Here is a 101,972-nt window from a genome sequence, read left to right on the forward strand (position 1 = left end):
TAGGCGCAGGCATTTCGCCCATCGGCCTCGGCGCCCGCGACACGCTGCGCCTTGAGGCCGGCATGAACCTCTACGGTCAGGATATTCATCAGGACGTTTCGCCCCTGGCAGCCAACATGGCCTGGAGCATCGCCTGGGAGCCGGCCGAGCGGGATTTCATCGGCCGCGCCGCCCTGGAAGCCGAAAAGGCTGCGGGTGTGAAGTCCAAGCTGGTCGGCCTGGTGCTGGAAGAGCGCGGGGTTTTACGCGCTCACCAGGTGGTTCGTATCGCCAATGTTGGCGAAGGAGAGATCACCAGTGGTAGTTTCTCTCCTACGCTAAGCAAATCCATTGCCCTGGCGCGTGTGCCGTCGGCGACTGCTGACCGGGCCGAGGTGGAAATCCGCGGCAAGTGGTACCCGGTTCGGGTGGTCAAACCGACGTTCGTGCGCCATGGCAAAACATTGATCTAACTTTTCCGGCGGGCCAATGGCCGCTGACATTTTTCCTTGAGGACACAGACTATGAGCGATATCCCTGCCGACCTGCGTTTTGCCGAAAGTCACGAATGGGCCCGTCTGGAAGCTGACGGCACCGTGACCGTCGGGATCTCGGACCATGCCCAGGAAGCATTGGGGGATGTAGTGTTCGTTGAGTTGACCGAAGTCGGCAACGTATTTGAGGCGACTCAGCAGGCGGGTGTAGTTGAATCCGTTAAGGCCGCTTCGGATATCTACTCGCCAATTGCTGGCGAAGTGATCGCGGTGAACGACGCCTTGAGCGGCGAGCCAGAACTGTTGAACTCCGACCCTTACGGCGCCTGGATCTTCAAGCTCAAGCCAAGCAACTCGGCTGAGCTGGACAAGCTGCTGGACGCTGCCGGTTACAAGGCTGCCATCGGCGAGTGATCCCGCTGCGGGAGCCGGCAACCGGCTCCCGCAAAGGTTTTATCCGCGCTTCAATACCGCTTTGACCGCCGCTACCGAACGCTCTACATCCGCCTTCGTCATCGCCGTGAACATCGGCAACGACACAATCAAACGCCCGACTTTTTCCGCTACCGGGAACATGCCTTCCTTGAATCCCTGCGCCTTGTACAAGCTCAGCAGGTGGATCGGCGGGTAGTGATAGCCAATGCCGACGCCGTGGGCCTGCATCTGCTCCATGAACGTTGCGCGCGCCGGCAACCCGTCCTGGCGCTCCGGCAGTACCAGCTGGAACAGGTGCCAGTTGCTGTTTTCGAAGTCTGCCGGTGGCAATTGCGCGCCGTACTTTTCTTCGAAATCACTGCCGAAGCATTCGAAATAGTGCCGTGCCAGTTCCTGGCGATGGGCAGTGATCTTCTCGATGTGGGCAAATTGGCCCAGGCCGATGGCCGCTGCGATGTCGGTCATATTGAACTTGCCGCCGAGTACATCCACGTCCAGGCCGTCGAAGCCGGTGCGGGTCACGCCCTGCAGGCGATATTTTTCCGCCAGGCGCGCTTCTTCAGCGTTGTTCAATACCAGGCAGCCGCCTTCGGATGAGGTGATGTTTTTGTTCGCCTGGAAGCTGAACGACACGAAATCGCCGGTAGCACCAATGCGCTGGCCATCCCAGCTGGAGCCCAGGGCCTGGGCGGCGTCTTCGACGATGCGCAGGTTGTACTTGTTGGCCAGGGCGTAGAGCAATGGCATGTCCAGTGGCAGACCGGCCAGGTACACCGGGATGATCGCCTTGGTGCGCGGCGTGATCGCGGCTTCTACCTGGGCCAGGTCGATATTGCGGGTTACGGGGTCGATATCGGCGAACACCGGAGTGGCGCCGACTTCCAGAATCACGTTGGCCGTGGCGACCCACGAAATCGGGGTGGTGATGACTTCATCTCCAGGGCCGATACCGGCGATGCGCAAGGCGATCTCCATGGTGCAGGTGCCCGAGTTGAAGGTGCGCACCGGGCGCCCGCCAAAGTATTCCGACAACTGCGCTTCGAACGCCTGCACTTTCGGCCCGCTGGTGATCCAGCCGGAGCGCAGTACGTCGCCCACCGCCGAGATGGTGGCTTCATCAATGGTGGGCTTGGAGAACGGCAGAAAGGGCAGTTGGCTCATGACGTTGAAGGCATCCGTTTCAGAAAGGCGCTGAGAAAAAAGCATATCAATGCCGCGCATGGTTGCACGGCTCGACTGAATATAGCCTGTCGCCTGTGAATGAATCGTCGCGCCTGAAACAAAAAATGCCGCCTCGGGAGCGGCATTTCAGCATCGGTGTCAGAAGGCAACGCGTGCCTCAAGAAACACGTTCTGCTCTTTGAGCTTGCCTTTGAGCTGTTCGTCCCGGGCGTTGATCCGATTGGCGAACGTGTTGTAGCCGGTCTCGATCCCGCCCATGTCCACGTAACGCCAGCCGGTACCCAGGGTCAGGGTTTCGCTGACCTTGGCATCCAGCCCCAGGCCAACGCTGTAGGCGAAGTTGTATTGGCGATTGCTGGCGAAACGGCGGGTGTCGTTGGTCTGGTAACCCTCGGCGTCAACCTGGGCCACGCCGACTCCCGCCATACCGTAGAACGACAGCCATTCATTGATCGGGATGTTTTTATAACCGTTGAGCATCAGGCGCTGGCTGTCGGTGCGCAGGCTGTTGACGTTGGCATTGAACGGTGCCCAATGGGATTTGAAGGTCGAGTGGCTGGGCATCGTGTATTCCCCCTCCAGGCGCCAGCCATCGGCAAAGGCATAGCCCACGGCGAATGAGCCGGTGAAAGTCTTGCTGCTGTCGGGGGCTTCTACCCGGTGGGTTACGCGTGGGCTGGTCAGCAGTGAGCTTGAGAGATTCTGCCGGGCGCTGTTGAGCTTTGCCGACCCGTACCAGCTTTCTGCCTGGGCATAAGGCGTGGCAACCGCGGCGAGCAGCAGGGCGTAGGAGAGTTTTTGCATGGTCATCGATTCACTCAGTCTGAAGGGAATCGATAGCTTGTTGCCGGGCGCGCCTGCAACTCGACAGGACTTTTCCTGTTCAGATGCGGAATCGCCAGCGTCTGGCGTAGGAAATCAGGGCAAAAAAATGCCGCTCTCGAGGAACGGCATTTTTTATGCGGCGGTATTACTCGGAAGCAATGGCGTTTTTTGCCAGGATTGCGTTCGCCAGGTCCATATCCGTGGCCTTGAGGCCAGGGTTATCGGCGCGGACTTTCTGCATCGCAGCTTCCAGGTATGGGCCACGGATGTTGCCGTCACTGGCGACGAAGCTACCGGCGTCGTCCTGGGCGGCGACTACCATTTTGTGGTCCTTGAAGGTCAGGTACGTCGAGCCGGTCGTGGCACCCGATGAGATGACATTACGCCAGAAGCTGTCGGCCATGGCTGAACCGACAGGAAGGGAAAGCACAGCGAGGGTTGCGACAGCATATTTTAGACGCATGATGGGTGACTCCGACTGGGTTATCTGAACAGTTTGATTGTAGATAGCCCAGCCGAGTTCCATGGATGACTAAACAGTTTCAACCTGCAAAATAACGCCTTCCTGACCAATGACACGTACGTGTGCCCCAGCCGGCGCGTCCGGCCCGGATGCCATCCACACACCGTCACCCACCTTGATCTTGCCACGGCCCTCGACGATGGCCTGATGCACCACAAAGGTGCGACCGATCAACTCGGAGCCGCGCATGTTCAGCCCCGGCTGGTCGCTGACCTTGGCGCTGCTGCGCTGGCGTCGCCACCAGTACACCGCCGTGAGGATCGACAACACGGCGAACAGCAGCAGTTGCCACTCCAACCCCAGGCTCGGCACCAGGAACTTGATCACGCCCACGGCTGCCGCGGCGATGCCCATCCACAGCAGATAACCACCGGCACCGAACACTTCAAGGATCAACAGCACCGTGCCCAGTGCCAGCCAGTCCCAAAACGACAGGTGCTGCAGGAATTCCCACATGGTGCGTGCCTCAGGCTTTCTTGTTGTCGAAGGTTGCCTTGACGATTTCGCCGATGCCGCCGACTGCGCCAATCACCTGGCTGGCTTCCAGCGGCATCAGGATCACCTTGCTGTTGTTGGCCGAGGCCAGCTTGCCCAGTGCGTCGATGTATTTCTGGGCGACGAAGTAGTTGATGGCCTGCACGTTACCGGTGGCGATGGCTTCCGATACCACTTGAGTGGCGCGGGCTTCGGCCTCGGCCTGACGTTCGCGGGCTTCGGATTCCAGGAAGGCGGCCTGACGACCACCTTCGGCCTCCAGGATCTGCGCCTGCTTCTTGCCTTCGGCGGTCAGGATCGCGGAGGCTCGCAGGCCTTCGGCCTCGAGGATCTGCGCACGCTTGATCCGCTCGGCCTTCATCTGGCCGGACATGGCGGCCATCAGGTCGGCAGGCGGGCTGATGTCCTTGATCTCGATCCGGGTGATCTTGATGCCCCACGGTGCGGTGGCTTCGTCGACGGTGCGCAGCAGTTTTTCGTTGATGCCGTCACGCTGGCTGAGCATCGCATCCAGCTCCATGGAGCCGAGCACGGTACGGATGTTGGTTTGCAGCAGGTTGCGGATGGCGTGTTCGAGGTTGTTCACCTCGTAGGCAGCCTGGGCGGTATTGACCACCTGGAAGAAGCACACGGCGTCGATCTGCACCGTGGCGTTGTCAGCGGTGATGACTTCCTGGGGTGGGATATCCAGCACGCTTTCCATCACGTTGATCTTGCGACCGATGCGGTCCATGACCGGAATGATGATGTTCAGGCCGGGCTTGAGGGTGTTGGTGTAGCGGCCGAAGCGCTCGACTGTCCACTGGTAACCCTGCGGGACCACCTTGAAACCCATGAAGAGGATGGCGACGGCCAAGCCTACAAAAAGAAGCAGTACGGTTCCGATCTGCATAACGATTCCTTGTCTGGTGACGGTGAAGCGAGGTTTTTCCGATTGTAACGGTGTTGTCACGGATAAGGACGGATTACCGCGCCATCGATCAAAGGATTTGTTTCTGAATCCCCAGGCGTCACTCGCAGTACCTCTTCAAGTGTTGTCAGTCCTGCCATTACCTTGCGCATACCGGCGGACCGCAAGCTGCACATTCCCTGGTCAAGGGCCGCCAGACGCAGGGCCTGGAGGTCGGTGCCCGGGCTGACCAGAGCCTTGAGGCGATCGTTCATCAGCATGATCTCGTAGACCCCGGCTCGACCCCGATAGCCACTTTCCCGGCACTCGCCGCAACCCACTGCCTGATGGACCTGCCCGGCTTGCCGCTTGCAGTGCGGGCACAACAGTCTGACCAGGCGCTGGGCCATCACCCCCAGCAGCGTGGCATTGATCAGGTAATGGGGAATGCCCAGTTCCAGCAAGCGGCTGATGGCGCCGGGCGCATCGTTGGTGTGCAACGTCGACAGCACCAGGTGCCCGGTCAGGGCGGCCTGGATCGCCATTTCTGCGGTTTCCAGGTCGCGAATCTCGCCGATCATGATGATGTCCGGGTCCTGGCGCATCAGGGCGCGGATGCCGCTGGCGAAGGTCAGGTCGATGTTGTGCTGCACCTGCATCTGGTTAAAGGCCGGCTCCACCATCTCGATCGGGTCTTCGACGGTGCACAGGTTGACCTCGCGAGTGGCCAATTGCTTGAGCGTGGTGTACAGCGTGCTGGTCTTGCCGGAACCGGTAGGGCCGGTGACCAGGATGATGCCGTTGGCCTGGCCGGTCATGGATTGCCAGCGTTGCAGGTCATCGTTGGAAAGTCCCAGTTGCTGGAAATCCTTGTGCAGCACCTGCGGGTCAAAAATTCGCATCACCAGCTTTTCGCCGAAGGCTATGGGCAAGGTCGACAGGCGCAGCTCCACTTCCCCGCCCGTGGGGCTTTTGGTCTTCACCCGGCCGTCCTGGGGTTTGCGTTTTTCCGCCACGTTCATCCGGCCCAGGCTTTTCAGGCGGCTGACCACCGCCATCGTCACCTGGGATGGGAATTGATAGACGTCATGCAGCAGCCCGTCGATGCGAAAACGCACGCGCCCCTGATCGCGTCCGGGTTCGATATGGATATCACTGGCCCGCTGGCCAAAGGCGTACTGCAACAGCCAGTCGACGATGTTGACGATGTGCGCGTCGTTGGCGTCGGGCTCCTGGTCGCTGGCGCCGAGATTGAGCAGTTGTTCGATATTCGGCGCGCCGGAGGTTTTTTGATCAATGGCGCCGCTGACCGATTTCGCCAGTCGGTAAAACTCCACGGTGCAGCGCTGGATCTCCTGGGGATTGGCCAGCACCCGCTTGATGGAGCGCTTCAACACCTGAGCCAGGCCTGCTTCCCAACTACTCACGTAAGGCTGGGCACTGGCGACGGTAACGCTGTGGGCGTCGACCGCAACCGCCAGGATCTTGTGGCGCTGGGCAAAGGCGTATGACATCAGCGGCACCACCGCCGCGACGTCGATTTTCAACGGGTCGATACGCAGGTAGGGCTGGCCGCAGTGGCGGGCGAGCCATTCGGTCAGCATTTCCAGAGACGGCCCCTGGCTGGCAATGCATTCCAGGGGATGCAGCCCACTGTTCGCCGGTAGAGCCAGGTCGGCGGGCACCAGGCCCTGGTCGATCAGGGCAGGCAACAACTGATGGATTTCCAGCCAGCGATCCTGGGGATTTGGCGCAACGGACATGGTGACGTTCCTGGGCAACGATTAGGCGTAGTCCTCAGGCTAGTCACGCTTTGCGCTTCGGCCTCCGGGGTTTATTGCAGGCTTTTACTGACCGGCCGCCTGAACCGCCAGAGGCCGCGCAGCATCTGCCGGGCGCAGCTCCAGCGAGCACACACTGATCAGGTTACGAAGTTTTTCGCCGATCACCTGGGCCCGGTGCCAGCTCAGGCCATCCATCACGATATCGATCGCCAGCAGGTCGTCTTCACGCTGCACGCTCACCTGACGTGGCACCAGGAACTGCAGGGCAAAATAGTTGAGCACCCGGCACAACACGTCGGGTTCAGCCTCGGCGAGCATTTGATAGTGCGCCTGGCAGTGGGCATTGCTGACGGCCCAGGCGTCAACGCGTTGGGCGGGGTGGGAGGCTTCGACGACGTGCATGATGATTCTCCGGATTCGACTGGAGAAATTTTTGCATTCGTTGCGGGAGATTTCTTATCTAAAACAGCCTGTATTGGCTTATAAGAGAATCATGTAATTCTTTAAATCATGATTAATGGGTATTTCTATGCACGCTGAATTGGACGTGTACGACCGGCGCATTCTCGCGCTGTTGCAGGAAGACGCTTCGCTCTCCAGCGCGCAGATCGCCGAAAAGGTCGGCCTGTCGCAGTCGCCGTGCTGGCGCCGGATTCAGCGGCTGAAAGAGGAGGGTGTGATTCGCGGCCAGGTCACCCTGCTGGATCGCAAGAAAATCGGCCTTAATACGCAGATTTTTGCCGAGGTGAAACTCAACGCCCACGGCCGTTCCAACTTCACTGAATTCACCGAGGCGATTCGCGGTTTTCCGGAAGTGTTGGAATGTTATGTGCTGATGGGGGCGGTGGACTTTTTACTGCGGATCGTCACGTCGGACATCGAGGCGTATGAGCGGTTTTTCTTTGAGAAGCTGTCGATGGTGCCGGGGATTCAGGAGGTCAACTCGATAGTGGCCTTGTCGGAGATCAAGTCCACCACGAGTTTGCCGGTGTTGCGCTGATAGTTGTCCTGGCCTGATTTTAGTGAAGAGGGAGCAAGCTCCCTCGCCACAAGGTTTTACAGGCGCAGCAGGGTTTTCCAGGCGCGATTCTGATACACCGCAATCGCCTGATGCATCCGCGCATCCAGCGACTCATCGGTGATCGGCTGGTTGGCCAGGTGCGCCAGCTTGTTCAGCTCGCCATACAAACGGTCCAGCTCGGCGATATCCAGCACCTGGCGTGCATGGTGCAGCCAGGCCAGGATGCGTTCGATACGCGGCAGTTGCTCGGCCAGGTCTTCCGGCTGTTGCTGGTAGCGCGGCAGTTGCAGGGCAACGGCGTCATCGGCCAGCAGGCGCGGCAGCCAGTTGGCCAGCTGTGCAGCGCCCTGGCGATTGCCACGCACGTTGCGATCCGCGGCCCAGGTGCGGGCCAGCAGCCAGCGGGAAGTGGTCAGGGAGAACAAACCCCAGCGCACGTCTTCCAGTTCTTCGGCGAACTGCTCCGGCGCGGCCTTGCGGATGTCTTCATCGTCGTCACCGGCCTGGACCAGCGGACGCCAGTCTTCCAGCAAGGCGTCCAGTGCGGCGCGCAATTCGCTGGTGGACTGACGCGGTGCGGCCTGGCCGAGGCTGCCGAGCAGGGCCCGCAGTTCGCCGAGGTTTTCCACCCAGTCCTGCAGCAGGCGCCAGTGGCCGTTGAAACGGTATTGCTCGGCCAGGCGCTGGCTGCTGCCCAACAGATGCCACATGACGGCAGCAAATGCGTCGTCCAGCGGCATTTCGGCGTGCAGCAGCGGTGCCGGCAGGCTCAGGGAGTAGCTGTTGGCGTCGAACAGGCGATAGCCACGCTCGGCCTTGCTGATATCGCACGGCATCAGCGCCAGGGTCGCGGCCAGTTCAGCGGCCAGCTCCAGCAGGGCGGCCGGGTCGCCTTCGCGCAGTTCCAGTTCCAGCTCGCAGATTTCTTCTTTCTGCTTGCCGGCAACCACGTGGCCCAGGTCCAGGGCGGCTTCGATCACCACCTTGGCCTTGCCGCGGCCCCAGGCGATTTCAGCGCGTTCGCGGACGAAATCGGTGGTGAAGATCGGCTTGAGGGTCTTTTTGTCCAGCTCGGCCAGTTGCTCGGGCCAGCATTCGCCGTCGAGTTTCTTCACGTCGAGCTTGGCTTTGGCCAGGTCCCAGTTGTACTCATTGCGTTCCGACAAGCCGGCGACGCTCTGGCCACGGGTCTTGAGGGTCTGGATCACTTCGTCGCCGTCTTTGCGCAGGCGCAGGGCCACTTTGGCCTGGGCCAGGTCGCGTTCCGGGGTGTCGAAGTACTGGTTCATCAACTCACGGCGTTCCCAGCCACTTTTGTTGCGTTTTTTCAGTAACGGGTGCTCACGCAGCGCGGCGAGGGTTTCGCGGCTGACACGGAGCTTGATTTCGGTTTCTTTCTGCATGGCCGGAAAATCCAGGATCGGGAGCGCAGCCGGGGAAAAGAGTGGCTGCCAAGGTCGTGCAGTGTACAGGACTGAGCCCGGCAACGTGCCGCAACGGTTTATTGTGTCACTCAGATAGCTCTATGATGGGGTTCGTCCGGGAAGTTGAGAGACAGCGCATGCCTTTACCGTCCATGAAAGAACAATTCGCCGCGCTGATTGCCGCGCCTTCGGTCAGTTGTACCCAGGCCTCTCTCGACCAATCCAACCGCCCGGTCATCGATTTGCTCGCCACCTGGCTGGCAGACCTGGGCTTTGCCTGCGACATCCAGCAGGTCAGCCCCGGTAAATTCAACCTGTTGGCCAGTTTCGGCACCGGCCCTGGCGGCCTGGTGTTGGCGGGCCACAGTGACACCGTGCCGTACGACGGCGCCCTATGGCAGACCGATCCGCTCAAGCTGACGGAAGTCGACGGCCGCTGGGTAGGACTGGGCAGCTGTGACATGAAGGGCTTTTTCGCCCTGGTGATCGAAGCCGTCCAGCCGCTGCTCGACCAGCCTTTCAAGCAGCCGCTGCTGATTCTTGCTACCTGCGATGAAGAAAGCTCCATGGCCGGTGCTCGTGCACTGGCCGAGGCGGGTCGTCCCTTGGGCCGTGCGGCGGTGATCGGTGAACCCACCGGCCTCAAGCCCATCCGCTTGCACAAGGGCGTAATGATGGAGCGCATCGATATCCTCGGGCGCAGCGGCCATTCGTCGGACCCAAGCCTGGGCCACAGTGCCCTCGAAGCTATGCACGACGCCATTGGCGAACTGCGTGGCCTGCGCCTGGCCTGGCAGCGCGAATACCGCAATCCGCAGTTCAGCGTGCCGCAGCCGACCATGAACTTCGGCTGCATCCACGGTGGCGACAACCCCAACCGCATCTGCGGCCAATGCTCCCTGGAATTCGACCTGCGGCCCCTGCCGGGCATGGATCCCCAGGTGCTGCGCGCTGCCATCCGGCAGAAGCTCGAACCCTTGGCCGAGCGCCATCAGGTGAAGATCGACTACGCGCCGCTGTTCCCCGAAGTGCCGCCGTTCGAGCAGGCCGAGGATGCAGAGTTGGTGCGGGTAGCTGAACGACTTACCGGTCATCGCGCCGAAGCAGTGGCGTTCGGCACCGAAGCGCCTTATCTTCAGCGCCTTGGTTGCGAGACCCTGGTGCTTGGCCCTGGCGATATCGCCTGCGCCCACCAGCCAGGCGAGTACCTTGAAATGTCACGCTTGACGCCTACAGTGCGTCTATTGCGTGAACTGATTCAACATTACTGCCTGACACCTGCATAAATTAACCCCTGCCCATCCGTACATAGAAGGAGAGCGAGCGTGTCGCCAAGCCTGTTCCGACGATAACCAACAGCCCGCTGTGCGTTTTTGCGATTCATCCATTTTTGGCTGCTTTTTATTACAGGCCCAGGTTTTTATGCCCGAATACGTCAATTGGCTTCGTCACGCTTCGCCTTACATCAATGCCCACCGGGATTGCACTTTTGTCGTCATGCTGCCGGGCGATGGTGTAGAGCACCCGAACTTCGGCAATATCGTCCACGACCTGGTGCTGCTCCACAGCCTGGGCGTGCGACTGGTGCTGGTCCACGGTTCGCGCCCGCAAATTGAAACCCGCCTCGCCGCCCGCGGCCTGACCCCGGCTTACCACGAAGGCTTGCGCATCACCGATGCCGCAACCCTGGAGTGCGTGATCGATGCGGTCGGCCATTTGCGCATTGCTATCGAAGCGCGCTTGTCGATGGACATGGCCTCTTCGCCGATGCAGGGCTCGCGCCTGCGGGTGGCCAGCGGCAACCTGGTGACGGCGCGCCCGATCGGTGTACTTGAAGGCGTCGACTATCACCACACCGGCGAAGTGCGCCGGGTCGACCGCAAGGGCATCAACCGGCTGCTGGACGAGCGTTCCATCGTGCTGCTTTCGCCGCTGGGCTACTCGCCTACCGGCGAAATCTTCAACCTCGCCTGTGAAGACGTCGCCACCCGCGCGGCCATCGACCTGGGCGCGGACAAGTTGCTGCTGTTCGGTGCCGATCTCGGCCTGATCGACGAGCACGGCCGCCTGGTGCGTGAATTGCGGCCGCAACAGGTGCCCGCGCACCTGCAACGCCTGGGCAACAACTACCAAGCCGAATTGCTGGACGCGGCCGCCGAGGCTTGCCGGGGCGGCGTAGGGCGCAGCCACATTGTCAGTTATGCCGAAGATGGTGCCTTGCTGACCGAGCTGTTCACCCGGGATGGCGGCGGTACGCTGGTGGCCCAGGAACAGTTCGAACTGGTGCGCGAAGCGGCGATTGAAGACGTCGGCGGGTTGCTGGACCTGATCAGCCCGCTGGAAGAGCAGGGGATTCTGGTGCGTCGTTCCCGGGAAGTGCTGGAGCGGGAAATCGAGCAGTTCAGCGTGGTGGAACGTGAAGGCATGATCATCGCCTGTGCGGCGCTGTATCAGATAGCCGACTCCGACGCAGGCGAGCTGGCGTGCCTGGCCGTGAACCCGGAGTACCGCCATGGCGGTCGCGGTGACGAACTGCTGGAGCGCATCGAGACCCGTGCCCGGGCCCAGGGTTTGAAGACGCTCTTCGTGCTGACGACCCGTACCGCCCACTGGTTCCGCGAACGTGGTTTTGTGCCGAGCACGGTGGATCGCCTGCCGTCGGCGCGGGCGTCGTTATACAACTATCAGCGTAATTCGAAGATTTTCGAAAAGGCGTTGTAAGGCTAAGGGGCGAGGGGGCAATCCTCTCGCCTGTCACTTTGGCGAGTCGTGCTCCTCGGCGGACGCATCGGCCCTGAACACAGGGTTTGCCAATTTATACATATAACTGACATCAAAGTGACATTATCACCGGGTACGGTGAGGTGGATTGCTGGGACGGCAGAAAAGTTTCATCGATACAAAAACTGTAACAAATTGACGGAATGATGTGCGTTTGGCCATGATGGCGTCGCGTTTTTGATCGTGAGTGACGTATGACCCCGTTTGGTCAACACAAAACGATCTAAAAAAGCGCAAAGACATACTCTTTCGGAAAACCCTTATGGAGCGGCATCGCCTGTCGGCTTGACCGTCCCATGGAAAGCGTTATTCCTGAATGGTATGAAAAAGGACGAAACAATTCTTTTTGGGTGTATGAAAAACTCATTACCCTGCAAGGACCAAATTAACTGCGGTTAGACGAAAGTAGTAGACACACAAGGTTACGATTGACTTGTCAGTCACTATCCGGTGCTAATCGCGCATCTGTGGATCGAGGGCGTCAGACCCGAGACCTAAGAAATACAAAAATTAGAAATGAGAGGAGCGGTACATGAAGAAGTCAACATTGGCGTTGGCCGTAGCTTTGGGGGCAATCGCCCAACAAGCAGGCGCCGCTGGTTTTATCGATGACAGCAAGATCACGCTGGGCGTACGTAACTTTTACATCAACACCGACAACCGCGATCTGAAGCCATCGGCTACCTCGAACACCCGCAGCAAAAACGCTGAATGGGGTCAGGGTTTCGACCTGCGTTTCATCTCGGGTTTTACCCAAGGTACTGTGGGCTTCGGTCTTGACGCCATCGGCCTGTACGGCGTGCGTCTGGATTCCAGCCGCGCTGATCACGGCAACTACACTGGTACTGCTTCCGGCGGCACCGTGTTCCCAAGTGATGGCAACAAGGCCGTTCACGATTTCGCCAGCCTGGGCGTGACCGGTAAGGTCAAGATCTCCCAAACCGTGCTGAAGATCGGTACCTTGCAGCCGAACAACCCGGTGATCAAGACCAACGACGGTCGTCTGTTGCCACAAACCTTCCAGGGCGGCGAGATCTCTTCGAACGAGTTCAAGGACCTGACCCTGACTGCTGGTCAGATCGAGCACTCCAAAGGCCGTAACTCCAGCAACAATGAAGGTCTGTCCCTGGCCGGTGCCAACGGCAGCTCGAACTACGACGCTGGTAACTTCGTCAACAAGTTCTACTACGCCGGTGCTGACTACAAAATCAACAAAGACCTGACCGCTTCGTACTACTTCGGCGAGCTGAAGGATTTCTACTCTCAGAACTTCCTGGGCCTGGTCCACAACTGGGCGATCGGTCCTGGCGTCCTGAAAAGTGACCTGCGCTACTACCGCAGCCGTGACAACGGTGCCAACGGTGATACTGCCGGTTACTACACCTCCGGCTACTACTCGGATCATCCGACCAACGCCACCAAGGTCAAAGGTAAGGTCGACAACGACCTGTACAGCTACCTGGCGCTGTACTCGGTTGCCGGTCACACCTTCGGTGCTGGCTACCAGTACACCAAGGGCGACAGCGACTTCCCTTGGCTGAACCAAGGTGACGGCTCGTCTAACAGCACCATCACCGACATGCAAATCCAGAAGTTTGCCCGTGCTGGCGAACGTACCTGGCAAGCTCGCTACGCCTATGACTTCGCCAAGATCGGCGTACCTGGCCTGACTGCCGGTGTGGTTTACCTCAAAGGTAGCAACATCGACACCACCGTCGGCGAGCGTAACGAGTGGGAACGCGACCTGACCCTGGCTTACGTTGTTCCAGAAGGTCCGCTGAAAAACCTGGGCGTTGCCTGGAAAAACGCGATGTGGCGTACCGACCTGGCGAACACCCGTTCCCAGGACGAAAACCGCGTAATCCTCAGCTACACCTACGCGTTCAAGTAAGAGCGTAAAACCTTGCCCGGCGCAATGCCGGGCAGGGTGCTTTACTTTTCAAGCCGGGCTCAACCCCCGCAAGCCCGTCCTGAACCCCTCTTTGTACAGCGTCTCAAGGCCTTCTCGAACCTTGAAGCAGATGTTGATCCACGCCCGTTGCCAAGTCCAATGAACAGATTTTTAATATTCCTTTATCGTCTAGATAAATCGATATTTATTCTTTTTAAATAATCCGCGACACAGGCACAGTGGGCTCCATAAGCACTCATCAGGAGCCACACCATGAGCCTCAGACTGGGCGACATCGCCCCCGACTTTGAACAGGATTCCAGCGCCGGCAAGATTCGCTTCCACGAGTGGCTGGGCGATAGCTGGGGTGTGCTTTTTTCCCACCCGGCGGACTTCACCCCGGTGTGCACCACCGAGCTGGGTTTCACCGCCAAGCTCAAGGATGAATTCGCCAAGCGGGGCGTCAAGGCCATTGCGCTGTCGGTGGACCCGGTGGACTCCCACCACAAGTGGATCGAAGACATCAACGAAACCCAGAACACCATCGTCAACTTCCCGATCCTGGCCGACGCTGACCGCAAGGTCTCCGACCTGTACGACCTGATCCACCCGAATGCCAGTGACACCCTTACCGTGCGTTCACTGTTCGTGATTGATCCGAACAAAAAGATTCGCCTGACCATCACCTACCCGGCCAGCACCGGTCGCAACTTCCACGAAATCCTGCGGGTGATCGACTCGCTGCAACTGACCGACAACCACAAAGTCGCGACCCCGGCCAACTGGCAGGACGGTGACGAAGTGGTGATAGTGCCGTCGATCAAGGACGAGGAAGAGATCAAGAAACGCTTTCCGAAGGGTTACCGGGCGGTGAAGCCGTACCTGCGGCTCACCCCTCAACCGAATCGCTGACACACAACCACATGTGGGAGCGGGCTTGCTCGCGAATGCGCACTGTCAGTTGATGCATCTTTGAATGACACACCGCTTTCGCGAGTAAGCCCGCTCCCACACTTGCGCGCATTTCAAGTCTCACATAGCAGGGGTTTTACGGCCGTTTCGACGGCCTTTTTTTATGCCTGCGATTTAGTCGGCAGCATATGCATTTAAAGAATAAACAAATGAAAAAATAAGATTTATAGATATATAAATTGGCTGATATGGTCTGTCCCATCTTGGCGCCATCGCCACATAGCGAACCGCCGACACTTTCCAAAGGAATTTCCTACATGCTGGTCGTAACACTTGGTGGTAGCCCCAGCCAACGTTCCCGGTCCGGGGTCTTGCTGGATCACACCCGCAACTGGTTGCAGCAACAAGGCGTGGAAGTGGTGAGTTATCAGATACGGGACTTCCCGGCCGAAGACTTGCTGCACGCGCGGTTCGATAGCCCGAAAATCATCGACCTGTTGCAGCAAGTGGCGAACGCCGATGGCCTGGTGATTGCCACGCCGGTGTACAAGGCTTCGTTTTCCGGCGCGCTGAAAACCATCCTCGACCTGCTGCCTGAACGCGCCCTGGCCCACAAAATAGTGTTGCCGATGGCCACCGGCGGCAGCATCGCCCACATGCTCGCGGTGGACTACGCGCTGAAGCCGGTGCTGTCGGCATTGAAAGCCCAGGAATTGCTCCACGGGATTTTCGCCGAAGACAGCCAGATCGCCTACGGCGAAGGCAGCGCCCAGGCGCAACTGGTGCCGGTGCTGGAACAACGCTTGAGCGAGGCCCTGGAGACGTTCTACAGCGCCATGGCCCGCCGCCCGAAACCCCTTGACCCCAATGTGTTGAATGAACGTTTGTTGAGTGCTCGCTGGAGCATTTAAGCCTTACCCAGCTTTACCTGAATTCGACAAGTACTACTCACCTTACTCAGCCGCCAACGGCCAAGCAGGTGCAGCCAACCCCCTAATCGTATATTTGGAGAGAGCGCCATGCGCACTGTCATCTTGCGTCGTGGTCTGGTCGCACTGTTTGCTGCGGCTGTGTCCTTCGGCGCCATTGTTCAAGCCCAGGCCGCCGAAACCTTGCGGATCGGCTATCAGAAATACGGCACCCTGGTGCTGCTCAAGGCCAAGGGCTCGCTGGAAAAGCGCCTGGCCGAGCAGGGCGTGCAAGTGCAGTGGACCGAGTTTCCCGGCGGCCCGCAGCTGCTGGAAGGGTTGAACGTAGGCTCCATCGACTTCGGCGTGACGGGTGAAACCCCGCCAGTGTTCGCCCAGGCTGCCGGTGCCGATCTGCTCTACGTCGCCTATGAACCGCCGGCGCCTACCAGCGAAGCGATCCTGGTACCGAAAGACTCGCCGATCAAATCGGTGCAAGACCTCAAGGGCAAGAAAGTCGTCCTCAATAAAGGCTCCAACGTGCATTACCTGCTGGTACGTGCCCTGGAAGATGCCGGCCTGAAATACACCGACGTGCAGACCGTGTTCCTGCCGCCCGCCGATGCCCGCGCCGCGTTCGAGCGTGGCAGCGTCGATGCCTGGGTGATCTGGGACCCGTACCAGGCAGCCGCCGAGAAGCAACTGCAAGCCCGCACCCTGCGTGACGGCACCGGCATTGCCGACAACCATCAGTTCTACCTGGCCACCAAGCCGTACGCCGAAAAACACCCTGAAGTGATCAAGACGCTGGTGGAAGAAGTCCGCGCCGTGGGCGAATGGTCCAAGGCCAACCCGGAACAAGTCACCGAACAAGTTGCTCCGCTGCTGGGCCTGCCGGCCGACATCACCCTGACCTCGGTAAAACGCCAGGGCTACGGTGCGCAGTTCCTGACGCCAGAAGTGATCGCGGCGCAGCAGAAAATCGCCGACAGCTTCTACCAACTCAAATTGATCCCCAAACCCTTGAGCATCAAGGACGTGATCTGGACACCACCTGCCGCCGTTGCCAAAGCGCCGTAATCCGACTTCTTCAGGAGACAACTCCATGAGCCTCAATATTTTCTGGTTTCTGCCTACCCACGGCGACGGCCATTACCTTGGCACCGCCGAAGGCGCTCGCGCCGTTGATCACGGTTACTTGCAGCAAGTGGCCCAGGCGGCCGACCGCCTTGGCTTCGGCGGGGTACTGATCCCCACCGGCCGCTCCTGCGAGGATTCGTGGCTGGTGGCGGCGTCGCTGATCCCGGTGACCCAACGCTTGAAATTCCTTGTCGCGCTGCGCCCCGGGATCATTTCCCCGACGGTGGCTGCGCGTCAGGCCGCGACCCTGGATCGTCTGTCCGGCGGCCGCGCGTTGTTCAACCTGGTGACCGGTGGAGACCCGGATGAATTGGCCGGCGACGGTTTGTTCCTGAGCCATGAAGAGCGTTACCAGGCGTCGGTGGAGTTCACCCGCATCTGGCGCCGCGTACTGGAAGGCGAGACCGTCGATTACGACGGCCAGCACATCAGCGTCAAAGGCGCCAAGTTGCTCTATCCGCCGATCCAGCAACCGCGCCCGCCGCTGTATTTCGGTGGCTCCTCCGAAGCGGCCCAGGACCTGGCAGCCGAACAAGTGGAAATGGTCCTGACCTGGGGCGAGCCACCGGCCGCGGTGGCGGAAAAGATTGCACAGGTTCGCGCCAAGGCCGCCAAGCTCGGACGTACCCTGCGCTTCGGCATTCGCCTGCATGTGATCGTGCGTGAAACCAACGCCGAAGCCTGGCAGGCCGCCGACAAACTGATCTCCCATGTGGACGATGAAACCATCGCCCGCGCCCAGGCGTCGTTGTCGCGCTTTGATTCCGTAGGCCAGCAACGCATGGCCGCCTTGCACGGCGGCAGTCGCGACAACCTGGAAGTCAGCCCCAACCTGTGGGCGGGCGTAGGCCTGGTACGCGGTGGCGCCGGCACGGCACTCGTGGGCGATGGCCCGACCGTGGCCGCGCGGGTGAAGGAATACGCGGACCTCGGTATCGACACCTTTATCTTCTCCGGCTACCCACACCTGGAAGAGTCGTATCGCGTAGCGGAGTTGCTATTCCCGCACCTGGACATCGAGCGTCCCGAGCTGCCGAAAGGCGCCGGCTACGTCAGCCCGTTCGGCGAAATGGTCGCCAACGACATTCTTCCCAAAGCTGCGTCCCAGAGCTGAGGCGCCGCCATGAACCTTGAAAAGTTAAGTCATCGATTGGCGCCCTGGGCGCTGCCGATCCTGTTGCTGGCGGTATGGCAGCTGTCCGTCTCGGCCGGCTGGTTGTCGACGCGCATTCTGCCGGCACCCAGCGCGGTGATCGAAGCGGGTGTCAGCCTGGTGCGCAGCGGCGAAATCTGGACCCACCTGGCCATCAGCGGCTGGCGTGCGGGCCTGGGCTTTGTGATCGGCGGCAGCATCGGCCTGACCCTGGGGTTTATCACCGGCCTGTCGACCTGGGGTGAACGCCTGCTGGACAGCTCGGTGCAGATGATCCGCAACGTGCCGCACCTGGCGCTGATCCCGCTGGTGATCCTGTGGTTCGGCATCGACGAGACGGCGAAGATATTCCTGGTCGCCCTCGGCACGCTGTTCCCGATCTATCTCAATACTTACCACGGCATCCGCAACGTCGACCCGGCGCTGGTGGAAATGGCCCGCAGTTATGGCCTGTCCGGTTTCAGCCTGTTTCGCCAAGTGATTTTGCCGGGCGCCTTGCCTTCGATTCTGGTGGGCGTGCGCTTCGCGCTGGGCTTTATGTGGCTGACGTTGATCGTCGCGGAAACCATCTCCGCCAGTTCCGGTATCGGCTACCTGGCGATGAACGCCCGGGAATTCCTGCAGACCGACGTGGTGGTTCTGGCGATCGTGCTTTACGCGGTCCTCGGCAAGCTGGCAGACCTGGCGGCGCGAGGCCTGGAGCGAGTCTGGCTGCGCTGGCACCCGGCTTATCAAGTGAATAAAGGAGGTGCGGCATGACCGCTCAACAACCTCCACGCCTGCTGCGGGGCATTCCCCTGGCAGTGCGCAAGTTGCGCAAGGCTTTCGGCGCGCGGGAAGTGCTGAAGGAAATCGACCTGCATATTCCTGCCGGTCAATTCGTGGCGGTCGTGGGCCGCAGTGGCTGCGGCAAAAGTACCTTGCTGCGCCTGCTGGCCGGGCTGGACAAAGCCAGCGGCGGCGAACTGCTCGCCGGCTCCGCCCCGCTGAGCGAAGCGATTGAAGACACGCGGTTGATGTTCCAGGAAGCGCGCCTGCTGCCGTGGAAAAAGATCATCGACAACGTGGGTCTTGGCCTCAAGGGCAACTGGCGCCCGCAGGCACTGGAAGCGCTGGAAGCGGTCGGCCTGGCCGAGCGCGCCAATGAGTGGCCGGCGGCGTTGTCCGGTGGCCAGAAGCAGCGCGTGGCCCTGGCCCGCGCCCTGATCCACCAACCGCGCCTGTTGCTGCTGGACGAACCGCTGGGGGCGCTGGATGCCCTGACCCGGATCGAGATGCAGCAACTGATCGAGAACCTCTGGCAGAAGCACGGCTTCACCGTGTTGCTGGTGACCCACGACGTCAGCGAAGCCGTGGCCATTGCCGACCGGGTGATTTTGATCGAAGACGGCGAAATCGGCCTCGACCTGCACGTGGAACTCCCACGTCCGCGGGTGCGTGGCTCCCACCGCCTGGCGGCGCTGGAAACCGAAGTGCTTAACCGTGTGTTGTCGCTGCCCGGCACCCCGCCGGAACCCGAACCTGTTTCACCGCTGCCTACGCAATTGCGTTGGGCTCAATAACTCACTTGTCTTACACAGGAAGAACGACCATGACTATCAAAGCCATCAACGTGCGTAACCAGTTCAAAGGCACCATCAAGGAAATCGTCGAAGGCGACGTGCTGTCGGAAATCGACGTACAGACCGCGTCCGGTATCGTCACTTCCGTGATCACCACCCGCTCGGTGAAAGAGCTGGAACTGGTGATCGGCAGTGAAGTGATTGCCTTCGTGAAATCCACCGAGGTGTCGATCGCCAAGTTGTGATCAATGGTTCGCACAAACCCCGAAGGTGAAAGCCTGTCGGGGTTTTTGTCGTTCTCAAGATTGCTTTCGCGAGCAAGCCCGCTCCCACATTTGACCGAGTTCTACCTTTGGAATACGGTCGAATGTGGGAGCGGGCTTGCTCGCGAAGAGGCCCGGACAGGCAACAAAAAATCAGAGCGCAGCCACCCGCTTGGGCAAGAACCCCGGCAGATAAAGCCCCACATACGCATCAAACACCCGCATGCCTTCCTCGGCCATGCGCGGGGTGATTTGCCCGTGCTGATGCACCGAGCGCGCGTAGACGCGGTCGCTCAGTTCCAGGGCCAGGGCAAACACGTCGACATCGGCGGGCAGGCTCGGCACCTCAAAGTGCCGGTTGAACACCTCAAACATCAGGTTTCCCAGCTCCAGGTCGTGCTGGCGGTCGGCCTGTGTCACTTCGGTCAACCCGTGCTGGGCCAGGATCAATTGGCGGGCGGCGGCGTCGTTGCTGTAGATGCTGAGCATGCGCTGCTCCACCACGCAGGATAGGTCGCGCCAGTGCTTGAGTGAATCATGATCGATGGGCGCCTGAATGGCCGCGCGAAAGGCCGCATGAACGTCAGCGGTCAGCGCCTCCAGCAACGCCGGCACGCTGGCGAAGAAGTGATACACCGATGACGGTGGAATCTGCGCCCGCTCGGCCACGCTGTAGATCGACAGGCTGGCCACGCCTTCGGCGGCCAGCAAGGTGCGGGCGGCATCGAGGATCGCGTCGATCCGGGCCTGGCTGCGGGCGCGGGGTTTGCGAGGAGTGGCAGGGCGATTCATTGAAGTCTCCTACAGGGCAGCGGGCATTGTACGCAGAGCCACTGGATGATCCATACCCTGTGGCGAGGGAGCTTGCTCCCGCTGGACTGCGCAGCAGGCCCAAGACCTGCACCTCGGTTCCGCCTGAAAGAACCCGGTGTTCTTATTGGGGCCGCTTCGCAGCCCGGCGGGAGCAGGCTCCCTCGCCACCACAGCCATAAAAAAACGCCGTAGGCCAAAGGCCTGCGGCGTTCTTTTTAGCCCGACAACCGCTTACACGGTATGCAGGTACCAGTTGTACTCAAGGTCGGAGATGGAGTGTTCGAACTCCTCCAGCTCACTTTCCTTACAGGCGACGAAGATATCGATGTATTTAGGATCGATGTACTTGGCCATCACCTCGCTGTCGTCCAACTCGCGCAGGGCATCACGCAGGTTGTTCGGCAGGCTCTGTTCGTTCTGCTCGTAGCTGTTGCCTTCCACCGGTGCGCCAGGCTCGATCTTGTTGGTCAGGCCGTGATGCACGCCCGCCAATACCGAAGCCATCAGCAGGTAAGGGTTGGCATCAGCCCCGGCCACACGGTGTTCGATACGTACGGCGTCGGACGAGCCGGTCGGTACGCGAATCGCCACGGTGCGGTTATCCAGGCCCCAGCACGGCGAGTTCGGCACGTAGAACTGTGCGCCGAAACGACGGTAGGAGTTGACGTTAGGGCACAGGAACGCCATTTGGGCGGGTAGGGTCTCCAGCACACCGCCGATCGCGTGACGCAATGCGGCGTTCTGCTCGGGATCCTCGCTGGCAAAGATGTTCTTGCCGTCCTTGTCCAGGATCGAAATGTGCACGTGTAGGCCGTTGCCTGCCTGGCCCGGGTAAGGCTTGGCCATGAAGGTGGTGTCCATCTCATGGTCGTAGGCGATGTTCTTGATCAGGCGCTTGAGCAGTACCGCGTAGTCGCAGGCCTTTATAGGGTCGGCAACGTGGTGCAGGTTCACTTCGAACTGCGCCGGGGCACTTTCCTTGACGATGGCGTCGGCAGGGATGCCTTGCTCTTTTGCACCTTCCAGAATGTCCTGGAGGCAGTCGACATATTCGTCGAGGTCGTCGATCAGGTAGACCTGTGTCGAGTGCGGGCGTTTGCCGGAGATCGGCGAGCGGGGCGGTTGTGGCCGGCCATTCACGTTCTCCTGGTCAATCAGGTAGAACTCCAGCTCGAATGCGGCGCAGATGGTCAGACCGAGGTCGTCAAATTTGCTTACAACTTGGCGGAGTACTTCGCGAGGATCGGCGAAGAAAGGTTCACCTTCGAGTTCGTGCATGGTCATCAGCAGTTGCGCGGTTGGGCGCTTTTGCCAGGGTTCATTGCACAGGGTGTCGGGGATTGGATAACAGATTCGGTCAGCATCACCGATGTCCAGACCCAGGCCGGTGCTTTCCACCGTTGAGCCGTTGATATCCAGGGCAAATAGAGAGGCAGGCAGGTTAATGCCCTTCTCGTAAACCTTGTGGAGGCTGGTGCGTTCGATGCGCTTGCCGCGCACCACACCATTCATATCCGCAATTAGAAGGTCTACGTACAGAACCTCAGGATGATCCTTAAGGAACGCGTTCGCTTCGTTAAGCTGAACGGCACGCGGGGGTACCGACATGATGCAACACCTTTGTTGTTAAAAATATCAATCATTGATCTCTTCGGGTTTCAGTCAACCCGAACGGCATGCCGAAGTCAAGCGAGGCCTTTTTTGCCCTAAAAAAGCGCCGTGAGGGCTTTTTTGGGGCTTTTTGGGGCAATTTTTTGGGATTGGGGCTCTTGGAACCAGCACGTTTGAGCGGGCCGTGTTGTATTTTTTACGGGGGTGTTGTGTAAAAAAATGAACAAGGCTAAGCTCGATTCAAACCCATAACAGCAATAATACCGGGGTGCTTCATGTCTCGCCTGCCGTTAATCGGCGTCACCGCCTGCTCCAAACAGGTCGGTCTGCATGCTTATCACATCAGTGGCGACAAATACGTCCGTGCAGTGGCCACCGCTGCCAAGGGCTTGCCGTTGATTATTCCGTCCCTGGCGGATCTGCTCGACCCGGCCAATATTCTTGACGGTCTGGACGGCATTCTATTTACCGGCTCACCTTCCAATATCGAACCCTTTCACTACGACGGTCCGGCCAGCGCGCCCGGGACTGCTCATGATTCTGCACGGGACCAAACCACCCTGCCGCTGCTGCGTGCAGCCATAGCGGCCGGTGTTCCGGTGCTGGGGATTTGCCGTGGCTTCCAGGAAATGAACGTGGCGTTTGGCGGCAGCCTGCACCAGAAGGTTCATGAAGTGCCGGGCATGATGGATCACCGCGAAGACGACACCCAGCCGCTTGGCATCCAGTACGGCCCGGCACATCCGGTAACCATCTCCCCGAATGGGGTATTGGCAAGCCTGGGCTTGCCGTCGACGATCCAGGTCAACTCGATTCATTCACAGGGCATTGATCGCCTGGCGGCCGGTTTCCAGGTCGAGGCCACAGCGCCGGATGGCCTGATCGAAGGCTTTTCAGTGCCCGCGGGCAAGGCTTTTGCTTTAGGAGTGCAATGGCACCCCGAATGGCAGGTAAGCTCTAACCCGCACTACCTCGCAATCTTCCAGGCATTTGGCAATGCCTGTCGAAAGCGGGTGATGCAACGCGACGCGGATGCTGCGTCAACTTACGCCTGACCTTTAATGGATGTCAGGAAACACAGCCCAGAGGCATTTATGAGTAACAACCTCGACCAGCTCACCGATTGGTTGAAAGACCACAAGATCACAGAAGTCGAATGCATGATTGGCGACCTCACCGGCATCACCCGGGGCAAGATCTCGCCGACCAACAAGTTCATCGCCGAAAAAGGCATGCGCCTGCCCGAAAGCGTTCTGTTACAGACCGTGACCGGCGACTATGTCGAAGACGACATCTATTACGAATTGCTCGACCCGGCCGACATCGACATGATCTGCCGCCCGGACGAGAACGCGGTGTACCTCGTGCCCTGGGCCATAGAGCCTACGGCCCAGGTGATCCACGACACCTACGACAAGCAAGGCAACCCGATCGAGCTGTCGCCGCGCAACGTGCTCAAGAAAGTCCTCAAGCTCTACGCCGACAAGGGCTGGCAGCCCATCGTGGCGCCGGAGATGGAGTTCTACCTGACCAAACGCTGCGAAGACCCGGACTTCCCTCTGCAACCGCCGATTGGCCGTTCCGGTCGCCCGGAGACTGGCCGCCAGTCCTTCTCTATAGAAGCGGCCAACGAATTCGACCCGTTGTTCGAAGACGTCTACGACTGGTGCGAGCTGCAGGAGCTGGACCTCGACACGCTGATCCACGAAGACGGCACGGCGCAGATGGAAATCAACTTCCGTCACGGCGACGCACTGTCCCTGGCCGACCAGATCCTGGTGTTCAAGCGCACCATGCGCGAAGCGGCGCTCAAGCACGACGTGGCGGCCACCTTCATGGCCAAGCCCATGACCGGCGAGCCCGGCAGTGCAATGCACCTGCACCAGAGCATCATCGATATCGCCACCGGCAAGAACGTGTTCTCCAATGAAGACGGGACCAAGAGCGAGCTGTTCCTGCACCACATCGGCGGCCTGCAGAAATTCATCCCCGAGCTGTTGCCGCTGTTCGCCCCTAACGTCAACTCGTTCCGCCGCTTCCTGCCCGACACCTCGGCGCCGGTCAACGTGGAGTGGGGCGAAGAGAACCGCACCGTTGGCCTGCGGGTTCCGGACGCCGGCCCACAAAACCGTCGGGTGGAAAACCGCCTGCCCGGTGCCGACGCCAACCCGTACCTGGCGATTGCCGCCAGCTTGCTGTGTGGCTACATCGGCATGGTCGAAGGCATCAGCCCAAGCGCACCGGTGGTGGGCCGTGGTTACGAGCGCCGCAACCTGCGCCTGCCGCTGACCATCGAAGACGCCCTGGAACGCATGGAAAACAGCAAGACCATCGAGAAATACCTGGGTCACAAATTCATCACAGGCTACGTCGCGGTCAAGCGGGCCGAGCATGAAAACTTCAAGCGCGTGATCAGTTCGTGGGAGCGGGAATTCCTGCTCTTCGCCGTCTGATGCGCCGGGCGCGCCCTTCAAACGGCGCGTCCTCACCTGAAACATCTAGGAGATTGGTATGTCCAGCAACAACCCGCAAACCCGTGAATGGCAAGCCTTGAGCAGCGATCACCACCTGGCGCCGTTCAGCGACTTCAAGCAATTGAAAGAGAAAGGCCCACGGATCATCACCAAAGCCCACGGCGTTTACCTGTGGGACAGCGAAGGCAACAAGATTCTCGACGGCATGGCCGGCCTGTGGTGCGTGGCGATCGGTTACGGTCGCGATGAACTGGCTGATGCGGCCGCCAAGCAGATGAAAGAACTGCCTTACTACAACCTGTTCTTCCAGACCGCCCACCCGCCGGTGCTGGAACTGGCCAAAGCCATCTCCGATATCGCCCCGCAGGGCATGAACCACGTGTTCTTCACCGGCTCCGGCTCCGAAGGCAACGACACCATGCTGCGTATGGTCCGCCACTACTGGGCGATCAAAGGCCAGCCGAACAAGAAAACCATCATCAGCCGCAAGAATGGCTACCACGGTTCAACCGTGGCCGGCGCCAGCCTCGGCGGCATGACTTATATGCATGAACAAGGCGACTTGCCGATCCCGGGCATCGTCCACATCGCCCAGCCTTACTGGTTCGGCGAAGGCGGCGACATGAGCCCGGAAGAATTCGGCGTGTGGGCGGCCAACCAGTTGGAAGAGAAGATCCTGGAACTGGGCGTGGACAACGTCGGTGCCTTTATTGCCGAGCCGATCCAGGGTGCCGGTGGCGTGATCGTGCCGCCAGACAGCTACTGGCCGCGCATCAAGGAAATCCTCGCCAAGTACGACATTCTGTTCGTGGCTGACGAAGTGATCTGTGGGTTTGGCCGCACCGGTGAGTGGTTCGGTAGCGATTTCTACGGCCTCAAGCCCGACATGATGACCATCGCCAAGGGCCTGACCTCCGGCTACATCCCGATGGGTGGCCTGATCGTGCGCGACGAAGTGGTCGCCGTGCTGAACGAAGGCGGTGATTTCAACCACGGCTTCACCTATTCCGGTCACCCGGTGGCGGCAGCGGTAGCCCTGGAAAACATCCGCATCATGCGCGATGAACAAATTGTTAAGCACGTGCACGACGAAACGGCACCCTATTTGCAAAAGCGTTTGAGGGAACTGGCTGATCACCCGCTGGTGGGTGAAGTTCGCGGTGTGGGCATGCTCGGTGCCATCGAACTGGTTCAGGACAAGGCAACGCGCAAGCGTTATGAAGGCCGTGGTGTTGGCATGATCTGCCGCACGTTCTGCTTCGAGAATGGCCTGATCATGCGCGCCGTGGGCGACACCATGATCATTTCGCCACCGTTGGTGATCAGCAAGGCCGAGATAGACGAGTTGGTGACCAAGGCGCGGCACTGCCTGGACCTGACTTTGGCGGCATTGCAGGGCTAAATGCTAGGCTCAGAACGCAGCGCCTGTCGGGCGCTGCTTCTGGGGTGTTAGAAAAGCGGGGCATTGGTTGAAAGCCGGCCCCTGAACTTGCCAGACTGTCGCCCTGTTTTGTCGCCCTTAGACGGGCTGCGAAACACGTTGTAATTAAAGAACGAACGTGGCCCAAAAAAGAAAAAATTGGAGCATGACCGAATGAAGGCATTAGGTTTGAAGAACGCTGGCAAGACCCTCCTGGCCTTGTCCCTGATGGGGGCCATGGCAGGCGCGGCACACGCCGACGATAAAGTGCTGCACGTTTATAACTGGTCCGACTACATCGCACCGGACACCATCGCGAACTTTGAAAAAGAGTCCGGGATCAAGGTGGTCTATGACGTGTTCGACTCCAACGAAACCCTGGAAGCCAAGTTGTTGGCAGGCAAGTCCGGCTACGACATTGTCGTGCCGTCGAACAACTTCCTCGCCAAGCAGATCAAGGCCGGTGTTTACCAGGAACTGGACAAGTCCAAGCTGTCGAACTACGACAACCTGAACAAGTCCCTGCTTAAAGCCGTGTCCATCAGCGACCCGGACAACAAGCATGCCTTCCCGTACATGTGGGGCTCGATCGGCATCGGCTACAACCCGGAGAAGGTCAAGGCCGCACTGGGCATCGACAAGATCGACTCGTGGGACACCATCCTCAAGCCGGAAAACCTCGCCAAGCTCAAAGGCTGCGGTGTGAGCTTCCTCGATTCGCCAACCGAAATGCTGCCAGTGGCACTGCATTATCTGGGCCTGCCGACCGACACCCAGAAGAAGGAAGACCTCAAGCAAGCCGAGGCCCTGTTCCTCAAGCTGCGTCCTTCGATCGGCTACTTCCACTCGTCCAAGTACATTTCCGACCTGGCCAACGGCAACATCTGCGTAGCCGTGGGTTATTCGGGTGACGTGCAACAGGCCAAGTCCCGCGCGGCTGAAGCCGGTGGCAAGGTCAAGGTTGCCTATGACATTCCGAAAGAAGGTGCCGGCAGCTTCTATGACATGGTCGCCATCCCTAAAGATGCCGAGAACGTCGACGCTGCCTACAAGTTCATGAACTACCTGCTGAAGCCGGAAGTCATGGCGGGCATTACCAACAGCGTACGTTTCCCGAACGGTAACGAGAAAGCTACCGCGTTGGTCGACAAAGACATCACCAGCGACCCAGGCATTTATCCGCCAGCGGACGTGCAAGCCAAGCTGTATGCCATTGCTGACTTGCCGGCTGCTACTCAGCGGGAAATGACCCGCAGCTGGACCAAAATCAAATCGGGCAAGTAAAGCCGCTTTGATACCTGTTTTGCTAACTGCCGCGATGCGCGCGGTGGTTAGCGAAACAATTAAATGACAGAAAGTTTTGCCGGATCGGTTTATCGAGGGTAAGTTGCGCGCCGGTTTTGTTGCCGGGCAACAACTTCGGGCCCAACTATTTAAGAGGACCTCCACTTGCCAATTTCTTTATTTCGCAAAGCCTTGCTGGTGGGTGCAGGTATCACGCTGGCTGTCAGCGTGCAGGCCGCGCCGACTGTGCATATTTATAACTGGTCGGACTACATCGGCCCGGACACCCTGGCCAACTTTGAAAAGGCCACCGGCATCAAGCCGGTCTACGACGTGTTTGATTCCAACGAAACCCTGGAAGGCAAGTTGCTCGCCGGGCGTACCGGGTATGACGTGGTCGTGCCGTCGAACCACTTCCTCGGCAAGCAGATCAAGGCCGGCGCGTTCCAGAAGCTCGACAAGTCGCAACTGACCCACTACGCCAACCTCGACCCGGCGCTGCTCAAGCGTCTGGAAAAGAACGACCCGGGCAACCAGTACGCCGTGCCGTACCTGTGGGGAACCAACGGTATTGGCTACAACGTCGACAAGGTCAAGGAAGTATTGGGCGTCGACCATATCGACTCCTGGGCCGTGCTGTTCGAGCCGGAAAACATGAAGAAGCTGGCCACGTGCGGTGTGTCGTTCATGGACTCGGCGGATGAAATGCTGCCGGCGGTGCTCAACTACATGGGCCTCAACCCCAACAGCACCAACCCTGAAGACTACAAGAAGGCTGAAGAGAAACTCCTGAAAGTGCGTCCCTACGTGACCTACTTCCATTCTTCCAAATACATCTCGGACCTGGCCAACGGCAACATCTGCGTGGCGGCCGGTTTCTCCGGTGATGTGTTCCAGGCCAAGGCTCGTGCAGCCGAGGCGGGCAAGGGCGTGAACATCGCCTATGTGATTCCGAAAGAAGGCGGCAACCTGTGGTTCGACGTGCTGGCCATCCCCAAGGATGCCACCAACGTCAAAGAGGCCCTCGCCTTCATCAACTATTTGCTGAAACCTGAAGTGATCGCTCAGGTCAGTGATTACGTCGGTTACGCCAACCCTAACCCAGGGGCGGACAAACTGATGGAGCAATCGATACGCACCGACGAAGCGGTTTACCCACCGCAGGCGGTTCTCGACCGGACTTTTGTCAACTTCGAGCTACCCCCGAAAGTGCAACGTTTGATGACCCGTAGCTGGACCAAGGTCAAGACGGGCAAGTAAGGCTTAACGCTCAAACTATCCAAGGCTGGCCCGTATTGGGCGAGCTGCACTCTTTTTATTCTGGGAGTTTCGTAAATGGCAGTTGCCTCCGGCGCCTATAAGAAAGCCCTCGAGGGCGACCAGACACCGAAAAAGGTGCTGGTCAAAATCGACCGGGTCACGAAGAAGTTCGACGAGACGATTGCGGTGGACGATGTGTCCCTGGAAATCAAGAAAGGCGAAATCTTCGCCTTGCTCGGCGGATCGGGTTCGGGCAAATCCACCTTGCTGCGCATGCTCGCAGGCTTCGAGCGCCCAACGGAAGGACGCATTTACCTCGACGGTGTGGACATCACCGACATGCCGCCGTACGAGCGGCCGATCAACATGATGTTCCAGTCCTACGCCTTGTTCCCCCACATGACCGTGGCCCAGAACATCGCGTTTGGCCTGCAGCAGGACAAGATCCCCAAGGCCGAGGTCGACGCCCGTGTGGCCGAGATGCTCAAGCTGGTGCAGATGAGCCAGTACGCCAAGCGCAAGCCGCACCAGTTGTCTGGCGGCCAGCGTCAGCGGGTGGCGCTGGCGCGTTCCCTGGCCAAGCGTCCGAAACTGCTGCTGCTCGATGAGCCGATGGGCGCACTCGACAAGAAGCTGCGTTCGCAGATGCAACTGGAGCTGGTGGAGATTATCGAGCGCGTGGGCGTGACCTGCGTGATGGTGACCCACGACCAGGAAGAGGCCATGACCATGGCCGAGCGCATCGCGATCATGCACCTGGGCTGGATCGCCCAGATCGGCAGCCCGATCGACATCTATGAAACGCCGACCAGCCGCCTGGTGTGCGAGTTCATCGGCAACGTCAACATCTTCGACACCCAGGTGGTGGATGACGCCGAAGGCCACGCGGTACTCAAGTGCCCGGACCTGGACCGCGATATCTACGTCGGCTACGGCATCGCCACTTCGGTGGAAGACAAGTCGGTGACCTACGCTATCCGCCCTGAAAAGCTGCTGGTGACCACCGAAATGCCGACCTGCGAGCACAACTGGTCCAGCGGCAAGGTGCATGACATCGCCTACCTCGGCGGCCATTCGGTGTTCTACGTCGAATTGCCGAGCGGCAAGCTGGTGCAATCCTTCGTGGCCAATGCCGAACGCCGTGGCCAGCGCCCTACCTGGGGCGACCAGGTGTACGTGTGGTGGGAAGACGACAGCGGCGTGGTACTTCGCTCATGAACATGAAGAAGTTCAAACGCCAGCTGCAACGAATAACCCCCGGTGGCCGGCATGTGGTCATCGGGATCCCTTTCCTCTGGTTGTTCCTGTTCTTCATGCTGCCGTTCTTCATCGTCTTGAAGATCAGCTTTGCCGAAGCCGACGTGGCGATCCCGCCTTACACCGAGATCTACACCTTCGTTGAACAGAAACTGCAGTTGGTGCTGAACCTGGCCAACTACGGGATGCTGGGCGATGACGAGTTGTACATCGCGGCGTACCTGGGCTCGCTGAAGATGGCGTTTTTCAGCACCATCCTCTGCCTGCTGATCGGCTACCCGATGGCCTACGCCATTGCCAGCGCACGCAAGGAAATCCAGACCGTGCTGGTGCTGCTGATCATGATGCCGACCTGGACTGCGATCCTGATCCGGGTCTATGCGTGGATGGGCATCCTCAGCAACAACGGGCTGCTCAACGGCTTCCTGATGTCCATCGGGTTGATCAACGAACCGCTGCAGATCCTCAACACCAACATCGCGGTGTATATCGGCGTGGTCTATTCGTACCTGCCGTTCATGATCCTGCCGCTGTACGCCAACCTGGTGAAGCACGACCAGAGCCTGCTGGAAGCCGCGTCGGACCTGGGTTCGAGCACCTTCAACAGCTTCTGGAAAATCACCGTGCCGCTGTCCAAGAACGGCATCATCGCCGGCTGCATGCTGGTGTTTATCCCGGTGGTGGGCGAGTTCGTGATCCCGGAACTGCTGGGCGGTCCGGAAACCCTGATGATCGGTAAAGTGTTGTGGCAAGAATTCTTCAACAACCGTGACTGGCCGGTGGCGTCTGCCCTGGCGGTGGTGATGCTGGCGATCCTGATCGTGCCGATCATCCTGTTCAACCGCAGCCAAGCCAAAGAGATGGAGGGCAAGATATGAAGCGCGTCAGTTTCTCAAGCTTCATGCTGGTGGCGGGGTTGCTGTTCATCTACCTGCCGATGCTGATCCTGGTGATCTACTCGTTCAACGAATCCAAACTGGTGACGGTGTGGGGCGGTTGGTCGATCAAGTGGTACGTCGGCCTGTTGGACAACACCCAGTTGATGGGCTCGGTCGGTCGCTCCCTGGAAATCGCCTGCTACACCGCGATTGCGGCGGTGGCACTCGGTACATTGGCGGCGTTCGTGCTGACGCGCATCAGCCAGTTCAAGGGCCGCACGCTGTTCGGCGGCCTGGTGACGGCGCCGCTGGTGATGCCGGAAGTGATCACCGGCCTGTCGCTGTTGCTGCTGTTCGTGGCCATGGCGCAGATGATCGGCTGGCCGCAGGAACGTGGCCTGGTGACCATCTGGATCGCCCACACCACGTTCTGTTCGGCGTATGTGGCGGTGGTGGTGTCGGCGCGCTTGCGTGAGCTGGACCTGTCGATTGAAGAGGCAGCCATGGACCTGGGTGCGCGGCCGTGGAAGGTGTTCTTCCTGATCACCATCCCGATGATCGCGCCGTCGCTGGCGGCGGGCGGCATGATGTCGTTCGCGCTGTCGCTGGATGACCTGGTGTTGGCCAGCTTCGTGTCGGGGCCGGGTTCGACCACGTTGCCGATGGAAGTATTCTCGGCGGTTCGCCTGGGGGTTAAACCCGAGATCAACGCCGTGGCCAGCCTGATTCTGTTGGCGGTGTCGATCGTGACCTTCCTGGTGTGGTTCTTCAGCCGTCGTGCGGAAGAGCACCGCAAGAAAGCGATCCAGCAGGCGATTGAAGAAGCGGCTGCGGATGGTTGGGAGAAGCCGGCGGATTCGCGTCGGGCTCCAGCACCGGTCTAATCAGGTAGCCCTGAAGAAACCGGATCAAAAATGTGGGAGCGGGCTTGCTCGCGAAAGCGCAGTGTCAGTCACCGGATGTATTGACTGATCCACTGCCTTCGCGAGCAAGCCCGCTCCCACATTTTGATTGCATTCCAATTCGGGTTAAGCAGTCCAAGGCGACTTGCGAATCACCTCGACGAAATTCATCGGCTTGAACCCCGGCTCCTGATCCACCAGCACATCGGTCTTCACGTTGCCAAACGTGGTCTGCGGACGATGGCGCAGGCCGTCGGCAAACGCGCAGATGATGCACTCCTTGAATCCTTCACCCCGTGGATGCGCATGCACCACCGCTTCGCGCTGCACGCTGGTAAACGCCGCGTACTCCATTCCCAGCACATCCATTTCCACGCCCGCGGTCACCAGCGCCACGGTTGGACGCAAGTGCTTGGGCACCCCCGGTGTGGTGTGCAGGGCGATGGACAACCACACCTGTTCGATGTCGTCATCGCTCAACCCGTAAGGCTTGAGAAAGTCCGCCGCCGCGTTGGCGCCGTCCACTTCAAAGCGTTCGTCGTCACTGCGGTGACCTTCCACCAGGCCCAGGTCGTGGAACATCGCGCCGACGTACAGCAACTCCGGGTTATAGGCCAACTGCTGGCGCTCGCCGCTCAATGCGCCGAACAGGAACACCCGGCGGGAGTGGTGGTAGAGCAGGTCGGATTCGATGTCGCGGATGTATTCGGTGGTGGCCTTGGCCAGGGCGCTGTCCGGGATCTTGATGCCGGCGATGGTGGTGCTCATGGTCGTTCTCCTCAAGAAAGCGCCGGGGTTGGCGCCGATGAGTCCAGTCTGGTCGCGCGCCCGCGAAGGGGCCATCGCGGCGAGGATGCGATCCCGGCCAATGTGCCGCGATATCGCGCCAAGGCTATGCGCGATCAAATGTAGGAGCTGGCTTGCCTGCGATAGCATCACCTCGGTATACCTGCTACACCGAGGTGTCTGCATCGCCGGCAAGCCAGCTCCTACGAGGGTTGTGTTTATTCAGTTAGAAAAAGGTGTTCCTGCTCATGGGCAAAACCGTCGCCATCCTGATCTTCCCCGGCGTCCAGTCACTGGACGTGACCGGGCCCCTGGATGTGTTCTGCGAGGCCAACCGTTTTCTGCCGCCCGAGGCGCATTACCAGCTGGAGGTGATTGGCCTGGGGCACGGCAACATGGCCTGTTCCAACGGCTTGTCGTTGCAGGCACACCGGCATTTCAGCGAGGCCCTCGAGCCTTACGACTTGCTGTTGATGGCCGGCGGGCCGCAGCTGCCCTTCGAGGATTTCGGCCCGGTGTTCAATCAATGGCTGCGTGACGCCAGTGCGCGAGCCCGGCGCTTCGGCTCCATCTGCAACGGTGCCTTTATGCTCGCCCGCGCCGGGTTGCTGGACGGGCGCACCGTCACCACCCACTGGGGCGACGCTGCCGATCTGGCCGCCTTATGCCCATCGGCCCAGGTCGAAGCCGACCGCCTCTATGTGCAGGACGGCAACCTCTACACCTCGGCCGGGGTGACGGCGGGCATCGACCTGTCGCTGTACCTGCTGGCCCAGGACCACGGCCCGGAAGTCGCCCTCAGCGTGGCCAAGCGCCTGGTGGTGTTCACCCAGCGTTCCGGCGGGCAGTCGCAGTTCAGCCCGTTCCTGACACCCCACGCGCAAGCCACCTCGGCGGTGGCGCTGGTGCAGCTGTATGTATTGGCCAACCTGACGGGCGACCTGACCATCGCCGACCTGGCCAAAGCCGCCAACATGAGCGCGCGCAACTTCTCGCGGGTATTTGCCCGGGAAGCGCAGATCACTCCGGCGGAGTTCGTCGAGCGGGCGCGGGTGGATGCGGCGCGGGTGATGCTCGAAAGCACCCACGCACCGCTCAAGACCGTGGCGTATCAATGCGGCTTTCGCGATGCCCAGCACATGCGCAGTGTGTTCAATCGCCGGCTGGGCGTGACGCCGCAACAATTCCGGCTTAATTTTGCGGCGCCGGTTTGAGCGTGTCATAGGCTTCCAGGGCGCGCAGCGAGTAGATATACGCCGCGCCGGCATTCAGCGAGATCGCGGTGGCCAGGGTCGCGGCCACTTCTTCGCGGGTGGCGCCGGCCTTGATCGCCGCGTCGGCATGCACGCCGATGCAGCCGTCACAGCGGGTGGTGATGGCCACGGCGATGGAAATCAGCTCGCGGGTCTTGGCATCGAGGACGTCATTTTCCTCGGCTGCTTCCCCCAGCGCCATGTAGGCTTTGACCATCTTCGGGTTGCTCTTGCCCAGCGCGCCAAAGGCTTTCTTCACGGTAGGCAGCAAGTCGGACCAGTTATTGAACATCGTGTTAACTCCTGAACGGGTTGGGTGTGAAGCCAGTGTGCGCGGTTCAGGTTTGGCGCTTTTGTTCGATCCACTCACCTTTTTGACCGATGCTCGCAAATGAACTCCATCGACACCCTCATCGCGTTGGCCAACCTGCGGGGCAGCCTGGACTTGCGTTGCCAGTTCCAGGGCGCCTGGGCCATGGACCACGAGCCCGAGCCGATGGGCGTGGCGCCGTATCACATTGTGCTGGCGGGCACCTGCCGCGCCGAATTGTCCGGCGGGCAGCAGGTGACGTTGGAGGAGGGCGACATCCTGTTGATGCCCGGTGGCGCGACGCACCTGGTGCGCAGCCAGGGCGCGCGGGTAAAGCCGGTGGCGCAGACCGTGATCGAAGGCGGCTTGCTGCCGATCCATCGCCTGGGCGGTGAGCAGCCGGACGTGGACATGCTCTGCGGCAGCTTTCGCTACAACCGCCAGTCGTTGCTGTTCAGTGCGTTGCCGGACTACCTGGTGGTGTCCAGCCGGCAGTGGCAGGCCGATGGACAGTTGGCGGCATTGATCGCACTGCTGCGCAGCGAGGCGGACGGGCAGCGGCTGGGGGCGCGGTTTTTCATTGATGCGCTGTCGTCGGCGTTGTTCACCCTGATCCTGCGGGCATGGCTGACGCAGCAAGCGCCGGTGGCGGGCACCTTTGCCTTGTTGACCGACAAACGCCTGGGCAAGGCCTGGCAGGCGATGCTGGCGGATCCTGGGCATGAGTGGACCATCGACAGCCTGGCCAGCGCCGCGTCGATGTCCCGGGCGACCTTCATGCGTGGGTTTGTCAAAGTGGCGGGCGTGTCGCCGTGGGTGTTGCTGACGCAGTTGCGCATGGAGCTGGCGTTCAACCTGCTGCATCAGTCGCGGCTGAGCCTGACGGATATTGCCGCTCGGGCGGGGTATCAATCCCAGGCGGCGTTCAGCAAGAAATTCAAGGAAACCTACGGTGAGGCGCCGGGGCGGCTGCGTACCCGCTAGAAGCAACAACGCAGATCAAAATGTGGGAGCGGGCTTGCTCGCGAATGCGGAGTGTCAGTCACCAGATGTATTGACTGATCCACCGCATTCGCGAGCAAGCCCGCTCCCACATTGGTTTTTTGTTTCTTCAGTTATTGCGGTGTCCGGGCCGGCAACAGCTTGAGCGTACTACGAGTATTCGCCGTCACTTCCTCATCATTGAAATGCGCCTGCTCATACCCGCCTTCGATGTACGTTTCCGCCTGATCGGAATAGTGCTTGTCGAACGGCACACCACTCTGCCCGACCGGGTTGATGGTCAGCCCATGTGCGGCATCGGCGAAATCAATCAGGCGCCGGGTCGACGGCCCGTACGTCACCGGCCACGGCGCCGGGCCGATCTGTGCGGATTGGTTGTTGGGCACTTCATGGGTGCCGGGAGCGGCAAACGGGCCCACGTTGACGATCTTGTCCAACGGCTTCTGCGAGCCCAGTGGATGGCCGTGGGTCAGGGTGTGGGCCTTGCCCCATTGCCACTGCGATGGGTCGTCACCAAAGGTCGCCTTGAGGTGTTGCAGGCTGTTGTCCCAGGCAAGCTTGACGGTCTCGGCGCGGTGGCCATCCCACCACGGCGAATCCGCTGAAGCGGCCAGGCGCGGCAAGGCTGCGTCCACTACCCGGGTGGTGAGCAAGGTCTTGAACATCCCATCGCCCAGTTTCGGGTGGAACGCTGCGTCAGTGAGGTTGAACAGGAACTGGTTGAACAGCGTGGCACTGGTGGAGTCCAGCGGGTAATCGCCTTTCCAGGCTGCCAGTTGCTCCACCAGCTTCAACTGCGCCGGGTCCTTGACCACCTCACGCAGCACCGGCAGCAGCGGTGCCAGCAGCCGTGGGCCGTAGGCGGTGGTGGTGCCGAGCTGCAAGGCCTGGCTGTTTTCCACGTCCCATTTCACGCTGTTGTCGCTCAGTTGCGCGTTCAACTGCTGGCCACGGTCCGCCAGGTTGTAATACCCGGGGATCGGCATGCCGGTGGGTGACGCGGGCTGGGCATTGGCGGACACCACATAACCGCGGGCCGGGTTTTCTTCCTGGGGGTTGGCGCTGAATGGGTAGAAACCGAGCTTGTCCGCCTGGGCGGTACTGCCGTCGAGGATAAAGCCCGGGTTGACCCCGGCCGGGCGGATCGGCAATTGCGCTGCCGCCCACCAACCGATATCGCCCTTGGCATTGGCCCATACGATGTTCAAGCCAGGCGCCTGGACCTTGGCCGCCGCCGCACGCGCTTTGGCGAGGGTATCGGCACGGTTGAGCTGATAGAAACCGTCGAGGATCGGATTTTCGGTATCCAGGAATGCCCACCACATGGCAATCGGCGTCTTGCCGGCGTTTTCGCCGAGCACGTCATTGATGATCGGGCCGTGGGGCGAGGTGCGCAGGGTCATGGTCACCGGGTCCTGGCCCTTGACCGCGATCTGTTGCTCGCTGCTGGTCATATCCACCCACTTGTCGTGGTACCAGACCTGGTTGGGGTTGTCCGGGTTGACCTTCTCGGCGATCAGGTCGAGGTCATCGTTCTGGAACATGGTCAGGCTCCAGCCGAAATCCTTGTTGTGGCCCAGGAACGCCACCGGCACCAGCGCGTTGTGATAACCGTAAAGCTCGAAGCCCGGCGCTGACAGCTGCGCCTCGTACCACACCGATGGCACCGAGAAGCGGATATGCGGGTCACCCGCCAGCAACGGCTTGCCGCTCTTGGTGCGGCTGCCGCTGATGGCCCAGGCGTTGCTGCCTTCGAACTGCGGCAGGCCGTTGTCGGCCATGGCCTGTTCGCTCAACTGGGCGATGGCGCCGAGGTCTTTCCAGTCACCGGCTGCCAGGTTCAGTGCGCCCTTGGGTTGCCAATCGAGGTCGAAGACCTTCAGGTAATCGTTGCCCAGTTGATCGCGGACGTAGGTCAGCAAGGGTTCGGTACGAAAGGCGGCGGCAAAGCTGTAGGCCAGGTAGCCGGCGACGCTGATGGTGTCTTCGGCGGTAAACGGACGCTTGGGGATGCCCAGTACGTCGAACTCCATGGGTTTGGCGTGGCTGTCCTGATACTGGTTGACCCCGTCCAGGTAGGCTTGCAGGGCCTTCCAGGACGCAGACTCATGGTCCATGTGTTCGACGTAGCTCAAGGCGCGCTCGCGAATGCGCAGGCTGCGGAACAGTTTGTCGGTTTCCAGCAATTTGGGCCCCAGCACCTCGGCCAGCTCGCCACGGGACAGGCGCCGCATGATCTCCATCTGGAACAACCGGTCCTGGGCATGCACGTAGCCGAGGGCGCGGTACAGGTCGGTCTCATTCTCGGCGCGGATATGCGGCACGCCTCGGTCGTCGTAGCGCACGGTGACCGAGCCTTGCAGGTGGGCCAGCTCCACCGTGCCCTGGCGAGTCGGCTGCTTGCTGTACACGTACCAGCCGGCGCCAACCATAAGGGCTGCGAGCAGGATGGCCAGCGCGGTCAGGATGCGTTTCATGGGTTGTCCCTTATTAGTCGGTCACCGTGAAGATTCGGGCAGTTTAGTGGGTTTGGCGAGCGCTGCGGAAAATGCTCTCGGGTTCGTGCTCCCTGAACCTGAGCTGCATGAAGTGGGGGTTCTGAAGTGGGCCGCGGGTAGGCGGAGTATTATGTTTACTCTGTTACATGAAACCAGCGGCGCGATGATTCACCCCGTCATCCGGGCGCGCCTTTGCTATCACTTTCGGAATGCAATTTATGACAGATCCCAGCCGTGCACAGGTGCCTTATGCCTGCTGCATGGAAACGCCATCGCTGATCAGCAATTTTTTGCGATACCCGCCGGTGGGTTTCACTGCCCAGCTGTCAGCACAGGGACTGCCGTACTTTTTCACCCGGTTCGACCTGCAAACCACCGCAGACGATGAGCTGCGTGCCCGCCTGCGCAGTTGGCCCGGGTACCGTTTGTGGCAGTCATGGCTGCATATCGACACCTGTTTTATCGGCACCACGGTCAGCGAATATTCCCCGTTCCCGCTGAACGTACCGCCACAGGACATGGCGCGATGGCTGCAAGAGGAATGTGCACCGCAACGCAAGCTCACCATCGTCAAGGATGTGCCGCTGGATTCTCCGCTGCTCAGCGTTGAGGACAATCGCTACGCACACGCGTTGATCGAGGCCTGCACCCAGCGCGGATTCATCAATGTAAAGGGCCAGGCGCTGGCCTATGTACCGATCGACTTCAGCTCGACCGATGAGTATCTGTCGCGGTTGTCCCACAGCCGTCGCCGCAATATCCGCCGCAAGTTGCGCAGCCGCGATGAGCTGCGCATCGAGACCCTGGACACCGGCGATGCCCGCTTCAGCGATGAGCAATGGCAGCAGGAACTGTATCGGCTGTACAAGGCGGTGTACGCACAGAGCGAAATCCACTTCGACTTGCTCACGCCCGAATTCTTCATCCAGTTGCTCACCGATGCCGACAGCGGCGGGCATGTGTTCTGCTACTGGGACGAAGACGAACTGGTTGGCTATAACCTGTGCTACCAGCAAGACGGCAAGTTGCTCGACAAGTACATCGGCCTGAACTACCCGCTGGCGCTGGAGCACAACCTGTACTTCGTCAGCTGGTTTGTGAACCTGGAGTTCGCCCTGGAAAAGGGCCTGCAGTTTTATGTCGCGGGGTGGACCGACCCACAGGTCAAGTCCAGCCTCGGCGCCAAGTTCACGTTTACCCGCCATCTGGTGTGGGTGAGGAACCCGCTGCTGCGCAAAGTGATGAACCGTTTCCGGCACCATTTTGAAAGCGATACGCAGTGGCAGCAGGAGCAAACCGCATGAGCCAGGCCCGTCCCGCATTGATCCTCGATTTTGACGGGGCCGTGAATAACATTCCCGGCGCCCTTACCCTGCCGTTGCAAGCCTGGCAGGAGAAAATCCGTTTCGGCTGCCGCTGGGCGCAGTTCAAGGAGCTGGAGAGCGCCCTGCACGCGCAGATGCCCAGCGATTACGGCTGTGTGTTTACCGGCAGCGGTGATTATCACCACCTCAGCCAGCTGTTGTTGAACCGTCTTCCCTCCCAGCAAAAGATCCAGTTGATCATTTGCGATAACCACCCGGACAACATGCGTTATCCGTTTGGTATCCATTGTGGGTCTTGGGTCTACTGGGCCAGCCGCCTGCCGCAGGTCGAGCACGTTCACGTGCTGGGCATTGGCTCGCCGGACATTTCCCTCAAGCACGCCTGGGAGAATCACTGGTCGCCGCTGGTGAAACGCAAGCTGACCTACTGGAACACCAACGTCGATACCCGTTGGTTGAACTGGATCGGCGCAGGCCGCAGCAATCGTGCATTCACCAGCGCGGACGAGTTGATGAGCGCGTTCCTGGCGCAGCTCGACCCTTCGCTGCCGGTGTATCTCTCCATCGACAAAGACGTGCTGAGCCCGCAGGTGGTGAATACCAATTGGGACCAGGGCGAGTTTCTGGAGAGGCATTTGAATGCGCTGATCGACGCCTGCCACGGCAGCATTATTGGCGCGGACATTACCGGCGACGTGTCCGCCTACCACTACCAGAGCAAGTTCAAGCGCTGGCTGAGTGCGTCGGATGGCCAGGAAGAGCTGCCGGAGAACCAGGTGGTGATCTGGCAACAGCAGCAGAATGAGTTGAATGCGCGCTTGTTGACCCGTATCGATCAAAGCTGGGCCTAGCGTTTGAGAATCCGCCGCAGATGATCCAGCACTTGCTCGAACAGCTCGTCCGTCAGCCAGTGGCTGTTGCTGATCGACAGTGTCTGGGCGGCGAAGCTTTGCGCGCGGGGGATATCGGCGCCTTGCTGTAACAGCGGGGTGAGTGCCGGGTAGCCCGGCAATACGTGGATGAACAGGCGGGTGACGCCCAGGCCTGCCGTCCACAGCTGCGCCATCGCGGTATCGCGGGTTTGTGCGCTGGGCATCACCACCATCAGGAACGGCCAGGTGCCTTGCTGGCCCGGGCTGTCGGTCAACACCGACACGCCGGGCAAGCTGCTCAGCTGCGCCACGCGACGCAAGGCCCGCAGGCGGCCTTGCTGCAAATGCTCGGGCAAGCGGGCCAGGGCTGCGGCGCCGACCTTCTGGCGATAGCCGCCGAGGCGGTGCAACGGAATATCGTTGACGGAAAAGTCGTCGCCTACCGCCGCCACTTCATCGCCCCGCGCCAACGCCGCCCGCAGCGGCTTGCCGTACACGTACTTCAGCCCGCGGGGCTGATACGCCGCGGCATAGCCCCACAGCTCGGCGCTGCGTTGCACTTCCCAGCGCAGGCTGAAGGGCAAGTCCTGCCGGCATTGCTGGTGCAACGCCTGATGCAGCGCCGGATCCCGGCTGAACAACACACCGCCTTCAGCCGTCGTCAGGCCTTTGCCCAGCGCCATGCTGAAAAAGCCGATGTCGCCTTTCAGTCCGACGCTTTTTCCATCATCCAGTGCGCCCATGGCTTGGGCGGCGTCTTCGATCACCGCAATGCCGAGTGGCTCGGCAATGCGCTTGGCAGCCTCCACATCCGCCACACGCCCGGCCAGGTGAGTGACGACGATCGCCAAGGTGTTTTGGTTGCACAGCTGCGCCAGCTGGTGTTCGTCCAGGTCGATGCTGCCGGGCTGCAGATCGCACGCCACCACGCGCAAAGGCGGGCAGTGATGGGCCGCCAGGGCCACCAGCGGGCAGGTATAGGCCGGCACGATAAGCTCGGTGCGCCCCGGCGTGCGCTGCTGCAACACCCGCAGCGCCATGATCAGCGCGGCGGTGCCGGAGCAGGGCAGGGCCGGCAGCGGGATGTCGAGCTGTCGGGCCAGGTCGCGGGCCAGGTCGCCCGAGCGGTTGAACAAGTCCTGCCAGCGCAGGGGAAGCCCCGCCGTTGGCGGAATCTCCCGCTGGCTGACAACGGGCGTCATGACGCCAGCGTCTGCGAGGGTTCGGCCTCGACGGTCTTGCTTTCTTTGTCTTCGCTGCGCGCCAGGCACAGTATGCCCGCGATAATCAGCGCGCCACCGACGATTTTGGGCAGGGTAAGGGTGTCGTTGAACAGCCAGACGGAGATCAGCGTCACGCTGATCAGCTCCAGGTGGGAGGCCGCAAACGCCGGGCCCACCGGGGCGTATTTCAACAGCGTCATCCAGGTGAAAAACGCGCCGATGTAGCCCACGAATGCGCCGTAGATCCATGGCGCACCGAACACGCGGATCAACCAGGCGGCGTCCATCGTCAGCGGTTCGGCATGAATCGAGGCGAACTTGAAACTGACCTGCGCCAAGGTATCGAAAATGATCAGCGACAGAAAACCCAGGATATAAAACCGTTTCATTACTCGAACCCCACGACGGTCACGCCACAGGCGATCAGCATGATGCCGATCAACCGCCATTTGCTCAGGCTTTCCTTGAACAGGAAACGCCCGGCAATCATGATCACGACAATATTGATGGAGCCCAGCATCACCCCGACCGACAACGGCACCAGTGTCAGGAAGGCCAGCCACAGCACGAATTCGAACACATAGCAGATGATGCCCAGCCAGATCCACGGACGCTTGAGCATATGGCGCCAGTGGGCCATGCCGTCATGCTCGGCGCTGGCTGAGGCTGCGGCTTTGAACGCCAACTGGCCGGACGTATCAACGATGACGTTGAGTATCCAGAGGATGATGGTTAATTGGCTCATGTGTTCCCGTGTCGTCTGCTTGTACGGCTCGTTGCTTACGATACAGGAGCGTGCCGATACAGTTGTTCGAGTTTGTCGAACGAACAGCGTCTGTTCAGCTTGCCGAGTCAGGGTGGAGACGTTTCCCCGTTCCACTCGCAATAACAGCCGACCGCCAGGGTGTGGGTCGCATTGACCTCGCGTCCGCCTTCGAGGGCTTGCAGGATCGGCTCGATAAAGCTGTTGCTGGAGTTACACGTCAACCCTTCGCTGTAGGGCCCGAAATACGCCAGCTTGCCGCTGCGGTCCCAGATGCCCACGGCAGGGCTGGCCGGCAGATGCTGGGCACCGGGCACGGCCTTGAGGGCCTTCATCGAGCCCAGGGTGGCGGGCAACTGCCCGTGGCTGCCGGCTTTCTGCAGGGAATAGAACTCCACGCCCTGGGGGGCGTACTGCTCGATCAACTCGCCAAGGTGCTGCTGGTTGCCGACATTGCACGGGCAGGCGGGGTCCCAGAAGTGCACCAGGCGGATCGGGCCCGGGCCGGCAAGCTCGGCCGGCAGGCTCAGGCTGTCACCGGAAAACACCGCCGTATGTTCACTGAATGCCCGCAGGTAGCGTCCCTGGAACCAGTCATACGCCGCCCACAACACGCCGGCGCAAATGATCACGATCAGGCTGGCGAAGAGGGTGGTGCGGTAGGGCTGTCGCATTTGGATCAATCCTCGGAGGACGCGTAGCTTGCCATGCTTGCCCTGACAGATGAATATCGCGGCTCGATATTCATCTGTTCAATGCGTTGAAGCCACAGTCTGGAAGTTCTTATGCCCGTTACGTTTGACCCTGATCATCTACGTGAAAGCTTGCGCCCACTGGTGGACGCGCAGCCGCTTTCAGCCGAGGCCCGGGTCTACCAGCGCTTCTACGGCCTGGACCTCGCTGCCCGCAAGGTGCCCGCGACAAGCCGCCTGGGGCGGTTTGCGGTGGATGGGTTCGACGTGGTCTGCCAGGTGTGGTGGCCACCGGTGCCGGTGGCGACGATGTTCCTGTTCCATGGCTTCTACGACCATATGGGCCTGTACCGGCATGCCGTGGACTGGGCGCTGGACCAGGGCTTTGTGGTGATCGCCTGCGACTTGCCGGGCCACGGCCTGTCCAGCGGCGAGCGGGCCAGCATTGATGACTTTGCGGTGTACCAGGACGTGGTGCAGGCGTTGTTTGAACAGGCCAGGGCGCTGCAATTGCCGCAGCCGTGGCACTTGTTCGGGCAAAGCACCGGCGGCGCGATTGTGGTGGATCACCTGCTTAGCCATGGCGTCGACAGCCCGGCCCAGGGCAAGACGTTCCTGTTGTCACCGCTGGTGCGGCCCCGCGCCTGGGGCTGGTCGCAGCTCAGTTATTACCTGCTCCGGCCGTTCGTCAAAGGCATCGCCCGGCGTTTCAGCGATAACACCAACGACCCGCAGTTCAAGCCGTTCCTGGAGGCCGACCCGTTGCAGCCACGGCAGTTGCCGACTGCCTGGGTGGGCGCCCTGGCGCGCTGGATCAAACGTGTTGAAGCGGCGCCACGCAGCACGCGGCGGCCGTTGATCGTGCAGGGTGAGGAAGACATGACGGTGGACTGGCAGCACAACCTGAAGGTGCTGCGCAGCAAGTTCGACCAGCCGGAGGTGTTGATGCTGCCGCGTGGCAGGCATCACTTGGCGAATGAGATTCCGGAGATTCGGCAGCAATACTTCGGGTTTCTCACCGACCACCTGAAATAACGCAATCCAAATGTGGGAGCGGGCTTGCTCGCGAAGGCGGTCGATCAGTTAGCATAACCAGTGACTGGCACACCGTCTTCGCGAGCAAGCCCGCTCCCACAGGGTTACTGCGCCAGGCTCGAGGTGCTTTGGCCGACCGCCAGCCCGGCGCGAATCGCCGCCAGTGCCGCCTTGTAGTACGCCTTGCCCTCCGGCGACTCCGCGAACGTCGCGAACTCTTCCAGCTCCGGGTCGGACAAATCCCGGTAGACGTACAACAGCGTGTTGTTCAGATCATTGCCGATCTGCTGCATCAGGCGCTCACGCTGGCCGTTCAACATGCCCTGCGCCTGGCCTCCGCCCAACAGCCCGGGGATCATCTGGCTCAAGCTGTCGGCCGCCACGCCGGCAATCGCCAGGCTGACTTCAGCCCCGGCTTCCCGCGCAGGCAAGGCCTGGGCCAGGTGGCCGATGATCAGGCTGCGGGTGGCATCGGCCTCCATGTGCGGCAAGCCCTGGGCGTTCTTCGCCAGTTGATCGCGGCGGGTGGCCAGCAACTCGGCGGCGACAATCTTGCGGCCCAGCGGCGACTGGAAGAAGGCCAGTGCCGGCTTAGGGTCCGCCAAATTCTTGCGCAGTTGCGCTTCGGCGCGCTGGTCTACCGACTGGGGCGCGAAGCGTTTATTGCTGTTGTCCACCAGCGCCTGATACACCGCCGGCGGCAGGCTATTGCGGTAGCGTTGCTGGGCGGCACTGAGGGCGTCATTAAAATGCGCGCGCTGGTCTGCCCAGCCGGCGACCTTGTACAACTGGTCATGGCTGTCTGCCCAGGCGGGCAAAACGCAGAACATCAGCAAGGAAAAAAACAAACGACGCATATGGACTCCTGTCAGTCGGCCACTATTGTCCGTGTCGGGCGTAGGATTTGTCGAGAAATCCTATCGGTCACCTGACTAAAGTGTATTCAGACGCTCGGCGGCTCTGTCGGATTCACAGGCGTATGGATACTATGCGCGCCATGCCCATACCCTCCGATCACCCGCTGCTGTTACGCATTGTCGATGACCTGGCCGCACAAGGCTGGTCGCAGCAGAATATCTTCCTGCCCGAGGCTCTGACCCTCGAACTGGCGGCTGAGTGCCAAAAACGCGCCGCCGAAGGTGAATTGGCGCCCGCGGCGGTCGGACGGGGGCCTTCCCAGGAGATTCGCGAGGGCATCCGGGGTGACCATATCCAGTGGCTGGAGCCGGGCGAGGTGGTGGCCTGCGATAACTACCTGGAGCTGATGGACAGCCTGCGGGTGGCGATGAACCGTGGCCTGTTCCTGGGCCTGGAAGACTTCGAAAGCCACTTCGCGATGTACCCCCCGGGGGCGTTTTACCTCAAGCATGTGGACCGTTTTCGCGATGACGACCGGCGCATGGTGTCGGCAGTGATCTACTTGAACAACGCCTGGCTGCCGGAACATGGCGGCCAGTTGCGCATGTACCTCAAGGGCGACGTCGAATACGATGTGGTGCCCACCGGCGGTTGCCTGGTGGTATTCCTGTCGGGGGAAATCCCCCATGAAGTCATGCCCGCCACCCGCGAACGCCTGTCCCTCACCGGCTGGTTTCGCCGGCGGGGCAACGAGCCGTTTTGATGATGCAAAGGATTCTGGTCAGCCGCTGCCTGCTGGGGCACCGGGTACGCTACGACGGAGGGGCCAGCGGGCCTTTCGATCAATTGGCCGCGTGGCAGGCCGAAGGCCGGGTGGTTGCCGTGTGCCCGGAAGTGGCGGGTGGCTTGCCGACGCCACGGCCGTCTGCCGAAATCCCGGGCGGGCAGGGGATTGACGTGTGGGAAGGCCGCGCCCAGGTGCTGACGGCCCAGGGGGAAGACTTCAGCGAAGCGTTCCTTGATGGCGCCCGCCAGGCATTGGCGCTGGTACAGCGTCACAATATCCGCGTCGCCGTACTCAAGGCCAACAGCCCGTCGTGCGGCAATCTGCTGACCTATGACGGTACCTTCACCGGCGTGAAGGTCACCGGCGAAGGCGTGACGTCGGCCTTGCTCAAGCGCCATGGGGTGCTGGTGTTCAGTGAGCTGGAATTGCCCGAAGCGGCAGCGGCCCTGGCAAAATGCTCAAGCCTGACATAGATCAACATGTGGGAGCGGGCTTGCTCGCGAAAGCGCAGTGTCAGTCACCCGATGCTCAAGCCGAGCCACCGCATTCGCGAGCAAGCCCGCTCCCACATTGACCGAGTCGTTTATTCGGCCTTTTTCACCGGCTTGCTCGCATCCATCCCGAACCACTTCTCCGACAACGCCGCCAGCCGGCCATCGGCCTTCACTCGTTGCAGGGCCTTGTCCAGGCTGGCCTTGAACGCCGGGTTACCCTTCTGGAACGGAATCGCCAGGCTCAGCGTCGGGCCGACGTCTGCGCCTTCCTTCACCGGCAGCTGGCTGTCGCGAATCGCGTAGGGAATCAGCAGCCGATCACTGATGGCGGCATCGATCTGTTGATCGGCAACGTCCTTGATCGGCTGCCTGGCATCGGCATAGCTGCGCAAATCAACGCCCTCGGCGGTGCGCGCCTGCTCCACAAACTGGCTGCCCTGGGCCACGCCCAACGCCTTGCCCTTGAGCGCCGCAAAGCTGCCCAACGGGCGCTGTTCCTGCTTGCGCACGATCAGCTGTGCGCTGGAGTAGCTGTAGGGCTCGCTGAAGTCGAAACGATCCGCCAGTTCAGGAGTCATAGCGATATGGTTGATGGCCACGTCGTACTTGGCGCTTTCCACGCCGGGCAGCAACTCGGCGGCATCGACGGTGATAAAGGAGGGGCGTACGTCCATTTCCTTGGCCAGCAACTCACCCAGCTCCACTTCAAAACCGGTGAGTTTGTCGCCTTCCTTGAAGTTGAAGGGCGGGGTGTTGGCTTCCATTGCGATGCGCAGTTCCCCGCGGTCAAATACATCGTCGATCAGTTCGGCATGGGCCAAGGGACTTGCAAGGGGCAGTAAAAGTAACAGGCCAGGCAGGAAACGCATGGTCGCTCCTAAAGAATTCGAATGAGCGAAGCGTTGTTCAGGCTCGCTTTGCTATGGTGTTGAATGCCTTGGACAGCAATTTGTCGCGAAGTTGTCATAACCCTACAGATTTCCCGGAAAAACTGGAGAAGTGAATGAAAGCCTTTTTGACCCGTGCAACCCTGGCCAGCCTATTGCTGGGCGCTTCGATGCTGGCGACCGCTGCTGATGGCATCCCGCGCAGCGCTCCACCAGAAGGTGCCAAAGTGTTCATCGTGTCGCCCAAAGATGGCGCCACCGTCGATAAAACCTTCACCGTGAAATTCGGCATGGAAGGCCTGAAACTGGCTCCGGCCACCAGCCAGGACCCGGGCACCGGCCACCACCACCTGCTGATCGACCAGAAAGAGTTGCCGGATGCCAGCGTGCCGATCCCGGCCACCGACACCGTGATCCACTACGGCAAGGCACAGACCGAAACCGAGCTGACCCTCACCCCAGGCAAGCACACGCTGCAACTGGTAGCCGGCGACAAACTGCACATGCAGTTCAACCCGACTGTAGCCTCGAAAGTCATCACGGTTAACGTCAAGTAAGATTTGTTCAGACAAAAAAAGGGAGACCCGAGGGTCTCCCTTTTTTATGCGCGTTTAGCGATTAGAACAACACGCGGCTACGGATAGTGCCGTTGATGTGCTGCAGCTTCTCTTGCGCCAGGTCCGAATACTCGGCGTCTACGTCGATAACCACGTAGCCGACTTTCTCGTTGGTCTGCAGGAACTGACCGGAAATGTTGATGCCGTTTTCCGCGAAGACCTTGTTGATCTCCATCATCACGCCAGGGATGTTCTGGTGGATGTGCAGCAGACGGTGCTTGCCAGGGTGCGCCGGCAGAGCCACTTCCGGGAAGTTGACCGAGGACACCGACGTACCGTTGTCGCTGTACTTGACCAGTTTCTCCGACACTTCCAGGCCGATGTTGGCTTGGGCTTCTGCGGTGGAACCGCCGATGTGCGGGGTCAGGATCACGTTGTCCAGGCCACGCAGCGGGCTTTCGAAGATGTCGTCGTTAGAGCGCGGCTCTACCGGGAACACGTCGATGGCGGCGCCGATCAGGTGCTTGTCCTTGATCGCGTCGGCCAGGGCGTCCAGCTCGACCACGGTGCCGCGTGCAGCGTTGATCAGGATCCCGCCCTTCTTGATGGCGCGGATTTCCTTCTCGCCGATCATCCACTGGGTCTCAGCGGTTTCCGGTACGTGCAGGGTCACGATGTCGGACATGCCCAGCAGCTCGGTCAGGCTCGACACCTGGGTGGCGTTGCCCAATGGCAGCTTGGTCAGGGTGTCGTAGAAGAACACCTGCATGCCCAGGCCTTCGGCCAATACCGACAACTGCGTGCCGATCGAGCCGTAACCGACGATACCCAGCTTCTTGCCGCGGATTTCGAAGGAGTTGGCTGCGCTCTTGATCCAGCCGCCACGGTGGCAGGAAGCGTTCTTCTCGGGAATACCGCGCAGCAACAGGATCGCCTCGGCCAATACCAGCTCAGCAACGGAGCGGGTGTTGGAGTACGGTGCGTTGAACACCGCGATGCCGCGCTCGCGCGCTGCGTTGAGGTCGACCTGGTTGGTGCCGATGCAGAAACAGCCGACAGCTACCAACTTCTTGGCGTGATCGAAGATCTCTTCGGTCAGCTGAGTGCGGGAGCGAATGCCGATAAAGTGCGCGTCGGCGATCTTTTCCTTGAGCTGGGCTTCCGGCAGAGAACTGGTGATGTACTCAATGCTGGTGTACCCGGCGGCCTTCAGGACTTCGACGGCCGATGGGTGGACGCCTTCCAGAAGAAGGAACTTGATCTTGCTCTTATCGAGAGAAGTCTTGCTCATCTGCGTAAACCTGTATCCCGGAGAAAAATGGCAGGGAATCGGATCACGTAAGCTGACCCGGACGGCAGGAAAGCCGTCACCGCAGAACGCCCTTGGGCACTATCCTGCGGGGGCGGTATGCTAGCATACGTGCCCCGCTAAACACCCATTCCTGCGACGTGAAGCGTTCTCAGGATGACCATGAATTGTTCGAGAGTTCTGTCGATGACCCATCCTGCCCTGATTGATGAGCTGAAGACCCTGGTTGAGCCTGGCAAGGTCCTGACCGATGCTGACTCCCTTGAGGCTTATGGCAAGGACTGGACCAAGCATTTTGCGCCGGCCCCGGTGGCCATCGTCTTCCCGAAGACCACCGAGCAGGTGCAGGCCATCGTCCGTTGGGCCAATGAGCACAAGGTCGCGCTGGTGCCGTCCGGTGGTCGTACCGGCCTGTCGGCCGCTGCCGTCGCTGCGAATGGCGAAGTGGTTGTGTCGTTCGACTATATGAACCAGATTCTCGACGTGAACCTCACCGACCGCACCGCCGTGTGCCAGCCGGGTGTGGTCACCAAGCAATTGCAGAACGTCGCCGAAGAAAAAGGCCTGTACTACCCGGTGGATTTCGCCTCGTCGGGTTCCAGCCAGATTGGCGGCAATATCGGCACCAATGCCGGCGGGATCAAGGTCATTCGCTACGGCATGACCCGTAACTGGGTCGCCGGTATGAAAGTCGTCACCGGCAAGGGCGACCTGCTGGAACTGAACAAAGACCTGATCAAGAACGCCACCGGCTACGACATGCGCCAGCTGTTCATCGGCGCTGAAGGCACCCTGGGCTTTGTGGTCGAAGCGACCATGCGCCTGGACCGGGCGCCGAAAAACCTTACCGCGATGGTGCTCGGCACCACCGACTTCGACTCGATCATGCCGGTGCTGCACGCCTTCCAGAGCAAGCTGGACCTGACCGCCTTCGAATTCTTTTCCGACAAGGCCCTGGCCAAAGTCCTCGGTCGTGGCGACGTGCCGGCGCCGTTCGAATCCGACTGCCCGTTCTACGCGCTGCTGGAATTTGAAGCGACCACCGAAGAAGTGGCCAACGATGCCCTGGCCACGTTCGAACACTGCGTCGAGCAGGGCTGGGTGCTGGACGGCGTGATGAGCCAGAGCGAAACCCAACTGCACAACCTGTGGAAGCTGCGCGAGTACATCTCCGAGACCATCTCCCACTGGACGCCGTACAAGAACGACATTTCGGTGACTGTGTCGAAAGTGCCAGCCTTCCTGAAGGAAATCGACGCGATTGTCGGCGAACACTACCCGGACTTCGAAATCGTCTGGTTCGGCCACATCGGCGACGGCAACCTGCACCTGAACATTCTCAAGCCGGAAAACCTGAGCAAGGACGAGTTCTTCGCCAAGTGCGCCACCGTCAACAAGTGGGTGTTCGAGACCGTGCAGAAGTACAACGGCTCGATCTCCGCCGAACACGGCGTGGGCATGACCAAGCGCGATTACCTGACCTACAGCCGTTCGCCGGTTGAAATTGAATACATGAAGGCAGTGAAAGCGGTGTTCGACCCGAACGGGATCATGAACCCGGGCAAGATTTTCGCTGTTTAACAGTCCCTGAAGGAGTCGGTCCATGAGCTACCAGCACAAGTATGTCGACGGCACCAATATTCACTTTCCCCTGGGGAAGGTGGTGTGCATCGGGCGTAACTACGCCGAACACGCCAAGGAACTGGATAACCCGGTACCGACCGAGCCGCTGCTGTTTATCAAGCCCGGCAGTTGCGTAGTGGCACTGGAAGGCGGTTTTGCCATCCCTACCGAGCGCGGTTCGGTGCATTACGAAGCGGAAATCGCGGTGTTGATCGGCAAGCCGTTGTCGGCCAAACCGAGCCGCGAGGAAGTGCTGGACGCCATCTCCGGCTTCGCCCCGGCCCTGGACCTGACCCTGCGGGACAAACAGGCCGAGCTGAAAGCCAAGGGCTTGCCGTGGGAAATCGCCAAGTCGTTTGATGGCGCGGCAGTGATTGCCCCGTTCGTGGTCGGCAGCACTTTCCCGGATGTGACGGATATCGGCATCCGCCTGACCATCAACGGCGAAGTGCGCCAGGACGGCAACAGCGCGATCATGCTCAACCCGATCATCCCGATGATTCAGTACATGGCCGGCTGCTTCTCGTTGCAGGCCGGGGATGTGATCCTCACCGGTACGCCGGCAGGCGTGGGCCCGCTGAATGTGGGTGACGAGCTGGTGCTGGAATTGCCGGGTGTGAGCCGCTTCGAAAGCAGCGTTCGCTGAATACCTGGCGAAACGCGGTCAAAAATGTGGGAGCGGGCTTGCTCGCGAAAGCGGTGTATCAGTGACAGATTCAGTGACTGATACTCCGCATTCGCGAGCAAGCCCGCTCCCACATTTGATCTGTGTACTGCCACCCAATCGGGTTTTTGCATTTTTTTCACACCCCATCCGGATAATCCTCAGCCTCCTGCGCGCGGACCTTGTGATCCTGTGCTATCCCCTAAAGCTGACTTTCTGGAAAGCGTAATGGCCGTGCCTCTCCCATCCGTAAAACCCACGTTTCGTTCACGCCTTGCCATGCGCTGGTATTCCTGGCTGTTCCTCGCCGGCGCGATCATTTACGGCGTGGCCTGGGCGATGCACTGGGACGACCGCGGCGTGCTGTGGGTGGCGGAGGGCTTCGAAACCCCGGCCGAGCGCCTGGAAAGCGTCTGGCTCCCGGACTACCACGCGGTGATCGACGCCAAGCTGCTGCCTGGCATGGAGAAGGACGAAGCCTCGGACCTCACCTACAACCCGCTGACCAAGACCCTGTTCTCGGTGATGGGCAAGAACCCGTTCCTGGTTGAACTGACCCTGCAAGGCGACGTGCTGCGCAAGATGCCGCTCAACGGCTGGAACAACCCGGAAGGCGTGACCATGATGGAAAACGGCCTGATGGCCGTGGTCGATGAGCGCCAGCACAGCCTGACCATCGTCAAGGTCGACCCGCAGACCCAGCAGTTGAGCAAAGCCGACTTCCCGTCCTATGACCTGGGCCCGTCCAAGGACCAGAACAAAGCCTTTGAGGCGGTGACCTGGGACAAGCGCAACCAACAGCTGATCCTCGGCGAAGAACGCCCACCGGCCCTGTTCACCTGGAAAAGCGACGGCAGCCAGACCCTCTCCGGCGCCAAGCAAAAGCTCGCCAGCACTGAACTGGACATGCGTAACCTGTCGGCGCTGACCGTCGACCCACGTACCGGCCACCTGCTGGCGCTGTCGGCGGACTCCCATCTGTTGCTGGAACTGGACGAGAAGGGCGAGCAGGTCAGCTTCATGACCTTGCTGGGTGGCTTCAATGGCTTGAAAAAGACCATCCCGCGTGCCGAAGGCGTGACGATGGATGAGAACGGCACGCTGTACATGGTCAGCGAGCCGAATCTGTTCTATCGCTTCGAGAAGCAGGCGCAGTAGTTCGATTACGTCAGATTTCTCTCTATCTGCGGCATCCGCCAGACACCCGGGGCGTTTAAGTTTAAATTCAGGCGACCGTGATATTCATTCGCCAGTTTTTACTCTGAGCCCCGCCCGATGCGTCGACTTGCCCGCCCCAAACCTGCTTTTTTTATCCTGATCCTGATCGCCCTGGTGGCGTGCGGTGTGGTTGCCCAGCAATTGCGCCTGTTCGAGCGTGCCTGGTTCAACTGGCAATCCTGGCGCAATCCCGCCGGGGAGCACTCCATTGGCCTTGGGGATTACCGGGTGGCCCTGGAGGCGCAGGTGATCGACGGCCTCAACGATGATGTCTCGGCACTGACCTTTGATCCGGTGCGCAACAGCCTGTTTACCGTGACCAACAAGAACGCTGAGCTGGTCGAACTGTCCCTGGGCGGCAAAATCCTGCGGCGCATTGCGCTGGTGGGGTTTGGCGATGCCGAGGCCGTGGAGTACATCAGCGACAACACCTACGTGATCAGCGACGAACGCCAGCAGCGGCTGATCAAGGTCCACGTGGATGACGACACCCAATTCCTCGATGCCGCCGACGCCGAGCAAATGACCCTCGGCGTGCACCTGGGCGGCAACAAGGGCTTCGAAGGCCTGGCCTATGACTCGGTGGGCAAGCGCCTGTTTGTGGCCAAGGAACGCGACCCGATGCTGATCTACGAGGTCCACGGCTTTCCGCATTTCAAACCGGAAAAAACCTACTCGGTGCACGTGATCAACAACCCCAAGCGCGATGCCGGGTTGTTTGTGCGCGACCTGTCGAGCCTGCAATACGACGAGCGTAGCGGTCATCTGCTGGCGCTGTCGGATGAGTCATTTTTGGTGCTGGAACTGGATATCGACGGTCGCCCCCTGAGCAGCCTGTCGCTGCTCAAGGGGCGCCATGGCCTGAAGCAGCGCGTGCCTCAGGCCGAGGGGATCGCCATGGACAACGACGGCACGTTGTACATGGTCAGTGAGCCCAATCTTTTCTATGTATTCAAAAAAACCAAGTCTTGAGTCATGTGCAGAACAAATGTGGGAGCGGGCTTGCTCGCGAATGCGGTGTATCAGGCGCCATATTCAGTGACTGACACTGCGCATTCGCGAGCAAGCCCGCTCCCACACGGGTTTTGCATTACGCCTTAAGCGTTTTTACGCCTTCCGGGGTGCCCAGCAGCAGTACGTCAGCCGGGCGGGCCGCAAACAAACCGTTGGTGACGACGCCGACGATCGCGTTGATCTGGCGCTCCAGTTCCACCGGGTTGGTGATCTGCATGTTGAACACGTCGATGATGATGTTGCCGTTGTCGGTCAGCACGCCTTCGCGGTACACCGGGTCGCCGCCCAGTTTCACCAGTTCGCGGGCCACGTGGCTGCGGGCCATCGGGATCACTTCCACTGGCAGCGGGAACGCGCCGAGTACCGGCACCAGTTTGCTGGCGTCGGCGATGCAGATGAAGGTCTTGGCCACGGCCGCGACGATCTTCTCGCGGGTCAGGGCTGCGCCGCCGCCCTTGATCAGGTTCAGGTGTGCGTCGCTTTCATCGGCGCCGTCGACATAGAACTCCAGGTCGCTGACGGTGTTCAGCTCGTACACCGGAATACCGTGGCCCTTGAGCCGCGCAGCGGTGGCTTCGGAGCTGGCAACCGCGCCGTCGAACGCGCCCTTGTGCAGGGCCAGCGCATCGATAAAGCAATTGGCGGTGGAACCGGTGCCGACACCGACGATGCTTTTATCGTCGAGTTTAGGAAGGATTAAATCGACGGCGGCCTGGGCCACTGCCTGTTTGAGTTGATCCTGGGTCATGCGGGCTCCGGAACGGGCGGGGAGTAAAGAGGGGCGCGAGTATAACCCAACAAAACCTCGGTTTTCGTGTGGTCGCCCGGCCAAACGCTGGGTTAGACTCCTTGGCCCTGCCCAACCCGCCCAGTGATGCTTTCCGATGCTTGAACAGTACGTCAAAAAGATCCTCACCTCGCGCGTTTACGACGTTGCCGTAGAAACCCCGCTGCAGACCGCCCGCCAGCTCTCCGAGCGGCTGGGCAACAAGGTCTGGCTCAAGCGCGAAGACTTGCAGCCGGTGTTCTCGTTCAAGATTCGCGGTGCCTATAACAAGCTGACCCAACTGAGCGCCGAAGAACGTGCGCGCGGTGTGGTCACCGCTTCAGCGGGCAACCACGCCCAGGGCCTGGCCTTGGCGGCCAAGGTGCTGGGGGTCAAGGCCACCATCGTGATGCCCAAGACCACCCCCGAGATCAAGGTCGAAGGCGTGCGCTCCCGTGGCGGCAAAGTGGTGCTGCACGGGGATTCGTTCCCGGAAGCGCTGGCGTATTCGCTGAAGCTGGTCGACGAAAAAGGCTACGTCTACATTCACCCCTACGATGATCCGCACACCATTGCCGGGCAGGGCACGGTGGCGATGGAGATTCTGCGCCAGCACCCGGGGCCGCTGGATGCGATTTTCGTCCCGGTGGGCGGCGGTGGCCTGATCGCCGGGATCGCGGCGTACGTGAAATACCTGCGGCCTGAAATCAAGATCATCGGCGTCGAGCCAGACGACTCCAACTGCCTGCAAGCCGCCATGGCGGCGGGCGAGCGCGTGGTATTGCCGACCGTGGGCATCTTCGCCGACGGCGTGGCAGTGGCGCAGATCGGCCAGCACACCTTCGACATCTGCAAGGACTACGTGGATGAAGTGATCACCGTCAGCACCGATGAAATCTGCGCGGCGATCAAGGACATCTACGACGACACCCGCTCCATCACGGAGCCGGCTGGCGCCCTGGGCGTGGCGGGTATCAAGAAATACGTCGAGACCCGTGGCATCACCGGGCAAACCCTGGTGGCCATCGATTCCGGGGCCAACGTCAACTTCGACCGCCTGCGCCATGTGGCCGAGCGCGCCGAGCTGGGGGAAGGCCGCGAAGCCATCATTGCCGTGACCATCCCCGAGAAACCGGGCAGCTTCAAGGCCTTTTGCGAAGCCGTGGGCAAGCGCCAGATCACCGAATTCAACTACCGCTACCACTCCGGGCGCGAGGCGCACATTTTTGTCGGCGTGCAGACCCACCCGGAAAACGACCCGCGCAGCGCGCTGATCGCCAGCCTCACCAGCCAGGGTTTCCCGGTGCTGGACCTGACGGAAAACGAACTGGCCAAGCTGCACATCCGCCATATGGTCGGCGGCCATGCGGCGCACGTCAGCGACGAGGTGGTGTTCCGCTTCGAATTCCCGGAACGTCCGGGGGCACTGTTCAACTTCCTTAACAAATTGGGCGGGCGCTGGAACATCTCGATGTTCCACTATCGCAACCACGGCGCCGCCGATGGGCGCGTGGTGGCGGGCCTGCAAGTACCGGCGGACGAGCGTCACCTGGTGCCGGCGGCGCTGGAGGCCATTGGCTACCCGTACTGGGATGAAAGTGATAACCCGGCCTACCAGCTGTTCCTCGGTTGAGCGACTACGCTGACTGGGCGGCCTTCAAGGAATCGAGAACATGGAAACGCTGACCACCCTTAAAGTTATCCACATCGCGGCCACGGTGTTGCTGCTGCTCAGCGGCCTCGCCCTGGCAGTGCTGGCCTGGCGCAAACGCAGCGCGGGGCCGGCCCATACCGTGCAGCGGCCGTGGGTGTTTGTGTGGTTGTTGATGGGCATTTGCGTGGTGAGCATGCCGTTCACCGGCTGGTGGCTGGCGCACCTGATCGGCTGGCCGCTGGGGCAAACCTGGATCCTGGGTTCCAGCGTGATCTACACCGTGGCGGCGCTGAGCTGGTTCTGGCTGGTGGTGCGGCTTAATCGGCTGCGGCTGGGCGGGGCGGGGAGTTTGAACTTTACCGTGGCGCTGGCGGTGGTGAGCCTGGTGGGGTTTGTGGCGATTGCCGGGTTAATGGGTGCCAAGCCGGTTTAAGGCTTGAGACCGAGTTGCCTCCATTCGCGAGCAAGCCCGCTCCCACATTTGACTGCATTCCAAAGGTGGAACTCGATCAAATGTGGGAGCGGGCTTGCTCGCGAAAGCTTTATCAGCCGCGCAGGCTAATCACCGGCCAACCACGCTTCTCAGCCTCAGCCCGCAGATTCGGATCCGGATCCACTGCCACTGCATGCGTCACCTGCTCCAACAGCGGCAGGTCATTCATCGAATCGCTATAGAAGTAACTGTCCTCCAGGCTAAACCCGGTCTCTTCCAGCCAGCGATTCAAGCGCGTCACCTTGCCCTCGCGAAAGCACGGGATATCCGTACTGCGCCCGGTGTAGCGGCCATCCTGCATCTCGCATTCCGTCGCAATCAGGGTTTCAACCCCCAGCCGCTCGGCAATCGGCGCGGTCACAAAACGATTGGTCGCGGTGATGATCACCAGCTTGTCGCCCGCCGCCCGGTGCTTGGCCAGCAACTCAACTGCCTTGGGCAGTACGATCGGCTCGATGCAGTCGCGCATGTAGTCGCGATGCCATTCATCCAGCTGGGCCATCTCGGTGCGGCCGAGGATTTCCAGGCAGAAGTTCAGGTACTCGGCGTTATCCAGCTTGCCGGCCAGGTAGTCCTGGTAGAACTCGTCGTTGCGGGCCTTGTAGGCCACCGCGTCGAGAATCCCGCGTTCACAGAGGTAATCGCCCCAGGCGTGATCGCTGTCACCCCCCAAAAGCGTGTTGTCCAAGTCGAATAAAGCCAGGCGCATTGCAGTTACTCGCTGAAAAGTCTGTAAAAAGGCGTCCAGAATACGGTCTTTTCACAAGAGTGCACATAAGGTAAGCAGCCTCGTTGCCGCTGTATCAATCTTTGTGGAACAATGCGGTGACATGCGTTTGCGAGGTTGTTGCCGTGATCGACCCCGATGGTTTCCGTCCTAATGTCGGGATTATTCTTACGAATGATGCCGGACAGGTGCTATGGGCTCGCCGTATCAACCAAGATGCCTGGCAGTTTCCTCAAGGCGGAATCAACCCCGACGAAACCCCTGAAGACGCCTTGTACCGTGAGTTGAACGAAGAAGTAGGCCTTGAACGTGAAGATGTGCAAATTCTGGCCTGCACCCGAGGCTGGTTGCGCTATCGTTTGCCGCAACGTCTGGTGCGTACCCACAGCCAACCGCTGTGCATCGGCCAGAAACAGAAATGGTTTCTCCTGCGCCTGATCTCCAACGAGCAGCGGGTGCGGATGGATTTGACCGGTAAACCGGAGTTCGATGGCTGGCGCTGGGTCAGTTATTGGTATCCGTTGGGCCAGGTGGTGACATTCAAGCGCGAGGTTTATCGTCGCGCTCTTAAAGAGCTTGCCCCGCGCCTTTTAGCGCGCGACTGACGACGGAGTTCGACCCCGAGCCATGCTCAATACGCTGCGCAAGATCGTCCAGGAAGTTAACTCCGCCAAGGATCTCAAGGCGGCGTTGGGGATTATTGTGTTGCGCGTCAAGGAAGCCATGGGCAGCCAGGTCTGCTCGGTTTACCTGCTGGACCCCGAGACCAACCGTTTTGTCCTGATGGCCACCGAGGGCTTGAACAAACGCTCCATCGGCAAGGTCAGCATGGCGCCCAATGAAGGTCTGGTGGGCCTGGTGGGGACGCGTGAAGAACCCCTGAACCTCGAAAACGCGGCCGATCACCCGCGTTATCGCTACTTTGCCGAAACCGGTGAAGAGCGCTACGCCTCGTTCCTCGGTGCGCCGATCATTCACCACCGCCGCGTTGTCGGCGTGTTGGTCATCCAGCAGAAAGAACGCCGCCAGTTCGACGAAGGTGAAGAAGCCTTCCTTGTGACCATGAGCGCGCAGCTCGCCGGGGTTATCGCCCACGCCGAGGCCACCGGTTCGATTCGCGGCCTGGGACGCCAGGGCAAGGGCATCCAGGAAGCCAAGTTCGTCGGCGTGCCGGGTTCGCCGGGTGCTGCTGTCGGTACCGCCGTGGTCATGCTGCCGCCCGCCGACCTGGACGTGGTGCCGGACAAGACCGTCACCGACATCGACGCTGAAATCATCCTGTTCAAGACCGCCCTCGAAGGCGTGCGCAATGACATGCGCACCCTCTCGACCAAGCTGGCCACCCAGCTGCGGCCTGAAGAGCGGGCGTTGTTCGACGTGTACCTGATGATGCTCGACGACGCGTCCCTGGGCAGCGAAGTCAAGGACGTGATCAAGACCGGCCAGTGGGCCCAGGGCGCGCTGCGCCAGGTGGTCACCGATCACGTCAACCGTTTTGAATTGATGGACGACGCCTACCTGCGCGAGCGCGCCTCGGACGTGAAGGACCTCGGTCGCCGTCTGCTGGCCTACCTGCAGGAAGAGCGCTCGACCACGTTGGTATACCCCGACAACACCATCCTGATCAGTGAAGAACTGACCGCCACCATGCTCGGCGAAGTGCCGGAAGGCAAACTGGTGGGCCTGGTCTCGGTACTGGGTTCGGGCAACTCCCACGTCGCGATCCTGGCTCGGGCCATGGGCATTCCGACGGTGATGGGTCTGGTGGACCTGCCGTATTCCAAGGTCGACGGCATCGAAATGATCGTCGACGGCTACCACGGCGAGGTCTACACCAACCCCAGCGAAGTGCTGCGCAAGCAATACGCCGAAGTGGTGGAAGAAGAACGCCAGCTGTCCCAGGGCCTCGACGCCCTGCGGGAACTGCCGTGCGTGACCCTCGACGGCCACCGCGTACCGCTGCTGGTCAACACCGGCCTGCTGGCGGACGTGGCACGTGCACAACAGCGCGGCGCCGAAGGGGTGGGCCTGTACCGCACCGAAGTGCCGTTCATGATCAACCAGCGTTTTCCGAGTGAGAAGGAGCAGCTGGCGATTTATCGCGAGCAACTGTCCGCCTTCCATCCGTTACCGGTGACCATGCGCAGCCTGGACATTGGCGGCGACAAGTCACTGTCGTATTTCCCCATCAAGGAAGACAACCCCTTCCTTGGCTGGCGCGGTATTCGCGTTACCCTCGACCATCCTGAAATCTTCCTCGTCCAGACCCGCGCGATGCTCAAGGCCAGCGAAGGCCTGAACAACCTGCGCATCCTGCTTCCGATGATCTCCGGCACCCACGAGCTGGAGGAAGCCCTGCACCTGATCCACCGGGCCTGGGGCGAAGTGCGCGACGAAGGCGCCGACGTGCCGATGCCGCCGATTGGCGTGATGATCGAGATTCCGGCGGCGGTGTACCAGGCCAAGGAGCTGGCGCGGCAGGTGGACTTCCTGTCGGTGGGCTCCAACGACCTGACCCAGTACCTGCTGGCCGTGGACCGCAACAACCCGCGGGTAGCCGACCTCTACGACTACCTGCACCCGGCGGTGCTGCAAGCCTTGCAGAACGTGGTGCGCGATGCCCATGCCGAAGGCAAGCAGGTGAGTATCTGCGGCGAGATGGCCGGTGACCCGGCGGCGGCTGTGCTGTTGATGGCGATGGGCTTTGACAGCCTGTCGATGAACGCCACCAACTTGCCGAAGGTGAAATGGATGCTGCGCCAGATCAACCTGAGCCGGGCCAAGGAGCTGCTGGCGGAGTTGATGACTATCGACAACCCGCAAGTTATCCACAGCTCGCTGCAATTGGCGCTGAAGAACCTTGGGTTGGCGCGGATGATCAACCCGGCGTCTGCAAAGAGCCTCTAATCGGATTTCAGAGCCTGTCCCCAATCGAAATGTGGGAGCGGGCTTGCTCGCGAAAGCGGTGCATCAGTCAGCTTATGTATTGGCTGACACGCCGCCTTCGCGAGCAAGCCCGCTCCCACATTTGGTTTGCGTGAGGTTCAGATTTTGAGTTCAACTTCACCCAACTGTCCGCCATAGGGCCCAAAACTGCGCTCCACGATATGCCGCGTCCCGTCGGCATTCACAATCAACGCCGTACTCGCCCGCGTCCCGTAACTGGGGCTGGCAATAAACACACTCGACAGCAAACTCTCCGTCGCCAAGCCCACGCCGGTGTCCGGCAAGTCAGCAAACGGCGCGGTCTGCGGGTCGCTCAAAATCCCCAGCAAGGCTTCAGGCTGCGGATCGTCCAGCACTTCTGTCAGCGCCGCCTTGGCCTTCAACAACTTCGGCCACGGCGTATCCAGCCCTGCATTGGATAACCCATAAACCCCCGCCACCAATGGTGTCGGCGCAGATTCCTTGGCGTTGTAATGCCAAAGCTCGTCCCGCGTCCCGACCAGCAGGTTAAACCCGGCATATTCAATCGATCTGCCATTAACGTCGGCCAAATAGTCGTCAATCGACAGCGAACCGCTGAGAAAGCGCGCCACCAACTCACCCCGCGACTTGCGCGCCGGCGGCTGGTGCGGGTCACGGATATTGGTCAGCGCCGCAAAGCGCCCGTCTGCGCCAACTCCCAGCCAGGTCCCGCCCGCTTCCTGGTCCCTGCCCGCGTAAACATGGGGCGCATCCAGCCACTGGGCCAACGGCAAACTGGGCCGGGCATAAAATTCATCACGGTTGGCCGCGACGATCAGCGGCTGGGCGTGGCCCGGCCGCCAGGCGAAAACAATCAGGCACATAAGGCGATCCCTTTGTGTTTTGCCCACTCTACCCATAGAACCCTGTGCTTTGCATCCGTTAACATGCCGGTCTGTTTTCGGGGGCTCCCATGGAATTTCTGCTGTATTTGCTGCTGGGATCCTGCGCGGGCATGCTCGCCGGGCTGTTCGGCGTGGGCGGCGGCATCATTATTGTGCCGGTGCTGGTGTTCAGCTTCACCTTGCAGGGCTTCGATCCCGCGGTGCTGACCCACCTCGCTGTCGGCACGTCCCTGGCGTCTATTATCTTCACGTCGGTGAATGCGGTGCGTGAGCATCATCGGCGCGGCGCCGTGCGCTGGCCGATCTTCGTATGGATGGCCGTGGGTATCCTGCTGGGCGCGGGCGTTGGCGCGCTGACCGCCGAGGCGATCTCCGGGCCGCATCTACAGAAGATCATCGGTGTGTTCGCCCTGGTGATCGCCGTGCAGATGACTCTGGAGCTCAAGCCCAAGGCCAGCCGCCAGGTGCCGGGCAAGCTTGGCCTGACCCTGGCGGGTGGCGTGATCGGCTGGTCGTCGGCAATTTTCGGCACCGGCGGCGGTTCGTTGACCGTGCCGTTCCTGACCTGGCGCAGCGTGCCGATGCAGCAGGCAGTGGCCACTTCGTCGGCCTGCGGCTTGCCGATCGCCCTGGCCAGTGCGTTAAGTTTCATGATTCTGGGCTGGCATGATCCGCTGCTGCCCGATCATAGTCTCGGCTTTGTGTACTTGCCGGCGCTGCTGGGCATCGCCCTGACCAGCATGGTGGCGGCCCGTTTCGGCGCGCGCCTGGCGCATCGGTTATCGCCGCGCTTGCTCAAGCGGCTGTTCGCCGGCTTGCTGTTTTGCGTGGGTTTGAATTTTTTGTTGTAACGCAGGCTTAATCGCGCACCGGCATGGTCCGATGCGCCATGACTATTGATTTAACGAGGAGTCGCAATGCTGCCTTACCCGCAGATCAACCCGGTGGCCGTGGCCATCGGTCCGCTGCAAATCCACTGGTACGGGTTGATGTACCTGATCGGCATCGGCGGTGCCTGGCTGCTGGCTTCCCGGCGCCTGAACCGTTTCGACCCGACCTGGACCAAGGAGAAGCTCTCCGACATGGTGTTCTGGATGTCGATGGGGGTCATCGTCGGCGGACGCCTGGGGTATGTGCTGTTCTACGATCTGCCAGCCTACATCGCCAACCCGACGCTGATCTTCGAGGTGTGGAAGGGCGGCATGGCGTTCCACGGCGGGTTTGTGGGGGTGATGATCGCCGCCTGGTGGTTTGGCCGGCGTAACGGCAAGTCGTTCTTCCAGCTGATGGACTTCGTCGCACCGTTCGTGCCGATCGGCCTGGGCGCCGGGCGCATCGGTAACTTCATCAATGCCGAATTGTGGGGCAAGCCGACCGACGTGCCGTGGGCCATGGTGTTCCCGCCGTTCAGCGACCCGGCGCAATTGCCGCGTCATCCGTCGCAGCTGTACCAGTTCGCCCTGGAAGGTGTGGCGCTGTTCCTGATCCTCTATATCTTCTCGCGCAAGCCACGCCCAACCATGGCCGTGTCGGGCATGTTCGCGCTGTTCTACGGGATCTTTCGCTTTATCGTCGAGTTCGTGCGGGTGCCGGATGCGCAGCTGGGCTACCTGGCGTGGGGCTGGTTGACCATGGGTCAGATTCTCAGCCTGCCGATGATCATCGCCGGCCTGGGCCTGCTGTGGTGGGCTTACAATCGCCCCCAGGGCATCAAGAACACCGCGCTTTAAATTCGAACGCCGGGGCCCGAGGGTCCCGGCTTCAACGATACAGGTATAGACATGAAGCAATATCTCGAACTACTGAACGATGTCGTGACCAATGGCCTGACCAAGGGCGACCGCACCGGCACCGGCACCAAGGCCGTGTTTGCCCGTCAGTTTCGGCATAGCTTGGCCGACGGCTTCCCGCTGCTGACCACCAAGAAGCTTCACTTCAAAAGCATTGCCAACGAATTGATCTGGATGTTGAGTGGCAACACCAACATCAAGTGGCTGAACGAGAATGGCGTAAAGATCTGGGACGAATGGGCCACCGAAGACGGTGACCTGGGCCCGGTGTACGGCGAGCAGTGGACCGCGTGGCCAACCAAGGATGGCGGCAAGATCAACCAGATCGACTACATGGTCGAGACGTTGAAGACCAACCCCAACAGCCGCCGCATCCTGTTTCACGGCTGGAACGTCGAGTACCTGCCGGACGAGACCAAAAGCCCGCAGCAGAACGCCCGGGACGGCAAGCAAGCGCTGCCACCTTGCCACCTGCTGTACCAGGCGTTTGTGCATGACGGTCATCTGTCGATGCAGTTGTACATCCGCAGCTCCGATGTATTCCTCGGCCTGCCGTACAACACCGCGGCCCTGGCGTTGCTCACCCATATGCTGGCCCAGCAGTGCGACCTGATCCCTCACGAGATCATCGTCACCACGGGCGACACCCATGCCTACAGCAACCATATGGAACAGATCCAGACCCAGCTGGCGCGCACGCCGAAGAAGCTGCCGGAACTGGTGATCAAGCGCAAACCCGCGTCGATCTACGATTACAAATTCGAAGACTTTGAAATCGTGGGTTATGACGCTGATCCGAGCATCAAGGCCGATGTAGCGATCTAAAAGCGATCTCGGTCCCAATGTGGGAGCGGGCTTGCTCGCGAATACGGTGTATCAGAAACACATTCAGTGGCTGACACTCCGCTTTCGCGAGCAAGCCCGCTCCCACATTCTTTTGTGTACACATTCAATGCCCGTGGCTTCTGCCCACATGTGAGGGCTCAGCCTCGCTGGCCGCGACACTCCCGCTGACTTCCAGCCGCTGCAAAATCCCGCACTGATCCAGATCCGGCCCGCCGCCACAGCGCTGGCGCAGGTCGAGCAACTGTTCCTGCAACGCCATAAGCCCGTCGATCCGCGCCTTGACGTGGTGGATATGCTCGTCAATCAATGCATTCACGCTTTCGCACTGGTCCTGAGGACTGTCACGCAGGCCCAGCAGGCTGCGAATTTCCTCAAGGGTCATGTCCAGGCTGCGGCAGTTGCGGATAAACACCAGCCGTTCGGTGTGCGCCTGGGTGTACAGCCGGTAATTACCGTCACTGCGCGCAGGCGGCGGCAGCAGGCCTTCCTTCTCGTAATAACGGATGGTTTCCACCTGGCAATCCGTCAATTTTGCCAATTCGCCGATCTTCATCGCAGCAATCTCCAAAAGGATGCTTGACCCTATAGTGGCTACAGGGTCTTTACTTGGCAACAGGCACCTTTACGGACGCGACAGAATGAGCGATTCCATCCACACCCCGCACAAGCACGACCATGATCATGACCACGCGCACGATCACGGCCCCAAGCTCAAACCTGTGCAGAAGCACGACCATGGCAGCCATGGCGATTCCTGCTGTTCCAGCAAGGCCGCGCCGGCGCTGGTGAAGCTGACTGAAGCCCCGACAGCGGGCTCGCGGCTGAGCACCTTCCGCATCGAAGCCATGGACTGCCCCACCGAGCAGACGCTGATCCAGAACAAACTGGGCAAGCTTGCGGGTGTGCAGCAGCTGGAATTCAACCTGATCAACCGCATTCTCGGCGTCACTCACAACCTGCCGACGACCGCGCCGATCATCGACGCCATCAAGTCCCTGGGCATGCAGGCGGACCCCATCGAAGAAGGCGTCGCCCCGGCTGAGCCGCCGGCGAAGAAGCACTGGTGGCCGCTGGCCGTGTCCGGCGTGGGCGCGCTGGGGGCTGAAGTGCTGCACTTCACCAACGCAGCCCCGACGTGGGTGATTGCCCTGGTCGCGCTGATCTCGATCTTCAGTGGCGGCCTCACCACCTACAAAAAGGGCTGGATCGCCCTGAAAAACCTCAACCTGAACATCAACGCCCTGATGAGCATCGCCGTCACCGGCGCGATCCTGATCGGCCAGTGGCCGGAAGCGGCGATGGTGATGTTCCTGTTCACCGTGGCCGAGTTGATCGAGGCCAAGTCCCTGGACCGCGCACGTAATGCCATCAGCGGCTTGATGCAGATGACGCCGGAACAGGCCACGGTCCGTCAGGCAGATGGCAGTTGGGTTGAACAGGAGGTTAAAGTCATTGAACTGGGCGCTATCGTGCGGGTTCGTCCCGGCGAGCGCATTGGCCTGGACGGTGAAGTCACCTCCGGCCAGTCCACCATCGACCAGGCGCCGATTACCGGTGAAAGCCTGCCGATCGAAAAGACCGTGGGCGACAAAGTCTTCGCCGGCACCATCAACCAGGCCGGCTCCCTGGAATACAAAGTCACTGCAGCCGCCAATAACTCCACCCTGGCGCGGATCATCCACGCTGTGGAACAGGCCCAGGGCGCCCGCGCGCCAACCCAGCGTTTTGTCGACACCTTCGCCAAGGTCTACACCCCGGCGGTGTTCATCTTTGCCCTGGGTGTGGCGTTGATTCCGCCGCTGTTCATGGGCGGTGTGTGGTTTGAATGGGTCTACCGCGCACTGGTATTGCTGGTGGTCGCGTGCCCATGTGCACTGGTGATTTCCACCCCGGTGACCATCGTCAGCGGCCTGGCCGCCGCAGCGCGCAAAGGCATCCTGATCAAGGGCGGCGTGTACCTGGAGGGCGGTTACAAGCTCGACTACCTGGCCCTCGACAAGACCGGCACCATTACCCACGGCAAACCGGTGCAGACCGATTACCTGGCGCTGTTCCCGAACATGGAAGACAGCGCGCCGGCCCTGGCCGCCAGTCTGGCCGGGCGTTCGGATCACCCGGTGTCCCTGGCCATCGCCAACGCGGCTGTGGATAAGAATCTCGCCGTTCACACGGTGGATAACTTCGAGGCCCTGACCGGTCGCGGTGTGAAGGGTGAAATCAATGGCGAGGTCTACTACCTGGGCAACCACCGTCTGGTGGAAGAGCTGAACCTGTGCTCGCCGGCCCTGGAGAAGAAGCTCTTCGCCCTGGAAAAACAAGGCAAGTCCGTGGTCCTGCTGCTGGACAAGTCCGGCCCGCTGGCGCTGTTCGCCGTGGCCGACACCGTGAAGGACACCAGCCGCGAAGCCATCCAGCAGTTGCATGACCTGGGCATCAAGACCCTGATGCTGACCGGCGACAACACCCACACGGCCAAGGCGATCGCCGATCAGGTGGGTATCGACCAGGCCCAGGGCGACTTGTTGCCCACCGACAAACTGCAAGCCATCGAAGCGCTCTACGCCAAGGGCCACCGGGTCGGCATGGTCGGCGACGGGATCAACGACGCCCCGGCGCTGGCCCGTTCCGAGATCGGGTTTGCCATGGCCGCCGCCGGTACCGACACCGCCATCGAGACCGCCGACGTGGCCCTGATGGACGACGACCTGCGCAAGATTCCGGCATTCATTCGGCTGTCGCGGCAAACGTCGAGTATCCTCAAGCAGAACATCGCCCTGGCCCTGGTGATCAAGGCGATCTTCCTCGCGGTGACCTTCCTTGGGATGGCCACCATGTGGATGGCGGTGTTCGCCGACATGGGCGTGAGCCTGCTGGTGGTATTCAATGGTCTGCGCCTGCTGCGCAAATAGTCGATGAGAGGGTGGTGTGCTGAGTGCCGAGCTGAAGGCGTTTTACATGGTCGCCCGCCTGGGCAGCATTACCCAGGCGGCGAAAAAGCTCGGGCTCAGCCAGCCCACGGTGACCACCCAGATTCGTCACCTGGAAAGCCAGTACTCGGTGGAATTGTTCTACCGTGGCGGGCGCCGCCTGACCGTCAGTGATGAAGGCGCGCGGCTGTTGCCGATGGTCAAGGCGCTGCTGCAACAGGAAGCGGACATCGAGTTTTTCCTGCGCAACAGTGGCCAGGTACAAGGGGCCTTGAGGATTGCCGCGACGGCACCTTATTACATCCTCGACCTGGTCAAGACCTTCCGCGAGCGGCTGCCGCAGGTCGAGGTTTCGGTGGAGATCGGCAACTCCCAGCAGGTGCTGGAAGCGCTGGATGACTACCGCGTCGACGTCGCTGCCTCGTCCCAATTGCTTGAAGACCCGCGCCTGATCCGGCGGGTACTGGGCATGGACCCGCTGGTGCTGGCGGTGCATCGCAATCATCCGCTGGCGGTGCTTGAGCATGTACCGCTGACCGCGCTGGCCGGGCATACCTTGCTGATGCGCGAGCCGGGGTCGACCACCCGTCGATTGACTGAAGAGATGTTGCAGGGCGCCGGTGTGAGTTACGGGCCGTTGCTGGAGATCGGCAGCCGGGAATCGATCCGTGAGGCGGTGTTGCGCAATATCGGCATCAGCATCATTGCCCGCCAGGAAGTGCCCCACGACCCGCAATTGCGCGTGCTGACCATCGAAAATGCGCCGCAGATTCCCGAGTATTTGTACTGCCTCAAAGAGCGAAAGGGCGCCCGGTTGCCGGCGGCGTTCCTGGGGTTGGCGCAGGAAATGTCGCCGCTCTGATCGTTCCCACGCTCTGCGTGGGAATGCTGGCCTGGACGCTCCGCGTCCGCTCTTAAGGTCGTGACGCGGAGCGTCACAGGATGTATTCCCACGCAGAGCGTAGGAACAAGCTGTTGGCACAACCCAAATCCACCAATACCACTATCGCCACGTTTTGCCTTTCTGCCACAAGAGGGACGCATTGCCTGCCTAGGATGACCTTCATCAGTTTGATGAGGTGCCTCCATGAACACAGCCATGACTAATCCCGGCGCGCCAATGAAGGTGCGCGGTGTACAGAAACGCTTCGGCGCCTTCACCGCGCTGGATAACGTGTCCCTGGACGTCGCCGCTGGCGAACTGGTGTGCCTGCTGGGCCCGTCGGGCTGCGGCAAGACCACCTTGCTACGCTGCATCGCCGGCCTGGAGCGCCAGGACAGCGGCGAGTTGTACCTCGGCGACCGCGATGTTTCCCTACTGGCACCCCAGGCTCGGGACTACGGCATTCTGTTCCAGTCCTACGCGCTGTTTCCCAATCTCACCGTCGAAGCGAACATCGGCTACGGCCTCACCGGCAGTGGCCGCGATGAAGTGCGCAAGCGCGTCGGGCAGATGCTGGAACTCGTAGGCCTGGTGGGCAGCGAAAAGAAATACCCCGGCCAACTTTCCGGCGGCCAACAACAGCGTGTGGCACTGGCTCGCGCCCTGGCGCCGGCGCCGTCCTTGCTGCTGCTGGACGAACCCATGTCGGCCCTCGACGCCCGGGTGCGCGAGCATCTGTGCACCGAGCTGCGCCAATTGCAGCGCCGCTTGGGCATCACCACCCTGATGGTCACCCACAACCAGGACGAGGCCATGCTGATGGCCGACCGCATTGCCGTGATGAACAACGGCAAGGTCGAGCAGTACGCCACGCCCCAGGAAATCTACGACCGCCCGGCCACACCGTTCGTGGCCGAGTTTGTCGGCCAGGGCAACTGGCTGCCGTTCAGTCGCAACAGCGCCAGCCACGCCCAGGTTGGCGGCATGAATATGCGCCTGGCGGACAACGCAGGCGTCGCGAAATCGGGCCGTCTGTTCTGCCGCCCGGAAGCCATCAGCGTCAACCCGCCAGTGCATGAAGAAAACCTGTTCCCGGCCAAGGTCCGCGAGATCACTTTCCTCGGCAACCGCTGCCGCATGAGCTTCGAGCTGGACCAACTGCCCGGCCATCCGCTGCTGGCCGAATTGGCCCCGGAAGCCATGCCGCGCCTTGGCGCCCAGGACATCTGGGTCGCGCTGCCCCCGCGCAGCCTGCAGGTGTTTGCCTGAGATGGCCCGCGATATGACTCTGCCGATACCCGATAACGTGGCTCGTCAGGTTTCCCGTGCCGAACTCGGCGACCGTATTTTTGTAGTCGGCGGCAAGCTGCTCTGGCTGTGCCTGCTGGGCGTCGCGGTGCTGATGCCGCTGCTGGCGATCTTCTGGCGCGGCTTCAGCAGTGAAGCCGGGCAGGGCGGTGGCCTGGTGGCGGCGCGGGAGTTGGTCACCAGCGATAACTTCCACTGGCTGCTCGGTAACAGCCTGAAGGTTTCCGGCAGCGTTGCCGCCATCGTCGTACCACTGGCTTATCTGTTTGCCTACGCTTTGCAACGCACGCTTATTCCGGGCAAGGCGATCTGGCGCGGCATGTCGCTGCTGCCGTTGATGGCGCCGTCGATGTTGCCCGGGATTGCGCTGGTCTACCTGTTCGGTAACCAGGGCATGCTGCGCGGGCTGCTGTCGGACAACATCTATGGCTTCTGGGGCATTGTCCTTGGTGAAGTGATCTACACCTTTCCCCATGCCTTGATGATCCTGTTGTCGGCGCTTTCCCTGGCGGATGCACGTTTGTTTGACGCCGCATCGAGCATGGGCGCGAGTCCCGCCCGGGCGTTTCGCAGCATCACCTGGCCGGCGACGCGCCAGGCCGTGTTTGCCGCGTTTTGCCTGGTGTTCACTCTGACCATCACTGACTTTGGCGTGCCCGTGGTAGTCGGTGGCGACTATCAAGTACTGGCGCTGGAAGCCTACAAAGCTGTGGTCGGCCAGCAGCAATTCGGCCGCGGTGCCTTGATCGGCATGGTCCTGCTGCTGCCGGCGCTGTTCAGCTTCGGTGTCGACGCCTGGTTGCGCCGCCGCCATGGCGACTCCATGAGCGGTCGCGCCCAGGTGTTCCAGCCGGCGCCGTCGAAACTGCGGGACGGCTGCTACCTGGCCATCGTCCTGCTGATCTGCGCGATCCTGCTGCTGGTGTTCGGCATGGCGGTCTACTCATCCCTGGTGAAATTCTGGCCCTACAACCTGTCGCTGTCCCTGGCCCACTACCAGTTCGAAGACACGGCCGGTGGCGGCTGGCTGGCCTACCGCAACAGCATCACCATGGCCCTGTGCACCGCGTTGATCGGCAGCGTGCTGATCTTCACCGGCGCCTACTTGATGGAAAAGACCAGGGGCCAGAAGGGCCTGAACCTGGCGCTGCGCATGCTCAGCTTCGTGCCGATGGCGGTGCCGGGGTTGGTGCTCGGCCTGGGCTACGTGTTCTTTTTCAACCTCAACGGCAACCCGCTGCATGTGCTCTACGGCACCATGACGTTGCTGGTGGTGTGCACCATTGCTCACTATTTGACCACCGCCCAAATGACCGCCACCACGGCCCTGCGCCAACTGGACGCGGAATTCGAAGCCGCCGCGCTGTCGCTGAAGGCGCCGCTGTACCGCCATTACCTGCGGGTCACCGTGCCGATCTGCCTGCCGGCGCTGCTGGACATCGTGCGCTACCTGTTCGTCTCGGCGATGACCACCGTCTCTGCCGCGATCTTCCTCTACAGCCCCGACACCATTCTCGCCGCCGTCGCCGTGCTGAACATGGACGACGCCGGCAACGTCGGCGGTGCGGCGGCCATGTCGACCCTGATCCTGTTCACCTCGGCGGGCGTGTCCTTGCTGCTGGCGTGGGCCTCACGCGGCTTGTTGCGCCGCTCCCAGGCCTGGCGCCAAACCGCGCCCGGCCAATAATTCACCCATAAAGGAACTGCACCATGTTCAAGCCCCTGGCGTTAGCCGCTGCTGTGCTCACTGCGTTCAGCCTGAATGCCTTTGCCGCCAAGACCGAGTTGACCGTGTACACGGCCCTCGAAGCCGAGCAATTGAAGACCTACAAACAGGCCTTTGAAAAGGTCAACCCGGACATCGAGATCAAATGGGTGCGCGATTCCACCGGCATCATCACCGCCAAGCTGCTGGCCGAAAAAGCCCGCCCGCAGGCTGATGTGATCTGGGGCCTGGCGGCTTCCAGCCTGGCGATTCTCGATCAGCAGGGCATGCTGCAAAACTACGCACCGGCAGATTTGAGCAAGATCGGTGCGAACTACCGCGACGCCGCCAACCCGCCGGCCTGGGTCGGCATGGACGTGTGGGCTGCGACCATCTGCTTCAACACCGTCGAAGCCGAAAAGCAGGGCCTGAGCAAGCCCGTGAGCTGGCAGGACCTGACCAAGCCTGAATACAAGGGCAAGATCGTGATGCCCAACCCGGCCTCGTCCGGCACTGGCTTCCTGGATGTGAGTGCCTGGTTGCAGACCTTCGGCGAGAAGCAGGGCTGGCAGTACATGGACGACCTGCACCAGAACATCGGCCAGTACGTTCACTCCGGTTCCAAACCCTGCAAGCTGGCGGCCTCGGGTGAATTCCCGATCGGCATTTCCTTCGAATACCCGGCCGTTCAGCTGAAGCGCCAGGGCGCACCGCTGGACATCATCCTGCCGAAAGAAGGCCTGGGCTGGGATATCGAAGCCACTGCCGTGATCAAGGGCACTGCCCACGCAGACGCGGCACAGAAACTCGCCGACTTCTCCGCCAGCCCCGCGGCGATGGAGCTGTACAAGGAAAACTTCGCGGTACTGGCCCAGCCGGGCATCGCCAAGCCGCAGACCGAGTTGCCGGCGGACTACGAGCAGCGGTTGATCAAGAATGACTTTGCCTGGGCCTCGAAAAACCGCGACAGCATCCTGACCGAATGGCGCAAGCGCTATGACGGCAAGTCGGAAAAACAATAACTACCGATCGTCCCCACGCTCTGCGTGGGAACGCGGCTCTGGACGCTCTGCGTCCGCTTTTGTAGTCGTGACGCGGAGCGTCACAGGATGCATTCCCACGCGGAGCGTGGGAACGAGAGGTCTTCATGACACAACTGCTGATCATCGGCGCCGGCATCCTCGGCCTGTCCCACGCCTTTGCCGCTGCCAAACGCGGCCTCAAGGTCAAGGTCTTCGAGCGCAGCGCCACACCGCTAGGTGCATCCGTGCGCAACTTCGGCCAGGCACTGGTCACCGGCCAGCCGCCGGGGCCCATGCTCGACCTGGCGCGGGACAGCCGCGAAATCTGGGGCCAGTGGGCGCAACTCGCCGGCATCCAGCTCAAGCGCAACGGCTCTTATTTGTTCGCCCGCACCGAAGCCGAAGAGCACTTGCTTGAAGCCTTCTGCGCCGGTCGCGCGCAAGAACACGGTTATCGCGTCAAGTTGCTGCAAGGCGCCGCCCTGCACGAGCTGTACGGTGGCCAGTTCGCCCATCACCGCGCTGCGCTTCACGGCCTGGATGATCAACAACTGTATTCGCGCGAGGCTATCCCGGCGCTGATCAACTACCTCAGCCGCGAACTGAGCGTGGAGTTTCATTTCTCCACCCTGGTGCGCGACATCGAACCCGGCCAGGTGCACACCACTGCCGGCTCCTTTCGCGGCGAGCAGATCATTGTCTGCTCCGGTCACGACTACCAGACGCTGCTGGCCGAGCAGATTGCCGAACTCAACCCGCAAATCTGCCGCCTGCAAATGCTGCGCGCCCGGCCAGTGGTGGAGTTGAACCTGCAACACGCGCTGCTGACCGGCCTCAGCTGCGTGCACTACGGCGCCTTCGCCGATTTGCCGGAAGCCGCGCCGGTACAGGCCGAAATTCTGCGGGATGTACCGCACCTGCATGAAAACGGTATTCACCTGCTGATCAGCCCGACACCCTATGGCGAACTGATCATCGGAGATTCCCACCATTACGGCAGCGATCCTTCACCGTTCAACGCCGAACAGGTGGACAACTGGATGATCGAACTGGCCGAACATACCCTGGGCTGCAAGATCCAGGTCGTGGAGCGCTGGCAGGGTGTCTATGGTTCCCGTGGCCCAGGGCCGTTTTCGTTCCTGCGGGCGGCGCCGGGGGTGAGTGCGGCGTTGATGCACACCGGCGTGGGCATGAGCGTTGGGCCGGCGATGGCGGAGCGCAATATCACAGAGTTGTGGGGGAGCGCGTGATGAACGCAGAGCAGGCAATCGCCGAGGTCTTCGGCCTGTACGAACAACACGGCACCGCCGATTACATTGGCGAGCCGGTCTCGCAGATCGAACACATGTCCCAGGCCGCGCAGTTGGCCATGGCTGAAGGCTTCGATGATGAAGTGGTGCTGGCGGCGTTCTTCCACGATATCGGGCATATCTGCGGCCAAGGTGGCGAGAACATGGGCGGTTATGGCGTGGTCAGCCATGAACGGCTGGGCGCCGATTATCTGCGCCGGGCGGGCTTCAGCGAGCGCCTGGCAAAACTGGTCGAATACCACGTGCAGGCCAAGCGTTACCTGACCTTCAGCCAGCCGGACTACTATGCGCGGTTGAGCGAGGCCAGCCGCCGCACCCTGGGTTACCAGGGCGGCGTGATGACCGCCGAGGAAGCCCGGGCGTTTGAGCAGGACCCGTTGTGCGCCGTCAGCCTGCGCATGCGTCACTGGGATGAACAAGCCAAGGAAATGCACGTGCCGGTGCTGGACCTTGAAGTGTTGAAATCCAAGGCCCGGCAGTTGTTGGCGGCTTAGGTCTCGTCCAGGCGCTGGGCCAGGGCTTCGATCTGTTCCTGGCGTTCGGCCTGGCTCAACCTGGGGTGCGGGTTGAGGGACGACCATTGCGGATGGGCGCGGGCCTTGTTCAGGGCTTCGGGCAATTTGCCTTCGCGCCAGGTCTTGTCCTGGGGTGTGTCGACCTTGATGCTGTGGATCGCCGCATGCCCCCGCAGGTTCAGGGCCTTGAGCAGTTGCCGCTGGCGCAGGGCCAACAGGCGCAGCACGCTGTCGTCGACGGTCAGCTCGCGCTGGCCCTTGAGCTTGCCCAGCAGGCGGCTGCCATAACTGCGGGCAGTTTGCAGCGCGCCTCCCGCGATGGCTCCGGCGAGGGCGGCGGCGCCGAGGGTCAGGCCGCCTACGAGTAGATCCACACCTGCACCGGCCGCCGCGCCGGCTGCGATACCGCCACCGACCCGCACGCCCAGTTGCTTGAGGGTCTCGGGGTTGAACAGGTCATCGCCCCAGCGCCCATCCAGCAGCGGTAAATCGCTGGCGGCGGCGTCCTGCGGGCGGAAGCCGAACAACTTGAGCAAGGCCTCCACGCAACGCTGTTCGCGCTGGCGCACGGCTTTGCGCAGTTCGCTGATGGCCTGCTGTTCCACTTCGGCTTCGCTGACCACGCTGCGGCGGCAGGCGGCGCAGTCGATCAGCAGTTCGGCGATCAGCCGCGCCGCACTTTGCTGGCGGGCCTGGCGCTGGGCTTCCTGATCAAGGATCAGCCGTTCCAGTTGCCCACGGGAGTTTTCCAGCAGCAGGGCGAGGCTTTCATAGAGGCGGCGCTCGCCGTCTTCCGGCGGCGCGACGCTGTCAAAACGCACCAGCGCGTGCAGACCGAGGCGGGCGAGGGCTTCGCGCCAGTCCGGCTCGCGGTGGTTGGCGCTGCTGACAAAATTGAGCACTGGCAGCAACGGTTTGCCACAGCTGGCCAGCACTTGCAGCTCATCGCGGTACTTGGCCAGCACCGGTTCCCGGGCGTCGATCACATACAGGCCCGCATCCGAGGCGAGCAGTTGGCGCAGCACCTTGGCTTCCTGTTCGAAGCGTTGCCGGGCCTCGCTGCCTTCCAGAAAACGCGCCAGCCGTGCCGGGCCGTCGAGGCGTTCGCCGGGACGGTCCAGGCGCTCGAGGTAATCGAGCAGGGCGATGGCATCTTCCAGGCCCGGCGTGTCGTACAGTTCCAGCAAGGCCTCGCCGTCTACCGACAGCCGAGCACCTTCGACATGCCGGGTGGTGCTGGGCCGATGGGACACTTCACCAAAGCCGACGTCTCGCGTGAGGGTGCGCAGCAACGAGGTCTTGCCGACGTTGGTGTGGCCGACCACCGCGAGTTTCAGGGGCTTAGTCATGACCGGTCTCCAGCCAAGTGAGCGGCGCGCAATCGGCGAACGGGATCTCCAACTGTTGCAATGCTGTATGCCAGTCACCCAGGCGTTCCGCGTCCAGGGCCTGGCCCGCCGGTGCTTGCAGCAGCCAGACCCGGGTGGCGGTGGCGCTGCGGGCCAGTTCGGCGATCAGCGCGAGGCTGCCGCGATCCGGCGAGCGGCGTGGGTCGCAGGCAATGGCCAGGCGTGCGGGCGGGAAGCGGGTGAGTTGCTCCAGCAGCTTGTTGCGGGATTCGCGGCTGTCGAGGATGCCCGCGTCCTTGACGCTGGCCGGGAGCTTCGGCGGCCAGGTACGTTGGTCGTCGAGTTCGATGGCCACCAGCAGGGCGCCGTCGCTTTCCAGTTCACTGACGCCGCCGGTTACGTGGTGCAACTGTTCGGGCGCCGCATCATTGACCCCAAGCCGTTCGCTGCTGGGCATCAGCCGTTCACGCAGTTGGCTGTAGCCGGGCAGGTTAAGGTCGAGGCTCAAGGCGGCGCGCCCACGTTTCCAACGCCACAGGCACAGCAACGCAAGGATCAGCCGCGGCAGGATGCCGTACACCAGCAGCACGCCCACCAGCCAGGCGGCCCAGGCCTGGCGGGCGCTTTCGATATTCAGGGCGGCATCGCCGCTGGCGCGGATCATCTCGACAGTGGGCACATTGAAGCCGAGCAAGGCGGGCAGGGCGCCGAGGGTTTGGGTCACGGCGACAAAGGTGTCCGCCCGCAGGATGGTGGTTTCCCACACAAAGCCGTAGCGCCGGGTGGCCAACAGCGTCAGCAGGATCACCAGGGCGCTGAGCAGGGCCAGCAGCCACAGGCTGTTGACCAGCACACCGACGGCCCAGCGATTGAGCTTGCGCCGTTGCAGCAACAGCAGCAGGGCGGGCGCCAGTTGCGCGGCCTTGGCGTCGCGGGCGAGTTTTTCGCTGAGCCATAACCACAGGCGGCCAAGACTGGCGCCGTGTTCGCCGGCAAACAGCAGGCCCAGGGCCCAGCTCAACAACAGGATCAGGTTCAAACCCAGCAGGCTGCCCAGGGCCCAGAACACATTGACCGGCGCCAACCCGTTGCCCAGCGCGGCAAACGCCAGGCCGGCGCCGCTGATAATGGCGACTGCCGCCAGCAGGATCAGTGCCAGGCGCGCACCTTGCAGCCAGCGGGGCAGGGCGGCGGTCAGGCCATCGCGTTCGGCCAGCCACAGCGCGCGGTTTTGAATGCGCGTGGGCAGGTCGCCGCCGGTGCTGCGGGCCAGGCGATTGGCTTCCTGGTCTTCCAGGGCGCCCGCGTGTTCCTCGCGCAGGCGCACGGTCTCGGTCAGCCAGAGTGTTTGCAGGGGGTTCAGAGCTGTCACGCGCCGTCCTGTTGAGCCAGTGAGTCTGGAGCATAACCGCTGGAACGCCGGTTGGGGTATGCCGCGCGCGGCTCTGGTATTCTCGTCGCCATGAAAAAAACTCTCCCTTTAAGCCTGATCGCAGCCCTCGGTGAAAACCGTGTGATCGGCGTCGACAACAGCATGCCCTGGCATTTGCCGGGGGATTTCAAATATTTCAAGGCCACCACCTTGGGCAAGCCGATCATCATGGGGCGCAAGACCTGGGATTCCCTGGGGCGACCGTTGCCGGGCCGGTTGAACATTGTGGTCAGCCGTCAGACCGACTTGGCGCTGGAAGGTGCGGAAGTTTTTCCGTCACTGGACGCGGCCGTGGAGCGGGCTGAGGAATGGGCCAAGGCGCAGGGCGTGGATGAGCTGATGCTGATCGGCGGCGCGCAGTTGTATGCCCAGGGGCTGGAGCAGGCGGATCGTCTGTATTTGACGCGGGTGGCGTTGAGCCCGGACGGCGATGCGTGGTTTCCCGAGTTTGATTTGAACCAGTGGAAGCTGGTGTCGAATGTCGAGAATGCGGCTGAGGGTGACAAGCCGGCGTACAACTTCGAAGTCTGGGAAAAAGCCTAAGAGCATCGCAGGCAAGCCAGCTCCCACAGTTGACCGAGTATTACTGAAAAAACCGGTTCAATGTGGGAGCTGGCTTGCCTGCGATAGCGGTCTGTCAGGCCTGCGCCAATTCCGCATGCTCATCGGCATTGAGCAGTTCTTTATCCGTCTGCTGCATGATCTGGCTGGTAATCGCCCCGGCCGTCATCGAACCGTTCACGTTCAACGCGGTACGGCCCATGTCGATCAGCGGCTCAACCGAAATCAGCAGCGCCACCAGTGACACCGGCAAGCCCATCGCCGGCAGCACGATCAGCGCGGCAAACGTCGCACCGCCGCCCACGCCCGCCACACCGGCCGAACTCAAGGTCACAATCGCCACCAGGGTCGCGATCCACAGCGGGTCCAGCGGGTTGATACCCACGGTCGGCGCAACCATCACCGCCAGCATCGCTGGGTAAAGACCCGCGCAACCGTTCTGGCCAATCGTTGCGCCAAACGAGGCGGCAAAGCCGGCGATGGACTGCGGAATCCCCAGGCGACGGGTCTGCGCTTCAATGCTCAGCGGAATGCTCGCGGCGCTGGAGCGGCTGGTGAAGGCGAACGTCAGCACCGGCCAGACCTTGCGGAAGAACCGCAGCGGGTTGATCCCGGCCAGCGACAGCAGCAGGCCATGCACCACAAACATCAGGCCCAGGGCCAGGTACGATACCACCACAAAACTGCCGAGCTTGATGATGTCTTGCAGGTTGGAGCTGGCGACCACTTTGGTCATCAGCGCCAATACGCCGTACGGGGTCAGCTTCATCACCAGGCGCACCAGGCGCATCACCCAGGCTTGCAGGGTGTCGATGGCGTTGAGGACTTTCTGGCCTTTTTCCACGTCATCCTTGAGCAGTTGCAGCGCGGCAACCCCAAGGAATGCAGCGAAGATCACCACACTGATGATCGACGTCGGCTTGGCCCGGGCCAGGTCGGCGAACGGGTTCTGCGGGATGAACGACAGCAGCAGTTGCGGGATATTCAGGTCGGCGACCTTGCCCGCGTAATCACTCTGGATCACTTGCAGGCGCGCCATTTCCTGGGTGCCGGCCACCAGACCTTCGGCGGTGAGGCCGAACAGGTTGGTCAGGCCGATACCGATCAGCGCCGCGATTGCCGTGGTGAACAGCAGCGTGCCGATGGTCAGGAAGCTGATCTTGCCCAGGGACGAGGCGTTATGCAGACGGGCCACGGCGCTGAGGATCGAGGCAAACACCAGCGGGATCACGATCATTTGCAGCAACTGCACGTAACCGTTGCCGACCAGGTCGAACCAGCCGATCGAGGCCTTGAGCACCGGGTTGCCGGCACCGTAGATCGCGTGCAGCACCACACCGAAGATCACGCCGAGTACCAACGCAAACAACACCTTCTTGGCGAGGCTCCAGTTGGTTCGGCGGGTTTGTGCCAGGCCCAGCAGCAAGGCCACGAACACCAGTAAGTTGAGAATCAGGGGCAGATTCATTGAAGCTCCGTTGAGAAGGCAGCCAATCGCAGGAGCCTGCGATTGCGAACCGGCAAGCCTAACAGCTTGAAATATATTGATTTAATAACGTTATCGCATGGTGACTGTCGTTTTTGGAATAAGCGGGTGACGCGCAGGCGTATGGCATTGGCGCGATCACGACGAAAGCGGTCGCGCTCGGGCGATAACTGTCATACAGATTTGTTAGCGTCGATGTCTTTCACTCAGGGAGAAAACGCACATGAAGCTAGCGCCGAAACTGTTTGCCGCCGCGCTGTGCCTGGGCCTCGCGAGCCAGGCCTTTGCCGCCACCGAGTTGAAACACTGGCCGGCGGCTGCCGCCAAGCAACTGGACACGATGATTGCTGCCAATGCCAACAAGGGCAACTTCGCGGTGTTCGACATGGACAACACCAGTTATCGCTACGACCTTGAAGAGTCATTGCTGCCGTACCTGGAAAACAAGGGCCTGATTACCCGCGACACCATGGACCCCTCCCTGAAGCTGATCCCGTTCAAAGACACCGCCGACCACAAGGAAAGCCTCTTCAGCTACTACTACCGCCTCTGCGAAGTCGACGACATGGTCTGCTACCCGTGGGTGGCGCAGATTTTCTCCGGCTTCACCCTCAAGGAACTCAAGGGCTACGTCGACGAGATGATGGCGTCGGGCAAGCCGGTGCCGGTCACCTATTACGACGGTGACGTGGTCAAGAACATGGAAGTGCAGCCGCCGAAGGTCTTCACCGGCCAGGCTGAGCTGTTTAACAAGCTGATGGAAAACGGCATCGAGGTCTACGTGATGACCGCCGCGTCTGAGGAACTGGTGCGCATGGTCGCGGCCGATCCGAAGTACGGCTACAACGTCAAACCCGAGAATGTCATCGGCGTGAGCACCTTGCTCAAGGACCGCAAGACCGGCGAGCTGACCACCGCCCGCAAGCAGATTGCCGCCGGCAAGTATGACGAGAAGGCCAACCTCGGCCTGGAGCTGACCCCGTACCTGTGGACCCCGGCCACCTGGATGGCCGGCAAGCACGCGGCGATCCTGACCTATATCGACGAGTGGAAAAAACCGGTGATCGTCGGTGGCGACACGCCGACCAGTGACGGCTACATGCTGTTCCATGACGTGGACGTGGCCAAGGGCGGCATCCACCTGTGGATCAACCGTAAAGACAAATACATGACCCAGCTCAACGGCATGATGGCCAAGCACGCTGCGGCCCAGGCCAAGGAAGGGTTGCCGGTGACGGCGGATAAAAACTGGGTGATCGTCAAGCCGGACGAGATTCAGTAAGTACGGCTGGACTCGGTCAAAAATGTGGGAGCGGGCTTGCTCGCGAAGGCGGTGGATCAGCCAGCTTATTCAGTAACTGGCACACCGCAATTCGCGAGCAAGCCCGCTCCCACAGTTGATCACCTTTGTTTGGGGAATAATCTCCAGGCAAAAAAATGCCCCGCACATGGCGGGGCATTTTTATGGGCGAGGTTTACAGACCGTCAAGCATCGCCTTGTTACGCACAGCACCCTTGTCGGCACTGGTGGCCAGCAGGGCGTAAGCCTTCAAGGCGGTGGTGACTTTGCGCGGACGCTTCTCCACCGGCTTCCAGCCTTTCTTGTCCTGCTCGACCCGGCGTGCCGCCAGTTCTTCATCGCTGATCAACAGGTTGATCGAGCGGTTCGGAATGTCGATCAGCACCTTGTCGCCATCCTGCACCAGGCCGATGGCGCCGCCCGCAGCAGCTTCCGGCGAAGCGTGGCCGATGGACAGGCCCGAGGTCCCGCCGGAAAAACGGCCGTCGGTGAGCAAGGCGCAGGCTTTGCCCAGGCCCTTGGATTTCAGGTACGACGTCGGGTACAGCATCTCTTGCATGCCCGGGCCGCCTTTCGGGCCTTCGTAACGGATGATGACGATGTCGCCTTCCTTCACTTCGTCAGCGAGGATGCCGCGTACCGAGCTGTCCTGGCTTTCGTAGATCTTGGCGCGGCCTTCGAACACGTGGATCGACTCGTCCACACCGGCGGTTTTCACCACGCAGCCATCGAGGGCGATGTTGCCGTACAGCACGGCCAGGCCGCCCTCTTTCGAATAGGCATGCTCGACACTGCGGATGCAGCCGTTTTCACGGTCGTCGTCGAGGGTTTCCCAACGGGTCGACTGGCTGAACGCGGTCTGCGTCGGGATGCCGGCCGGGCCGGCCTTGAAGAAGTGATGCACGGCTTCGTCAGTGGTTTGGGTGATGTCCCACTTGGCGATGCCTTCGGCGATGGATTTGCTGTGCACGGTCGGCAGGTCGGTGTGCAACAGGCCGCCACGGGCCAGGGAGCCGAGGATCGAGAAGATCCCGCCGGCACGGTGCACGTCTTCCATGTGGTACTTCTGGATGTTCGGCGCGACTTTGCACAGTTGCGGCACGTGGCGGGACAGGCGGTCGATGTCCCGCAGGTCGAAGTCGATCTCGGCTTCTTGCGCGGCGGCCAGCAAGTGCAGGATGGTGTTGGTGGAACCGCCCATGGCGATGTCCAGGGTCATGGCGTTTTCGAACGCCTTGAAATTGGCGATGTTGCGTGGCAACACCGACTCATCGTTCTCGGTGTAGTAACGCTTGCACAGCTCGACAATGGTGCGGCCGGCCTGCAGGAACAGCTGCTCGCGGTCGCTGTGGGTGGCCAGTGTCGAGCCGTTGCCCGGCAACGCCAGGCCCAGGGCTTCCACCAGGCAGTTCATCGAGTTGGCGGTGAACATGCCGGAGCACGAACCGCAGGTAGGGCAGGCGCTGCGCTCGTATTCCGCAACCTTCTCGTCAGAAGCGCTGGAATCGGCGGCGATGACCATGGCGTCCACCAGGTCGAGGCCGTGGGAGGCGAGCTTGGTCTTGCCGGCTTCCATCGGGCCGCCGGAGACGAAGATCACCGGGATGTTCAGGCGCAGGGCGGCCATCAGCATGCCGGGGGTGATCTTGTCGCAGTTGGAGATGCACACGATGGCGTCGGCGCAGTGGGCGTTGACCATGTATTCCACGGAGTCGGCGATGATCTCGCGGCTCGGCAGGGAATACAGCATGCCGTCATGGCCCATGGCGATGCCGTCATCCACGGCGATGGTGTTGAATTCTTTCGCTACACCGCCGGCGCGTTCGATCTCGCGGGCGACCAGTTGGCCCAGGTCCTTGAGGTGGACGTGGCCGGGTACGAACTGGGTGAACGAGTTGGCAATCGCGATGATCGGCTTCTTGAAGTCGTCATCTTTCATCCCCGTGGCGCGCCACAGTGCGCGGGCGCCGGCCATGTTGCGGCCGTGGGTGGATGTTTTCGAGCGGTAATCAGGCATTGGAGCACTCCGGGCGGCTAATCAAGTACTAAAGGGGAGTGAGCTTCTAATTGACGACTGGAACACCCGATAAATGGCCGTGTGTCCGGAAGTTGCCACTCGCGTCGCGGGATCGCCGCTTGCTTGGGCCTCGAGCTCATAAACCCGCCGGGGGATGACTGGCGATGAATAGGTCCGATTCTACACCGCTGGCGGCCGGAGGGAATGGCCGTCTACCTGTAGGAGCGAGCTTGCTCGCGAAAAACGTCAACGGTAACGCAGCGCTATCAGGTGGTCCGTGTCGTCTGTTGGTTTTTCGCGAGCAAGCTCGCTCCTACAGGGTTGCGTATTTCACAGCCACATGGCGTCCCAGAGCGGATAGTCGCCGATACGCTCAACCAGCCCTGCTCTTAATGGATTGGCGACGATGTATCGAGCTGTTGCTTTCAGGTCATCTTCCCGGCGTAGCGCCCGATCAAAGTAGCCCTTTTGCCAAAGTGTCCCGTGGCAACTCCTCGCTTTGTTAATGGCGTGGGCACTTCGCGACTTGGTAATCCGCATCAGTCTCGGCAAATCGCCGTTGTGCAATTCCACCAGCCAATGGAAATGGTCCGGCATCACGACCCAGGTCAGTGAGGTCGCCTCGCCGTCGTCCTGAGCCTTTCTGAATTCGCGAACAAGCAGGCGACCAATGCGCCAGTCCTGGAAGACCAGCTGTCGTTGATGGGTGACGGCGGTGAGCAGGTAAATGCGGCCGGATTCCGAATAGCGGCCTTTACGCAGCCGATGGGCGTTTTGCTAGGTGGACATTCCTTCGTCCTCTTCGTGTGGGTAGAAGAGAGACGGTAGGAGGCAACAGTGTCTATTGGCGTTTAAACACTGGTTCTGAATATGTCATGCCTTCTGTAGGAGCGAGCTTGCTCGCGAAGAACGTCAACGATAACGCAGCGCTATCAGGTGGCCCGTGTCGCCTATATGTTTTTCGCGAGCAAGCTCGCTCCTACAGTGGGAGTGGGAGAGCGTTAGCGTCCGACTCTGATGTTCGTCACTACGCCCCAAACGCTGAGCACGATGAAGCTGATGGCGATGGTCATCAGCAAGTTGTCTCCGGCTTGGGCGAGCGCGGCGCTGCTGACGGCGGCGGTGATGAACATGATGCTGTTGCCGGCCGACGCGGCGGTGCCGGCGCTGCTGGAGAACAGCAACATGGCCGCGGAAATCGCGGCGGGGCGAACCAGGGTCACGGCCAGGGCGCTGATCAGCATCGGGATCAGCAGGGTGATGGTGGTCATGGCCTCATAGCTGATCACCAGCGTCAGCAATACGCCTGCGATCCCCAGCAGGCCCAGCCCGAGGTTGATTTGTCGCGTGAGGGAGATATGTTTCTGCAGTGCAGTTGCTGCAACGCCGCCCAGCAGGTAGGCAACGCCATACACCATCAGCACTACCGCGTACTGGTATTCGGACAGCTTCAACTCATCCATGAAAATCAGCGGTGTCACGCTGATCAAGGCGAAGTAACACGCGAATACCAACGCGGCGATCCACCAGTAACGGATGAAGTCCCGGTTGCTTGCGATGGATTTCAGCGTGGCGATGATCGAAACAGGGGCTCTTTCAGGGCTGGCCGCCTTGGACGGCAATATCAGCCAGGCATGGATAAACATGCCCAGCGCCATCACCGCAAATCCATAAAAGCTGCCCTGCCAATCAAATGTGGTTTGCAGCCAGGAGCCGAGCAGCGGCGACAGCGCAACGAACGATCCGCTCAGGGTCATGTAGTAGATGCGGATGCGGGCGCGATCCTGCTCTTCGAAAAGGTCTTCAACCAGCGCATGGCCGAGTACAAAAAAGCCACAGCCGATGGCCTGGACGGCGCGAAACAGCAGGAAACTCGGGTAATTCGCCGCCAGTGCGCAGCCGATCGAGCCTAGGGTGGAAACCACGATGCACCCCAGCAGCACTTCCTTGCGCCCGAATTTATCTGAAAGCGGGCCGGCGATCAGTTGGGAAATCGCAAAAACCAGAGTGAACAGGCTGATGGATAAGGCGACCTCAGCAGTTGAGGTATCGAACTTCGCGGCCAGGGCTGGAAAGGAGGGCAGCAGGATATTGATCGGGAAGAAGCTGATCAGCGAGATGCAGGTGATGAGGATGAAGCGCGAGCGTTGTTGGCGTTTTACGTCGCCATGGGGTGGCGAATAAGAGGACTCAGACATTGTTTTTATTTTCCGGAGTAAAACCAGAAACCGATACTAGTCTGCGAAACGGGGAATTCAATCAAAAGTGTTGTGGGAGGCCAAGCCCATGATGGTGTGTGTTGCCGCTGTAGGAGCGAGCTTGCTCGCGAAGAACGTCAACGATAACGCAGCGCTATCAGGTAGCCCGTGTTGTCTATTCGTCTTTCGCGAGCAAGCTCGCTCCTACAGTTGATCCGGTTCCAATTGGGCGTTAGCTATTCGGCAACAACCGGCAAGTAATGCTCTTGATATACCGGGTCTCGGCAATCGCCGGGTGCACCGGGTGGTCCGGGCCCTGGCCGCCGCGTTCCAGCATCTGGATATTGCGATCCAGGTGACGGGCGCTGGTCAGCAGGATGTTTTGCAGGTCGTCTTCCGGCAAGTGCATCGAGCACGAAGCGCTGACCAGGATGCCGTCCTTGCTGAGCAGGCGCATGGCTTGCTCGTTCAGGCGGCGGTAGGCGCCTTCGCCGTTTTTCATGTCTTTCTTGCGCTTGATGAAGGCAGGCGGGTCGGCCACGATCACGTCGAAACGCTCTTCGCTGGCTTTCAGCTCTTTGAGGGCTTCGAACACGTCGCCTTCGATGCAGGTCATTTTCTCGGCAACGCCGTTCAGTGCCGCGTTGCGCTCCACGCCGTCGAGGGCGAAGGCGGAGGCGTCGACGCAGAACACTTCACTGGCACCGAAGGCGGCCGCTTGCACGCCCCAGCCGCCGATGTAGCTGTACAGGTCGAGTACGCGTTTGCCTTTGGCATACGGAGCCAGGCGAGCGCGGTTCATGCGGTGGTCGTAGAACCAGCCGGTCTTCTGGCCCTGGATCACCGGCGCTTCGAACTTCACGCCGTTTTCTTCCAGTGCCACCCACTCCGGCACCAGGCCGAACACGGTTTCGACGTAGCGGTTGAGGCCTTCGGCATCACGCGCGGCGGAGTCGTTCTTGAACAGGATGCCGCTTGGCTTGAGCACTTGGGTCAGTGCGGCAATCACGTCTTCCTTGTGGGCTTCCATGGTCGCCGAAGCGATCTGCACCACCAAGATGTCGCCGAAACGGTCGACCACCAGGCCTGGCAACAAGTCGGAATCGCCGTACACCAGGCGGTAGAACGGCTTGTCGAACAGGCGGTCACGCAGGGACAGGGCGACGTTGATGCGGTGTACCAGCAGCGACTTGTCCAGCGGCAACTTGATGTCGCGGGACAGCAGGCGGGCGCAGATCAGGTTGTTCGGGCTCATGGCCACGATGCCGAGGGTCTTGCCGCCGGCTGCTTCCAGGATCGCCTGGTCGCCTGCCTGGAAGCCGTGAAGAGGTGTGGCGGCCACATCGATTTCGTTGCTGTAGACCCACAGGTGGCCGTTGCGCAAACGACGATCGGCGTTGGCTTTGAGACGCAGGCTTGGCAGGGACATGACGTCGCTCCGGAAAAAAGAGCGGGAGTATACCGTGTTGTGCAGTACTTGGCGGCGCCGCCGGACATGTGGGTTGTGATGTCCCTGTGGGAGCTGGCTTGCCTGCGATAGCATCACCTCGGTTATCTGAAAGACCGAGCCGTCTGCATCGCAGGCAAGCCAGCTCCCACATTCGGTCCGGTTTCAGTTCGGGTTTTTGAGGTGTCAGCCTGGTTGCCATAAAGGTTAGAATCGCCGCCTAGTCCAGAGTGTGCCCCCTATGTCCCAAGAGCTATCCGCCGAACAGATCCAACAGAGCCTCCAAGGCATCAGTGTGCCGCCTCAACCGCAAATCATGGTGGATTTGCAGATGGAGCAGTACATGCCCGATCCGGACCTGGAAGTGATCGCTCGGTTGATCGCCCAGGACCCGGGCCTCTCCGGCTCGCTGCTGAAGATCGTCAATTCGCCGTATTACGGTCTGAGCAACAAGATCGTCTCGATACAGCGCGCGGTGAACCTGCTGGGCAGCCGCTCCATCGTCAACCTGATCAACGCGCAGTCGATCAAGGGCGAGATGAGCGACGACACCATCGTCACCCTCAACCGTTTCTGGGACACCGCCCAAGACGTGGCCATGACCTGCCTGGCCCTGGCCAAGCGCACCGGCAGCCAGGCGGTCGATGAAGCCTACGCATTGGGGCTGTTCCACGATTGTGGCGTGCCGTTGATGCTCAAGCGTTTCCCGAACTACATGAGTGTGCTGGAAGAGGCCTATGCCAACGCCGGCCCGGAGTGCCGTGTGGTCGACACCGAGAACCAGGCGTTCAACACCAACCATGCCGTGGTGGGTTACTACACCGCCAAATCCTGGCGCCTGCCGGAACATGTGACCGATGCCATCGCCAATCACCACAATGCCCTGGCGATTTTCAGCGACGAGTCCAACCACAAGCCGCAGCTGAAAAACCTGCTGGCGATCCTGAAAATGGCCGAGCACATTTGTGCGTCGTACCGCGTGCTGGGCAACCAGGTGGATGACCATGAGTGGAACGCCATCGGCCCGCTGGTGCTGGACCATATCGGCCTGTCGGACTACGACTTCGAGAGCTTGAAGTTGTCGATCCGCGAGCTGGGCGCGCACTAACCCTTTTTCCAAGAGGTACACATGCCCGAGTTACCGGAAGTCGAAACCACCCGGCGCGGAATTGCGCCGCACCTGGAAGGCCAGCGGGTCAGCCGTGTGGTGGTGCGTGAGCGGCGCCTGCGCTGGCCGATCCCGGAAGACCTGGATGTGCGGCTGTCCGGGCAACGCATCGTGCTGGTGGAGCGGCGGGCCAAGTATTTGTTGATCAATGCCGAGGTCGGCACGCTGATCAGCCACTTGGGCATGTCGGGCAATTTGCGCCTGGTGGAAGCCGGCAGCCCGGCGGCCAAGCATGAGCATGTGGATATAGAACTTGAGTCGGGCCTGGCCCTGCGCTACACCGACCCGCGACGCTTTGGCGCGATGCTCTGGAGCCTCGACCCGCTGAACCACGAGCTGCTGATCCGCCTGGGGCCGGAGCCGTTGACCGACCTGTTCGACGGCGAGCGGCTATTCCAGCTGTCCCGTGGACGCTCGATGGCGGTGAAGCCGTTCATCATGGACAACGCGGTGGTGGTGGGGGTGGGCAATATCTACGCGACGGAGGCGCTGTTTGCCGCCGGGATTGATCCGCGCCGGGAAGCCAAGGGCATTTCCCGTGGGCGTTACCTGAAGCTGGCGATCGAGATCAAGCGCATCCTGGCGGCGGCCATCGAGCGCGGCGGCACCACGTTGCGTGACTTTATCGGCGGCGACGGGCAGCCGGGGTATTTCCAGCAGGAATTGTTCGTCTATGGCCGTGGTGGCGAGGCGTGCAAGGTCTGTGGGACCGAATTGCGCAACGTGATGCTGGGGCAGCGGGCGAGTGTGTTTTGCCCGAAGTGTCAGAGCTGACAATTTGTGGTGCTGCTGATGGCCCCTTCGCGAGCAAGCCCGCTCCCACATTAGACCGAGTTCCACCTTTGGAATGCAGTCGAATGTGGGAGCGGGCTTGCTCGCGAAGGGGCTTAATGAAGCGCCAAGGGACTTAGGCCTTCCCGGTAATCAACCGGTACTTCTCCATCAGTTGCTCTTCCGTTTCCGGATGAGCCTCGTCCAGCGGAATGCAATCCACCGGGCAAACCTGCTGGCACTGGGGTTCGTCGTAGTGGCCGACACACTGGGTGCACAGGTTGGGGTCGATCACATAGATCTCTTCACCCTGGGAAATGGCAGCGTTCGGGCACTCGGGTTCGCAGACGTCGCAGTTGATGCAATCGTCGGTGATGATCAGGGACATGGAAACTCCTGCCAGGGCTGTCAGCCAAGGCATCTGAAAACTAATGCGCGCAATTGTGCCGCATTGGCGCCCGCAGTGCGAGTCACAGCGATGGACAGTAGGAGCCGGCTTGCCGGCGATGGCGATGGGTCAGTTGCACCGTGGCGCCTGGATCGTTGGCAAGCCAGCTCCTGCAGTCCGGGATTATTTCTTGAATCGCAGGGTGAGAGCATCCGCCACAGCCGGGTGCACGAACTTGGTGATATCCCCGCCCAACGCCGCGATTTCCCGGACCAACGTCGAGGAAATGAACGAATAACGTTCCGAAGGCGTAAGAAACAGGCTTTCCACGTCCGGCGCCAGTTGGCGGTTCATGTTGGCCAGCTGGAATTCGTATTCGAAGTCCGACACCGCCCGCAGGCCGCGCAGGAACACATTGGCGTTCTGTTCCTTGGCGAAGTGCGCCAGCAGCGTCGAGAAGCCGACCACTTCAACGTTGGGCAGATGCTTGGTGACCTCACGGGCCAGCTCCACGCGCTGTTCCAGGGGAAACAGCGGGTTTTTCTTGGGGCTGGCAGCGACCGCGATAATCACATGGTCGAACAAGCGCGAGGCGCGTTCGACCAGATCGCCATGGCCCTTGGTGATTGGGTCGAAGGTACCTGGGTACAACACTCGGTTCATCGCGTCGTCCTGGCGGAGTCCGTTGGGGAACCGGATGGTATCGCAGCCATCCCGGTCGGCCAAGTCAACTTATTCAGAAGAAAGCACTATAGACACCGCGAATACCCGGTTTTTTCAGGCCGTTTTCAGACGTTCGGCCAATGCCGTCGCCAGTTGCGCCGTCAATCCATACACCGATAACTGCGGGTTAGCGCCAATGCTGGTGGGGAATAGCGAGCCATCGTGGATCGACAAGTTGCGCAGTTGATGATGGCGCCCAAGGCTGTCGGCCACGGCGTTTTTCGGTTCTTCCCCCATCGCGCAACCGCCCATTACATGAGCGCTGCCGAGCCGGGTTCGGTGCAATTCGAGGTTCAACCCGTCGATCATGCTGCGGGCTTCAGCCAAGGTGTTCACGTAGCGCGCATCGCCGTGCAGCGGCATCACCGACTTGGCGCCGCCGGCAAACTGAATCTCCGCCATGCTGTGGAATGCCCGGCGCAGGCCGTCCCAGGCGTAGGGCGAAACCTGATAATCGAGCACCGGTGTGCCATCGCCGCGTAATTCGACTGTGCCACCCGGGCTGTCGGGGTGGAAGCCGTCCCGCAGCAGCGCAAGCATGGCGTGGGTTTTCGGCAGTTGACCCATGTCCAGCGCGTTCTGCGTGCCGTAGCCGCCGAGCAAGGTGCTGGCCAGGCCCGGATGCAGTGGCGGTACTTCGAGCTTGTAGGACATTTTGCCGGTAGTGCCGTCCTGCCATTGGAAGTGATCGGAATAAATCGACTGCGGCGCGCCGTAGAACGGGTTGATCACCTCGTCGAACAACCCGGCGGAAAAATTCACCAGGTGTAAAAAGGTTCGCTTGCCCAGGCGCGAGTGGGGATCGGGTGCGTCCGAGCGCAGCAGCAGCGCCGGGCTGTTGATGCCGCCGCCGGCCAGTACGTAATGCTTGGCTTTGACTGTGATCTTGCGGCCTGTGGGTGCCACGCAATACTGATCCATGGCCACGCATTCGAGGCTGGTGATGGTGTCGCCGCTGAACTTCAGGCGTTCGGCACGGGCCAGGTACAGCAGCTCGCCGCCTTTCTCCAGGGTGGACGGAATGGTGGTCACCAGCATTGATTGCTTGGCGTTGACCGGGCAACCCATGCCGCAATACCCCAGGTTGAAACAGCCGCGCACATTGCGCGGGATCACGTGCCAGCTGTATCCAAGCTTTTCGCAGCCCTTGCGGATCACGTCATTGTTGGCATTCGGTGGCATGGCCCAAGGCGCGATGCCCAGGCGTTGTTCCATTTTTTCGAACCAGGGCGCCATTTCGGCGCTGCTGTGGCCCTTGACCGCGTACTCGCTGGCCCAGTGGGCGAGGGTCGGGTCCGGGGTGCGGAAGCTGGAGGTCCAGTTGATCAGCGTGGTGCCGCCGACCGCGCGGCCCTGCAGGATGGTGATAGCGCCGTCCTTGCTCATGCGGCCGATGCCTTCCTGGTAGAGGCTGGCGTAGGCCTCGTCTTCCAGCAGCTTGAAGTCGTTGCTGGTCTTCAGCGGGCCTTCTTCGATCAGCAGCACCTTGTAGCCGGCGGCGCTGAGGATTTCGGCGGTGGTGCCGCCGCCGGCGCCGCTGCCGATGATCGCGACGTCGGCTTCCAGGGTCAGGTCCTGGTCGAGGGCGGCGCCATTGTGGGTCTTCCAGCCGCGGGCCATGCCATCGCGGAACAGATCAGGTACGGGCATCAGGGTCGTCTCTTGTTTTTATCGGGATGCAGATCAGATTTTCGGTGGGCCGGGGTAGCCGCAATGCGCCCAGGACTCGGGGCGGAAATACCAGGCCATGATCACCAGCTTGAGCAACGAGCCCTGGCCCATGCGCAGCAGGTTCAGGTAGCTGTTTTCCCAACGGTGCAGGAAGTTGCGGATCTGTTCGCCGCTGGCGTTTTCCCAGCCGCCCCACACCCCGGTCAGCGGCCCACGGGTGACGGCCATGCCCAATACGTCGAACAGTTGCTGGGTCAGCTTGAACATCTCGGGTGACAGGTGTTGCAGGCTGAAGTCGAGCTTTTTCAGGGTGTCGTCGATGCCAGCCACCACCACCTCGGCGCTGGCCACGCCCTCCAGCAGCACCGGAATCACTGCCCGCAAAAACGGCAGGTCACTGCTGCGCAACATCGCAAAGCCGCTGGCCGGGGTGCTGCTGGAGCAGCCGCTGAGGCTGGCGCCCAGCCCGGCGGTGGCCAGGAAAGCACTGGCGCACAGGCCGAGTTTCAAGACGCCGCGCCGTGACAGCGCGGGTGATTCAGTCAGGCTAGGGTTCATTCTTATTGTTATCCCGGTGATGGGTTTGTTAGCGGACGAACAGCTTCTGGATCAACTTCTGGATGGATTTGCCATAGGGCGGGTAAATCAGCTTGGCCGCGTTCAGGCGTTGCTTGATCAGCACGCCCTTGGCCTTGCTGAACGTCAGGAAACCTTCATGGCCGTGGTAATGGCCCATGCCCGACGGGCCGATGCCGCCGAAGGGCATGTCGTCCTGGGCTACGTGCAGCAACGTGTCGTTCAGGCACACGCCGCCGGAATGGGTTTCGTGCAGTACGCGGTTCTGTTCCGCCTTGTTGTAGCCGAAGTAATACAGCGCCAGTGGGCGAGGGCGCTGATTGATGTAGGCAAAGGCCTGGTCGAGGCCGCGATACGGCACGATCGGCAGCACCGGGCCGAAGATTTCGTCCTGCATCACGGTCATCTCGTCGCTGACATTCAGCAGCAGGCTGTGGGCCATGCGGCGGTCCTGGCCCTGGTCGTACAGCGGGACCAGGGTGGCACCCTTGTCGGTGGCGTCTTTCACGTAGCCGTTGAGCCGGGCCAACTGTCGTTCGTTGATGATGGCGGTGTAGTCCGGGTTGTCGGCCAGGGTCGGATAGAACCCGCGAACCGCCTTGCTGTAGGCCTCGACGAAGCCGTCTACACGGTCTTCCGGCACCAGCACATAGTCCGGCGCCACGCAGGTTTGCCCGGCATTCAGCGCCTTGCCGAAGGCGATGCGTTCGGCGGCGTCCTTGAGCGGCACGTCGGCGGAAACAATCGCCGGTGATTTGCCGCCCAGTTCCAGGGTGACCGGCGTCAGGTGTTCGGCCGCCGCGCGCATCACGTGCTTGCCGATGCTGGTGGCGCCGGTGAACAGCAGGTGGTCGAAGCGCAGCTTGGAAAACGCCATGCCCACTTCAGCCTCGCCGAGCACCACGCACACCAGGTCCTCGGGGAAGATCTTCGCCAGCAGCGCCTTGAGCAACTGGCCGGTGGCGGGGGTGGATTCGCTGAGCTTGAGCATCACCCGGTTGCCGGCCGCCAATGCACCCACCAGCGGGCCGATGGCCAGGTACAACGGGTAGTTCCAGGGCACGATCACCCCGACCACACCCAGGGGTTGATAGATGACCTTGGCGGACGCGGGCTGGAAGGCAATGCCTACAGCGCGGCGGGAAGGTTTCATCCAACCCTTGAGGTGTTTGCTGGCGTAGTGAATGCCATGCAGGCTGGGCATCAGTTCGGCGAACAGGGTTTCGTCGGCGCTGCGGTGGCTGAAATCACTGCTGATGGCGTTGATCAGCGCCTGGCGTTCGTCACTCAGCAGCTCGCGTAAGGCCTTGAGCCATTGCTGGCGCTGGGTGGCCGGCGGCATCGGGTTGGCGGCGTAGGCTTGGCGCTGGGCGTCGAACAGTTCCTGGAGCTGGTCCAGCGCCTGGGAATCTTGCAGGTAGGCAACGTTGGCAGACATGGCGAAGTTCCCGATTGTTATTGGAATGCTTCAGTTTTTAGAGTCATTGCTCTAAATTGTCAAATAACATTGCACAACGTGCCGATTTATCCGGACAAGGATAGTCCGTAAGATGCCGCCATCACGGGTCTAGAAGTTGATTTCCCATGGCACCACGAGTAAAGACCAGCGAGCGCATTGTGCAAACCAGCCTGGAGCTGTTTAACCAGCAGGGCGAGCGCAGTGTCAGCACCAACCATATCGCCGCCCATATGGAAATTTCCCCGGGCAACCTGTACTACCACTTCCCCAACAAGCAGGCGATTATCGCGGTGCTGTTTCGTGAGTACGAAGCGTTGGTGGACAGTTTCCTGCGCCCGCCCCAGGGCCGTGCGGTGACCGTGGAAGACAAGCGCTTCTACCTGCAGGCGGTGCTGGCCGGCATGTGGCGCTACCGCTTCCTGCACCGTGACCTCGAACACCTGCTGGAAAGCGACCCGGAGCTGGCCACCGGCTACCGGCGGTTCTCCCAGCGCTGCCTGATCCAGGGCGCAGCCATCTACCAGGGGTTTGTCGATGCCGGCATCCTGAACATGGACCCGGTGCAAACCGAAGCCCTGACCCTCAACGCCTGGATCATCCTCACCTCATGGGTGCGCTTCCTGTGCACCACCAATGAAAAGTCCACGCACCTGAGCGCTGAGGCGATCAAGCGCGGGGTGTATCAGGTGCTGGTGCTGGAAGCCGGGTTTATCACCCCCAAGGCCAAGGACGCGGTGGATGCACTGTTCAAAGAGTTTTACGTGCCGTTGAATCAGGCGCTGGAAGAAGTGAAGTAGGATGTTTCCCGAACGCTAACCTAGCCACAGGAGTCAGTCATGCCGCTTGCCCAACTGATCAGCCCCCAGCAACTGGCCGAGCGCCAGAAGTCCGGCGGGCTGGTAATCCTCGATTGCCGCTTTGCCCTGGAAGACCCGGACTACGGCCTGTGCAGCTACGCCGAAGGGCATATCGAAGGGGCGCAGTATGCCGATCTGGAGCGCCACCTCAGCGGGCCGATAATCAAGGGCGTGACCGGTCGCCATCCGTTGCCGGCGCCGGATGCGTTTATCCGGCAACTGCGGGCATGGGGCGTTAACGCCGACAGCGATATCGTTTTGTATGACGACGGCCCGGGTGCCTATGCCGCCCGTGCCTGGTGGCTGCTGGCCTGGCTGGGCAAGCGCGACGGCGTGTTCATCCTCGATGGCGGCCTGAAAGCCTGGCACGCGGCGGGCTTCCCGTTGAGCCTGGATGCACCGGTGATCGAGCCCGGCACCTTCAGCGGCACGCCGGACAACCACCTGCAACTGGACGCCGAACACCTGCAGAAACGCCTTGGCCAGCCCGGCCTGACCCTGATCGACGCCCGCGCCCAGCCGCGTTTTCGTGGTGAAGTGGAGCCGATCGACCCGGTTGCCGGGCATATCCCCGGCGCGCAATGTGCCGCATTCAATGAAAACCTGGGCAGCGACGGCCGTTTCCTGCCGGCGGACCAGCTCAAGCAACGCTTCGCCGCCAAGCTGCAAGGCCGCTCGCCGGATGACCTGGTGGCCTACTGCGGCTCCGGCGTGACTGCCTGCCACAACCTGTTTGCGCTGTGCCTGGCGGGTTACCCGTTGGGCAAGTTGTACGCGGGGTCGTGGAGCGAGTGGATCACTGATCCAAAGCGGGAAGTTGCAACAGGCGACTGAGGTCTGCCTGACCCGGTCTGATCCAAAGTGTGGGAGCTCCCACATTTTTATCGGCGTTGTGTCAGTAGCCACTCCGGGATTCGCCGTTCCAGGTAGTAAGTTGGCTGCTTCAGTGAGCCATCCACAAACCCCACATGCCCGCCCTTGGCCAGTAGTTCGAACTCGGTGCAATCCGACAGTTCGCTGGCCTCGGGCAGGCTGTGGGCGAACACGAACGGGTCGTCCGCGGCCTGGATGATCAGGGTTGGTGTGCGAATGCCCCCGAGGTAATAGCGGCTGGAGGCGCGGCGGTAGTAGTCCTCGGCACTGAGGAACCCGTGCAGCGGCGCGGTGACGCGGCCGTCAAAGTCCCAGAACGTGCGCATCTTCTCCAGCGAGCCCAGGTCGGCGAGGGTTTTCAGGCCTGCCTCGCGGCCATCCTTGAGAAACCGGCTTTGTTTGACGCGGATATAGGCCAGCATTTCGCGCATGAAATGCTTCTGATAAACCCGAGAAAAGCCCAGGCCAATGCGATCGGCGCACTGATCCAGGCGAAACGGTACCGACACGGCTGCCGCACCTTGCAGCCCGGAGGCTTCACCGGTTTCACCCAAGTGCTTGAGCAGCACATTGCCGCCCAGTGAATACCCCACCGCATACAGCGGCGCCAACGGGCGCTTGGCCCGCAGGTGAGCGATGGTTTCGGCCAGGTCTTCACTGGCGCCGGAATGGTAGCTGCGGGCAAGCAGGTTGGGTTCGCCGGAGCAGCCACGCCAGTTCAGCGCGACGCTGGCCCAGCCTTGGGTTGCTAGGGCTTTTTGCAGGCCGGCTACATAGGGCGAGTTGGACGAGCCGGTCAGCCCGTGCAGTACCAGCACCAGCGGGGTGGTTGCGTCATGCGGCCCATGCCAGTCGAGGTCGAGAAAATCGCCGTCTGCCAGCCACAGCCGTTCGCGCTGGCGTTCGATGTGCGTGGTTTTGCGCCACAGCGGTCCCCACAGCGTTTGCAGGTGCGGGTTGCCGAGGCCGAAGGCGGGGGTGAAGCGGTCGAGGGGCGGAGTCATGAAATTCTCGGTGCCGAATGGGCTTGCTCCAATCATTGTAGGAGCGAGCTTGCTCGCGAAAAACTCAAGATCACCGCGTTCCCCTGGTTTCCCGCGTCATCGTTAACGATCTTCGCGAGCAAGCTCGCTCCTACACGGTGCGTTGCCACAACGCGTAATACACCCGCCCGGATTTCTGCTCGCGGTGCAGGCGCCAGGTGCCCGGCAGGCCGAGTGTGGACGGTGCCGTCTCGCTTTCAGTGTAGATCCAGGCATCCGGCGCCAACCACTGACGCTCTTCCAGCAGCGCACATACAGTCGGCAGCAGATTCTGGTTGAACGGCGGATCAAGAAACACCACGTCAAACTCACGGGCTTCCTGGGTTTCCAGGTAGCGCAACGCATCAGCCGTCTGCACTTGCCCGGTGGTGCAACGCAGGGTGCCCAGGTGTTCCTTGAGGCTGGCGACCGCCACATTGCTGGCATCCAGCGCCTGGCCCAGCGCCGCGCCACGGGAAAGCGACTCCAGGAACAACGCGCCGCTACCCGCGAACGGGTCCAGCACCTTGGCCCCGGCGATATACGGCGCGAGCCAGTTGAACAGGGTTTCACGCACGCGGTCTGGCGTCGGGCGCAGGCCCACGACATCAGGGAAGCTCAGCTTACGGCTGCCCCACTCTCCGCCGATGATGCGCAGTTGGCCCACACCGTTGTGAACGTTGTGGACAGGTTTTTTGGGACGGGATGGACGGGCCATTAATGCTCCGGAACCCCGAGCGGTTGCTCGGCGGGTTTATCAGTGGGGGGCGGTAGTGGCTTTTGCGCAATCGTCGGGCCGGCGGTCACGATGACCATCTTGTCGGCACTCAAATGTTTGTTCAAAGCAGCTTTGACCTGGTCAACGGTCAGCGCCTGGGATTGTTTCATGAAATCTTCCAGGTAGCTCAGCGGCAGGTTGTAGAAACCCATGGCGCCCAGCTGCCCGACGATATCGGCGTTGCTCGCGGTGGACAGCGGGAAGCTGCCGGCCAGTTCGCGCTTGGCGTCATCGAGTTCTTTCTGTGTCGGGCCGGTCTTGAGGTAGTCGGCGAGTACGTCCTGCACCAATCGCAGCGTGCCGGCGCTCATTTCGGCGCGGGTTTGCAGGTTGATCATGAACGGGCCGCGTACCTGCATCGGCGAGAAACCGGAGTATACGCCGTAGGTCAGGCCGCGTTTCTCGCGCACTTCGCTCATCAAACGGGTGCCGAAGCCACCGCCGCCGAGAATCTGGTTACCCAGGGACAGCGCGGCGTAATCCGGGTCGGCACGGTCGATTCCCAGTTGCGCCAGCAGCAGGGTTGTCTGCTTGGACGGGAACTCGATATGTGTGGTGCCAGCCTTGGGCTCGACCGGTTGGGCGATTTTCGCCAGCGCCGGGCCTTTTGGCAGGGACGCGGAAACCTTGGCGGTCATGGCTTCGGCTTCGGCGCGGGTCAGATCGCCGACTACGGAAATCACTGCGTTGCCGGCGGCGTAGGCCTTGGCGTGGAAGTCCTTCAATTGCGCGAGAGTCACCTTCGGCACGCTCTCGGCGTTGCCTTCGCTCGGATGGGCGTAAGGGTGGTCGCCATAGAGCTGCTTGAACAGCTCGATGCTCGCCAGTTTGCCGGGGTTCTGTTTCTGGTATTCAAAGCCGGCCAGCAGCTGGTTCTTGATGCGCGCCAGGGAGTCTGCCGGGAAGGTCGGCTTGCCGATCACGTCGTCAAACAGTGACAGGGCGGCGTCACGCTTGTCGCTGGCGCTCAGGCTGCGCAGGGAAACCAGCGCCATGTCGCGGTAGGCGCCATTGCTGAAATCAGCCCCCAGGCCGTCGAAACCGGCGGCAATCTGGCTGACGTCCTTGCCCGGCACGCCTTCGTTGAGCATTGCGTTGGTCAACAGCGCCAAGCCTGGTGTTGCGCCGTCCTGGCTGCTGCCGGCGGCGAACAGGATGCGCATGTCGAACATCGGCAGTTCATGGGCTTCGACGAACAGCACCTTGGCGCCTTCGGCGGTGGTCCAGGTTTGCACGTCGAGCTTGCGGTTGGTCGGCGCCTTGTCGTCCAGCTCGGCCAGGGATTGCAGCTTGTTGGCGGACTTGGCCTGCTCCAGCGCCTGGCTGGCGACGGATTCGCTGGGGCGCAGCAAATACACCGCGCAGGCCGCAGCCAAAGTCACCACGATCAGGCCGGGCAGCACCAGGCGGTTGTTTTTACGTTCACTCATGAGCGGTCTCCTCAGGCAAGACATGGGCGACGCTGAGACGTTCGCGGGTGAAATAGGTGCGTGCAGCTTTCTGGATATCTTCGGCGGTGACGCTTTGCAGCTCGGCCAGCTCGGTGTCCATGAGTTTCCAGGACAGGCCCACCGTCTCCAGGGAGCCGATGGCAGTGGCCTGGCTGGTAATCGAGTCGCGCTGGTAAACCACGCCGGCGATGACCTGGGCGCGGATACGCTCCAGTTCTTCAGCGCTCGGTGGCTTGGCCTTCAGCTCATCCAGCAGGCGCCAAAGGCCGGCTTCAGCCTGGGCCACGGTCTTTTTCTTTTGCAGGTTCGGTGTGGCAGTCAGGGTGAACAGGCTGTCACCGCGGGTGTAGGCGTCGTAGCTCGACGAGCCGCCGGACACCAGCTCTTCGCCGCGCTCCAGTTGTGTCGAGATGCGCGCGCTGTAGCCGCCGTCCAGCAGGGCCGAGATCAGGCGCAGGGCGTTGACCGAGCGTTTGTCTTCAGCGGTGGCCAGGCTCGGCACGTTGAAACCAAGGATCACGCTCGGCAGTTTGGTCTGTACATGCATAGTCAGCAGGCGTTCACCGGGCTCGGCCAGTTCCAGCGGGATTTTCGCCGGGGGGACGTCGCGTTTGGGGATCGGGCCGAAATAGCGCTGGGCCAGGGTTTTGACTTCATCCGGGGTTACGTCGCCCACCACTACCAGGGTGGCGTTGTTCGGCACGTACCAGGATTGGTACCAGTGGCGCAGCTCTTCAACCTTCATGCGGTCCAGGTCGGCCATCCAGCCGATGGTCGGCGTGTGGTAGCCGCTGGCCGGGTAGGCCATGGCCTTGAAGCGCTCATAGGCCTTGGACATCGGGTTGTCGTCGGTGCGCATCCGGCGCTCTTCCTTGATCACCTCGATCTCGCGGCTGAACTCGTCGGCCGGCAGGCGCAGGCTGGCCATGCGGTCGGCTTCCAGCTCGAAGGCGACACCCAGGCGGTCACGGGCGAGCACTTGGTAGTAAGCGGTGTAGTCGTCGCTGGTGAAGGCGTTTTCTTCGGCGCCCAGGTCACGCAGGATCAACGAAGCCTCGCCGGGGCCGACTTTGGCGCTGCCCTTGAACATCATGTGTTCCAGGGCGTGGGACAAACCGGTCTGGCCCGGGGTTTCGTAGCTGGAGCCAACCTTGTACCAGACCTGGGAAACCACCACCGGGGCGCGATGGTCTTCGCGCACGACGACCTTGAGGCCGTTGTCCAGGGTGAATTCGTGGGTGGGTTGTGGGTCGGCAGCCAAAGCTGAAAGGGGCAGACAAACTGTGCTGAGCAGCAGGCCTGCGGCGCGGCGGGCTAGAGCATTCATTCGTTTTTAAACCTGTTGGGCTGCCCGCTTGGTCTTAGCGTCGGCGGGCGAGGAGGTGCTAGGATACTGGTCCGACCTAGGGACGGCCACTATGGCTGTCTTGTTAAGGCTCTATTTAGGCCTTACAAAATGTTGCGCATGAACGAGCTGGCTAAAAAACAGTCTGTTACGCATCGAATTTTATTTACCGGCACGCCCCCTGGCGCGTCGCTACCTTGAGATAGCCGTCTCCATGTTTGGTTCCAACGACGACAAGAAGACCCCAGCTGCGGCTGGCGAGAAAAAAGGCCTGTTCGGATGGCTGCGCAAAAAGCCGCAGGAAACCGTCGTCGAACAGCCGCAGGTTCAAGCTGAACCGATCCCCGAATCCATAGTAGAAGCCGAACCGGTTGCCGAAACCCCGGCCCCGGTGGTGTTACCGATGGCCGAGCCGGTGTTGCAGCCGGTGGTTGAGCCAGAACCTGCGCCAGAGCCAGAGCACAAGCCATGGCTGGTGTTGCCGGTGGCAGAAGAGCCTGTAGCACTGGTTGAAGACGAGCTGGCCGCGCATGTGGCGCCGCCGATTCCGGCCCTCGTGGAGCCTGCGCCCGTTGTGGTCCAAGCGCCGCCAGTGGTTGAGGTGCCTGCACCGATGGTTGCCGAACCTGTTCCGGTCGCCATCGCCGCGCCAGCAGTCATCGAAGAGCCTGCTGTTCCTGCCGAAACCGGCAAGACCGGTTTCTTCGCCCGCCTCAAGCAAGGCCTGAGCAAGACCAGCGCCAGCATCGGCGAAGGCATGGCCAGCCTGTTCCTCGGCAAAAAGACCATCGATGACGAGCTGCTGGAGGACATCGAAACCCGGCTGCTGACCGCCGACGTGGGCGTCGAAGCCACCGCCGTGATCATCCAGAGCCTGACCCAGAAGGTCGCGCGCAAGCAGCTGACCGACGCCGATGCGCTCTACAAGTCGCTGCAGGCCGAGCTGGCCAACATGCTCAAGCCGGTGGAAGCGCCGCTGATCATCGATACGCAGAAAAAGCCGTTTGTGATCCTGGTGGTTGGCGTCAACGGCGCCGGCAAGACCACCACCATCGGCAAGTTGGCGAAGAAGCTGCAACTGGAAGGCAAGAAAGTCATGCTCGCCGCCGGTGACACCTTCCGTGCCGCCGCCGTGGAGCAATTGCAGGTCTGGGGCGAGCGCAACAAGATCCCGGTCATCGCCCAGCACACCGGCGCTGATTCGGCCTCGGTGATCTTCGATGCGGTGCAGGCCGCCAAGGCGCGCAACATTGATGTGCTGATCGCCGATACCGCCGGTCGCCTGCACACCAAAGACAACCTGATGGAAGAGCTGAAGAAAGTTCGCCGCGTCATCGGCAAGCTCGATGCCGACGCGCCCCACGAGGTGTTGCTGGTGCTGGACGCCGGTACCGGCCAGAACGCCATCAGCCAGGCCAAACAATTCCACCAGACGGTCCAACTGACCGGCCTGGCATTGACTAAGCTCGACGGCACGGCCAAGGGCGGTGTGATCTTCGCCCTGGCGAAGCAGTTCGGGTTGCCGATTCGTTACATCGGCGTCGGTGAAGGCATCGACGACCTGCGCACTTTTGAAGCCGAACCCTTTGTACAGGCACTGTTTGCCGAGCGGGAGCGTTCATGATTCGTTTCGAACAGGTCGGTAAACGCTACGCCAACGGGCATGTCGGCTTGCATGAGCTGAGTTTCCGGGTGCGTCGCGGCGAATTCTTGTTTGTGACCGGCCATTCGGGTGCCGGTAAAAGTACCTTGTTGCGCCTGTTGCTGGCCATGGAGCGCCCAACCACCGGCAAACTGCTGCTGGCGGGCCAGGACCTGGCAACCATCAGCAACGCACAGATTCCATTCCTGCGTCGCCAGATCGGCGTGGTGTTCCAGAACCACCAGTTGCTGTTCGATCGCACGGTGTTCAACAACATCGCCTTGCCGTTGCAGATTCTCGGTCTGTCCAAGGCCGAAATCGTCAAGCGCGTGGATTCGGCCCTGGAGCGCGTGGCGCTGTCGGACAAGACCGACCTGTACCCAGGCGACCTGTCCACCGGCCAGCAACAGCGCGTCGGCATCGCCCGCGCCATCGTCCATCGCCCGGCCTTGCTGCTGGCGGACGAACCCACCGGTAACCTCGACCCGCGCCTGGCAGCAGAAATCATGGGCGTGTTCGAAGACATCAACCGCCTGGGCACCAGCGTGCTGATCGCCAGTCACGACCTGGCGCTGATCGCCCGCATGCGCCACCGCATGCTGACCCTGCAACGCGGCCGCCTGATCGGTGACGGGGAGGCTGGGGTATGAGTGCAACACGCAGCCCGAAGGTTTCCGAGCGCGTCGCGCCAAAGGCGGCCGACCCGCAGCCACAGAAGAAAAAACGCGACGAAGACGATGGCCCGGATTTCGGCACCCTGGTGCATGCCTGGATCGAAAGCCACCGTGCCAGCCTGGTAGACAGCCTGCGCCGCCTCGGCAAGCAGCCGATCGGCAGCTTTTTTACCTGCCTGGTCATGGCCGTGGCCTTGAGCCTGCCCATGGGCTTGTCATTGCTGCTGAACAATGTCGAGCGCCTTGGCGGTTCGTGGCAGCGGGCGGCGCAGATTTCCCTGTACCTGAACCTGGATGCCAGCGCCCAGGACGGTGAGTCCCTGCGCGACCAGATCAAGGGCATTCCGGGTGTGGCCGAGGCTGAGTACATCAGCCGCGATCAAGCCCTGGAAGAGTTCCAGCAACAGTCCGGCCTGGGCGAGGCGCTCAAGGAGTTGCCGCAAAACCCGCTGCCGGGCGTGGTGCTGGTCACCCCGAACGAGGTCGACAAGACCACCCTGGAAGCCCTGCGACAAAAACTCGCAGAGCTGCCGAAGGTCCAACAGGCACAACTTGATCTAGTCTGGGTAGAGCGGTTGGCCGCGATTCTCAAGCTGGGCGACCGGTTTGTGTTCGGCCTGACGGTGTTGCTGGTGTCTGCATTGCTTTTGGTGATAGGCAATACCATTCGTCTTCATATTGAAAACCGCCGCACCGAGATAGAAGTGATTAAACTCGTCGGCGGCACGGACAGCTATGTGCGTCGGCCTTTTCTGTACATGGGCGCGCTTTATGGCTTCGGTGCGGGAATTTTGTCCTGGGGCGTACTGGCTTTTGGCCTGAACTGGCTGAACGATGCGGTGGTGGGGCTTGCCGGTTTGTACGGCAGCGATTTTGCCCTGGCCGGCGTGCCGGCAGCCGATGGTCTGTCATTGTTGCTTGGGGCAGTGCTCTTGGGGTATATCGGTGCTTGGATTGCGGTCGCACGGCATTTACGTGAGCTGGCACCGAAGTAGTTAATGTCAGGGTAATGTGGTTTCGTTTGTATTGACCGTATCAGTGGTTTAGGGAACTTGTCCTACGGTTCCCGGTCAATTTTCGCAGTGCTGAACTGCACGAGTTATGTGAGTCGGAGGTTTTTTCGTATGACCACTTCTTTGCAACCTGCTTATGCTCTGGTCCCGGGTGCGAACCTGGAGGCCTATGTGCACACGGTCAACAGCATTCCATTGCTGACGCCCGAGCAGGAGCGTGAACTGGCCGAGAGTCTCTACTATGAGCAGGATTTGGGGGCGGCTCGGCAGATGGTGCTCGCCCACCTGCGTTTTGTCGTACATATCGCCCGTAGCTATAGCGGCTACGGCCTGGCCCAGGCTGACCTGATTCAGGAAGGCAACGTTGGCCTGATGAAAGCCGTGAAGCGCTTCAACCCGGAAATGGGTGTGCGCCTGGTGTCGTTTGCTGTGCACTGGATCAAGGCGGAAATTCACGAATTCATCCTGCGCAACTGGCGCATCGTGAAAGTCGCGACCACCAAGGCCCAGCGCAAACTGTTCTTCAACCTGCGCAGCCAGAAGAAACGCCTGGCGTGGCTGAACAACGAAGAAGTGCATCGCGTGGCTGAAAGCCTCGGCGTAGAGCCACGTGAAGTGCGCGAGATGGAAAGTCGCCTGACCGGCCATGACATGGCCTTCGACCCGGCCGCCGAAGCGGACGACGACAGCGCCTTCCAATCGCCGGCCAACTACCTGGAAGACCACCGGTACGACCCGGCGCGTCAGCTGGAAGATGCCGACTGGAGCGACAACTCCAATCACAACCTGCACGAAGCGCTGGAAGTGCTGGACGACCGCAGCCGTGACATTCTCTACCAGCGCTGGTTGGCAGAAGAAAAAGCCACGCTGCACGACCTGGCGCAGAAGTACAACGTGTCGGCCGAGCGGATTCGTCAGCTCGAGAAGAGTGCGATGAACAAGCTGAAACTGTCGATCGCCGCCTGACACAGGTAGCTAGGACAGCGCGATCGAAATGTGGGAGCGGGCTTGCTCGCGAAAGCGGTGGATCAGTCACCTAAGGTATTGACTGGCACACCGCTTTCGCGAGCAAGCCCGCTCCCACTTTTGTTTTGTGGGGTGTCAGTCAGCCCAAGGCGCCTTGCGCGAGTTGTTCAGCTCATTCAAATAGCTGTCGCCACCCAACTGACTCATCTGCTGCCGAATCCACGCCGCCCGTCGCGCGACATACGACGTTGGATGGCTGGCACTCCACACCCGCGGGTTAGGCAACACCGCCGCCAGGTAGCTGGCCTGCTGGCGGG

General features: G+C 61.1%; 97 protein-coding genes and 1 pseudogene (1 of these 98 cut by a window edge). 57 read left to right on the plus strand and 41 right to left on the minus strand.

The window, feature by feature from the left end:
* Both gcvT and gcvH read left to right on the plus strand, forming a co-directional pair.
* On the plus strand, positions 1 to 452 hold the end of the coding sequence (gene gcvT, locus A462_RS03725; protein ID WP_003213938.1) for a glycine cleavage system aminomethyltransferase GcvT. Its footprint begins 631 nt before the window's first position; 452 of the gene's 1,083 nt are visible here — the last part of the coding sequence; its start codon lies beyond the left edge, outside the window; it ends in the stop codon at positions 450 to 452.
* A gap of 51 nt (positions 453 to 503) precedes the next feature.
* Positions 504 to 887, plus strand: a complete 384-nt coding sequence (gene gcvH, locus A462_RS03720) for a glycine cleavage system protein GcvH (RefSeq protein ID WP_008438893.1) — start codon at positions 504 to 506, stop codon at positions 885 to 887.
* A gap of 39 nt (positions 888 to 926) precedes the next feature.
* Here gcvH and A462_RS03715 read toward each other — a convergent pair whose 3' ends face one another.
* From A462_RS03715 to A462_RS03685, 7 genes are all read right to left on the minus strand, one after another.
* The gene (locus A462_RS03715) at positions 927 to 2,069 is read right to left on the minus strand and encodes a DegT/DnrJ/EryC1/StrS family aminotransferase (RefSeq protein ID WP_008438894.1); all 1,143 of its coding nucleotides are present in this window, start codon (positions 2,067 to 2,069) and stop codon (positions 927 to 929) included.
* A gap of 159 nt (positions 2,070 to 2,228) precedes the next feature.
* Positions 2,229 to 2,900, minus strand: a complete 672-nt coding sequence (locus A462_RS03710) for an outer membrane protein (RefSeq protein ID WP_008438895.1) — start codon at positions 2,898 to 2,900, stop codon at positions 2,229 to 2,231.
* A gap of 160 nt (positions 2,901 to 3,060) precedes the next feature.
* Positions 3,061 to 3,378: a DUF2388 domain-containing protein gene (locus A462_RS03705; protein WP_008438896.1), complete on the minus strand. Its 318-nt coding sequence runs from the start codon at positions 3,376 to 3,378 to the stop codon at positions 3,061 to 3,063.
* A 69-nt stretch (positions 3,379 to 3,447) separates the two neighbouring features.
* Entirely contained in the window at positions 3,448 to 3,894 is a 447-nt protein-coding gene (locus A462_RS03700; RefSeq protein WP_008438897.1) for an NfeD family protein, read from the minus strand.
* Between the two features lie 10 nt (positions 3,895 to 3,904).
* A complete protein-coding gene (locus A462_RS03695; protein ID WP_003213925.1) occupies positions 3,905 to 4,825 on the minus strand; it encodes an SPFH domain-containing protein in 921 nt (306 codons plus the stop codon).
* Between the two features lie 56 nt (positions 4,826 to 4,881).
* The gene (locus A462_RS03690; protein ID WP_008438900.1) at positions 4,882 to 6,585 is read right to left on the minus strand and encodes a GspE/PulE family protein; all 1,704 of its coding nucleotides are present in this window, start codon (positions 6,583 to 6,585) and stop codon (positions 4,882 to 4,884) included.
* An 84-nt stretch (positions 6,586 to 6,669) separates the two neighbouring features.
* Complete coding sequence (locus A462_RS03685; protein WP_008438901.1) at positions 6,670 to 7,008, minus strand: hypothetical protein; 339 nt, start codon at positions 7,006 to 7,008, stop codon at positions 6,670 to 6,672.
* Positions 7,009 to 7,135: 127 nt separating this feature from the next.
* Here A462_RS03685 and A462_RS03680 point away from each other — a divergent pair, with 127 nt between their 5' ends.
* A complete protein-coding gene (locus A462_RS03680) occupies positions 7,136 to 7,606 on the plus strand; it encodes an Lrp/AsnC family transcriptional regulator (protein ID WP_008438902.1) in 471 nt (156 codons plus the stop codon).
* Between the two features lie 56 nt (positions 7,607 to 7,662).
* Here the strand turns inward: A462_RS03680 and A462_RS03675 are convergent, their stop codons facing one another.
* Entirely contained in the window at positions 7,663 to 9,030 is a 1,368-nt protein-coding gene (locus tag A462_RS03675; RefSeq protein WP_008438903.1) for a CYTH domain-containing protein, read from the minus strand.
* Positions 9,031 to 9,188: 158 nt separating this feature from the next.
* Between A462_RS03675 and argE the strand changes: the two genes are divergently transcribed.
* The 10 genes from argE (at position 9,189) to A462_RS03625 (ending at position 19,643) form a co-directional block, all read left to right on the plus strand.
* The gene (gene argE / locus A462_RS03670) at positions 9,189 to 10,337 is read left to right on the plus strand and encodes an acetylornithine deacetylase (protein WP_003213916.1); all 1,149 of its coding nucleotides are present in this window, start codon (positions 9,189 to 9,191) and stop codon (positions 10,335 to 10,337) included.
* A gap of 136 nt (positions 10,338 to 10,473) precedes the next feature.
* Entirely contained in the window at positions 10,474 to 11,772 is a 1,299-nt protein-coding gene (argA, locus tag A462_RS03665) for an amino-acid N-acetyltransferase (RefSeq protein WP_003213914.1), read from the plus strand.
* A 592-nt stretch (positions 11,773 to 12,364) separates the two neighbouring features.
* Complete coding sequence (locus A462_RS03660) at positions 12,365 to 13,723, plus strand: OprD family porin (RefSeq protein ID WP_003213912.1); 1,359 nt, start codon at positions 12,365 to 12,367, stop codon at positions 13,721 to 13,723.
* Between the two features lie 273 nt (positions 13,724 to 13,996).
* Entirely contained in the window at positions 13,997 to 14,635 is a 639-nt protein-coding gene (locus tag A462_RS03655; RefSeq protein WP_008438904.1) for a peroxiredoxin, read from the plus strand.
* A gap of 317 nt (positions 14,636 to 14,952) precedes the next feature.
* Positions 14,953 to 15,546, plus strand: coding sequence for an NADPH-dependent FMN reductase (gene ssuE, locus A462_RS03650; RefSeq protein ID WP_003213909.1), 594 nt, complete (start codon positions 14,953 to 14,955; stop codon positions 15,544 to 15,546).
* 108 nt (positions 15,547 to 15,654) lie between these two features.
* Positions 15,655 to 16,623: a sulfonate ABC transporter substrate-binding protein gene (locus A462_RS03645; RefSeq protein WP_003213907.1), complete on the plus strand. Its 969-nt coding sequence runs from the start codon at positions 15,655 to 15,657 to the stop codon at positions 16,621 to 16,623.
* A gap of 25 nt (positions 16,624 to 16,648) precedes the next feature.
* A complete protein-coding gene (gene ssuD, locus A462_RS03640; RefSeq protein WP_003213905.1) occupies positions 16,649 to 17,797 on the plus strand; it encodes an FMNH2-dependent alkanesulfonate monooxygenase in 1,149 nt (382 codons plus the stop codon).
* 9 nt (positions 17,798 to 17,806) lie between these two features.
* Positions 17,807 to 18,595, plus strand: a complete 789-nt coding sequence (gene ssuC / locus A462_RS03635; RefSeq protein WP_008438905.1) for an aliphatic sulfonate ABC transporter permease SsuC — start codon at positions 17,807 to 17,809, stop codon at positions 18,593 to 18,595.
* Positions 18,592 to 19,398 carry an aliphatic sulfonates ABC transporter ATP-binding protein gene (gene ssuB / locus A462_RS03630; protein WP_008438906.1) on the plus strand — a complete coding sequence of 269 codons (807 nt, stop codon included), beginning with the start codon at positions 18,592 to 18,594 and terminating at the stop codon, positions 19,396 to 19,398. The genes ssuC and ssuB overlap by 4 nt, the downstream gene beginning before the upstream one ends.
* 29 nt (positions 19,399 to 19,427) lie before the next feature.
* Entirely contained in the window at positions 19,428 to 19,643 is a 216-nt protein-coding gene (locus A462_RS03625) for a TOBE domain-containing protein (protein ID WP_003213899.1), read from the plus strand.
* Between the two features lie 171 nt (positions 19,644 to 19,814).
* Here A462_RS03625 and A462_RS03620 read toward each other — a convergent pair whose 3' ends face one another.
* Together A462_RS03620 and A462_RS03615 are read right to left on the minus strand one after the other, a co-directional pair.
* On the minus strand, positions 19,815 to 20,453 hold the full coding sequence (locus tag A462_RS03620) for a TetR/AcrR family transcriptional regulator (protein WP_008438907.1): 639 nt from the start codon (positions 20,451 to 20,453) through the stop codon (positions 19,815 to 19,817).
* Positions 20,454 to 20,705: 252 nt separating this feature from the next.
* Positions 20,706 to 22,082 carry a glutamine synthetase family protein gene (locus A462_RS03615; protein WP_003213894.1) on the minus strand — a complete coding sequence of 459 codons (1,377 nt, stop codon included), beginning with the start codon at positions 22,080 to 22,082 and terminating at the stop codon, positions 20,706 to 20,708.
* Positions 22,083 to 22,360: 278 nt separating this feature from the next.
* Here A462_RS03615 and A462_RS03610 point away from each other — a divergent pair, with 278 nt between their 5' ends.
* From A462_RS03610 to A462_RS03575, 8 genes are all read left to right on the plus strand, one after another.
* Entirely contained in the window at positions 22,361 to 23,140 is a 780-nt protein-coding gene (locus tag A462_RS03610; RefSeq protein WP_008438908.1) for a gamma-glutamyl-gamma-aminobutyrate hydrolase family protein, read from the plus strand.
* A 39-nt stretch (positions 23,141 to 23,179) separates the two neighbouring features.
* Entirely contained in the window at positions 23,180 to 24,538 is a 1,359-nt protein-coding gene (locus A462_RS03605) for a glutamine synthetase family protein (protein WP_003213891.1), read from the plus strand.
* A gap of 58 nt (positions 24,539 to 24,596) precedes the next feature.
* A complete protein-coding gene (locus tag A462_RS03600; RefSeq protein ID WP_003213889.1) occupies positions 24,597 to 25,961 on the plus strand; it encodes an aspartate aminotransferase family protein in 1,365 nt (454 codons plus the stop codon).
* Positions 25,962 to 26,168: 207 nt separating this feature from the next.
* Positions 26,169 to 27,263: a polyamine ABC transporter substrate-binding protein gene (locus A462_RS03595; protein ID WP_003213887.1), complete on the plus strand. Its 1,095-nt coding sequence runs from the start codon at positions 26,169 to 26,171 to the stop codon at positions 27,261 to 27,263.
* A 165-nt stretch (positions 27,264 to 27,428) separates the two neighbouring features.
* Positions 27,429 to 28,523, plus strand: a complete 1,095-nt coding sequence (locus A462_RS03590; RefSeq protein ID WP_003213885.1) for a polyamine ABC transporter substrate-binding protein — start codon at positions 27,429 to 27,431, stop codon at positions 28,521 to 28,523.
* A 75-nt stretch (positions 28,524 to 28,598) separates the two neighbouring features.
* A complete protein-coding gene (locus A462_RS03585) occupies positions 28,599 to 29,741 on the plus strand; it encodes an ABC transporter ATP-binding protein (protein WP_003195240.1) in 1,143 nt (380 codons plus the stop codon).
* On the plus strand, positions 29,738 to 30,658 hold the full coding sequence (locus tag A462_RS03580; RefSeq protein WP_003213882.1) for an ABC transporter permease subunit: 921 nt from the start codon (positions 29,738 to 29,740) through the stop codon (positions 30,656 to 30,658). The genes A462_RS03585 and A462_RS03580 overlap by 4 nt, the downstream gene beginning before the upstream one ends.
* A complete protein-coding gene (locus A462_RS03575) occupies positions 30,655 to 31,542 on the plus strand; it encodes an ABC transporter permease subunit (protein WP_008438909.1) in 888 nt (295 codons plus the stop codon). The genes A462_RS03580 and A462_RS03575 overlap by 4 nt, the downstream gene beginning before the upstream one ends.
* A 144-nt stretch (positions 31,543 to 31,686) precedes the next feature.
* Here the strand turns inward: A462_RS03575 and A462_RS03570 are convergent, their stop codons facing one another.
* Entirely contained in the window at positions 31,687 to 32,328 is a 642-nt protein-coding gene (locus A462_RS03570; protein ID WP_003213877.1) for an HD domain-containing protein, read from the minus strand.
* A gap of 266 nt (positions 32,329 to 32,594) precedes the next feature.
* Between A462_RS03570 and A462_RS03565 the strand changes: the two genes are divergently transcribed.
* Positions 32,595 to 33,560 (plus strand): GlxA family transcriptional regulator, encoded by a 966-nt coding sequence (locus tag A462_RS03565; RefSeq protein ID WP_003213876.1) that lies wholly within the window; start codon positions 32,595 to 32,597, stop codon positions 33,558 to 33,560.
* On the opposite strand, the gene A462_RS03560 is transcribed toward A462_RS03565, so the two are convergent.
* The gene (locus A462_RS03560; protein WP_008438910.1) at positions 33,538 to 33,891 is read right to left on the minus strand and encodes a carboxymuconolactone decarboxylase family protein; all 354 of its coding nucleotides are present in this window, start codon (positions 33,889 to 33,891) and stop codon (positions 33,538 to 33,540) included. The genes A462_RS03565 and A462_RS03560 overlap by 23 nt on opposite strands.
* A gap of 99 nt (positions 33,892 to 33,990) precedes the next feature.
* Here A462_RS03560 and A462_RS03555 point away from each other — a divergent pair, with 99 nt between their 5' ends.
* Complete coding sequence (locus A462_RS03555) at positions 33,991 to 34,893, plus strand: AraC family transcriptional regulator (RefSeq protein ID WP_008438911.1); 903 nt, start codon at positions 33,991 to 33,993, stop codon at positions 34,891 to 34,893.
* 131 nt (positions 34,894 to 35,024) lie between these two features.
* Here the strand turns inward: A462_RS03555 and A462_RS03550 are convergent, their stop codons facing one another.
* On the minus strand, positions 35,025 to 37,388 hold the full coding sequence (locus A462_RS03550) for a penicillin acylase family protein (protein ID WP_008438912.1): 2,364 nt from the start codon (positions 37,386 to 37,388) through the stop codon (positions 35,025 to 35,027).
* Between the two features lie 239 nt (positions 37,389 to 37,627).
* On the opposite strand from A462_RS03550, the gene A462_RS03545 reads away from it, so the two are divergent.
* Both A462_RS03545 and A462_RS03540 read left to right on the plus strand, forming a co-directional pair.
* Positions 37,628 to 38,713 carry a GNAT family N-acetyltransferase gene (locus tag A462_RS03545; protein WP_008438913.1) on the plus strand — a complete coding sequence of 362 codons (1,086 nt, stop codon included), beginning with the start codon at positions 37,628 to 37,630 and terminating at the stop codon, positions 38,711 to 38,713.
* Positions 38,710 to 39,585 carry a hypothetical protein gene (locus A462_RS03540; protein ID WP_008438914.1) on the plus strand — a complete coding sequence of 292 codons (876 nt, stop codon included), beginning with the start codon at positions 38,710 to 38,712 and terminating at the stop codon, positions 39,583 to 39,585. The genes A462_RS03545 and A462_RS03540 overlap by 4 nt, the downstream gene beginning before the upstream one ends.
* Here A462_RS03540 and A462_RS03535 read toward each other — a convergent pair.
* From A462_RS03535 to A462_RS03520, 4 genes are all read right to left on the minus strand, one after another.
* Positions 39,582 to 40,808, minus strand: a complete 1,227-nt coding sequence (locus A462_RS03535; protein ID WP_008438915.1) for a DegT/DnrJ/EryC1/StrS family aminotransferase — start codon at positions 40,806 to 40,808, stop codon at positions 39,582 to 39,584. The genes A462_RS03540 and A462_RS03535 overlap by 4 nt on opposite strands.
* Positions 40,805 to 41,218: a DMT family transporter gene (locus A462_RS03530; RefSeq protein ID WP_008438917.1), complete on the minus strand. Its 414-nt coding sequence runs from the start codon at positions 41,216 to 41,218 to the stop codon at positions 40,805 to 40,807. Before A462_RS03530 ends, A462_RS03535 begins: the two co-directional genes overlap by 4 nt.
* Positions 41,218 to 41,574, minus strand: a complete 357-nt coding sequence (locus A462_RS03525; protein ID WP_003213864.1) for an EamA family transporter — start codon at positions 41,572 to 41,574, stop codon at positions 41,218 to 41,220. The genes A462_RS03530 and A462_RS03525 overlap by 1 nt, the downstream gene beginning before the upstream one ends.
* A 107-nt stretch (positions 41,575 to 41,681) precedes the next feature.
* Positions 41,682 to 42,266 carry a DUF6436 domain-containing protein gene (locus A462_RS03520; protein ID WP_003213861.1) on the minus strand — a complete coding sequence of 195 codons (585 nt, stop codon included), beginning with the start codon at positions 42,264 to 42,266 and terminating at the stop codon, positions 41,682 to 41,684.
* Between the two features lie 111 nt (positions 42,267 to 42,377).
* On the opposite strand from A462_RS03520, the gene A462_RS03515 reads away from it, so the two are divergent.
* Positions 42,378 to 43,319, plus strand: a complete 942-nt coding sequence (locus A462_RS03515; protein WP_008438921.1) for an alpha/beta hydrolase — start codon at positions 42,378 to 42,380, stop codon at positions 43,317 to 43,319.
* Positions 43,320 to 43,423: 104 nt separating this feature from the next.
* On the opposite strand, the gene A462_RS03510 is transcribed toward A462_RS03515, so the two are convergent.
* Positions 43,424 to 44,176, minus strand: coding sequence for a DUF2059 domain-containing protein (locus A462_RS03510; RefSeq protein ID WP_008438922.1), 753 nt, complete (start codon positions 44,174 to 44,176; stop codon positions 43,424 to 43,426).
* A gap of 131 nt (positions 44,177 to 44,307) precedes the next feature.
* Between A462_RS03510 and A462_RS03505 the strand changes: the two genes are divergently transcribed.
* Positions 44,308 to 44,940 (plus strand): 2OG-Fe(II) oxygenase, encoded by a 633-nt coding sequence (locus A462_RS03505; protein ID WP_003213854.1) that lies wholly within the window; start codon positions 44,308 to 44,310, stop codon positions 44,938 to 44,940.
* Positions 44,941 to 44,942: 2 nt separating this feature from the next.
* A complete protein-coding gene (locus A462_RS03500; protein WP_032899845.1) occupies positions 44,943 to 45,437 on the plus strand; it encodes a DUF523 domain-containing protein in 495 nt (164 codons plus the stop codon).
* Between the two features lie 110 nt (positions 45,438 to 45,547).
* Here A462_RS03500 and A462_RS03495 read toward each other — a convergent pair whose 3' ends face one another.
* Positions 45,548 to 46,327, minus strand: coding sequence for a transporter substrate-binding domain-containing protein (locus A462_RS03495; RefSeq protein WP_003213851.1), 780 nt, complete (start codon positions 46,325 to 46,327; stop codon positions 45,548 to 45,550).
* Positions 46,328 to 46,461: 134 nt separating this feature from the next.
* Between A462_RS03495 and A462_RS03490 the strand changes: the two genes are divergently transcribed.
* On the plus strand, positions 46,462 to 46,902 hold the full coding sequence (locus A462_RS03490; protein WP_003213848.1) for a DUF4399 domain-containing protein: 441 nt from the start codon (positions 46,462 to 46,464) through the stop codon (positions 46,900 to 46,902).
* Between the two features lie 61 nt (positions 46,903 to 46,963).
* On the opposite strand, the gene serA is transcribed toward A462_RS03490, so the two are convergent.
* Positions 46,964 to 48,193, minus strand: a complete 1,230-nt coding sequence (gene serA, locus A462_RS03485; protein WP_003213846.1) for a phosphoglycerate dehydrogenase — start codon at positions 48,191 to 48,193, stop codon at positions 46,964 to 46,966.
* Positions 48,194 to 48,397: 204 nt separating this feature from the next.
* On the opposite strand from serA, the gene A462_RS03480 reads away from it, so the two are divergent.
* The 4 genes from A462_RS03480 to A462_RS03465 all read left to right on the plus strand — a co-directional run bounded on the left by A462_RS03480 (position 48,398) and on the right by A462_RS03465 (position 52,688).
* Positions 48,398 to 49,792 carry an FAD-binding oxidoreductase gene (locus A462_RS03480; RefSeq protein WP_003213844.1) on the plus strand — a complete coding sequence of 465 codons (1,395 nt, stop codon included), beginning with the start codon at positions 48,398 to 48,400 and terminating at the stop codon, positions 49,790 to 49,792.
* A gap of 22 nt (positions 49,793 to 49,814) precedes the next feature.
* The gene (locus tag A462_RS03475) at positions 49,815 to 50,480 is read left to right on the plus strand and encodes a fumarylacetoacetate hydrolase family protein (RefSeq protein ID WP_003213842.1); all 666 of its coding nucleotides are present in this window, start codon (positions 49,815 to 49,817) and stop codon (positions 50,478 to 50,480) included.
* A gap of 246 nt (positions 50,481 to 50,726) precedes the next feature.
* Positions 50,727 to 51,656: an SdiA-regulated domain-containing protein gene (locus A462_RS03470; protein ID WP_008438931.1), complete on the plus strand. Its 930-nt coding sequence runs from the start codon at positions 50,727 to 50,729 to the stop codon at positions 51,654 to 51,656.
* 117 nt (positions 51,657 to 51,773) lie between these two features.
* Positions 51,774 to 52,688 carry an SdiA-regulated domain-containing protein gene (locus tag A462_RS03465; RefSeq protein ID WP_008438933.1) on the plus strand — a complete coding sequence of 305 codons (915 nt, stop codon included), beginning with the start codon at positions 51,774 to 51,776 and terminating at the stop codon, positions 52,686 to 52,688.
* A 118-nt stretch (positions 52,689 to 52,806) separates the two neighbouring features.
* Here A462_RS03465 and rpiA read toward each other — a convergent pair whose 3' ends face one another.
* Positions 52,807 to 53,478, minus strand: coding sequence for a ribose-5-phosphate isomerase RpiA (gene rpiA, locus A462_RS03460; RefSeq protein ID WP_008438935.1), 672 nt, complete (start codon positions 53,476 to 53,478; stop codon positions 52,807 to 52,809).
* Between the two features lie 136 nt (positions 53,479 to 53,614).
* On the opposite strand from rpiA, the gene ilvA reads away from it, so the two are divergent.
* A complete protein-coding gene (gene ilvA, locus A462_RS03455; protein WP_003213834.1) occupies positions 53,615 to 55,129 on the plus strand; it encodes a threonine ammonia-lyase, biosynthetic in 1,515 nt (504 codons plus the stop codon).
* A gap of 40 nt (positions 55,130 to 55,169) precedes the next feature.
* Positions 55,170 to 55,583: a DUF2269 family protein gene (locus tag A462_RS03450; RefSeq protein WP_008438937.1), complete on the plus strand. Its 414-nt coding sequence runs from the start codon at positions 55,170 to 55,172 to the stop codon at positions 55,581 to 55,583.
* A gap of 112 nt (positions 55,584 to 55,695) precedes the next feature.
* Here A462_RS03450 and A462_RS03445 read toward each other — a convergent pair whose 3' ends face one another.
* The gene (locus A462_RS03445; protein ID WP_008438940.1) at positions 55,696 to 56,352 is read right to left on the minus strand and encodes an HAD family hydrolase; all 657 of its coding nucleotides are present in this window, start codon (positions 56,350 to 56,352) and stop codon (positions 55,696 to 55,698) included.
* A 143-nt stretch (positions 56,353 to 56,495) separates the two neighbouring features.
* Between A462_RS03445 and A462_RS03440 the strand changes: the two genes are divergently transcribed.
* Complete coding sequence (locus tag A462_RS03440; protein WP_003176750.1) at positions 56,496 to 56,975, plus strand: RNA pyrophosphohydrolase; 480 nt, start codon at positions 56,496 to 56,498, stop codon at positions 56,973 to 56,975.
* Positions 56,976 to 56,997: 22 nt separating this feature from the next.
* Entirely contained in the window at positions 56,998 to 59,277 is a 2,280-nt protein-coding gene (gene ptsP, locus A462_RS03435; protein WP_003213828.1) for a phosphoenolpyruvate--protein phosphotransferase, read from the plus strand.
* Between the two features lie 137 nt (positions 59,278 to 59,414).
* Here ptsP and A462_RS03430 read toward each other — a convergent pair whose 3' ends face one another.
* A complete protein-coding gene (locus A462_RS03430) occupies positions 59,415 to 60,161 on the minus strand; it encodes an NRDE family protein (protein ID WP_003213826.1) in 747 nt (248 codons plus the stop codon).
* 89 nt (positions 60,162 to 60,250) lie between these two features.
* Here A462_RS03430 and A462_RS03425 point away from each other — a divergent pair, with 89 nt between their 5' ends.
* The 3 genes from A462_RS03425 (at position 60,251) to A462_RS03415 (ending at position 62,797) form a co-directional block, all read left to right on the plus strand.
* Positions 60,251 to 61,033: a sulfite exporter TauE/SafE family protein gene (locus A462_RS03425; RefSeq protein ID WP_003213825.1), complete on the plus strand. Its 783-nt coding sequence runs from the start codon at positions 60,251 to 60,253 to the stop codon at positions 61,031 to 61,033.
* A 66-nt stretch (positions 61,034 to 61,099) separates the two neighbouring features.
* On the plus strand, positions 61,100 to 61,912 hold the full coding sequence (lgt, locus tag A462_RS03420; RefSeq protein ID WP_008438947.1) for a prolipoprotein diacylglyceryl transferase: 813 nt from the start codon (positions 61,100 to 61,102) through the stop codon (positions 61,910 to 61,912).
* Positions 61,913 to 61,963: 51 nt separating this feature from the next.
* Positions 61,964 to 62,797: a thymidylate synthase gene (locus A462_RS03415; protein WP_008438950.1), complete on the plus strand. Its 834-nt coding sequence runs from the start codon at positions 61,964 to 61,966 to the stop codon at positions 62,795 to 62,797.
* A 124-nt stretch (positions 62,798 to 62,921) separates the two neighbouring features.
* Here the strand turns inward: A462_RS03415 and cadR are convergent, their stop codons facing one another.
* Positions 62,922 to 63,371: a Cd(II)/Pb(II)-responsive transcriptional regulator gene (gene cadR / locus A462_RS03410; RefSeq protein ID WP_003213819.1), complete on the minus strand. Its 450-nt coding sequence runs from the start codon at positions 63,369 to 63,371 to the stop codon at positions 62,922 to 62,924.
* An 85-nt stretch (positions 63,372 to 63,456) separates the two neighbouring features.
* Between cadR and A462_RS03405 the strand changes: the two genes are divergently transcribed.
* The 7 genes from A462_RS03405 to A462_RS03375 all read left to right on the plus strand — a co-directional run bounded on the left by A462_RS03405 (position 63,457) and on the right by A462_RS03375 (position 72,467).
* The gene (locus A462_RS03405; protein WP_008438951.1) at positions 63,457 to 65,727 is read left to right on the plus strand and encodes a heavy metal translocating P-type ATPase; all 2,271 of its coding nucleotides are present in this window, start codon (positions 63,457 to 63,459) and stop codon (positions 65,725 to 65,727) included.
* 16 nt (positions 65,728 to 65,743) lie between these two features.
* Positions 65,744 to 66,607, plus strand: a complete 864-nt coding sequence (locus tag A462_RS03400) for a LysR family transcriptional regulator (protein ID WP_008438952.1) — start codon at positions 65,744 to 65,746, stop codon at positions 66,605 to 66,607.
* Between the two features lie 225 nt (positions 66,608 to 66,832).
* The gene (locus A462_RS03395; protein WP_023659299.1) at positions 66,833 to 67,897 is read left to right on the plus strand and encodes a putative 2-aminoethylphosphonate ABC transporter ATP-binding protein; all 1,065 of its coding nucleotides are present in this window, start codon (positions 66,833 to 66,835) and stop codon (positions 67,895 to 67,897) included.
* Between the two features lies 1 nt (position 67,898).
* Positions 67,899 to 69,623 (plus strand): putative 2-aminoethylphosphonate ABC transporter permease subunit, encoded by a 1,725-nt coding sequence (locus A462_RS03390; RefSeq protein ID WP_003213812.1) that lies wholly within the window; start codon positions 67,899 to 67,901, stop codon positions 69,621 to 69,623.
* A 23-nt stretch (positions 69,624 to 69,646) separates the two neighbouring features.
* Positions 69,647 to 70,663 carry a putative 2-aminoethylphosphonate ABC transporter substrate-binding protein gene (locus tag A462_RS03385; protein WP_008438953.1) on the plus strand — a complete coding sequence of 339 codons (1,017 nt, stop codon included), beginning with the start codon at positions 69,647 to 69,649 and terminating at the stop codon, positions 70,661 to 70,663.
* 125 nt (positions 70,664 to 70,788) lie between these two features.
* The gene (locus A462_RS03380) at positions 70,789 to 71,913 is read left to right on the plus strand and encodes a TIGR03364 family FAD-dependent oxidoreductase (protein ID WP_008438954.1); all 1,125 of its coding nucleotides are present in this window, start codon (positions 70,789 to 70,791) and stop codon (positions 71,911 to 71,913) included.
* Positions 71,913 to 72,467 (plus strand): phosphonate degradation HD-domain oxygenase, encoded by a 555-nt coding sequence (locus A462_RS03375; RefSeq protein WP_008438955.1) that lies wholly within the window; start codon positions 71,913 to 71,915, stop codon positions 72,465 to 72,467. The genes A462_RS03380 and A462_RS03375 overlap by 1 nt, the downstream gene beginning before the upstream one ends.
* Here A462_RS03375 and A462_RS03370 read toward each other — a convergent pair.
* Positions 72,464 to 73,837: a GTPase/DUF3482 domain-containing protein gene (locus tag A462_RS03370; protein WP_008438956.1), complete on the minus strand. Its 1,374-nt coding sequence runs from the start codon at positions 73,835 to 73,837 to the stop codon at positions 72,464 to 72,466. The genes A462_RS03375 and A462_RS03370 overlap by 4 nt on opposite strands.
* Entirely contained in the window at positions 73,830 to 75,209 is a 1,380-nt protein-coding gene (locus A462_RS03365; RefSeq protein WP_008438958.1) for a DUF2868 domain-containing protein, read from the minus strand. The genes A462_RS03370 and A462_RS03365 overlap by 8 nt, the downstream gene beginning before the upstream one ends.
* Before the next feature lie 90 nt (positions 75,210 to 75,299).
* Between A462_RS03365 and A462_RS03360 the strand changes: the two genes are divergently transcribed.
* Positions 75,300 to 75,812, plus strand: coding sequence for a dihydrofolate reductase (locus A462_RS03360; protein ID WP_008438965.1), 513 nt, complete (start codon positions 75,300 to 75,302; stop codon positions 75,810 to 75,812).
* Between the two features lie 94 nt (positions 75,813 to 75,906).
* Here A462_RS03360 and A462_RS03355 read toward each other — a convergent pair whose 3' ends face one another.
* Positions 75,907 to 77,298 carry an L-cystine transporter gene (locus A462_RS03355; RefSeq protein ID WP_003213804.1) on the minus strand — a complete coding sequence of 464 codons (1,392 nt, stop codon included), beginning with the start codon at positions 77,296 to 77,298 and terminating at the stop codon, positions 75,907 to 75,909.
* A 241-nt stretch (positions 77,299 to 77,539) separates the two neighbouring features.
* Here A462_RS03355 and A462_RS03350 point away from each other — a divergent pair, with 241 nt between their 5' ends.
* Entirely contained in the window at positions 77,540 to 78,598 is a 1,059-nt protein-coding gene (locus A462_RS03350; protein ID WP_003213803.1) for a phosphorylcholine phosphatase, read from the plus strand.
* A gap of 193 nt (positions 78,599 to 78,791) precedes the next feature.
* Here A462_RS03350 and ilvD read toward each other — a convergent pair whose 3' ends face one another.
* The 4 genes from ilvD to A462_RS03330 all read right to left on the minus strand — a co-directional run bounded on the left by ilvD (position 78,792) and on the right by A462_RS03330 (position 84,260).
* Positions 78,792 to 80,633: a dihydroxy-acid dehydratase gene (gene ilvD, locus A462_RS03345; protein ID WP_003213802.1), complete on the minus strand. Its 1,842-nt coding sequence runs from the start codon at positions 80,631 to 80,633 to the stop codon at positions 78,792 to 78,794.
* A 330-nt stretch (positions 80,634 to 80,963) separates the two neighbouring features.
* The gene (locus tag A462_RS33930; RefSeq protein WP_085984658.1) at positions 80,964 to 81,395 is read right to left on the minus strand and encodes an REP-associated tyrosine transposase; all 432 of its coding nucleotides are present in this window, start codon (positions 81,393 to 81,395) and stop codon (positions 80,964 to 80,966) included.
* A 239-nt stretch (positions 81,396 to 81,634) separates the two neighbouring features.
* Entirely contained in the window at positions 81,635 to 82,831 is a 1,197-nt protein-coding gene (locus A462_RS03335) for an MFS transporter (protein ID WP_003213800.1), read from the minus strand.
* Between the two features lie 232 nt (positions 82,832 to 83,063).
* The gene (locus A462_RS03330) at positions 83,064 to 84,260 is read right to left on the minus strand and encodes a class I SAM-dependent rRNA methyltransferase (protein WP_003213799.1); all 1,197 of its coding nucleotides are present in this window, start codon (positions 84,258 to 84,260) and stop codon (positions 83,064 to 83,066) included.
* Between the two features lie 313 nt (positions 84,261 to 84,573).
* Between A462_RS03330 and A462_RS03325 the strand changes: the two genes are divergently transcribed.
* Together A462_RS03325 and mutM are read left to right on the plus strand one after the other, a co-directional pair.
* Positions 84,574 to 85,386, plus strand: coding sequence for an HDOD domain-containing protein (locus A462_RS03325; protein WP_173882995.1), 813 nt, complete (start codon positions 84,574 to 84,576; stop codon positions 85,384 to 85,386).
* Between the two features lie 21 nt (positions 85,387 to 85,407).
* Positions 85,408 to 86,220 (plus strand): bifunctional DNA-formamidopyrimidine glycosylase/DNA-(apurinic or apyrimidinic site) lyase, encoded by an 813-nt coding sequence (gene mutM, locus A462_RS03320; RefSeq protein ID WP_008438968.1) that lies wholly within the window; start codon positions 85,408 to 85,410, stop codon positions 86,218 to 86,220.
* A gap of 133 nt (positions 86,221 to 86,353) precedes the next feature.
* Here mutM and A462_RS03315 read toward each other — a convergent pair whose 3' ends face one another.
* The 5 genes from A462_RS03315 to A462_RS03295 all read right to left on the minus strand — a co-directional run bounded on the left by A462_RS03315 (position 86,354) and on the right by A462_RS03295 (position 91,013).
* The gene (locus A462_RS03315) at positions 86,354 to 86,605 is read right to left on the minus strand and encodes a YfhL family 4Fe-4S dicluster ferredoxin (RefSeq protein ID WP_003213796.1); all 252 of its coding nucleotides are present in this window, start codon (positions 86,603 to 86,605) and stop codon (positions 86,354 to 86,356) included.
* Between the two features lie 183 nt (positions 86,606 to 86,788).
* Positions 86,789 to 87,268, minus strand: a complete 480-nt coding sequence (gene coaD, locus A462_RS03310) for a pantetheine-phosphate adenylyltransferase (RefSeq protein ID WP_003176711.1) — start codon at positions 87,266 to 87,268, stop codon at positions 86,789 to 86,791.
* A gap of 114 nt (positions 87,269 to 87,382) precedes the next feature.
* A complete protein-coding gene (locus A462_RS03305) occupies positions 87,383 to 88,978 on the minus strand; it encodes a GMC family oxidoreductase (protein ID WP_003213795.1) in 1,596 nt (531 codons plus the stop codon).
* A gap of 33 nt (positions 88,979 to 89,011) precedes the next feature.
* On the minus strand, positions 89,012 to 89,557 hold the full coding sequence (locus A462_RS03300; protein ID WP_008438969.1) for a hypothetical protein: 546 nt from the start codon (positions 89,555 to 89,557) through the stop codon (positions 89,012 to 89,014).
* 28 nt (positions 89,558 to 89,585) lie between these two features.
* Positions 89,586 to 91,013, minus strand: a complete 1,428-nt coding sequence (locus A462_RS03295) for a coniferyl aldehyde dehydrogenase (protein ID WP_008438970.1) — start codon at positions 91,011 to 91,013, stop codon at positions 89,586 to 89,588.
* Positions 91,014 to 91,159: 146 nt separating this feature from the next.
* Here A462_RS03295 and A462_RS03290 point away from each other — a divergent pair, with 146 nt between their 5' ends.
* Complete coding sequence (locus tag A462_RS03290) at positions 91,160 to 91,831, plus strand: TetR/AcrR family transcriptional regulator (protein ID WP_003213791.1); 672 nt, start codon at positions 91,160 to 91,162, stop codon at positions 91,829 to 91,831.
* Between the two features lie 39 nt (positions 91,832 to 91,870).
* Positions 91,871 to 92,725 (plus strand): sulfurtransferase, encoded by an 855-nt coding sequence (locus A462_RS03285; protein WP_008438971.1) that lies wholly within the window; start codon positions 91,871 to 91,873, stop codon positions 92,723 to 92,725.
* Positions 92,726 to 92,772: 47 nt separating this feature from the next.
* On the opposite strand, the gene A462_RS03280 is transcribed toward A462_RS03285, so the two are convergent.
* The 4 genes from A462_RS03280 to A462_RS03265 all read right to left on the minus strand — a co-directional run bounded on the left by A462_RS03280 (position 92,773) and on the right by A462_RS03265 (position 97,342).
* Complete coding sequence (locus A462_RS03280) at positions 92,773 to 93,768, minus strand: hydrolase (RefSeq protein ID WP_008438972.1); 996 nt, start codon at positions 93,766 to 93,768, stop codon at positions 92,773 to 92,775.
* Positions 93,769 to 93,898: 130 nt separating this feature from the next.
* A complete protein-coding gene (rsmD, locus tag A462_RS03275) occupies positions 93,899 to 94,504 on the minus strand; it encodes a 16S rRNA (guanine(966)-N(2))-methyltransferase RsmD (RefSeq protein WP_003213788.1) in 606 nt (201 codons plus the stop codon).
* Positions 94,504 to 95,994, minus strand: a complete 1,491-nt coding sequence (locus A462_RS03270; protein WP_003213787.1) for a M16 family metallopeptidase — start codon at positions 95,992 to 95,994, stop codon at positions 94,504 to 94,506. Before A462_RS03270 ends, rsmD begins: the two co-directional genes overlap by 1 nt.
* A complete protein-coding gene (locus A462_RS03265; protein WP_003213786.1) occupies positions 95,987 to 97,342 on the minus strand; it encodes a M16 family metallopeptidase in 1,356 nt (451 codons plus the stop codon). Before A462_RS03265 ends, A462_RS03270 begins: the two co-directional genes overlap by 8 nt.
* Before the next feature lie 232 nt (positions 97,343 to 97,574).
* Here A462_RS03265 and ftsY point away from each other — a divergent pair, with 232 nt between their 5' ends.
* The 4 genes from ftsY to rpoH all read left to right on the plus strand — a co-directional run bounded on the left by ftsY (position 97,575) and on the right by rpoH (position 101,655).
* Positions 97,575 to 98,984 (plus strand): signal recognition particle-docking protein FtsY, encoded by a 1,410-nt coding sequence (gene ftsY, locus A462_RS03260; RefSeq protein ID WP_008438974.1) that lies wholly within the window; start codon positions 97,575 to 97,577, stop codon positions 98,982 to 98,984.
* Positions 98,981 to 99,652, plus strand: a complete 672-nt coding sequence (ftsE, locus tag A462_RS03255) for a cell division ATP-binding protein FtsE (RefSeq protein ID WP_003213784.1) — start codon at positions 98,981 to 98,983, stop codon at positions 99,650 to 99,652. The genes ftsY and ftsE overlap by 4 nt, the downstream gene beginning before the upstream one ends.
* On the plus strand, positions 99,649 to 100,671 hold the full coding sequence (gene ftsX / locus A462_RS03250; protein ID WP_003213783.1) for a permease-like cell division protein FtsX: 1,023 nt from the start codon (positions 99,649 to 99,651) through the stop codon (positions 100,669 to 100,671). Before ftsE ends, ftsX begins: the two co-directional genes overlap by 4 nt.
* 129 nt (positions 100,672 to 100,800) lie before the next feature.
* On the plus strand, positions 100,801 to 101,655 hold the full coding sequence (rpoH, locus tag A462_RS03245; RefSeq protein WP_003176698.1) for an RNA polymerase sigma factor RpoH: 855 nt from the start codon (positions 100,801 to 100,803) through the stop codon (positions 101,653 to 101,655).
* A gap of 135 nt (positions 101,656 to 101,790) precedes the next feature.
* On the opposite strand, the pseudogene mtgA reads toward rpoH, so the two are convergent.
* Positions 101,791 to 101,972, minus strand: a pseudogene (mtgA, locus tag A462_RS03240) (monofunctional biosynthetic peptidoglycan transglycosylase); the annotation flags it as partial.

This window comes from Pseudomonas sp. Ag1 (genome assembly GCF_000278565.1).
GTDB lineage: Bacteria > Pseudomonadota > Gammaproteobacteria > Pseudomonadales > Pseudomonadaceae > Aquipseudomonas.

Excerpts from the sequence above, each read along its gene's own strand:
- gcvH (WP_008438893.1), top strand. The coding sequence starts at position 504 with ATGAGCGATATCCCTGCCGACCTGCGTTTTGCCGAAAGTCACGAATGG.
- A462_RS03715 (WP_008438894.1), bottom strand. The coding sequence starts at position 2,069 with ATGAGCCAACTGCCCTTTCTGCCGTTCTCCAAGCCCACCATTGATGAA.
- A462_RS03710 (WP_008438895.1), bottom strand. The coding sequence starts at position 2,900 with ATGACCATGCAAAAACTCTCCTACGCCCTGCTGCTCGCCGCGGTTGCC.
- A462_RS03705 (WP_008438896.1), bottom strand. The coding sequence starts at position 3,378 with ATGCGTCTAAAATATGCTGTCGCAACCCTCGCTGTGCTTTCCCTTCCT.
- A462_RS03700 (WP_008438897.1), bottom strand. The coding sequence starts at position 3,894 with ATGTGGGAATTCCTGCAGCACCTGTCGTTTTGGGACTGGCTGGCACTG.
- A462_RS03695 (WP_003213925.1), bottom strand. The coding sequence starts at position 4,825 with ATGCAGATCGGAACCGTACTGCTTCTTTTTGTAGGCTTGGCCGTCGCC.
- A462_RS03690 (WP_008438900.1), bottom strand. The coding sequence starts at position 6,585 with ATGTCCGTTGCGCCAAATCCCCAGGATCGCTGGCTGGAAATCCATCAG.
- A462_RS03685 (WP_008438901.1), bottom strand. The coding sequence starts at position 7,008 with ATGCACGTCGTCGAAGCCTCCCACCCCGCCCAACGCGTTGACGCCTGG.
- A462_RS03680 (WP_008438902.1), top strand. The coding sequence starts at position 7,136 with ATGCACGCTGAATTGGACGTGTACGACCGGCGCATTCTCGCGCTGTTG.
- A462_RS03675 (WP_008438903.1), bottom strand. The coding sequence starts at position 9,030 with ATGCAGAAAGAAACCGAAATCAAGCTCCGTGTCAGCCGCGAAACCCTC.
- argE (WP_003213916.1), top strand. The coding sequence starts at position 9,189 with ATGCCTTTACCGTCCATGAAAGAACAATTCGCCGCGCTGATTGCCGCG.
- argA (WP_003213914.1), top strand. The coding sequence starts at position 10,474 with ATGCCCGAATACGTCAATTGGCTTCGTCACGCTTCGCCTTACATCAAT.
- A462_RS03660 (WP_003213912.1), top strand. The coding sequence starts at position 12,365 with ATGAAGAAGTCAACATTGGCGTTGGCCGTAGCTTTGGGGGCAATCGCC.
- A462_RS03655 (WP_008438904.1), top strand. The coding sequence starts at position 13,997 with ATGAGCCTCAGACTGGGCGACATCGCCCCCGACTTTGAACAGGATTCC.
- ssuE (WP_003213909.1), top strand. The coding sequence starts at position 14,953 with ATGCTGGTCGTAACACTTGGTGGTAGCCCCAGCCAACGTTCCCGGTCC.
- A462_RS03645 (WP_003213907.1), top strand. The coding sequence starts at position 15,655 with ATGCGCACTGTCATCTTGCGTCGTGGTCTGGTCGCACTGTTTGCTGCG.
- ssuD (WP_003213905.1), top strand. The coding sequence starts at position 16,649 with ATGAGCCTCAATATTTTCTGGTTTCTGCCTACCCACGGCGACGGCCAT.
- ssuC (WP_008438905.1), top strand. The coding sequence starts at position 17,807 with ATGAACCTTGAAAAGTTAAGTCATCGATTGGCGCCCTGGGCGCTGCCG.
- ssuB (WP_008438906.1), top strand. The coding sequence starts at position 18,592 with ATGACCGCTCAACAACCTCCACGCCTGCTGCGGGGCATTCCCCTGGCA.
- A462_RS03625 (WP_003213899.1), top strand. The coding sequence starts at position 19,428 with ATGACTATCAAAGCCATCAACGTGCGTAACCAGTTCAAAGGCACCATC.
- A462_RS03620 (WP_008438907.1), bottom strand. The coding sequence starts at position 20,453 with ATGAATCGCCCTGCCACTCCTCGCAAACCCCGCGCCCGCAGCCAGGCC.
- A462_RS03615 (WP_003213894.1), bottom strand. The coding sequence starts at position 22,082 with ATGTCGGTACCCCCGCGTGCCGTTCAGCTTAACGAAGCGAACGCGTTC.
- A462_RS03610 (WP_008438908.1), top strand. The coding sequence starts at position 22,361 with ATGTCTCGCCTGCCGTTAATCGGCGTCACCGCCTGCTCCAAACAGGTC.
- A462_RS03605 (WP_003213891.1), top strand. The coding sequence starts at position 23,180 with ATGAGTAACAACCTCGACCAGCTCACCGATTGGTTGAAAGACCACAAG.
- A462_RS03600 (WP_003213889.1), top strand. The coding sequence starts at position 24,597 with ATGTCCAGCAACAACCCGCAAACCCGTGAATGGCAAGCCTTGAGCAGC.
- A462_RS03585 (WP_003195240.1), top strand. The coding sequence starts at position 28,599 with ATGGCAGTTGCCTCCGGCGCCTATAAGAAAGCCCTCGAGGGCGACCAG.
- A462_RS03580 (WP_003213882.1), top strand. The coding sequence starts at position 29,738 with ATGAACATGAAGAAGTTCAAACGCCAGCTGCAACGAATAACCCCCGGT.
- A462_RS03575 (WP_008438909.1), top strand. The coding sequence starts at position 30,655 with ATGAAGCGCGTCAGTTTCTCAAGCTTCATGCTGGTGGCGGGGTTGCTG.
- A462_RS03570 (WP_003213877.1), bottom strand. The coding sequence starts at position 32,328 with ATGAGCACCACCATCGCCGGCATCAAGATCCCGGACAGCGCCCTGGCC.
- A462_RS03565 (WP_003213876.1), top strand. The coding sequence starts at position 32,595 with ATGGGCAAAACCGTCGCCATCCTGATCTTCCCCGGCGTCCAGTCACTG.
- A462_RS03560 (WP_008438910.1), bottom strand. The coding sequence starts at position 33,891 with ATGTTCAATAACTGGTCCGACTTGCTGCCTACCGTGAAGAAAGCCTTT.
- A462_RS03555 (WP_008438911.1), top strand. The coding sequence starts at position 33,991 with ATGAACTCCATCGACACCCTCATCGCGTTGGCCAACCTGCGGGGCAGC.
- A462_RS03550 (WP_008438912.1), bottom strand. The coding sequence starts at position 37,388 with ATGAAACGCATCCTGACCGCGCTGGCCATCCTGCTCGCAGCCCTTATG.
- A462_RS03545 (WP_008438913.1), top strand. The coding sequence starts at position 37,628 with ATGACAGATCCCAGCCGTGCACAGGTGCCTTATGCCTGCTGCATGGAA.
- A462_RS03540 (WP_008438914.1), top strand. The coding sequence starts at position 38,710 with ATGAGCCAGGCCCGTCCCGCATTGATCCTCGATTTTGACGGGGCCGTG.
- A462_RS03535 (WP_008438915.1), bottom strand. The coding sequence starts at position 40,808 with ATGACGCCCGTTGTCAGCCAGCGGGAGATTCCGCCAACGGCGGGGCTT.
- A462_RS03530 (WP_008438917.1), bottom strand. The coding sequence starts at position 41,218 with ATGAAACGGTTTTATATCCTGGGTTTTCTGTCGCTGATCATTTTCGAT.
- A462_RS03525 (WP_003213864.1), bottom strand. The coding sequence starts at position 41,574 with ATGAGCCAATTAACCATCATCCTCTGGATACTCAACGTCATCGTTGAT.
- A462_RS03520 (WP_003213861.1), bottom strand. The coding sequence starts at position 42,266 with ATGCGACAGCCCTACCGCACCACCCTCTTCGCCAGCCTGATCGTGATC.
- A462_RS03515 (WP_008438921.1), top strand. The coding sequence starts at position 42,378 with ATGCCCGTTACGTTTGACCCTGATCATCTACGTGAAAGCTTGCGCCCA.
- A462_RS03510 (WP_008438922.1), bottom strand. The coding sequence starts at position 44,176 with ATGCGTCGTTTGTTTTTTTCCTTGCTGATGTTCTGCGTTTTGCCCGCC.
- A462_RS03505 (WP_003213854.1), top strand. The coding sequence starts at position 44,308 with ATGCGCGCCATGCCCATACCCTCCGATCACCCGCTGCTGTTACGCATT.
- A462_RS03500 (WP_032899845.1), top strand. The coding sequence starts at position 44,943 with ATGCAAAGGATTCTGGTCAGCCGCTGCCTGCTGGGGCACCGGGTACGC.
- A462_RS03495 (WP_003213851.1), bottom strand. The coding sequence starts at position 46,327 with ATGCGTTTCCTGCCTGGCCTGTTACTTTTACTGCCCCTTGCAAGTCCC.
- A462_RS03490 (WP_003213848.1), top strand. The coding sequence starts at position 46,462 with ATGAAAGCCTTTTTGACCCGTGCAACCCTGGCCAGCCTATTGCTGGGC.
- serA (WP_003213846.1), bottom strand. The coding sequence starts at position 48,193 with ATGAGCAAGACTTCTCTCGATAAGAGCAAGATCAAGTTCCTTCTTCTG.
- A462_RS03480 (WP_003213844.1), top strand. The coding sequence starts at position 48,398 with ATGACCCATCCTGCCCTGATTGATGAGCTGAAGACCCTGGTTGAGCCT.
- A462_RS03475 (WP_003213842.1), top strand. The coding sequence starts at position 49,815 with ATGAGCTACCAGCACAAGTATGTCGACGGCACCAATATTCACTTTCCC.
- A462_RS03470 (WP_008438931.1), top strand. The coding sequence starts at position 50,727 with ATGGCCGTGCCTCTCCCATCCGTAAAACCCACGTTTCGTTCACGCCTT.
- A462_RS03465 (WP_008438933.1), top strand. The coding sequence starts at position 51,774 with ATGCGTCGACTTGCCCGCCCCAAACCTGCTTTTTTTATCCTGATCCTG.
- rpiA (WP_008438935.1), bottom strand. The coding sequence starts at position 53,478 with ATGACCCAGGATCAACTCAAACAGGCAGTGGCCCAGGCCGCCGTCGAT.
- ilvA (WP_003213834.1), top strand. The coding sequence starts at position 53,615 with ATGCTTGAACAGTACGTCAAAAAGATCCTCACCTCGCGCGTTTACGAC.
- A462_RS03450 (WP_008438937.1), top strand. The coding sequence starts at position 55,170 with ATGGAAACGCTGACCACCCTTAAAGTTATCCACATCGCGGCCACGGTG.
- A462_RS03445 (WP_008438940.1), bottom strand. The coding sequence starts at position 56,352 with ATGCGCCTGGCTTTATTCGACTTGGACAACACGCTTTTGGGGGGTGAC.
- ptsP (WP_003213828.1), top strand. The coding sequence starts at position 56,998 with ATGCTCAATACGCTGCGCAAGATCGTCCAGGAAGTTAACTCCGCCAAG.
- A462_RS03430 (WP_003213826.1), bottom strand. The coding sequence starts at position 60,161 with ATGTGCCTGATTGTTTTCGCCTGGCGGCCGGGCCACGCCCAGCCGCTG.
- A462_RS03425 (WP_003213825.1), top strand. The coding sequence starts at position 60,251 with ATGGAATTTCTGCTGTATTTGCTGCTGGGATCCTGCGCGGGCATGCTC.
- lgt (WP_008438947.1), top strand. The coding sequence starts at position 61,100 with ATGCTGCCTTACCCGCAGATCAACCCGGTGGCCGTGGCCATCGGTCCG.
- A462_RS03415 (WP_008438950.1), top strand. The coding sequence starts at position 61,964 with ATGAAGCAATATCTCGAACTACTGAACGATGTCGTGACCAATGGCCTG.
- cadR (WP_003213819.1), bottom strand. The coding sequence starts at position 63,371 with ATGAAGATCGGCGAATTGGCAAAATTGACGGATTGCCAGGTGGAAACC.
- A462_RS03405 (WP_008438951.1), top strand. The coding sequence starts at position 63,457 with ATGAGCGATTCCATCCACACCCCGCACAAGCACGACCATGATCATGAC.
- A462_RS03395 (WP_023659299.1), top strand. The coding sequence starts at position 66,833 with ATGAACACAGCCATGACTAATCCCGGCGCGCCAATGAAGGTGCGCGGT.
- A462_RS03390 (WP_003213812.1), top strand. The coding sequence starts at position 67,899 with ATGGCCCGCGATATGACTCTGCCGATACCCGATAACGTGGCTCGTCAG.
- A462_RS03385 (WP_008438953.1), top strand. The coding sequence starts at position 69,647 with ATGTTCAAGCCCCTGGCGTTAGCCGCTGCTGTGCTCACTGCGTTCAGC.
- A462_RS03380 (WP_008438954.1), top strand. The coding sequence starts at position 70,789 with ATGACACAACTGCTGATCATCGGCGCCGGCATCCTCGGCCTGTCCCAC.
- A462_RS03375 (WP_008438955.1), top strand. The coding sequence starts at position 71,913 with ATGAACGCAGAGCAGGCAATCGCCGAGGTCTTCGGCCTGTACGAACAA.
- A462_RS03370 (WP_008438956.1), bottom strand. The coding sequence starts at position 73,837 with ATGACTAAGCCCCTGAAACTCGCGGTGGTCGGCCACACCAACGTCGGC.
- A462_RS03360 (WP_008438965.1), top strand. The coding sequence starts at position 75,300 with ATGAAAAAAACTCTCCCTTTAAGCCTGATCGCAGCCCTCGGTGAAAAC.
- A462_RS03355 (WP_003213804.1), bottom strand. The coding sequence starts at position 77,298 with ATGAATCTGCCCCTGATTCTCAACTTACTGGTGTTCGTGGCCTTGCTG.
- A462_RS03350 (WP_003213803.1), top strand. The coding sequence starts at position 77,540 with ATGAAGCTAGCGCCGAAACTGTTTGCCGCCGCGCTGTGCCTGGGCCTC.
- ilvD (WP_003213802.1), bottom strand. The coding sequence starts at position 80,633 with ATGCCTGATTACCGCTCGAAAACATCCACCCACGGCCGCAACATGGCC.
- A462_RS03335 (WP_003213800.1), bottom strand. The coding sequence starts at position 82,831 with ATGTCTGAGTCCTCTTATTCGCCACCCCATGGCGACGTAAAACGCCAA.
- A462_RS03330 (WP_003213799.1), bottom strand. The coding sequence starts at position 84,260 with ATGTCCCTGCCAAGCCTGCGTCTCAAAGCCAACGCCGATCGTCGTTTG.
- mutM (WP_008438968.1), top strand. The coding sequence starts at position 85,408 with ATGCCCGAGTTACCGGAAGTCGAAACCACCCGGCGCGGAATTGCGCCG.
- A462_RS03315 (WP_003213796.1), bottom strand. The coding sequence starts at position 86,605 with ATGTCCCTGATCATCACCGACGATTGCATCAACTGCGACGTCTGCGAA.
- coaD (WP_003176711.1), bottom strand. The coding sequence starts at position 87,268 with ATGAACCGAGTGTTGTACCCAGGTACCTTCGACCCAATCACCAAGGGC.
- A462_RS03305 (WP_003213795.1), bottom strand. The coding sequence starts at position 88,978 with ATGCCCGTACCTGATCTGTTCCGCGATGGCATGGCCCGCGGCTGGAAG.
- A462_RS03300 (WP_008438969.1), bottom strand. The coding sequence starts at position 89,557 with ATGAACCCTAGCCTGACTGAATCACCCGCGCTGTCACGGCGCGGCGTC.
- A462_RS03295 (WP_008438970.1), bottom strand. The coding sequence starts at position 91,013 with ATGTCTGCCAACGTTGCCTACCTGCAAGATTCCCAGGCGCTGGACCAG.
- A462_RS03290 (WP_003213791.1), top strand. The coding sequence starts at position 91,160 with ATGGCACCACGAGTAAAGACCAGCGAGCGCATTGTGCAAACCAGCCTG.
- A462_RS03285 (WP_008438971.1), top strand. The coding sequence starts at position 91,871 with ATGCCGCTTGCCCAACTGATCAGCCCCCAGCAACTGGCCGAGCGCCAG.
- A462_RS03280 (WP_008438972.1), bottom strand. The coding sequence starts at position 93,768 with ATGACTCCGCCCCTCGACCGCTTCACCCCCGCCTTCGGCCTCGGCAAC.
- rsmD (WP_003213788.1), bottom strand. The coding sequence starts at position 94,504 with ATGGCCCGTCCATCCCGTCCCAAAAAACCTGTCCACAACGTTCACAAC.
- A462_RS03270 (WP_003213787.1), bottom strand. The coding sequence starts at position 95,994 with ATGAGTGAACGTAAAAACAACCGCCTGGTGCTGCCCGGCCTGATCGTG.
- A462_RS03265 (WP_003213786.1), bottom strand. The coding sequence starts at position 97,342 with ATGAATGCTCTAGCCCGCCGCGCCGCAGGCCTGCTGCTCAGCACAGTT.
- ftsY (WP_008438974.1), top strand. The coding sequence starts at position 97,575 with ATGTTTGGTTCCAACGACGACAAGAAGACCCCAGCTGCGGCTGGCGAG.
- ftsE (WP_003213784.1), top strand. The coding sequence starts at position 98,981 with ATGATTCGTTTCGAACAGGTCGGTAAACGCTACGCCAACGGGCATGTC.
- ftsX (WP_003213783.1), top strand. The coding sequence starts at position 99,649 with ATGAGTGCAACACGCAGCCCGAAGGTTTCCGAGCGCGTCGCGCCAAAG.
- rpoH (WP_003176698.1), top strand. The coding sequence starts at position 100,801 with ATGACCACTTCTTTGCAACCTGCTTATGCTCTGGTCCCGGGTGCGAAC.